The following is a 115,343-nucleotide window of genomic DNA, read 5'->3' on the forward strand; positions in this document are numbered from 1 at the left end:
GTAATGTTAGGATATTATAAAGATGAAGAAAAAACCAAAGAGGTATTAAAAAATGGGTATTTCCATACCGGAGATATTGGTGAAGTTGATAGTGATGGTTTTTTGCGTATTACCGATCGTAAAAAAGAAATGTTTAAAACTTCTGGAGGTAAATATGTTGCTCCGCAATTAATAGAAAATGCCATGAAACAATCTCGTTTTATCGAGCAAATCATGGTAATTGGAGAAGGAGAAAAAATGCCGGCAGCATTTATACAACCCAACTTCGAATTTCTAAAAGAATGGGCAGAACGTAAAGGAATACAAATAGGAGACTCTATGCAAGAAGCTCTTAGCAATCAATCAATTATTGATCGTTACCAGGAAGAAGTAGATGAGCATAATAAAAAGTTCGGAAAATGGGAACGTGTAAAACGTTTTGAACTTACATCAGATGAATGGAGTATTGATGCGGGTCACCTCACTCCTACTATGAAGTTAAAAAGGAAAATAATAAAAGAAAAATACAAAGATCTTTATACCAAAATTTATGGCTAATTCAATTAACTGATTGCAACGCAAAACGTTTGTAAACTTTAACTGTTAATCAGTAAACTCCTCATTTTATGGGGAGTTTTTTTATTAATTCAACAAAAAAGTGTACATTACATAAACTTTTCTCAATTTTTTACTTTATTTATTATGCGTGCATAATAAATTTTCTTACCTTTACATTCATAACAATTTTTTTGAATGAGAGAAAAGACAATCGATTATGCGCTTAGAGCCACCTGGATGGCGGTTGCTAAGATGTATAATGAAGAAGCCAGCAAAAAAGGAAGTACGATGGCTACTGGATTTGCATTACTAAGCATAGACCCAGAAAGCGGTACACCTTCTACTTCACTAGGCCCCAAAATGGGAATGGAAGCTACAAGTTTATCACGCACTTTGAAAACCATGGAAGAAAAAGGATTGATTTTCCGAAAGAAAAATCCTCAGGATGGACGCGGTGTATTGATCTACCTCACTCCGTTTGGCGTAGAAATGAGAAATTTCTCGAAAGAAGTCGTTTTTACTTTTGATACCATGGTAAGAAAACATGTCCCACAAGAAAAATTAGACATTTTCTTAGAGGTGTTTCAAACCATAAATGATCTGATATCATCTAAAAAAATTTACTCAAAACAAGAATCTGTAAAACCTTAACAACTCGAAGTTAAAAAATGAAAAGAATCATTAAAAAAGTTGCAGTTATCGGCTCAGGAATCATGGGATCTGGTATTGCATGTCATTTCGCTAATATTGGTGTCGAAGTACTATTATTAGATATAGTCCCTCGAGAACTTAACGATAAAGAAAAAGCGAAAGGCCTTACTCTAGACAACAAAGTGGTCCGTAATCGATTAGTAAATGATTCACTTACCGCTGCTCTTAAATCTAAACCTTCTCCTATATACCATCAAAAATTTGCAAATCGTATCACTACAGGAAATCTGGAAGATGATATCGCAAAAGTTGCAGATGTAGATTGGATTATAGAAGTTGTTGTAGAAAGATTAGATATTAAAAAAATAGTTTTTGAAAATCTTGAAAAACACAGAACACCAGGTACATTAATTACTTCTAATACCTCTGGTATTCCTATTCATTTTATGAATGAAGGAAGAAGTGAAGATTTTCAGAAGCATTTCTGTGGAACACATTTCTTTAACCCTGCTCGTTATCTTAAATTATTCGAAATTATTCCTGGCCCAAATACATCTCAGGAAGTTTTGGATTTTCTTAATGGATATGGAGAACAATATTTAGGAAAAACTTCTGTCGTTGCAAAAGACACCCCTGCGTTTATTGGTAATAGAATAGGGATCTTTAGTATCATGAGTTTATTCCACATGGTAAAAGAGATGGGATTAACCATAGAAGAAGTAGACAAACTTACTGGTCCTGTAATTGGCCGTCCAAAATCTGCAACTTTTCGTACAGTCGATGTCGTTGGTCTGGATACTTTGGTTCATGTAGCTAATGGTATTGCCGACAATTGCCAGGATGACGAACGTCATGAATTATTTAAACTTCCGGATTTCATTGACACCATGATGGAAAACAAATGGTTGGGAAGTAAGACCGGACAAGGATTCTATAAAAAGAATGTTGGTGCAGATGGAAAAAGAGAAATCCTGTCTTTAGATTTAGATACTTTAGAATACAGAGCTAAGAAAAGAGCCTCTTTTGCTACTCTCGAAATGACAAAAACTATAGATAAAGTAGTTGATCGTTTTAAAGTATTAGTATCCGGAAAAGATAAAGCAGGAGAATTTTATCGTAAAAATTTATCTGCACTGTTCGCATATGTTTCTAATCGTATTCCTGAAATTACAGACGATTTATATAAGATCGATGATGCAATGAAAGCTGGTTTTGGATGGGAACATGGTCCTTTTCAGATCTGGGATGCTGTTGGAGTAGAAAAAGGAATCGAAATGATGCGTGCAGAAGGGTATGAACCTGCTGATTGGATAAATGATATGATCGCCTCAGGAAGTACTTCTTTTTATACTGTAAATAACGGAGCTACATTTTTCTACGATATTCCTAAAAAAGAACAAGTAAAAGTACCAGGGCAAGATGCATTTATTATTCTGGATAATATTCGTAAATCTTCAGAAGTATTTAAAAATAGCGGAGTCGTAGTAGAAGATCTTGGTGATGGAATTCTAAATCTAGAATTCCAGAGTAAGATGAACACTATTGGTGGTGATGTTTTAGCCGGATTAAACAAAGCTATCGATATTGCTGAAAAAGATTTTCAGGGATTAGTTGTTGGTAATCAAGCAGCAAACTTCTCTGTAGGTGCAAATATCGGAATGATATTTATGATGGCTGTTGAGCAAGAATATGACGAGCTTAATATGGCAATTAAATATTTCCAGGATTCTATGATGCGTATGCGTTATTCTGCAATCCCAACAATTGCTGCTCCTCATGGTATGGCACTTGGTGGTGGATGTGAACTTTCTATGCATGCCGATAAAGTAATTGCTGCCGCAGAAACATATATAGGACTTGTAGAATTTGGTGTTGGTGTTATCCCCGGTGGTGGTGGATCCAAAGAAATGGCATTAAGAGCCTCTGATACTTTTAAGAAAAATGACGTAGAACTTAATGTACTACAAGAACATTTCCTAACTATAGGTATGGCCAAAGTATCAACTTCTGCTTATGAAGCATATGATACTAATATACTTCAAAAAGGAAAAGATATCGTTGTTGTTAATAAAGATCGCCAAATCGCTACAGCAAAAGCACATGCTAAATTGATGGCAGAACAAGGATACACACAATCACCTCTTCGAAAAGATATTAAGGTGCTAGGTAAACAAGCATTAGGTATGTTCTTAGTAGGGACCGACTCTATGGAAGCTAGTAAATATATTTCTGAACATGATCATAAAATAGCTAATAAACTAGGATATGTAATGGCTGGTGGAGATTTATCTGAACCAACATTGGTTACAGAACAATACTTATTAGATCTAGAACGTGAAGCTTTCTTGTCACTTTGTACAGAACGTAAAACTCTTGAACGTATCGAGCATATGCTTAAGAAAGGAAAACCTCTAAGAAACTAGAAAAAGAAAACAATGAAAACAGCATATATAGTAAAAGCATATAGAACAGCCGTAGGAAAAGCTCCTCGTGGGGTGTTCAGGTTTAAAAGAACAGATGAATTGGCAGCCGAAACCATAGCACATATGATGAAAGAGCTTCCTAACCTTGACAAAGCACGTATCGACGATGTAATCGTTGGTAATGCCATGCCCGAAGGGTCTCAAGGGTTAAATATGGCACGTTTAATCTCATTAATGGGATTAAATTCTGTTGATGTTCCCGGAGTAACAGTAAATAGGTTTTGTTCATCAGGAATAGAAACCATTGGTATTGCAACAGCCAAAATACAATCTGGAATGGCAGATTGTATTATTGCCGGTGGGGCAGAAAGCATGAGTGCAGTTCCTATGACGGGTTATAAAACAGAACTTAATTATGATTTAGCCAAATCAGGGCATGAAGATTATTATTGGGGAATGGGAAATACTGCAGAGGCAGTTGCTCACCAATTCAAAGTGTCTCGTGAAGATCAAGATGAATTTGCCTATAACTCACATGTGAAGGCCTTAAAAGCGCAAGCAGAAAAGCGTTTTCAGGATCAAATTGTTCCTATTAATGTCGAACAAATTTATGTCGATGAAAATGGAAAAAAGGCAACAAAATCATATACTGTATCTAAGGATGAAGGGCCTCGTGCCGGAACCAGTAAAGAAGTGTTAGGTAAACTTAGACCAGTATTCGAAGCTGGAGGAAGTGTAACTGCTGGTAATTCTTCGCAAATGAGTGATGGTGCCGCTTTTGTTATGGTAATGAGTGAAGAGATGGTTAAAGAACTAAACCTTGAGCCTATTGCAAGACTTGTTAATTATGCTGCTGCAGGTGTAGAACCAAGAATCATGGGTATTGGCCCGGTAAAAGCTATTCCGAAAGCTTTAAAACAAGCCGGATTAAAACAAGACGATATAGAACTTATAGAACTTAATGAAGCTTTTGCTTCTCAATCTCTTGCAGTAATGAGAGAATTAAGTCTCAATCAGGATATCGTAAATGTTAATGGAGGAGCAATTGCATTAGGACATCCATTAGGATGTACCGGAGCAAAACTTTCGGTTCAATTATTTGACGAAATGCGTAAACGTGATATGAAAGGTAAATACGGAATGGTAACCATGTGTGTAGGTACAGGACAAGGTGCTGCTGGTATTTATGAATTTTTAAATTAAAATTAGAATTGAGATTTAAGTGTTAAAAAATTACATCTTAATCAGCCTCAATACTAACGACTAAAACCTTACTAAAAAAATGAGTGATAAAACTATAAATAAAGATATTCTTAGAGGAGGACAATTCCTTGTTAAAGAAACTAAATGTGAAGATGTATTTACCCCAGAAGATTTTTCTGAGGAGCAAAGAATGATGCGTGATAGTGCTAGAGAGTTTGTAGACCGTGAGTTATGGGCTCATTGGGAGCGATTCGAAAGTAAAGACTATGCATATACAGAAGAATGCATGCGTAAGGCTGGTGAACTTGGACTTTTAGGAGTTTCTGTGCCTGAAGCATATGATGGTTTAGGAATGGGATTCGTATCTACGATGTTAGTTTGTGATTATATCTCTGGAGCTACTGGATCATTTAGTACTGCTTTTGGAGCTCATACTGGTATTGGTACCATGCCAATCACCTTGTATGGCAATGAAGAGCAAAAGAAAAAATATGTCCCTAAGCTTGCTACTGGTGAGTGGTTTGGAGCATACTGCTTAACAGAACCAGGTGCAGGATCAGATGCCAATTCTGGTAAAACAAAAGCTGTTCTTTCTGAGGATGGAAAACATTACTCGATTTCTGGTCAGAAAATGTGGATATCTAATGCTGGTTTCTGTAGTTTATTTATTGTTTTTGCTCGTATTGAAGATGATAAAAATATTACAGGGTTTATTGTAGAAAATGATCCATCCAATGGGATTTCTCTCGGCGATGAAGAAAAAAAGTTAGGTATTCATTCCTCTTCTACTCGCCAGGTATTCTTTAGCGAGACCAAAGTACCGGTAGAAAACATGTTATCAGAAAGAGGTAATGGGTTTAAAATCGCAATGAATGCACTAAATGTAGGACGTATTAAACTTGCTGCTGCCTGTCTTGATGCACAACGTCGTGTGATTGGTGAAGCTACCAAATATGCTAATGAGCGTATCCAGTTCAAAACACCTATTATGAACTTTGGTGCTATTAAAGCTAAAATTGCTGAAATGGCTACCAATACATATGCCGATGAATCTGCTAGTTACAGAGCTGCAAAAAATATCGAAGATAGAATTGCTATCCGTCAAGCGGAAGGAAACACACATCAGGAAGCAGAACTTAAAGGTGTCGAAGAATATGCAATTGAGTGCTCTATTCTTAAAGTTGCCGTTTCTGAAGATGTACAAAGTTGTACTGATGAAGGTGTACAGATTTTTGGAGGTATGGGATTCTCTGCAGATACCCCAATGGAGTCTGCATGGAGAGATGCTCGTATTTCAAGAATCTACGAAGGTACCAATGAAATTAATCGAATGCTTGCCGTAGGAATGTTAGTAAAGAAAGCAATGAAAGGTCATGTAGATCTTCTTGGCCCTGCAATGAAAGTTGCAGATGAACTTACAGGTATTCCATCTTTTGATACTCCGGATTATTCAGTATTGTTTTCTGAAGAAAAAGAAATCATAGCTAAGCTTAAGAAAGTATTTTTGATGGTTGCAGGAGCTGCAGTACAAAAATTTGGACCACAACTTGAGGATCATCAACAATTATTACTAGCTGCTTCAGATATTTTAATTGAAATTTACATGGCAGAATCTGCAATCTTACGTACCGAGAAAAATGCAAAACGTTTTGGTGAAGATGCTCAGGAAACTCAAATAGCAATGTCTCAATTATATTTATACAATGCCGTAGATATTATTATTAGAAAAGGAAAAGAAGGAATAGTTTCTTTTGCAGAAGGAGATGAACAACGAATGATGTTAATGGGACTTAAACGTTTTACTAAATATGCTAATCAGCCTAATGTAGTTGCTTTAAGAACTAAAATTGCTGATAAAATCGCCAAAGAAAATGGGTATTTTATTGGTTAATCAATAGAGTAAAAGAACACAAAACATTGTGATGTGTTTAATTTATCATAAGAAGCCGCCTTTTAAATAATTAGAAGGCGGTTTTTATATTTCCAAATTTAACCTTGTTTTTAATTCTAATTTTCCTTTCCCTGTTACCAAAATCTCTCTTGAATCTTTCTTCCTTCGTATCCAATCATTTTGTAACATCATAGTGAGAAAAGAGGCACCAAGTGCACCTGCCAAGTGATGTCTACGCTCACTCCAATCCAGACATGGATGAGCGAAAGATCGTTTTTGCAACATTATATCATCGATATCAATACCAACATTTTGAAACCAACTCTCTCCTGCAGATGTAACTTTATAAGTTCGTTCTACAATTTCTACCATGCCTTTATCAAGCAAGGCATCTGTGATTTTTACACCAATTTTTCCTGCCAAATGATCATAACAAGTTCTGGCATATGTTATACCATTAAGTTCTGGTTGTTTAGTCCTGGTATATTCATCGGTAATGGATACTAATCCTGCCATAGATTCAATAACTTGAGCTACTTCAGAGGTAGCATACCTATAATACCGATGTCTTCCTTGTTTTTCTACTAGTAATATATTAGCCTGAATTAATTTTTTTAAATGATTACTTGCTGATTGTGCAGAAATATTTGCGCATATCGACAGCTCAAGAGCTGTATATGCTCTACCATCTAACAAACACCATAGCATTACAGATCGAGATTTATCTCCTAATAAAGAGGCGATCTGAGCAAATTTATTTTCGAACTCTTCCATTAACTATTATCACAATATTATCCGATTTCAATACACAAAACTAATGTAATATCATTTGCGCCATGAATTTACTATAATATAATCGATATGATCATTTTCAATCCCATATTTTAGGCCTTTTTACTTCAAGTGTTCTTAAATAATCGAGCATTTGTCCCATATGTACTGCTTCATGAAACACAATTCTATTTAGATAATCACCAAGTTTTTTGCTCTGTCCTACTTCTGTTCTTTCTATCCTTATGTTTTCAAGATCTGTCTCTGTTAACCCCTCTATCATATCAAGAAAATTCTTTCTATAGCTCATTGCTATCTCAAGTTCAAACTCCAGCCCCACATACTTCATTCCTTGCCATGGTGAATGGTAATCTCCCAGGTTTCCTCTATTGTCAATTATCTTATGAAATAAATGCTCGGTTTCTAATACATGTCTAATCATTTCGATAATTGAGAACGCATTTTTATCTGGTTTCCAATCAAAATGTTCTTCTGGTATTCCTTTCCAAAGTTTAATACTTCGTCTTCTTGTCTCTGTACAGTTTAATAAAATAATTTCTATCGAATTCATTATGTGTATTTTTAATATATCCCTCTTTTCCAATTCTCTGAAATAACTTTGCCTTTTTCATAATCATCTACAACTAATATTAACTGATTATCATGATCACTATATTGTGTTATTATGTTTATATTATTTTTCTCCATTAAACGGCAAATTTTACCTAACTGTCCAGGTACTTCCTGGTTTAATTTTTGAATAAGTACTTTATTGATCGCAAACACTTCAACCCCATAAGATTCTAATGCTTTCTTTCCTTTTTCGGCATCATCTACCAAAAAATTAGCCATTCCAATATTGTTATGTACAAAAACACCTCCTCCTTCAAGGCTTACTCCCACGTTTCCTAAAATTTCTCCCATTTCTGCCAAAGCTCCAGGTTTATTATCTAATCTAATTGCTAAATTTCTCATATTTGATTTTACATTAATTTAATTTGAATATTTGCTATAATAGAGTTCGCGATAAAACAATTAGAATGTGCTAGATTATGCATCTGCTCTATATTTTTTGTTGAAGGATGATTTCCTTTAAAAATTACCTTAGGGTATAATGCAATCGTAGTAATTGCTTTTTTTCCTTTTATTTCTTTTAGTTCCCCTACAGGATGATCTTCATAGCTCTCTACAACATATTTTTTCTTTGAAGCGATAGAAAGAAAAAACAACATATGACAACTCGAAACAGATGCCAAAAATGCTTCTTCAGGATCCACCGCAGATGCATCAGACATTGGAGTGGGAACCACCTCTGGAGAAGAAGAAGCCAAAATCTCTGCTCCCCCATCAAAATACCAGATATGTGCCCTGCTATATTTTCCATCCATAAATGCTTCATGTTGATTTTTCTTCCAAAATACTCTCGCCGAATGTTTCATTTTACCTGTTCCTTTTTGTATTTCACAAAAGTAAAACAGCTTTATTTTTTTTATTTCATTCTAGAATGAAGTATGAAATTCTAGAATACATAGAGAAAGTATTGATCATCTCATCTCCATTTTAGATTCTGATTATACTCTTTATGGTGCTCCCAAAATTACTTTTAACAGGCTACAAACCCTTAAGGACTTCTTAATATGTATCGAAAGTAACAATTGTCAATCTTCGGCTACCACTTTATGGGGATATAATGTAATACGTTATAATTATAGTGGGATGGAAATAATTATTTTTCAGTTATAATAAGTTTTACATAGACAAAAAATGCATGGTTATTCATACAAAGTATTCCATATTTTTTCTTCCAAAACAATAATAACCGAGAGTTCCTTTTATTATTAGCACCGAAATTTTGTCTATACATCTTTCATTTTATTCTTTTATTATTTAGACAAAACAAAGGCAAAACCTAGTATTTTTATTTTAAAATGAAGTATGAAACTTCGTTGAATATTTACTAAAATCAAAACTCAATTTAATACACTTATTAATATCAAATGAACATAAAATATCTATTTCCAGTTATCCAGTAATCTACCATTAGAAATACAAATGATTATTACTTATTTATATACTACAACTAATTTTTAAATTTTGTTCACTACATTTATCATGATTATGTCACTAAATCTCATTATGAAAAGAATACTTCTATTATTCATTTTATTATTTATACTAAGCTGTAAAAAAAACCTTCCCAACTCTACTAAAGATGAATTGGCAATCGTAGATCAAAAAGATTTACGAAAACAGAAAGTTAAAGTTGATCACCAAATCAGAAAAGTAAAAAAAGCAGTAATTGTTCCTAAGCTAGATGGCAAGATGAATGATCCTATTTGGGAAGAAGCCATTTGGTATGGTTTTGACCAAAGATGGCTGGGAGCACCTTATACCTTTAATGATTTTTTTGGAAGATATAAAGTGGTTTGGACTCCAGAAGCTCTATATGTATTAGTAGAAATCAAAGATGATGTTTTATATGATCAAAATAAAGATCCTCTAAGTTTATGGTGGGATGATGACTGTGTAGAAATTTTTATTGATGCGGATAACTCTGGTGGTGATCATCAATATTCTAATAATGCATTCGCGTATCATGTAGCATTAGACGGAAATGTTGTTGATCTGGATGAACAAAAAAAACCATTACTATATAATAGTCATGTTAGCTCTAAACGAATTACTAATGGCGATGTATCGGTATGGGAGTTTGAGATCATTGTATATGACAACACTTATATAGAAGGAAAAGTTAATGATCCAATGATTTTAAAAAAGGATCAGAAATTAGGTTTTGCTATTGCTTATAATGATAATGATGGTAGTAAGGAAAGAGAAAATTTTATTGGTTCTGTTTTTATCCCAGGAGAAGAAAAAAACCTGGGGTGGATTAATGCTGATGTTTTTGGCACAATCATTTTAGAAGAATAATGTATTGAAATCAAAATTCTACATACTCCCGGTGATTATCATTTCGCAGTTTTTTTGTACTTCGTTATGGTTTGCTGGCAATGCTGTTATTGATGATCTCGCCTCTCAGTTTAATGTTGGTTTTAATATTTTAGGCTATCTTTTGTCTTTTGTACAATTTGGGTTTATCGTAGGAACACTAACATTTGCTTTATTAACATTAGCCGATCGGTTTTCTCCATCTCGAATATTTATGATTTGCGCTTTTTTAGGAGGGCTTAGTAATTTGTCATTGCTTATTCCTGATATCACGGTATTTAATTTACTTACAGCAAGATTTGGAACTGGCTTTTTTCTTGCCGGCATATACCCAATTGGTATGAAAATAGCCTCTGATTATTATAAAGACGGACTCGGTAAAGCACTTGGGTACCTTGTAGGTGCTTTGGTACTAGGGACAGCTTTTCCTCACCTAATAAACCAGTTTTCCTGGAGTAGCGATTATAAAGCTGTAATTATCAGCACATCTATCTTAGCATTTGTTGGAGGATCAGCAATGTGGTTTTTGGTTCCTGATGGTCCATACAGAAAACTTGTTTCTAAGCTTCAACTTGGGATCGTTACACAACTTTTTAGTATCCCTAGTTTTAGAAAAGCTGCTTTTGGATATTTTGGACATATGTGGGAGCTATATGCGTTTTGGGGATTTGTCCCTATTATTCTTAAAACCTATTCTCGTTTACAATCGACACAGCTTCAGGTGTCTTTTTGGTCTTTTATCATCATAGGTGTTGGTTTCATTTCCTGCATTCTGGGTGGTTTGATTTCTTTAAAAACCGGAAGTAGAAAAGTGGCATATAATTCACTATTAATTTCTGGAATATTTTGTCTTGCTTCTCCCCTACTTTTCCTATTACCGCCCGAATTATTTTTAATTGCTTTAAGTATTTGGGGAATGTTGGTTATTTCAGATTCTCCTCAATTCTCAACAATGGTAGCTGCTGCTGTACCGCCAGAATTAAGAGGTACTGCTCTCACAATCATAAATTGCATAGGGTTTGCAATTACTATAATTAGTATTCAGTTACTATCTTTTTTAACAGGAAAAATAGACAACACTATGCTTTACGTATTTTTAAGTATAGGACCAATTTTAGGCATATATACGTTAAGAAAATAAGTAATTAAATAGTTTGAAATATCATTTTTGATAAGAAATATTCTATTAAACAGTCTCTAGAGCCTCTTTAATTCTTGACATAGCTTTTGACATTTGTGCTTCGACAGTTTTTATAGAGATATCTAATTGTTCTGCCACTTCTTTGTACTTAAACCCCTGAATTTTATTTAATACAAATACTTCTTTACATTTTGGAGGAAGTTTTTCAATTTCTACCTGAACAAGGTGTATTTTCTTTTTGATAAAATCGTTGTCTTCTTCTACAAAAACATTAAGAGTATTTTTTTGTATTTGTTCTATATAACTTAACTCTTTTTTATTTTTATTATAGGTATCTATTAATTCATAATAACATGCTTTATATAGATAATTTTTGATAGAAGTGTTAATATTTAATTTTTTTTTATTCTTCCAAATTTTAAGCATTACGTTCTGAACGATGTCTTCTGCCTGCTGTTTATCCCTCGATAAACTATAGATATAGGAGCATAATTCGTTATAGTACATCTCATATAAATGCCTGTATACAAACTCATTACCTTTCTTAAGTTCCTCTATTTGGGTCTCGTTCTTTATAGCACTCTTTTTTTAACTCATTTTTAAACCCTATCCTAAAACAATTAACAAAAACTTTACATAAATAATAAAAAAAATAGTTTCAGAAGTAAGGGTTTTTTATTTTTTTCAAGTCTTAACTATAAATAAGCCAATAATTCGCATGAAAAAAAACAAAGATTTGGATATAAATCAAATACTAAAATACCTAAATAATGAGATGTCCGAACGAGAACTCATCGAGTTCAAAAAACTATTGAATGATGAAGAAAATTTAAATGAATTTAAAAAATACATTATCACTGATCATTACATCCAATTAGGTAAAAACGATTTTGATAATCAAAAAGCATCATCATTATTCCAAAAACAAATACAAAGTACAAAATCTCGTACTAAAATCCGCAAAAATAGAATCAATAATTATTTAAAATATGCTGCAGTTTTTGTAGGACTTATAATTAGTGCTACTTTATACTACAACAATACTTTTTTTGGCACCGATTCTACTTTAAATGAAGTAACATTACAACTAAGCGATGGCAGTCTTGAAACTATACAGGAGAATGAGTTATTTAAAGAGATTAAAAATAACGATGGTACTGTAGTAGGAGTTCAGGAAAAAGGTAAAATAGTATACCAAAACGAAAAAAATAACATTGCTGAGGCAAAACCAAGTATCAACACGTTAAAAGTACCTTACGGAAGAAAATTTCAATTAGAATTATCTGATGGAACTATAGTTCATGTTAATGCAGGTTCTACATTAAAATTCCCTGTGCGTTTTATTGCCGGACAAGTTCGTGAGGTAGAATTATCTGGTGAAGCCTATTTTGAAGTTGCCCGAAATGAAGAAGCTCCATTCATTGTATCTACTAATGGTATTAAAACTGAAGTTTTAGGAACAAAGTTTAATGTCTCTTCTTACACTGATGATCCTTTTTCTGAGGTTGTTCTGGTAGAAGGTAGTGTAGGTGTATTTAAAAATAAAGAACGATTTAATAAAGATACCGATCAAATACTTAAGCCAAATCAGAAGGCTAGTCTTTTAAAATCAGGTCAGAATTTAGATATTTCTACAGTAAAAACCGAAAATTATACTGCTTGGGTTGATGGAATATTACTGTTTAAAAATGAAAGTTTTGAGAATATCATTAAGAAACTGGAGAGATCGTATGACAAGAAAATAACAATTAATTACCCCAAAATAAAGAAAGAAAAATTCACAGGTCAGTTTGATGTAGAAAATATAGAAGATGTATTAAAAACGTTTAAGAGCAACACCTTCTTCAATTTTACTATCAAAGAAAATGAAATAATTATTAACCCCTAAAACAAAAAAAGTATGTTTCCAAAATGACTAATAAACAAAAAAAAATCGAGAAATGCTGCAACATCTCCCGATTTAGAGTAAGCGTAATTTAACAATGGTTCAATCATTAAATCATATTAAAAATATGAAAATAATTAGACAAAACCACACAAATGGTGTGGCAAAATTAATATTTAATTTGAAAATGAGGCTAACAATACTATTAATTATATTGTCTCTATTTAGAATAAACGCAAATACTTATTCTCAAAACACCAAGATTTCACTTGATGTGAAAAACTTTACAATTGAGAGAGTATTTGATTTAATACAACAAAAAACAGAATTTAAAGTGTTTTTTAAGGATGCTGAGGTAAATACCAAAAGAAAGGTATCTTTTAAGGTTTCTAACAAAAGAGTAGAATATATTTTAGATAGAATATTTAAGAACACCAATGTCTCTTATAAAATAGTAGATAAGCAAATTGTATTGGTAAAAAAACCCGTTAGTTCTAATATTCCAACAATCAAAAAACGACAATCTGCGCTGGTAAAACCACAGAAAGGTTTTGAAATCAGTGGACAGGTTGTTGACAAAAATGGTCTCCCCATTCCCGGGTCTACTGTATCTATACAAGGAACTACTCAAGGAGTAGTTACAGACTTTGATGGAAATTTTACGATGCGAGTTTCGGTATCAGATATCATTAAGATAGAAAACTTAGGTTACGAAACTCAAACCATTACAATCACAGATAAGAATAAAACAAAATTTCAATTTGTATTAAAAGAATCTGTAGAGTCACTAGACGAAGTCATAATAACAGATGGTTATAAAAAAGTAGATCGCCGTCTTTTTGCCGGTGTTGCTACAAAACTTAACTTGGAGGACATTAAAATTGATGGGGTTTCTGATGCATCAAGACTTCTAGAAGGTAGAGATGCTGGGGTAGTTGTAGATAATGTTTCTGGTTCATTTGGTGCATCTCCAAGAATTAGAATTAGAGGTAACACCTCTCTTACAGGTAACAATAACCCAATTTGGGTAGTTGATGGAGTAATTTTAGAAGATAATGTAGAATTAGCTCAACAGGATTTAGCTTCTGGTGATATCAATTCATTAATTGGTTCCTCTATCGCTGGATTAAACCCAGATGATATTAAAAGTTTTTCTATCCTAAAAGATGCTTCTGCAACTGCTTTATATGGTGCACGTGCAAAGAATGGAGTAATTGTAATCACAACCAAAAAGGGTAAAAGAGGGGCTTTAAGAGTAAACTATAGCAACAATTTCTCTTACCGTTTACGACCTCGATATACAAACTTTAATGTATTGAATTCTCAACAAGAATTATCTGTTTATGCAGAATTGGTAGAGAAAGGATTAGTTGATTTAACAACTGCTCAGTATGCTGAATCTTATGGAGTTTTAGGACAATATTTTAACGAAAGAAGAACGAATAACGTAGAAATAGGAGCTAATGGACAATTGGCTGATAGCTATTTTAACCGTTATCAAGTAGCCAATACAGATTGGTTTGAAACCCTTTTTAATGATTTATCATTGCAACAAAATCATTCTTTAAGTGTTTCTGGAGGAAGTGATGATGCCATCTACTATTTCTCTTTAAGTTATCTTAATGATCAGGGACAAACAATAGGAGATGAAGCTCAACGTTATACGGCAAGATTAAATACAAAATTTAACCTTTCCGAAAAATTCTCAATAAACACCTCATTAACAGGGAGTTTTAGAGATCAGATTGCTCCAGGTACAAATGATAGAAGATTAGATCCTTTAACAGGTGATTTTGAACGTGAATTCGAAATCAATCCTTACAGCTATTCTTTAACCAATAGTAGAAGTGTTACACCATACGATGAAAATGGTAATTTAGAATTTTTCAGAAAAAACTATGCACCATTTAATATCATCCATGAATTGAGTAATAACTATATTAACATTGATGTTACTGATATTGCTTTTCAAACAGATCTAAATTATAAATTAGGTAATAATTTAACTGCAAATTCTACATTCAACTATCGTAAAGCAATTACGCAACGAGAACATGTTATTGGTGATAAATCTAACCAAGCTGAAGCTTTTAGAGCAGATGAAGGCGTTCTGGCAAATGTAAATCCTTTCTTATATCAGGATAGAGATAACTTAACCAGACCTCGTTATTCAATATTACCAGAAGGTGGTATTAATATCTTTAATGAAGATGTTTTAGATTATTTATATTGGAGAAATTCTATTTCCTGGAACCCAAGCATTAATGATAATAACCAATTTGCTTTTCTTTTAGGGCAAGAAATAAAATCAACAAATAGAACCAGTAGAGAGTTCAATGGTATTGGTATTTCTTATGAGAATGGATATTTAGTCAATACAAACCCCGATGCTATTGATCAATTAATCGATAACGGAGATCAATATTTTGAGATTTCTAATTTTAGAGATCGTTTTACTGGTTTTTTCTTTAATGCAGGATACACTTTACACAACAAGTACACTCTTAATGGTACTTTAAGATATGATGGATCCAACCTACAAGGATCAAGTCCTAAAGCAAGATATCTTACAAATTATAATATTAGTGGAGCGTGGAACATTGATAGAGAAGATTTCTTTAAAGCAGAATGGGTAAATCTTTTAAAATTAAAAGCAACTTATGGATTGTCTGGAGGAAGAGGTCCTCTTACAAGTGCTACATTAGACTTAAGAGGTCGTGTACCATTACGTCCGCAAGATGTAGAAAGTACAATTCAAATCAATTCTTTAGAAAATACTAATTTAACTTTTGAAAAACTTAAAGAATTTAGTGCTGGATTAGAATTCTCTATGTTTAACAACCGAGTTGCAGGTGAACTGGGTTACTATAAACGTAATTCATTTGATCTTATCGGAACCATTAAAACAAGTGGTGTAGGTGGTGAAGCTTTTAAAACAGGTAATTATGCAGATTTAAAAGTTGATGGATATGAATTTGCTTTATCTACTGTTAATGTAAAGACAAGAAATTTTGAATGGTCAACCAATATTAATGTAGGTTACAATACAGAAGAAGTAGAAGAACTTCAATTTGATCCTAGATTAGTAGATTTAATATCTCCATCGGGAGCACCATACACTGGTCGTGAAATCTCTGCATTATACTCAGTTCGCTTTGCTGGACTAAATGAATTTGGTATCCCAACATTCTTTGATGCTGATAATAATAGAGTAACAAATATAGATCTTCAAAGCAGAGATGATATTGAAAAAATATTGAAGTATGAAGGTCCAACTCAACCAAGAGGAGCTGGTGGACTTAGTAACACCTTCACTTATGAAGGCTTTACTTTATCTACTAATATCTCATTCAAATTTGATTACAAGATACGTTTGAATAGTAATTTTGATGCCTCTTATACTGATTTTAATTCACTACCAGGTGAATTAACCAACAGATGGGCACTTCCTGGAGATGAAAATATTACTAACATTCCTGCTATTGTAGAAAATAGAACTTTAATCTCTGAACTTAATGCCTTTGTAAATGCAAATGGTATTGTAACAGGAGGCGATAACGCTTATGAATTATATAATAATAGTGATTTAAGAGTAGTCGATGGTACATATGCTCGTATGAGATCAATTGCACTAGGATATACTGTCCCTTCTGCATACGCAGAAAAGATAGGTTTTACTTCTGCAAGAATTCGTATACAAGGAGAGAATTTATTCTTACTATACTCTGACAAAGCGTTAAATGGTCAGGATCCTGAATTCTTTAATTCTGGAGGAGCTGCATTACCAGTACCAAAAACTGTATCGTTATCACTTAATGTTGGATTCTAAAAAGATTAATTATGAAGAATTATAAATTAACATCATATATACTACTCCTCCTTCTTGTAATGTTAAATTCAAGTTGTGAGAAATATTTGGACGAATCTCCAGATAATAGATTAGAATTAGACACTGTTGAAAAAGCAGCCAAAGTTGTTGCAGATGCCTATACACAAGCTAGTTATGTATTCACAGATATGTATACAGACTTAGCTGGTCCTGTAGGTAATCTTGATGCTAATGGTATTGCACAAACTGCAGGAGGAAACTCTATTGATTTGCAGGACACTCAAACCTATACTTGGGCTGATGTAACGGCAATATTTCAGGATTCACCAACTTTTTATTGGGATCGTAGTTATGCGGCAATCGCACAGACTAATGAAGTACTAGCTGTAATTGATGGTATGGAAGGTGATCAGAAGCAAAAAAATGCTGTAAAAGGAGAGGCTCTTCTCTCTAGAGCGTACCATCACTTTATGCTAGTTAACTTATTTGGTTTACATTACGATGAGAATGCATCCTCTAATTTAGGGGTTCCATATGTACTACAACCAGAAATAGAGTTCTTACCAAGCTACAAACGTAATACGGTTGCAGAAGTTTATAGTCTTGTGGAAAAAGATTTATTAGAGGGCTTAGCTCTTATTAATGATGATTTTTTCATAGGAACCAAAAAGTATCATTTTACTAAAAAAGCTGCTCAAGCCTTTGCTTCAAGATTTTACTTATGGAAAAAAGACTATGCAAATTGTAAAAAATATAGTGATCTGTTTCTAGATGGTTCTCCAGATTTCTTTCTGAAAGATTTTACCACACTAACTAGTGGTGGTTATGATGGGACTGCAGAAAATTATAGCGATCCATCGGACCCTAGTAACGTATTGGTTATATCTCAATTTTCTTTCTATGCAAGAAGAAGTACCGGATATAGATTAAATGCTGGTGATGTGAATAATCTATATCGCAACCTGTTCTCTGTTACCGATAACAGAACTATTATAGGTGGGTGGCGTTCAGGAGGAACAGATGCCAGATTTCAAGCACGATTAAGAGAATACTTTTTTAGAGAAAACTTATCTTCTAATTCTGGTCAAGCATATTATATCGCTCAAGTATTTAAAGGCGAAGAAGTATTGCTAAACAGAGCTGAAGCTAATCTTTTTCTTGGAGATCAAGCTGCTGCACTTGCAGATGTTAACGTTCTGGCAAACAAGAGATATAACGGTAATCAATTTAACAACACTACCGATATCATAAATTTTTATAGTCCTATTGATCCACAAACTAATCAACCAATTTTGCTTAGTGAAAGTGATGCAGTTAAGGAACTAATACTACACGAAAGAAAAAAAGAGTTTTGGGATCATGGTTTACGATGGTTTGATGTTAAGAGACATAATATCTCTATAACCCATGTATTACCTGTAAGTGAAGGAGGTCAAACTTTTACGCTAACAGAAAATGATTTGAGAAAAGCCATACAAATTCCTAATGATGCACTTTCATTCGGATTAACTCCTAACCCTAGATAAAATATTGATTATGAAAACACAAAATATAGTAGTACAAAGAATACTGTTTCTTATGCTTAGTGTAGCAGTATTATCTGGATGTGATAGAGAAGAAACATTACAACCGCAATCTATTTTTGAACAAAACGAAGTAGAATCGACTAATGAGCTTGATGTCTATTTAAAAAATGAATTTAGAGACCCGTATGGCTGTAATGTTATATACAAATTTGTTGATCGATATATAGATCCTTCTAAATCAGCTGTGCCACCTCGTTTAGATGTAGTAAAGCCTATTGCCGAACTTATCAAACAAGCTTGGATAGAACCATATAATAAAGCTTCGGATCAAGGAGAAGAGTTTTTAAGAACATATTTCCCTGCAGAAATCGTTTTATTAGGTTCTCCTCTATATAATGGTGATGGTACTATTACTTTGGGAATTGCAGATGCTGGGGTTAGAGTAACTCTTACCCAAGCAAATGATTATGCTCCTGGTAATAAAGACTGGATTGTTCAAACATTTAGAACCTTACATCATGAGTTCGCTCATATTGTAGATCAAAATTTTAATTTTGATGTAGAAGCTTTCTACGATATATCGAATGAAGATTACACAACACCAGGAACGTGGACACAAGAAACTCAAAATAGTGCTATTGCAAGAGGGATGGTTACTCCTTATGCTACTTCTGCCGTTGGAGAAGATTTTGCAGAAACCATATCCTATATCGTTACAACCGATCCAGCTGTATTTCAAGCTACTTACCTTACCGCAGAAGATTGCACAGGTCAAGGTCAGGATTGTATAGATAGAAATGCAGGTAGAGTACGTATTCAACAAAAATATGATGCTGTTGTAAAGTATATGAAAGAAGATGTTGGAATTGATCTTTTAGTATTAAGAGATGAGTTTTTAAGCAGTATTAACTAATCAAATTTAGAACAACATGTTAAAAAATATAAAAATATATGCATTACTTATTATCACTTTAGGTTTTATGGCCTGTAGCAATGATAATGAAGTAGAACCATTGTTTGATCAAGATATTGATACTCGTGTTAATGCACAATTAGAAAGTTATAAGAAAATATTAATAGCACCTGAATTTGGATGGAAAGCAGATTATTTCCCTGGAGAAAGTGAAGCTTTATTTAGAGTTCATTTAAAATTCAATGCTGATAATACAGTTGAAACAACTTCTGATTATAAAAATGGTACAAATGATTTACCATCTACTTATCGTGTAGGAGTTAATCAGTTGCCAGAATTGGTATTAGAGAACTATTCAACACTACATAGTTTGTTTGAGACTCAACAATTTGCATTAGGAGCAGAATTCGAATTTATTTTTGAAGAGATTACTAGTGAAAAAGTGGTGCTTAAAAGTAAAACAGATCAGGGAGATAAATCAATCATTACTTTAACACCTGCAACAGCACTAGATAAAGATCAGATCATAGTGCTTCAAGGTTTAGAAGAACGTATAAAAGATGGACATCTTACAACTGATTTCTTTAGAGAATTAACTATTACTAATACTGCTGCACAAGAAGTGTTTTCTTCTAATTTCAGTTTTAATGACAATACAAGAAGAGCAACGTTTAGTGGAGCAGACAATAGTAATAATATCCTATCTTTTGATTTACCATTAAAAATTACAGAAACAGGATTTGATTTTATAACTCCTTTTTCTTTTAATGGAACCGATTTTCAATCATTCACATACGAGGTAGCAACTAATACATTTAAATCAACTGTAGGAGATCTTATTGCTGTAATTAGTGCTTCGATTGAACCTGGATATATTAGTGATGATATTTTAAAGATACAGGATGGTACGCGTTCAATATTTGGATATCGACCTACTTATGGTGATGCTCAATTTATGTCTCAAGAGTTTCTTGATATTTTCACTACTATAAATACTAACCTTGCCCCTAATGGGTTAACGATGAGTATTTATTTTTTCATATTGGATTTCTCGACCCCTACGCCTACAGCAACTATGACATTTAGAGCATCAGATGGAACCACTGACTTTGCCGGAAATTATAATTTCAATGTATCTGTAGTAGATAAAAAAATGTTTTTAACTCTAGTAGGTGCAACAGATGCTAATGGTGGTTTCTTTCAACCCCGTATTCAACCATTATTAGATTACTGGACATCTCCTAACGGTTTATTATATACCGAAAGAGGAAATTTTAGAACATTTAGCAATGCATTTACTAACCAATCAGGAAGTTTCTTTAGTATAGACAACCCGATTAGTTCTTATGTGATTTGGTTTCAATAATTAGCCCACAAAATTTTAGATTTCTCGTGTATGGGATCTAATCTTATCAACAATATACACAATTGACTATTGTTCCCTCAATAGCCTTTCTAACTCAACTTTCGAAAACCCGGAGCTTTATGCTCTGGGTTTTTTGATTAAACTCATTTTTCTTTTTTCTAAAAAACAAGTATCAACATCATTTCTACATTAACATTTACTTAAGAATAACGTCAATATTTCAATGTATTTTAGAAAATAAAAACAATGAAGCACACAATTGTTCTTTTAGTAATACTCACTACAATACCTGCCTTCTCACAAACCGATACTGAAGTATATCTTTTTGATATCATCAAAAAAGAAAAAACAATCATACTTAACAATCAAAGAAATATATCTAACAACAAAGGGTATGATAACCAACCTTCCATTTTTAATGATACCATGGTTTTGTTTTCTTCTACCCGTAATAAACAAACAGATATAGCCGTATATAATAGCAAAAACGCTAAAATAGATTGGGTTACAGAAACCAAAAACGGAAGTGAATATTCTCCTACCAAAATCCCTAGCAAAAATCAAGTTTCTTCTATTCGCCTGGATCAAGATGGCAAACAACTCCTTTATCGTTATGATTACAAAACCGGGGAGTCCAAAGTTTTATTAGAAGGGCTTAAGGTTGGGTATCATACCTGGTTTAATAATGATATGCTCGTTTCATCTGTACTTGAAGATAATGCATTGTCATTGGTAGTATCTAATATAAAAAAAGGAACTAATCATACTCTTCAAAAAAAAGTAGGAAGATCGTTGCATAAAATACCAAATTCAAATCTGATTAGCTATATCAGTAAAGAAAATAAAGATTGGGAAATTAAATCAATTGATCCTATAACAGGAATCACCGAAAAAATCATAAATACAGTACCCAAATCCGAAGATATGTGCTGGTTACCAGATGGTACCATCTTGATGGGGAAAGGGAATACAGTTTTTAAGTTTAATCCAAAAACAGATTCTGGCTGGAACACCTTTTATACTTTTATGGATAAAGAAATTGGTCATATTTCCAGAATAGCAACAAATACTTCAGGAAGTATGCTTGCTGTGGTATCAGATATTTCTCCCGAGCATATTGTTCAAAAACAATTAGACGCCTACAATGCCAAAGATATCGATGCCTTTTTAGCTACATATAATGATGATGTATTAATTTATGATTATCCAGATACAGTACGCTACAAAGGTAAAGAAGCCATGCGTCCTTATTATGATAAAAAATTTAAAACTGAACCCAATTTATTTTGTGAAATCAAACATCGTATTGTACTTGGTAATAAAGTAATTGATGAAGAATATGTTACTTATAGTGATCGGATTGTAAAAGTGATCTCTATATATGAAGTAAAAAATGGAAAGATTGCTAAGGTAACTTTTATCAGACCTCAACCTGATAATGATATCGAAAAGAATTCTGAAAACATTATTAATAAACAACTCGATGCTTATAATGGGAGAGATATCGACGCTTTTGTTGCTACCTATTCCAAAGATATAAAAGTGTATAATTTTCCATACAAATTTTTATACGAAGGTCATGAAAAAATCAAAGAAGGATATACCAATTTCTTTAAAACCACACCTGATCTCAATTGTAAAATAAAAAACAGAATTCTAATGGGTAATGTAGTTATTGATGAAGAGTTTCTAACCATCAATAAACAATATTATAGTGCTGTAGCGATTTATGAGGTAAATAATGAGAAAATAACTAAGGTTGTTTTTATTCAGTAATACAAATAATTACACAAACTAAATGATGAAAAAAATAGTAATCCTAATAATTCTATTTATAATTATTAATCCAGCTATTAGTATAGCTCAAACAATAGTAATAGAAAACATTAATATAATTGATGTTGAAACCGGGAAAATCAAAAAACAACAAAATATAGCAATAGAGGGTAAAAATATAACATCTATTTCTTCTAAAAAAATCACTCCAAAAGAAAATACCGAAGTTATTAATGGTGCTGATAAATTTATCATTCCTGGTATGATTGACTCTCATATACATTTTTTCCAAACAGGAAGTTTATATACTCGCCCCGACGCTATAGATTTAAAGCACATAATGCCTTATGAAGATGAAATAGAATTTGCAAAAAAAATAGTTCCCGATAACTTTAAAAGATATTTAAGATTAGGTATTACTTCTGTTATGGATGTTGGCGGGCCATTCTCTAATTTCATAATCAGAGACAGCGTATCCCAAAATAATATTTCTCCAAATGTTTATGTTACCGGCCCTCTCTTTTCTCCCTACCAACCTAAAGCCTTTTCCGAACTTGAGGATATTCCTATAGAAAAAATCACTACCAAAGAACAAGCTACTATTCTTTTTAATAAAATGCTTCCGTATAAGCCCGATTTCATTAAGATTTGGTATATCGCTACAAAAGACATCCCAGCAGAAAAAACATATCCTATTGTGGAGCATATTGCCCAATTAACACATAAAAACAATCTAAAACTTACAGTACATGCCACTCAGTTAAATACAGCAAAATTAGCAGTAAAAGCAGGTGCAGACATATTGGTTCATAGTGTGACAGATACTTTAATAGATAACGAGTTTATCGAATTGCTAAAAAAGAATAATGTTACATATATTCCTACATTAATAGTATCTAAAAATTATGGAAAATCTTTTTTAGGTAAGCCTGACAACCATTATCAAGATCTTGCCTTTGCAAATCCCACTGTATATCGTTCATTAACAGATGTAAAAAAAATCTCTGATGAAGATATTCCTAAAGGGCTTAAGAATCTGAGAAATAATGAAAAAACATATCTGGAACGATCTGCAGCCAAAGATAAAATCATGTTTCAGAATCTGAAAAAATTATCAGAAAATGGTATAAATGTAGCTACAGGTACTGATGCAGGAAATATAGGAACCATTCACGCTTCCTCTTACATTCAAGAAATCGAAGCCATGAAGAAATCCGGTATTAGTAATTTGGATATTTTAAGAGCTTCTACTATAAATGCAGCAAAAGGCTTTGGTTTAGATAATCAGATCGGTTCTATTTCGGAAGGGAAATTAGCTGATTTAGTTATTCTTAAAAATAACCCATTAGAAAATCTTCAAAACCTAAATTCAATCAAAGAAGTAATTAAAGGTGGTAAAATAGTAGGAGTTTCGGATTTAATCAAAGAAACACCTGAACAGGTTGTACAACGGCAAGTAAACGCATACAACGCAAGAGATATAGATGCGTTTATGGATACCTATTCAGAAGATATTAAAATTTATAATTTTCCGGAAGAAATCTCTATAGATGGGAAAGAAAAAATGAGAGAAAGTTTTAAGGCTATGTTTGAAAGAGTACCAAATCTGTATTGCGAAATTAAAAATCGTATTGTATTAGGCAATAAAGTTGTGGATCGTGAATATGTTAGGTTTGGAGAAAAATATTCAAGCGTAATAGCAATTTATGAAATAATTGATTGTAAAATTTCTAAGGTAACATTTTTAAGATAACCCATATGCTCTTATAAATTTGTTAAGAGATCATTATTACTTGACTCTTTTCTTTACATTAGGCGATCAAATTCACACAAATGAAAACATTTTTTACCTCAGCCCTACTTCTATTATCTACCGTTTTAATCGCACAAACAGATCAACGTATTTATGATATCATCAATGCAGTCTCTGCAGATAGAATTGAAACCGATGTCAAAAAATTAGCGAACTTCGGAACTCGTAATACATTTAGTGATACTATTTCTCAAACACGAGGTATTGGAGCAGCCCGAAGGTGGATCAAAACAGAGTTTGAAAAAATCTCTACAGATTGTAAGAACTGTTTAGATGTATTTTATCAAAAAGATTTTGTAACCAAAGATATGGGATCCAGAGTTCCTCATGATGCCTGGGTGGTAAATGTAGTAGCCATACAAAAAGGAACAAAATACCCTAACCGCTATATTATTATGAGTGGTGATATCGATTCTCGAGCTAGTGATACTATGGATTTTACTACCGATGCTCCTGGTGCAAATGATAATGCTAGCGGAATGGCAGGAACCATTGAAGCTGCACGAGTATTATCAAAACATACTTTTGAAAATAGTATTATTTATGTTGGATTATCTGGAGAAGAACAAGGCCTCTTTGGCGGTGGTGGACTAGCAAAATACGCTAAAGACAAAGGCTGGGATATTATAGGAATCCTTAATAATGATATGATCGGAAACATTAAAGGAGTAGATGGAATTATCGATAATAGAACTTTTAGAATATTTTCTGAACCTACCAATCTTACCGATAACGAAAAAACTGTAAGACGTAGACGTTTTTATGGAGGAGAAGTTGACGGGATTTCGCGCCAATTGGCCCGATATGTGCATAAAAATGTAAAAACATATATGCCAGAGATGAATCCAATGATGATTTATCGATTAGATCGTTTTGGGCGCGGTGGGCATCACAGACCTTTTAATGATTTAGGCTATGCCGGAATTCGAATTATGGAAGCACATGAAAACTATACGCAGCAACATCAAAATATTCGTGAAGAAAATGGGATCAAATACGGAGATGTTGTAGAACATGTTAATTTTAATTATGCTGCAAAACTCACTGCTGTTAATGCCATAAATTTAGCCAGTATTGCATGGGCTCCTCCTGCCCCATCTGAAGTAAAAATAGGCGGAATTGTAGAGCCTTCAGTAAAATTTAAATGGAAAAAAGCCAATGACCCAAATATTAAAGGTTACAAAATATACTGGCGAGATACCACTTCTCCTACCTGGGATCATAGCCGTTTTGTAGGAAATGTAGACAACTTTATTCTAGATGGCATTGTTATTGACAATTTCTTCTTCGGAATAGCCGCTGTCGGCAAAAATGGTCATGAGAGTCCTGTTGTGTTTCCTTCAGAAACTTTTAGATAAATTATAAAAAGAGTCTGCTAATAATTTCGAAACTAATACAAAATTGATTATTATGCGAATTCTACAGACCTAACAGTTAGACATTAAGTATAATTATCGAGAAATAAACATACCATAGATGAACACATTCTATACAATAGCATTCAGTATTTTAAGTTTTACCTTATTATCTGCACAAGAATCACAATTTACAAGACAAGATTCATTGCGAGGATCGATAACTCCAGAAAGAGCATGGTGGGATTTAACCTATTACCATCTTGATATTGCTGTAGACCCTGATCAAAAAACTATTTCAGGAAAAAATACAATTCATTACAAAGTGTTGAAAGAGCATAACATAATGCAAATCGACCTGCAACCTCCTTTAAAAATAGAAAAAGTACTTCAGGATAATAAGGAACTAAAAGTAACATCAGAAGGTAATGCTCATTTTATAACACTATCAACAGCACAAAAAGAAAATAGTAAAAATGTAATAGAAGTGTACTATAGTGGTAAACCTCGTGAAGCTGTTCGTGCCCCATGGGATGGTGGTATTTCCTGGAAAAAAGATCAGAATGGAAAACATTTTGTAGCTTCTTCATGCCAAGGGTTAGGAGCTAGCGTTTGGTGGCCTAACAAAGATCATATGTATGATGAAGTAGATAGTTTACTTATTAGTGTTAATGTACCATCTACTCTTATGAATGTATCTAATGGTCGATTACGCAAAACAGAAGAACATGATAATAATACCAAAACATTTCATTGGTTTGTAAGTAACCCAATCAATAATTATGGAGTAAATATCAATATCGGTGATTATGTTCATTTTGGAGAACAATATGAAGGTGAGAAAGGAAAACTGGATATGGATTATTATGTATTAAAAGATAATCTGGAAAAAGCGAAAAAACAATTTAAAGATGCTCCAAAGATGATGAAAGCTTTTGAGCATTGGTTTGGCCCCTATCCTTTTTATGAAGATAGTTTTAAACTGGTTGAAGTACCTTATCTTGGGATGGAGCATCAAAGCTCTGTCACTTATGGAAACAAATATATAAATGGATATCTTGGTAATGACCTTTCTGGGTCAGGGTGGGGATTGAAATTTGATTTTATTATTATTCATGAATCTGGTCACGAATGGTTTGCTAATAATATCACCTATAAAGATGCGGCAGATATGTGGATTCATGAAGGTTTTACTGCATATTCTGAAAGTCTTTTTCTTGATTATCATTATGGAAAAAAGGCCGCTGCAGAATATGTAATAGGTACCAGAAAAAAAATCCAGAATGATTCTCCAATTATAGGTACATATAATGTAAATAATGAAGGATCAGGTGATATGTACCTTAAGGGATCAAATATGTTACACACACTACGTCAACTTATAGAAGATGATGAAAAATGGAGATCCATCCTTAGAGGGCTTAATTCTACATTTTATCATAAAACAGTGACAACAAAGCAGATCGAAGATTATATTAGCAAAGAAACCAACATCGATTTAACTCAGTTTTTTGATCAATATCTAAGAACCATAAAAGTACCTGTTCTCGAATATAATTTTAAAGACGGTAAATTAAAATATCGTTATAACAATATCGTAGATCAATTTGATATGCCTGTACGTCTCTTTATAGATGGTAATCCAGAATGGGTACAACCAAATGCCAATTGGCAGACAAAAGATTTTAAAGGAAATAAACTTACTGTAGATCCCAATTTTTATGTAAATGTAAAAGAACTATAGTATTCTAAAATGGCATCTTATCTTATTCCATTTACTGCTGCTTTTATATTAGGAGTGTCCAAATCAGGACTTAAAGGAATGGGAATTGTGGTCGTAACCCTAATGGCATTGGCACATGGTGCAAAAGCATCTACAGGAATACTATTACCTCTTTTAATTTTTGCAGATGTTTTGGCTGTACTCTATTATAACCGACATGCCCGTTGGAAATATCTCTTTCAATTTCTCCCATGGATGATAGGTGGAGTTCTAATAGCTGTTTTTGTAGGAAAAGATCTTCCTGAATATATATTTAAGAAAGGAATGGCCGTGATTATCATTATCAGTGTTATCATCATGTTTTTTTGGGAACGGTACGATAAAAAAAACATTCCTAATAAGCTTTGGTTTATTGGCACTACCGGGTTTGCTGCTGGTTTCACCACAATGATAGGAAACCTGGCAGGAGCATTTACTAATATTTTTTTCATGGCAACCCGAATACCAAAAAATGAGTTTATTGGTACCGCTGCCTGGCTCTTTTTTATAATTAATTTGTTTAAACTTCCATTTCATATTTTTAGCTGGGATACTATAAATATGAAGACATTAATTGTGGATTTATATTTGATTCCAGGAGTCATATTGGGATTTATCATCGGGCTTAAGGTCGTAAAGCGATTTAAAGATCACCAATACCGAAAGTTTATTTTAATCATGACTGCAATTGGGGGGCTTGTTATTTTATTTAAGTAATCGCTAATACTATCTAACAATTACAGAATACACTTGCTTTTAAATACTTATATCTAAAATAATCTTAAAAACAAGTGCCATATTTAGTAGATGAATAACGATGTAGTTAAACTTTTAGTTAATTAATAGCATTCTAAAAAAATAATGCAGCTAATTTGATAAATTTAGATATTAATCAAATTAAATATATATCATGAAAAAAAAGCAGTTAAAAAAACTCAAACTTAACAAAAACACAATTTCTAAGTTTAGTGCTCAAAAAATTAAAGGAGGTACTGGTACAGGAGATTGTGATTCTAGTATTGCTCCAAATTGCAACTTTGCTTGTGCAACAGGAACATGTATTTCACATAGAAACGATTGTTAAGTAGATAGGTTATTTCTAAAAATTATAAAACTGCCAAAGATTTAAACCTTTGGCAGTTTTTATATGGTACTTAATTAAATAATTGCTAGTAATTTCAAATGTACATGAGAGTATAATTCTTTTTGAATACATTAGGCCCAAAAAAGAATCTTAAATAATGAAAATTACCTCTTTACCAAAATTACAAACCGAAAGATTACTTCTAAGACAATTAAAAGAAAATGACAATCAGGTAATTCTCTTCTTACGATCTGATGAAGGTGTTAACACATTTGTAAAAAGACCAAAAACAAATACAATAGAAGATGCTAACAATTTCATTGACAAAATCAATAAAGGTATTGATGAGCAAAACTGGTTATTTTGGGGAATTACAATAAAAGATAATCCAGAACTCATTGGTACTATTTGCTTATGGAATTTCTCTGAAGACAAAAAAATAGCAGAAGTAGGCTATGATTTACATCCGAAGTTTCATAAACAAGGGATTATGAATGAAGCACTGGTAGGTATCCTAGATTATGGGTTTAAAACTTTAGAGCTAGATACTATAGAAGCTTTTACACATAAAAATAATGAACCTTCAAAAAAGTTATTGATTAAAAATAACTTTAATCATATTGAACATAGAGAGGATAGTGATAACCTAGACAATTTTATCTTTTCTATTTCCAGAAATAAATGACCTAAAAATCATCTCTTCAAGAAAGATTTTTTAGTATCAATCAGAGCCTGTCAATTTCATATCATACTTGGTGATCAAATAATTTTAACAGGCTCTGGTTAATAAATTTAGTTAACATCTGTTCTTTAAACAGATAGAGTTATTCTTTATAAAATATTTTAGAGATACTTCCTTCTTCAGATCGAGAATGTAATTTAATAATATAAGCTCCCTTAGATAAATTAGATACATCTATACTGTTCCCGTTTCGATTTTTATATTCGCCTACTTTTTTACCATATATATCGAATATCGTTATCATATATTCCTGATCAGAAGCAGAGCTACTTATCTGTAATTGATCTTTTGCGGGGCTAGGGAATATTTTTATTCCCTGTAATTCTTTATTAATTTCATTAGGTAACAATGGAGATTTTATTCCATTCTGGCAATACGTTGCATTTTGATATGGTGTAATCGCAGCAGTCTTATATACAGGAGCATTGCTATAATATTCATTTATTTTTTTAGCTAACCACTGGTCATCATCTCCATTAGTACCGATAGAACCTATTCCGGTAGTAGATCCTCCACCCCATAAAATAGTGAAAACATTCATATTTGCTAGTTTTTGTAGATTAGACGTTCCCCAATCATAACCATTATCATTAGCCAAATGTCCTCCTATAGTATTAGCTTCATAATGCGGAAGTGCTAATGTTATATTTTTCAGCTCAGGGTGAATCTTACTAAGGTCTGTCCCTATTCTACTATCTCCAAGAAAATAAGGAGCAGATGCAGAGGAGTGATTAGCAATATCAAAATTGACAATATTTTCATCTGTAGTAGGCATATGTCCTCCAGGAATTTGCCATAACATGATAGGTACATTACCTATTCGTTTTGCAATTTCTTTACAAAAGGTCAGGTACATATCCCAATGTTTAGCTGTCCATGCGTAATTTTGTATCGCGGCTGGTCCAAAACAGTCTCTTTCGTATCGGTCAAAAGCTATAAAATCTGGTTTCCACTCTCCTGTATATAACTCAAGACTATTCATAAAATCGGCCACTTCTATAGCTTCGCTCACAGGGTCATTAAACTCTCCTGCTTTTTCAAACACCCAACGGGCAGAACCAGCGGCCCATACATTTTGCTGATACCCAAATGGAATTTTACATTCTCCCACATGATGAATCAAAAAATTAACCGACTGCAAATAACCTTTCAGATTATCAGAAAAAGAAGGAAGTCCTGTAATACTTAAATTCTCATCTTCAAAAGCTCTTTTGATATCTTGATTAACCTCGACTCGCATGGTTCTGATATTATGATCATTTCCAAAAACGACATCTTGTTGAATAGCACCTATCAGATCGGGGCTAATTACAAAAGCTCCGGGATTAGGGTGATCAGTGTCTTCATAACTTAAAATAACTTTAATTTCCTGAATCAAATTTCTATAATGAAAATATAAATTTTGATTTTCGCTCAGATCTTTAATAGCTTCTAGTGATCCACCACCACTAGCATTAGCAGTATAATGCACCATTACAGGAAGTATTTTTCTTCCGCCTTGACTAGCTTCTAATCTTCGTGCCTGTTCGATAGTGTTTTTTGTAGGAGTCATATCAGGAATCTTACCTCTATCCCCTGCTCCGTCTAATCCAGAATATTTAAAAAGAGCGTTTAAAGGTGAGTTCTTAAAATTATCATCAAAAGCAGCAGCAGCATTGGTTATGGTTCCATGAGATAAATATCTAGGAAAACCTTTGACTGTAAATTCATGAACAGAAGAAGCTGTAAAAGAAACAGCCAGAGTATTGCTATTTCCTATCGCTACTGTAAGATTAGCAGTGTATTGAGGAGTATAAATAAGATTATTAGCATTATCGGTATAGGCAGATATTGTAACAGTATAATTTCCTTCGAGAACTTGTGGTATACTAGTACTGCCATTAGTAATCTGTGTATTTTTATCTGCACCGTTTATATCACTATTCTTAAGAGCAATTGGTGTAGAAACTCCACTGGGAAGTCCGGTTACATTAACAGTTACATTTTCTGTACGAATAGTAGATCTTGTATATCCTATAGCAATATTAGTATTTGTTTCAGAAGGTATGAATGATAAAGGCGATGATTCTTCGTATGCACTTGTATATTGAGTAGTACCTACGACAAAACTATTTGCCCATATCTGGTATGGCTGGTCAATTCTTAGCGAAGAGGTAGCAGATGTTGTAATTGTTTCTGTAGATAGAGTATTAGAACTTGTATTTTTATAGTTAACTATTACAGCATTAGCATCATTTCCAGTTACTGTGGTGGTCACATCTGTAAATAATGAAGGTGTTCCATTTTCTGTATAAAATCGCATAGAATCAGCGAGATCACTATATGATGATGTTACCGTTCTAAGGTCAACTCTAAGTTTAAAACTTTCATTAGGAGATAAAACATGATCAACCCAAGATGCTTCGGGAAGTCCGATATTTAAAGTATTAATAAATCGATCTCCATCTTGTAGATGGGTCATCGTTACAGTTGGATATGAAATACTTCCATTAGGTGTAAAATTAACAAGGCTTGGAGTAACATCAGATAAAAATTGAAGTTTAGCATTTCTAGCATTAATACCACTGTTTCCTGTATTTTTCACTTCTATATCAAGATAAACATCTCCCCAGGATTGAGGTGAAAAATCCATTTTTAATTGATAAGTTGCTGTGGGATTACTATAATTCCGAATAAAGGTTTGGGAATAGATACAAAAATTAAATAGTAAGCATACGACGAATAAGAGTTTGTGTTTCATTGTTTACGTTTTAAATACGTTGGGTTAATATATATTGAGATTCTTTAAAAGATATAAATAAGAGAAACGTATAAAAAACAAATTAGCTGAATGACTATAATTTGTAGATTTTCAGAGTGTTTTTTTAAACAAGAAGCAAATTATGAATTCAAAAAGAAAATAATTTTTAGTACATTAGATAGCATAAGGTGTGATTAACAATGCATAAAAACTCAAGAAAGATGATCGTTATGATAATAGGTAGTATGGTAGTAATTAGTATCGTTACCCTTGTCTACCTTTTGAGTAAAGTTAAGCCAAGTACTAATTGCATTCTTTATGAAAACTATATTTTAATAAAAGAATCACCTTATTCTGATGAGTTGAGTGATTATGAAATTATAAGAGAAGAACAAGGACTTAGGTTTAAAACCAGAAAAGGCTACTCCTTATTTATCATAAAGGTAGATTCTACAGAAAATCAGGACGTAAAATTAATAGGGCTTGCCAGTTATGGCGCAAGAAATGTTGAATTTAATCGGTATATCTGTAATTTGGTTGATCAAATAAATAGCAAAAAAAATATCGATTAAGCATATACTTCGTAACTAGAGTTAATAGATTTTAATTGGATCATCCCTACACCGCCCATTTTCGCAATTTTATCTTCAAATAAAAGTACACATACGGTATATGTACCTTTCGTCCCCTATTATTCTTCATTTCCCAGATGATAGCATATACATTTGTCTTGTAAAAAAAATCATTAATTAAAATTGAAAAACTATATGAAGCTTTTAAAAATCTCATTATTAACACTCTTTTTGACTGTTAATTTTACATCTCTGAATGCGCAATCAAAGACAATATCATATACCCTAAAAAAAGGGCACGTATTTGATATCATTTTTATAAATACCAAACCCGACACTAAACAAAAACTACAGCACTACTTTAAAACTGCATTTCCTGTAGCCGAAAAAATGGGATATCATAGATTACCTGGCGTTGCTATAAAAGGAAGTCCGACTCAAGGCAATTATCATCCCGAAAGTATGATTTTTGGATATTGGGATACCCTTAATGGGCGAGAGAAATTCTTACAGGATATTCAAAAAACAATGCCAGGTTTTCATGAAGAGAGAAGAAATATCTGGTCTACATTTGGTCTTACTTATTACGAATTAAAACAAGATCTTTCTTTTAGTATTAATCCTGAGAAATTTAATATGGTTACTGCGTATTGGCATAAAGACAAGTCGTCTTTTCAAAAATTTAAACAAAGATGGATACAAAAAATGAAAAAAGCAGGCGGTCAAACACAAGTTGAATTTACAGAAGGTGCGTCTCCTTTTGGGTATAACTACAATCCAGATTATTTGGTGATTACTACCTGGGAAAACAAGGCCGCTTTTGAACAATTTTATAAAGAAAATCTAAAAATGGATCATAGTTCGGTGAAACATGTGAACCAATTTCAGATTTAGTAACTATTTTAGACCTATAAAAAGCAGGTTATTAAATAACCTGCTTAATACATCATTATGCAAACACTTTTAAATCAACTCGTATATTTTGGTTATTTCCAGAGTTTATTTTTACTCTGTATTTACCTTTTTTCACCAAAAAACAGAAAAAACATTAATGGATATGTCGCTTTTTTAGTACTGGTTCTTATGATTGGTTTATCGGGTCGAGTACTTTATATATCTGATATTTTTGGTAAAAACTTTCGACTGATTGCATTTTCTGAGTTTGCAACACTCCTATTTGGATCCACAATTTACTTATTTACCAAATCTTCATTATTAAACAAACGTTTTTCATATCAGGATCTGTTACACTACCTCCCCGGAATTTTCTATATTATTTTTGTAATTTTTATGTTTATGCTTCCTACAGACGAAGTTATTGGAGCAAGAATTAAAAGTGGAGAATTATTTCGTACCATAACTATTTTTATTGGTATTGGTCTACTATTCAACATTACGTATTGGGTAATGAGTCTTCAGTTATTTCTTTCTTTTAGGAAAGGGTTACGCGATGAATTAAGTTATACCGTAAAGACACAGTTTTTCTTTAATTTTCTTATTGCAATTGGTATTTGCTTATTATGCTGGGTTATTGTGTATTTCATTAGTATTTTAGGATTTGAAATGCTAGAAAGGACAGCAAGAGAAGCAATTTGGCTAAGTATCGCTTTAATCATTCTTTTTATCGCTTATTATGGTATGATTTCTCCTGATCTATTTAAAATTATCCCCAGTAGAGTTCAAAAAAAATATACGCAATCCAAGCTATCCAAATCAGATCTAGACCATTTACAAACCAAATTAGATCAGTTAATGGTGGAGAAAAAGCCGTACCTCAATAGAAAATTATTAAAAGCAGAACTTGCTGACATGCTGGGAGTAAGCAGTCCAGAAATAGCCCGATTATTAAACGAAAATATCGGCATGAATTTCTTTGAATACATTAATTATCATCGGATTAAAGAATTTGTAGAATTAGCAAAAACAGATAAAGCTAAAAACTTCACCTTTTTCGGGTTGGCCCAGGAAGCAGGTTTTAATTCTAAAACTACATTTAATAAATCTTTCAAAAAGTTGATGGGAACGTCACCAAAAGAATATTTCACTTCTCAGCAATAAAAAATAACATTTATTGCTCATTAACATTTAAGAAAACTTTCAAACTTAATTATTAGATATCTTCTATTTTAGAAACAAAAATAAAAGGTCCTCATCATGAATTATATGTTTAAAATTGTTTTAGTATGTTGTATAAGTTTACTTGCTTACCAAACAAATGCGCAATCCAAACAAGATTCTCTGGATATTAAACAAGTAGCTCTTGATTACCTCGAAGCACAACACAATGTAAATCCTAAGCAATTTGAGCGAGCTGCTCATCCTAGAATGGCAAAAAGGACTTTTTGGAAAAACAAAGCTACAAACAAAGAATATCTTCGAGAAACGTTTACTGATTTTATGGTAATTCTCTCAGAGTTTTATAATAGTAACGGAGATAAGTTTCCCAAAAAACCAAAAAAAGAGGTTATTATATTAGATGTTCTTGACAAGACAGCTTCTGTAAAACTTATTGCCGATGAGTGGATTGATTACATGCATATTGTAAAAATAAACGATACATGGAAAATTGTAAATGTCCTTTGGCAATTTAACGATTCATCCAAACATTAATCCCTCTTCTTATAGGTAAACTCTATTCAATAACTCTAATATCCTCTGTACGTTATCAACCAACTATTGATTAAGTTCTAACAGGTCTTTTTTATTTCTTTTTATTTTTTTTATCCCACGTGTAACAATTCACAACTTTCTGCATCAAAGGGGAAAATCAAAATAGAAATACAATAAAAATAAAGACATGAAAACATTTAGAATTACCTTATTAGTACTAATTATTATAAACTTAGGATTTAGTCAAACATCGGCTATCAAAACTGAAATAGTTGGACAAGGAAATCCTGTATTATTTTTACCAGGTTTTACCACTCCCGGATCAATATGGAACGATACCGTTGAACATTTAACTACAAAAAGTGAAGCTCATCTTATTTCCTACGCTGGTTTTAATGGTAACCCTCCTATTGCAATGCCATGGTATGATACCATTAAAAAAGAGTTGATTGTATATATCAAAGATAAAAACCTAACCAATGTAACAATTATAGGGCACAGTATGGGTGGAAATCTAGCTATTGATCTTGCTGCAGCACTACCCGATACAATTACCAGGTTAGTTATTGTAGATTCTATCCCTTGTATGAGAGAATTAATGATGCCTGGTGTACCAGAAAGTCAAATACAATACGATAGCCCATATAACAAGCAAATGCTACAAGCAGAAGATATACAGTTTAAACAGACTGCTACCATGATGGCACAAAACATGACTAATAACAAAGATAAAGTAGATACTTTAATCAATTGGATTATGGAAGCTGATCGCGAAACCTATGTATATGGATATACCGATTTATTAAAGCTGGATTTAAGAAAGATTTTAAACAAAGTGACTGCAAAAACTTTAATTCTGGGAGCATCATTTCCTTCTGTAGAGGTCGCAAAATCTAATTATGAAAAACAATATGCTACTTTAGCAAACAAATCTATCAAGATGGCTTCAAACAGTAAACACTTTATAATGTTTGATCAACCCGAATGGTTTTATACAACAGTAAATGCTTTCCTTGCAAATGAGTAAAAAGAATCAACAACTTTTTGAGAGCGTATATCGCCAGTGTTACCCTATGGTTCAGCAAATGTGTCTCGGTTTTATGAAAGGAGATATAGATATGGCTAATGATCTTTCGCAAGAAGTATTCATTAATATCTGGAATGCTCTCGAAAACTTTAAAGGGCAATCCACTCATAAAACCTGGGTGTATAGAATCACGGTAAATACATGCCTGCAATACATAAGAAAAGAAAAAAAGAAAAAGAGATTATCCTTTGATAAAATAGAACATGTACTGGTTGATGAGTCACAAAACCAAGATGCAGAACAAGAACAAGGATTGTATATAGCCATAGGCCAATTAGAAGAACTGGATAGGTTAATCATTATGATGGTGTTAGAAGGACAGGACTATGAAACTATATCACATGTTTTAGGTATTAAACCCACCAATGTTAGGGTAAAAATTCACAGAATAAAGAAACGACTTAAAAAAATATTAGATCATGAGTAATGAATTTGATGATTTGCAGCGTAAGTGGCAAAAAGGAAAAAAAGATATCGAGAGCAATTCTGGAATACTAGAAGAGACATTATCTTCTATTACGTCTAAGAAAAATTTAAATGTTCGTTTTCACTACGGAAACATCATAATACTATCAATCACATTAATAGGAATATCTGCTTTTTTCTACTACCTCGCTCCGGTAAAAGAAATACTAAGTAGAATTGGAGTAGCACTAATGATAGGAGGATTATTACTAAGAATAATAATCGAATGTATTAGTGTCTTAAAATCAAAAAAGATTGATGTAATAGATGATGTGCTAAAAACAACCAATGATACAATAGCATTTTATAAGTTCAGAAAACGTATTCATGGGCCGGTCACTATAACCATAATAGCATTGTACACTATTGGTTTTTATATGATCACTCCAGAATTTAGCTTATACTTTACCACATGGCAAATGGTAATGATCGATGTTTCCTATGTTATCGGTGCTATTATCTTTATTAAGTTTGTTAGAGATAGTATTCAAAAGGAGATACGAACCCTTTTAGAAATTATCGAGTTAAAAAATAAAATTATTGAAGAAAACGAAGCATAAAAACCTTCTCTTTGTCCATTTAATACTCTTTAAAGAATACTATTTATTAGTATTTTAGCTTAAAATCAGATTATCAAAAATATCATTTTTGTCATACCACCCAAAGTTCATTTATTAGATATTAATGGTCCAGCACATATCTTTTATGAAGCCAAAGAATATGGGGCAGATATCGATCTTCATTTTGTTACTATAAACAATGAAGAGGAAATAGAGAGCAGTGCTGGACTGTATTTTGCAAAGCTTTCTAACTTTGAGAAATTTGAATTAAAAGAGGGTGATTTTATTTTTATCCCAGGGATCGAATTTCAATTACTTTCTGATTCTGAATTTATACAAAAAAGTAAAGCATTTTTTGATTGGTTACATATTCAATATTCTAACGGAGTCAATATCTGTTCTGTATGTACCGGAAGTTTTTTACTTGCAGAATCAGGGTTATTAGATGGGCATAAATGTACAACGCATTGGAAATATTTTAAAGAATTCACTAATAAGTTTCGCAAAGTTGATCTAGTTAACAACAGATTATTTGTTGTAGATAATCGTCTGTACTCTAGTGCAGGAGTTAGTTCTGGTATTGATCTTTCTTTATTTATTCTCGAGCAATTATATGGCCCTAAGTTTGCTACAGATATAGCCAAAGAAGTAGTTATATATTTTCGTCGTAGCGAATCTGATCCTCAACTGAGTATTTTCTTGCAATATCGAAATCATCTGGACACTCGGATTCATGATGCCCAAGATTATATGACAAAACACCTCCATACTTCATTCACACTAGAAGATATGGCTGATTATGTATATATGAGTAGTCGTAATCTTACACGGCTCTTTAAAAAAACAACGGGAATTACCATTGGTGCCTATCTCGAAAAACTTAGAGTAGATAAAGCCATACATCTTTTAGCCGATGGTAATAAAGTTAGCTATGTTGCCAACCAATGTGGATTAAAAAGCACGAACCAATTAAGAGCCTTACTTAAAAAACATAAAGGTGTATTGCCTGTTAACTTCACTTATATATAATATATCTGTCCTAATACTGCGCACACTTGTCCTTTTAAGATTTACAAAAGACATTTAATTTTGAAGAATTAATCATTACTCAAAAAATAATGCAAAAGTTATTAGTATTACTATTACTGATCAATATATCGGCTATATCACAACCTTCAGCAACTTCTAATGAAATTTATGTGTGTCCTCCTTGCAATAGTAGTTGCGACACTTTAAAATTTAGTAAACCTGGAACCTGCCATCATTGTAATATGAAACTTACTACAAAAAAAGAACTTCAAAAACTAGCCAACAAAAAAATGACAATTGCCTTCTATTTACAACCTGGTATAGAAGTATTAGATTTTGCTGGACCTATGGAAGTATTTGCATATGCAAATTTTGAAGTTTTTACGGTTTCTAAAACCAAAGAACCTATTATCTCCCAGGGAATTCTCAAAATACTCCCGGATTACAGTATAGCAAATAGCCCTAATGCAGATATACTTGCTTTTTTTGGAGGAAACTCTTCCAGTGCTTTTAATGATCCGAAAGTAATTGAATGGATAAAAGCACAACAAAACATCGAATACCATTTCTCGGTATGTACAGGAGTATTTGCATTAGCAAAAGCCGGAGTTCTTGATGGTAAATCAGCAACCACTTTTCATAACGCGTTGAATGGATTAGAAAGTAATTATCCAAATATAACAGTGATAAAAGACGCCCGATTTGTTGATAATGGACAAGTAATAACCACAGCTGGTATTTCTGCTGGCATTGATGGTGCCTTACATTTGGTAGCAAAACTTCAAGGATTTAATGAAGCACGAAGAATAGCATACCATATGGAGTATGATAAGTGGATACCAGGAGAAGGGGTAATTTTATCAGAAGATGATCCTTATAAAAATTATAGTGACAGAACAATTCTGGAAGCATACACCGGAACTTATGAATATCTGGATGGAGCTAAAGTAAAATTAAAAATCAACCCAAGAGAAAAAGCTCTTTATGCGATAGTAGATGATAGAAACTACCCGATTTTTCATGTACAAAATAATACTTTTATGAACCTGGCTAATCATAAGATCACATTTATAAAGGATAAAAATAAAAAAGTTACAGGATACACATCTTCACAACATCCAAAAACAATATTTCATAAACTAAGTGATTAATGCCAATCTATATAACAGCACAGTTTAAAACCTCCCTTGTTTAACTTTATTTCAATTTATAACTGCAAAACTGTAACAATCTTTAAACAATAGTATCTTTAAAAAAGATGATGCTCTTTAGTCTCATCTTTTTTAAGGAATATAGCTATTTATTCACATTTTAAATCAATCACTATGGGTTTGCGCTTTAATTCTCTTACAGATACCATTCATCATCAATCCAACGAACATCGAAATATTTCAAAAAGAGTAGTGTATATAGCACTACTCTTTTTTGTGTTTTTCAATATTGCCGCATATAGTAATTCGATTGACATAAAAACAAAATCAGAAAATTTAATAGAGATGTCTAATGGTGCTATCGCCTATGCATATCCTGTATCTTCTATAACTATTGACGGGAATACTCAAGATTGGCCAAAAGACTTTACTCGCTATCCTATCAATAAACTACCATATGGTGGTGGCCCTAAGGACAAAAATGATTTTGATGCTTATTTTCAAGTGGGATATAACCTCCCTGAAAAAGCTCTTTACATTGTTGTTGTAATAACAGACGACTCTCATATTGTAGATACTACCGATGCATCAGAGTGGAATACACAAGATACCTTTAATTTCTATATCGATGAGCAACACTCTCCCGATGGTTCTGGTGTAGATCTATATCAGTATAGTGAAAATTATAAAGACACCAATAATCAATCTATAAGCTGGGATCCTACAAAGAAAAACACAAATTGGGATGCTATAGAGATCAAATCCAAACGAAATAAAAACACCACTATTTATGAATGTAAAGTAAAACTTAATAGTACCATAACTACAGGCAAATCTATTGGAATCGATCATGTATTTATCGATAAAGATGCTGATGATGATCAAAACTCTAATTCTTTTATTGCCTGGGGAAATAGTGGCGGTAAAAGTAGTGCCCCAGGAAGACTTGGTGATGTGATATTTATGAAAGGAGAAGAAAAAACAGGTACAATCAGTGGAAAATTAAAATGGAAAAATAGCACTATGAAAGGCTATCCTAACCGAATTCGATTTACATCTACTCATAACCCTGCCCTTTGGACGCAAACCTCGGTAGATTCAACCGGAAATTACACTTTAGATCTTCCCTCTGGTGAGTATATCATTTCACCAGCATCAGGTTTATTTTACCAAGATGAAAGTCAATTTAGAGACGAAGAGCTTTTTAGAATAAATACAAAAGATGTCAATATCAAAGTCACAGCGGTGGCAAATAAAAACATCACTGCACCAACATTAGAATTATCTACCATTTCTGACCCAGATATAATCCCAGACAAAGGAATTTTACACGATTTTGATATCAAAAAAGCTTCTATAGTGGATACGTTTATCAAAACATATCAGGAACATTATCAAATCCCCGGAGTATCCCTTGCATTGATTAAAAATGGTAAAGTCGTTTATCATCAGACCTACGGAGTAAAGAACACACTCACAAAAAAGAAAGTAGATCACAATACCTTATTCGAAGCAGCTTCGATTACCAAACCTGTTTTTGGTTTTGCTGTAATGCGATTAGTAGAACGTGGGATTATTGATCTTGATAAACCATTATATGAATATTTGCCATTTGAAGCCATTGACCATGATGATCGCTATAAACTCATAACAGCCCGACATGTAATGTCTCACAAAACAGGATTTCCAAACTGGGCTTGGATGAACGAAGATGGAAAGATTGATATTAAATTTACACCAGGTACCAAATATCAATATTCTGGCGAAGGTTTTGAATACTTAAAAAGAGTAGTTACCAAAGTAACAGGCAAGGATATCAATACTATACTAAAAGAAGAAGTACTTACACCATTAGATTTAGAAAACACCTATTTCTCTAAAAATGAATACCTGGCCAAAGTAGTATCCAATGGTCATTTTGATAACCTGCCATCACAGGCTTCATTACCAGAAAATCCAGGTATGGCCTGGAGTATGCATACAGAGGCTAAAACATTTACCAATTTCTTATTAGGGTTACAGAACAAAAAAGGGCTAAAACCAGAAACCTATAAAGAAATGTTTAAAATACAAACCAGAATTCCTAAAGATAAAGAAGATCCTGTTCCAGAAGGATGGGAAAACTATTTTGGATTAAGTATCCATATGCAAAAAACACCGTTTGGCCCTAGTTTCGGGCATGGAGGAAATAATGGTGATTTTAGATGTGAAGCTATACTGTATAGTGATCTCAATATGGGATATGTTGTATTTACCAATAGTAATACAGGGGATAGTCTTAATACTGCTTTATTAGAGTTTTTAATTACTGGTAAGCAAAAGAAAAGTAGTGATTAATTTTCTTTATATCCTATATACTCATTATTTATGATCAAAATAAAAATAACCTGGAAGTATTGCCTGGCCTTTTATAGCATCATAATGCTATATGCTTCATTACATGAACTAGTGCATCATTTTTCTGGATATTTTATTTGTGGAGATTGGGGACAAAAGACATTTAATTATTTTGAGACGGCATGTGAGCAAGATCCAAAATCATTAATAGCAACATATATTGGTCCAATTTTTAGTTTTATCATGATGTACGTAGGGGCACATTTTTTAACGCACAAATCATCAGATTATAAAAAACATTTAGGTTTTGCTATCATCTTTGCTCAATTACCACTTCAAAGAATGATTTCCCCTTTTTTTAAGATGAATGATGAGTTTTATGCTACAGCTCAGCTTTTCGGAGACTCTGCGTTTATTTATTGGTCAGTAATCATCATTATTTGGTTAATTTGCCTGCCTCCCCTTATAAAAGCATATCGATCAATAGAAAATAAGCATAAGTTAATATGGTTCCTTTTTTACTTGGTTCTTTTCCCATATATATTATGGGGACCAATTTTTGGGATGCTTGAGTTTTTAATGGTTGAAAAAAAGTTTCTAGCGCAACCCATTATCGGGATTGGACTACTATTTATCATTAATGAAGTTATTACTATTCTAGGGTACTACTTTGTCAAAAAATATATAAATCCATACTATCAATAATAATTGTTTCTTGTATTTTTCTCTAAATCTTAAAACAGGAACATTCGTATTTTAAAAAACCTCTTACTACCAAGTCATCGTTTAAGGTATTTTATATTTCTAAACCTTATAATCGCACGTAAAATACTTAGAAATTATAATTATCTTGGTATCGCTATTTAATCGTCATAAATAATCGATTTAAAAATCATATGTTAAAAAGACTTCTAAAAATAGTACTCGTCTTAATAACTGTTATTGCAATTGGTGCCGGATATCTTTATTTTAGGTTGTATAACAATATTGACAATGTTCTTGAAGCAAAAAATGATTGGAGAAGTGAAGTTCTGGAGTTTCCACTAATATTTGCTGGTAATTTAGATTATCAAGGAGAAGAACATATTCGGTTTGCACCAGGTTGGGGTGATACAAATAAAGAGGATTACTTTTCATATATTTTTTTATGGATGATAGAAAAAAACCCGGATTTAAACTCCTCAAAGCTGGAAAATACAATGAATACCTATTTTGATGGACTTATGAATACCGGAGCCATAACTAACTTCAGTTTATTTAAAAATATTCCTGAAACAGAATCATCAATAAAACAAGTTGATATAAATACTTTTAAAGGTTCAATAAAAATTTATGATGAATTTTTTGCAAAAGAAATGGTCACTCTTAATGTCATAATTAAAAGCAATTACTGCCCGATCAAGGAAAAATATTTAGTTTGGTTTTATTTATCTCCTAAAGAAAATAGTCATCCTATATGGAAAGAGCTTATGGAGATAAAATTAAACATCAAGTGTCATTGAAATCAAAACTATTTACAAAATTTACTATATTAAAAACAATACATGAGAAAAATTGGAATACTCGGCCTTGGCGCAATAGGTTCTGTAATTTCACGGATATTAGTAGTACATCCTGAAAACGAAGTATTCTATTATACCAGAACTCCAAAATCAAAAATCAAAATACAATTTCAAGATGAAAAAATAGAAATACCTATCGAGACTGAAAAAGAAAGATCAGAAGAACTTGATTGGTTACTTATATGCTTAAAAGAATATCATTTTGACGCTGCTAATGATAAATTGGCAAAATTAATTGGGGCGAATACTAAAGTAGCTGTTATAAGAAACGGTATAGAATTAAAAGAACGCATTACGCCTTTTACTACAGCAGAAAATATTTTAGAATGTATGATTGATTGTCCTACTCAACCCATTGAAGATAATTATTACTTACAATTTAGAAAACCGATACTTAAAGTCGAAAAAAGCAAATTAGCTACGCGATTTAAAGAGCTTTTTACCAAAAATGATGCGCAGATAATAGAAGTACTGGATTACAAAACCGAAAATTGGAAAAAGCTAATAGAAAGTTCTGCCTTGGGATCAATACTATGCTTAACCGGGAGAACATGTTCTGTTTTTGAAAATCCAGAAGTAATAGATTTGTATAAGGATCTGCTAAGAGAAGGGATTGAAGTAGCAAAATCAAACGGAGCTATAATTGAAAGTAGTTTTGAATCTGAAATGCTACATAAAATAGCTACATACTCAAAAACAAAAGGAAGCTCAATGTTATCTGATCGGTTAACAGGACATATTATAGAAGTTAACGCAAAAAATGGGGCGATCGAAAAGGTAGCAGTACAAAATAAAATTGCAACGCCAATTAACGATACTATTTGTAAATTACTCCGGCAAATAAACCAGAATTAATACCTAAAAATAAATGAGCAAAATTATCATACAAGGAATACAATTTGATAAAAAATCCTCTTTTCAGCAAGGTCCGGGACTAGCTCCTCCATTAATTAGAGAGGTATTACACTGTGGTTCACTTAATTTATTTACAGAAAACGGAATCACAATCGAAGATTCCCGAATAACAGATAAAGGAGATTTTGATATTTCAGATTATTTTGACATTGAAACTATAACTTCGAATCATTTAGAATCTGAAACAAAAGTTTTTACTCTGGGAGGGGATCACTCTATCACATTTCCTATTATTAAGGCTCATCATAAAAAATATCCAAAATTAGACATTTTACATATCGACGCACATTCTGATTTATATGATAACTTTGAAGGTGATAAATACTCTCACGCCTGTCCTTTTGCCAGAATTATGGAAAATGGATTCGCAGCCAAATTGGTTCAGGTAGGGATTAGAACATTAAATACACATCAGGCAGAACAGGCAGAAAAATTTAATGTCGAAATTCATCAAATGAAAAACCTCGATGTAACCAAAATATCTCAATTTGATAATCCCGTATATATATCATTGGATATGGATGGTTTTGATCCAGCATATGCACCCGGAGTTTCACATCATGAGCCTGGAGGTCTTTCTTCAAGGCAAGTAATCGATTTAATCCATAACATAAAAGGTGAAGTCATTGGGGCAGATATTGTAGAATATAATCCTAATAGGGATTTTCAGAATATGACAGCATTTTTGGCAGCCAAAATGATGAAAGAAATTTTAGGAAAGATGTTATAATATAAAAGATACAACCAACAACTATTTGGTAGATTGCGATAACAAATATACTCTTCTATAAATTATCGTAAATTGTTTATCCTGATAAAATGAAATTAGAGTGACATCTGAAAACGAAATCATAACTTCAAAAAAATGGGAATTAGATAAAATTTCAATTTCTCATAATATTATTGATTATAAAACATTTGGATCTTATATCTCCAAAAATGATTCTGAATCGGTCAGGTTACATTTTGGGCTAAATGGAAATTATAATTTTAAGTACAAACAACTCAACTCATCTTTTGATTTAGTGGGGTCACACAATAACATAATGTACTCTAAAGGAATAGAAATCGAAGTATCTAACAAGAGTAAAAGAATTGAAACTTTTGGAATTAATTTCGCTACAGATTTCTTTATTAATATAGCTCAAAACGGAAATGAATCACTAAAAAAACTGGCTGATAAAGTAATCCTTAATGAAAATGCCATTCTATCTAATGAATGGAGACCGAATAATTTTAAAATACAACAAGTAATTAATGAGATTCTATATGCACAATATACTAATGAACTCAAAGATCTATTTTTGCTATCAAAAAGTATAGAACTTCTGGTATTGCAAGCAGAATTATATGAATTAAGTACCGCGAACAAATTCATTAAATCTAATTCTGATAAACAGAAACTATTTGAAGCAAAAGAAATTTTAACCCTACAAATAGATAATCCGCCAACAATTAGTCAATTATCAAAACTAATTGGTCTCAACGAATACAAACTTAAGAAAGGGTTTAAAGAACTATTTGGCACTACTGTGTTTGGATACATTCACAATAATCGAATGAATCTAGCCAAAAAGCTATTATTAGGAACAGATCTATCTGCAAAAGAGATCGCTTATAAAACTGGTTATAGTTCTCCTCAACATTTTTCAAAAGCATTTAAAAAAGAATTTGGTACTACTCCCGATAGTATTAGAAATTATCCCGATCGTACAATCTAAAAGGAAAAAATGATAGCACTTTTGGTTTCAAATTGTAAAACTAAAATATATGAAAACCAGATTTTCCTTATTAGTAATTATCTCACTATTATTAATAGGTTGTAAATCAAAAAACACTATTGCAATCATGATGATCGAAAAAGAAATTCAATTCAATGCCAATAAAGAAAAAGTATGGGGATTATTAACAAATCCAACAATAACCAAACAATACATGTATGGTTGTGAAGTCATATCGGATTGGGAAGTCGAGAGCCTCATCTTATGGAAGGGACAAACCGAAGATGGTAAAGAAGTTACCTATGTAAAAGGAAAAATAGTTGAATGTAAAAAAGGAGAACTAGTAACTTTTACAATGTTTGACCCAAACATGGAAATTGAAGATATTCCAGAGAATTATTTGAGTCTGACATATGATCTGAAAGAAAAAAACAATAAGACTATACTAAAATTAACTCAAGGAAATTTTGCAACTGTTGCTCTGGGAGAAAAGAGATATAAAGAATCTCTAAAAGGATGGGAAATGGTAATCCCTATTATGAAACAAATAGTCGAAAAATAAATCCATGACAAAGAAAAGTAAAAGCGGTTTGATTATTTATTTCAAGCCGCTTTTGTATATTAAGTTTTATCCAGAAAGTGGTCATAATCAATTACAGGGAGCTTTGAAAAAGTTATCGACATAAACAATTTCACTGAAAACAAGGTACTATAAATTACCTATGATGTCTATCTTTGATTCAAAGATGTTTGTAGTAATCAAGAGGTATAATCAATTATTAATGTGAGAACGCATGAAAAAAATAGTTTTAATTCTTTTAGTATCCTTTCCATTATTTTCTTTTTCACAAAACAACCTGGATCAAACTCTGGTAGGTAATCACTATCTATCTGTTCAATGGATTTCATGGGATTACTTTGGAACTGCCAAAATCGTAAAATCAGAAAAAGCCAATACATATACTATAGAAGGCCACCAAAATAGTAAAGAAAATAGTGATTTCTTAAAAATCAAAGGTACCATTACCCCTACCTCTGCAAAGCACCTAGTATTTAATGGGGCTATTGAGACCCAGGTAGATTTTATAAACAACGGAGAACCTTGTATAAGAGAAGGAGAATTCAATTTTAAAGTAAAAGGAAATAGGAAATACTGGAGACTCCAGGAGATGAATAATCCTTGTAGTGAGGTTACTGATTATGTAGATATTTATTTTATTCAAAAAAAATGATATCCTACCAAATTTCACTTACCAAAACAGACATTTAGGAGCTATATTTCTAATTTTTATCTACTTAAATATTTTTTTTTCTATCTTTGTATGGATAGAAATACAGTAACAGTATGTTACACTCTTGTTTTTTAGCTTAAGGAAGAACATCGGAAAAGCAAGTGAATTTCTTACGGAAAACCTCCGTATACCTTAATCAACAAAAGTTGATTTGGTGTACGGAGGTTTTTTTTATTGCATCTGGTATTAATTAACACATTACTATTATGAAAAGAGTTATCATCGCATTTCTAACAATTATCATTGTTTCTGTTGCTACCTTGTATTTCTTTCCCGAAATTCTATATACCTCTTCTTTTGGGCAAAAGATATTAATGAAAATGGAAGGTGATCAAGTAGCAGAATTCTATTTTAAAGAAAATCAAACTACAAAAGACACCCTATACATGAATGGTGTTATTTATTCTAATACACTACATGATATTAAAGAAATCCTATTCGAAAATCCAAAAGTGACTACATTGGTAATGGAAGAAGTTCCCGGGTCTATAGATGATGAAATCAATCTTCTTGCTTCACGCGAAATTAGGAAACATCATATAAATACCTATATCCCCGAAAACGGAATGGTAGCTTCGGGCGGAACAGATATGTTTTTGGCAGGAGAAAAACGAAATATTCACGCTACAGCTAAGCTTGGAGTACATTCCTGGTCTGGAGAAGATAGTGTAGCACTGGATTTTCCTAAAGATCATGAAGAGCACAAAAAATACGTAAGCTATTATACCGAAATGAATATCCCTACAGAATTTTATTGGTATACATTAGAAGCGGCCCCTGCAGATAGTATTCACTGGATGACAGCTAACGAAATAAAAAAATATGATGTAATAACTGATTCAGGAATAGAAACGACTGAATTACTGGACATTCAAAAACAAATAGCATCAGATCAGTATTTGGGGAGAGGTACAGGAAATAATCAAAAAGCACAAGATTTTATCAGGTCATATTTTAAAAATATTGGTTTAGAAAAATTAGATACCGATTATGATTCTCACTTTACTTTTAAAGATAGAAAAACCAAAAAAGAAAGGGTTGGAACCAATTTTATAGGTTATATAAAAGGTAAAACAAATCCTCAAAAATATATTGTTATTGGTGCACATTATGATCACCTTGGTATTATAAATGACACCATTTATAATGGTGCAGATGATAATGCTTCTGGTACTTCTGCCCTATTGATCTTAGCAAAATATTTCTCAAAAAATCAACCTCAGCACTCTATTCTTTTTGCAGCTTTTGATGCCGAAGAACTAGGACTATTTGGTTCTAAACATTTTGTAGATAATCCACCGGTTTTGTTATCAGATATCAAACTCAATATCAATATGGATATGATTAGTCGTAATCCAAAAAACGAAATATATGTAGTTGGTACCTATCCTTATCCTCAATTTAAACCCATAATCGAAAGTATTGCAAAAGATAGTCCGTTAACCGTTTCTTATGGTCACGATGATCCAGATGATAAAACCAAAGACTATTGGATGTTTTCTTCTGATAATGGTCCTTTTTTCAGGAAGGGAATTCCCAATATCACTTTTAGTGAAGAAGATCACCCTGGGTATCACAAGGCAACCGATGATATCGAAGATACAAATCCAGAATACTATAAAAATGTAGCAAAATTAATCCAGAAATCTATTGAAGCGATAGATCAAAATTTTCCAAATTCAAAACAATGATACATGCTACAGATATAATAGATGCATACAAAATTAGCAAGTCTGATTTGCATAGAACTCCTATGGCGCATTCTCCAGAGTTAAGTAAAATATCCGGGGCGAATGTCTTTCTTAAAATGGAATTTTTGCAATACACGGGGTCTTTTAAAATACGAGGAGTTCTTACTAAAATACGCAGTTTAGACAAAAGTGTTTTTGACAAAACTTTTGTTGCAGCATCAACAGGAAATCATGCCGCAGCATTTGGATACGCATCAGAAAAATTTGGATTTAAAGGTGTATTATTTCTTCCAAAGAAAACAAGTGACGCAAAAATAAAAGCTCTTGAGCAATACTCGATCAGAGTTATTTTTTATGGTGAAAACAGTTTAGAAACAGAAGAAAAAGCAAGAGTATATGCAAAAGAGATGAACGGTGTTCTAATCCATCCCTATAATGATCCCGAAATTATTAAAGGGCAAGGTACTATTGCTATTGAAATAGAAGAACAAGTACCAGAAGTAGATACTATTTTAACTCCTGTTGGCGGTGGTGGACTGGCATCTGGGGTAAGCACTTATTTTAGCACCAATGATAGTGTTTCGATCATTGGATGTCAACCCAAAAATGCTTCAGAAATGTATTTATCGATACAACTTAATGGTATCGTTCCTCCAAGTACTTTATCAACAATAGCAGATGCATCTGCTGGCGGAATTGAAGATAATGCCATCACTTATGGTATTTGTAAAAAACACTTGTCGGGTTTTGAGATCATTGAAGAAGAGGATATAAAAAAAGCTGTGGCTTTTATGCTGAAATATCATAAAGTAGAAATTGAACCTACAGCTGCGCTACCGATTGCAGCATTATTACAAAGTAAAGCGTATCAAGGTAAAAATGTGGTTCTGGTAGTAACCGGAAAAAAGATAGATAATCAATTGTTAACTCAAATAATGGTAAAGTATGGCGACTATTATTAATCTAAAAGATATTAAAGAAAGTATAAAATCATTAGATGTCGTTGCGGCTATGAAAGAAGGTTTTATACACTATAGTAATAAAAAAACGGTAGTTCCACCTGTAGGTGAATTACTATTTGAAGATCCTCCTGGGGATGTACATATTAAATATGGGTATATAAAGAATGATGATTTTTATGTCATCAAAATTGCCTCTGGTTTTTATAATAATTCAAAATTAGGAATTGCTTCCAGCCAGGGAATGATGCTCTTATTTAGTCAAAAAACAGGGCAACCAGTAGCTATTTTATTAGATGAAGGATATCTTACTGATATTCGTACTGCAGCAGCAGGTGCTCTGGCAGCCACATATTTTGCTCCTGAAAAAATAAATGCTATTGGTATTATAGGTACCGGGATCCAGGCAAAACTACAGTTGCAATTCCTGCAGAAAAACAATCCTTGTAAAACCGTGTGGGTATGGGGAAGAACACCCGAAAATGCAGAGAAGTTTAGCACAGAATTGAGTACTGATTTTGATATTCATATTGCCAAAACTCCTGCAGAAGTAGCAAAAAACAGTACTTTAATTGTTACTACTACTCCATCTGAAGTCGCACTGCTTGATGCAAAAGATATCTTACCCGGTACTCATATCACAGCAGTAGGCTCTGATACTTCAGATAAACAAGAACTTGATAGTAAGGTGCTTCAAAAAGCAGATATTGTTATTGCAGATAGTATTCCGCAAAGTAAAAGCAGAGGCGAAATATATCGGGCTGTTAAAGACGGTTCAATTTCCGAAGAAAAAATCGTAGAACTCGGTAATGCAATTCAGAATCCTGCTTTGCAACGTACCAATGATGATCAAATAACAATAGCAGACCTTACAGGAGTTGCAGTACAAGATATAATGATTGCAAAAGCTGTTTATAAAACATACATGAATACCAAAATATAAATAGAATGAATATTCCAATTTTTGAGCTCGAAAGAGTACAATCCTTATTTGAAAACACAGTAGATTATAATCTAACAGAAAGTGGTTTTCATCCCTACACTCTTAATGAACTATTAGAGAAAGACCAGATAGATACACTTACCAATACTGTTTTAGGGTATGGACAAACTAATGGTTCTATCCCATTGCGTAAAAGAATTAGTGCGATGTATAATGGTGCTAATGAGGAGAATGTATTGGTAACCAATGGTTCTTCTGAAGCGAATTTTATTGCTTGTCATACCTTGTTAGAAAAAGGGGATGAAGTGGTTATGATGGTACCCAACTATATGCAAATCTGGGGTATTGCCGAAGAGATGGGATGTATCCCGAAGGCATTTCATTTACGTGAAGAAAATAAATGGAAACCAGATATCGAAGAATTAAAATCTCTGGTTACTTCAAAAACAAAAATGATTGCGCTATGTAATCCCAATAACCCAACAGGGTACACACTTTCTTCTGAAGAAATGCAAGAAATTGTAGCTATCGCAAAGCGTGTAGATGCCTGGGTATATTGTGATGAAGTATATCGTGGAGCCGAATTAGACGGAGAAATTATCGAAAGTTTTATTGGGATGTATGACAAAGTTATGGTTAACGGTGGATTGTCTAAAGCCTATGCCCTACCCGGATTACGTTTAGGGTGGTTAATAGGCCCCGAAACACTGATTGCAGATACATGGGCATATCATGATTATACTTCTATTACTGCTGGCATAATGAGTCATTATATTGGCGAAATCGCATTAAGACCCGAAAAACGTAAAGAAATACTAACTCGAAACAGAACCATGCTTAATGAAAACCTAAAAGTGGTAAAGCAATGGTTGGATCAATACGGGGATTTGTTTGAATATGTACCCCCAAAGAGTGGTGGAATGTTATTTATAAAATACAATTTAGATATTAATTCTACCGAACTGGCAGAATGGTTACGTACAGAAAAAAGTGTATTTATTTTGGCAGGAGATTGTTATGGGATGGACCATCATTTCAGAATAGGGATTGGAGAACGCAAAGAATATATCCTGGCGGGTTTAGAACGCGTTAAACAAGCCCTTAAAGAACGGTTTAATTTATCATAGCAGTCTGCCTGTCATAATTTTATGATATACTCAAAAACAGGCTGTTTAAAAGACAGCCTGTTTACATCAAATTTAAATTACTTAAAAAGAAGTACTACCATTTACAATTTGAATGTGCTGTAAGTGGTATAACAAATTATGAATATAAATTTTCGGTATACTTATATACAGAGCCTGTATTAAGAAGCACTACTGATTCATTATCTTTTATCCAATGGGTTTGCTTTAGTTTTTTATATGCTGCCCATACTGCAGAGCCCTCTGGAGAAATAAATAATCCTTCTGTTTTTGCAAATTCCTGCATCCCTTCTTTTATTTCCTGATCAGAAATAGAAATCGCTGTTCCGTTACTTTCATATAATGTTTTCATGATCAATCGATCTCCAAACGGCTTTGGCACTCTTAATCCATTGGCTATTGTTGGAGCAGGATTTTTATGCTTTGGTACATGATCCATTTCATTGTAAAAAGAAGTAATAATAGGATTACATCCATCGCCTTGAACAGCTACCATTCGGGTAGGAATATGATCTATCCATTGTAAAGCTTTCATTTCAAGAAAAGCTTTCCATATTCCTATTAATCCAGTGCCGCCTCCTGTAGGATATAGAATTACATCTGGTAATTTCCACTGTAGCTGCTCTGCAATTTCATATCCCATTGTTTTTTTCCCTTCTAGTCTAAACGGTTCTTGTAATGTAGATACATCAAACCAGGATCCATCATTTTTTGATCTCATCATACGGGCAGCATCTGCAATATTTCCTTTTACCTTAGTAACATTGGCTCCCATGATTTCACAATCTAGTTGAAACGTTTTTGGAGTTTCTTCGGGCATAAAAATATGAGCATTAATTCCGGCTTTAGCACAATATGCACTAAGAGCACTTCCTGCATTTCCCGCAGTAGGGATGCACATTGCCTTAATCCCATGTTCTTTTGCTTTACTGACTGCCATACTAATTCCCCGTGCTTTAAAAGAACCTGTAGGGTTACCAGATTCATCCTTAAGTAATAACTGAGATTGGTTATAGGTAGATTCTAGTTTTGATAATGTAAGGAGTGGCGTATATCCTTCACCAAGGCTAACGCGGTTTTCCTCTTTTTGGACAGGTAATAATTCATGATATCGCCACATTGTAGCCGGCCTGTTTTTTATACTGTCTTTAGAAAGTGGACTATCCAGATTATAATGTGCAACCAGAGGTTGATTATCTTTTGGACAATAGCTATGGATTTCGTTCTTATCATAAATTTCTCCGCAGTGATCACATCGAAGATAGGAGTATTTGTTAGTAGACATAGTGTATCAATTTTTACTATATAAAAATATGCTGCGATCAGGATATCTCAAAAAGGATTAATTTCTCAATCATCATATTTCCCATTTTATACATTGAATAATTAAAAAATAGCCATCGAATCAATTGTCAGTCTTGGATATCTATAATTTATCTATGATGTAAACAAAAGGATGTTGTAAGTTTTATTGTAAGTTGAAAGTTTTTTCCCTCTTTGCCTTCAATATAATAGTAAACTTTACACATTAAGTTCATTTCTTAATTTAGATTAAGAGTATTCAATTCTTTCCTTTCTAATTTTGTTTCAGATATTGATTAATAAAAACTAATGGAAACAAATTGTAAAGTAATATTAAAGTCAAAAGTCAAAAATTCTGTCGTAAATGATCTCATGAATTTTCTTGAAGAGAATCTACCTAATGTAAGAGGGTTTAAAGGATGTTTATCGGTGAAAATACTTTTTGACAAAGAGGCAAATGAAATGGTATTTTATGAGGAATGGCTAAGTAAAAGTCACCATACAGATTATATAGCTTTTATTTCTAATAATGGAATCATGGCAAAGCTCTCTGCTTTTTTAATAGAAGCTCCAGAGATTAAATATTATCATAAACTAACTATATAGTAGTGAAATCCAGAAAACATATTGGATCATAGTTGGTATATACAATGGGGTTCGCGCCTGTACCAAATGCATATTCCTATAGGTGTTCTTGAGTTAAGAAACATAATAACAACCTAATGTATTCTTACTTATAGAACACCTTGATGTATCAGAGATCTTCTCTTTACTGCAATATTTTTCTATGGTAAAAATTGAGTATTTAATTTTTTAATCTGTAAAAGGCAAAAGAGATAAGCTTATCGCTAGAAGATTGTTAGACATATGAAAAAACAATGGATACTTAAAACCAAAAGATACTCTTATATATCCATAAATTAATGCGCTCATTAATTGAGGTAAGGTAAGAATCGGAAGCAAAAGAATATTTGTCCAGTTTAACTCATACTTTGTAATATGTATCCAGGCAAAACACACGCAAGAGATATAATATACACTTCTAAAATGTGTTCTCCAGAAGTTAGCCAATCTCTCTTTTATCGATGTACTATTAACTACAGGATACAAGAATATTCCTAATGCAATTGCAATAACTACTCGTATCATAAAGCTTTCGTCTATCGCACTTATTTTTGTTTGAAAAACAATTTTGGTCAATACGTAGTATGAAAATACACTGGATGATAGTGCAATATAAATGGGTTTAAATTTTAAGGAAAGCCTAAAAGCAACTTCTTCTATAAGAGGGAGAATTATCCCACCGACTACTAATAAGACCAATGGAGAAAAACGTTCTAACATATTTGCCTTTTGTACGTTCTCTGGGTCATATACGAGAGCAAAAAACAAAATTACAGGAATCAATAATATGAATTTTAAAAAGTACAGCCCAATGGTATCATATATTTTAAGAGTTACAGATTTTTCCAGATTTTTTTCATACTTCGGCTTTTTTATAAATCCGATGAATTCGTTAAGCAATGTAAAATAGTATTTGGGCTTAATTAATGGATATCTCATGTTCTTATCTTTAACCAGAAGACGAGAGATATGGTTATTTGTAACATAGAGTAAGTACTACGATTTGTAGTTTAGTTTTACGAGATACGATATCCTACTCTTTTGGATATCCTATTAGGTAAATTTTTTCTGACTTTCCTTCTATAACCTCTTTTTTCCAGATATAGGTATCCTCCTTAATGCCTTGTAAAAGCTCATCGAGATCTTCTAATCGATATATTCTCCCGCTGGTAATTACAGCATCCCAAGCAAAACACAAAGGAATTACAGGGATTATATAGGTAAAAATAATCTGTCTGATCGTTAAAGGTCGCACCAATGGCGTGATAAAAAGGCATAAAACGGCACTAAGAGGGATAAAGAGCCACCATAGCAGGAGCGGAAATTTTTTATTGATTTCCATAATACAAATCGGTTGCTTTTTTCTTTGTACAGCTGTCAAAATACTTTTTGCCTGGTCTGGTTTCATATGATGAAAACTACCTACCATTGTAAATATTCCTTGTATCGAATCATCAATATGCGTAGCATCCAGGGGAGTTGTCCTATAACTCATATAATCGCTGTTGCTATTTATTCGTTTGGCAGCTTCTAAATTGGGGTACAAATCTGATAAAATCAATTCAACATCTTCTAAATTATACTGATTTCGCAATAGTTGTATCGTATCGAGCATGGGGCCTCCACTACCCGAGCATAAATCAATAATTTTTGTTGTCTTTGTATGTTTAATAAGATCAGCAAGCAGCATAGCCATATCCTGACTGGTACCAAATTTTTTATGCATTACCATAATTAGTCTGGTCATACAGATTCTAATCCCGTTAGGAAACCATGGTAAATCTTCGAATTCGAATAGGTGTATTCTTTTCATTTCTTCAAAAGTATTTAGGAAAATAAAGCAAACGAAATATCAAAATGATAGTTCCTTTTCAAAATCCGAAAACAAAATTATCCATTTGGTGAATAAAAACTTTTGATCTAAATCAAATTCTTACTTTGAAGCTCTAATCCTACTCAATGTTTCTTGTGTAATTCCCAGAAAAGAAGCAATATCGCCCAGAGGCACGCGAGATTCGATTTTTGGGTGTAGATAGATCAGGCTATCATAACGTTGTTGTACCGTTCTAAACTGAAGAGAAGCTATTCGCTCTCTAAGTTGGTAGATTACTTTGGATAGTGTGAGGCGGTACAGGTGTTCAAAATCATGGTGTTTTTTACACAAATCTTCTAAATCATCATGGTTTAATACAACCAGGACACTATCTTCTAATACTTCTATAGTATGAGAGCTGGGTTGACCATGTATATGATCGGTCGTCGACGGAATAAAATCATTTTCTAATGCAAACCAGTCGGTTATTTTTTTACCATCAGATAAGTAATAGGCTTTGAGTGCGCCTTGTATGATATAATAAAACTTATGTGAGTATGTACCCTCTTTTACCAGTATATCTCTTTTCTTATACTCTACAATTTTTATTTTTTCGGACCAATCATAAATAGCTTCGGCACTAATTTCACCATACTCTTTGGTAATCTTTTTAAATATATCTTCTATCATAAAAATCAATCGTTTTTGAGTAGCCTTTGTAAAGGTAAATATGCAAAAACTTGCTTACATAGCTTATGGCTTTGATACAAATTTTCTAAAAGCCTAATCACCTCTACCCCATCAAATTAAACTTTTATCTCACTCCTGCGGGTTCCCGTAAAAATATCTAAAAAGGGAATAGTAGTTTAGTAGCTAAAATATACCTACGGTATATTACATCGCTACATCAAGAAAACAAGGGATTAAAAAAATGAACAAATTGAGCCGTAAAATCAGAGAAATTTCTGAAGACAAGAATATCGAACGAGAAAAAATAGTACAAGGATTATTAGAGCATCTCGAAGTAAAATATAACCTTAAAGATCATCACGAAGAAGACCTGTACATTATTAAAGGTATCCAAAAAAAGATTATTAGCGCATTGCTACAAGAACCAAATCAAAAGAAGCAATTAAATCAAACGGTAAAATATAATGATGTCTTTGATCTAGACAGGATAGAAATGAGCTTATTAAATGATGCCTGGAACGAATTAGAAGCTCGTGATGAGGTATATGCCGAAGCCTACGAGATTGGATTAACCGATAGCGGTATTAGAAAACATAGGCAAGAAATTATAGTATAAAAACAGAAACATTAGTACATATAAGTAGTGCATTGAACAAATATGAATAAACTAATATTATTTACCGGAATTGTTTTACTTTTTAGTTGCAAATCGGAGAACAAAAACTCTGAAAATAAACTATTTGAACAGAAAAGTGTAACCCAAGAAATCCCTCAAGTAAATGACCAATTTCAAGCATTTCTTGATCAATTTCCGAAGATTAAGTTGCCTGTCAAAATAAAAGGCTGTGAAGATGCAGTTATGGACTTACCCAAATTGAACGAAAAATTGAGTCTGAAGTATTCTTCCGACGCCAAAAGTGAGCTAATATTTGGAGTTTTTCCTTCAAACGGAAATTATGTTTCTACAATAACACTTGGAATGGCGGAATGTATGGTTCCAATATTGACAACATATACTATAACTGGACAGAAAATTGACTCTAAGGCAATATTCATTGGTTATTGTGGAGCTGATGCCTGTTACGAATGTATAGAGTCTATGACAATAAAAACGAACTACAGAATTTATGCAGCTGATACAACTAGGACTTACAAATGTGATGAAAACTATATCCCAATCGCTGGAACGGAAAGTGTGGAGGTTATTTATAAAGATGGCAAAATTGGAACAAGTGGAAGGATTGAGCTGACGAAAGAAATAACTAAAAAAATCAAATAAACGCACTACAACAACATATATGTGATCATAGCACAGCTAAGGGATGAATCGAATGGTTGTTGTATTTTTCGTAAGGCACAATGCTTGCAAAAGGAAAAATATAGCAATCAATGCACAGAAAATGTCGATAGTTACGTAACATTTTGCCCTGCTACAACGCATATATTTGACGTTAGCAGTAATTAGATAAGGATTACCCCCCATTCAATAATTTGATTATATCACCCTCTATTTACAGTTCTTTTGTCTCTTTTTAAGAGACAAAACCTTACTTAACACTAATAACAAAGTGGACACAAAAACACACTTTGTTTTTGTTTTGGCAAACATAATGTCAATTAAAAGAAACTAAAGGTACATAAACCCTAATTATAGTATATTTTTGAGTTTTCAATTACATAATAATTAATGTTACTGACAAAGTATTATACTGAAATTGATAAATTATTACCAAAAAAAGAGTTCTAGTACAAATAGTGATGTCTGAGTAATCTTTAATTTGGTTAAATTTGTTTTTTTCAAAAAAATATGGGATTAGTAAGTTCAAAAGAAATTGCAAAAGCACTAAATGTTAGTAAAGCAGGATTTTTAGGAACCTTTATAGGTTGGATGGTGTTAAAAGTATTACGAATAGATGCTGTTAATCGATTGTATGACAATAATAAACATCTACCAGATATTGATTTTTTGAGAGGTGTTTTAAAGGATATGAAAGTCAAATATGAAGTCTCTGATGAAGACTTAAAGCGTATTCCTAAAAACGGCTCCTTTATTACAGTTTCAAACCATCCAATGGGTGGAGTAGATGCAATATTGCTTTTAAAAATCATGCTAGAAGTTAGACCAGACTTTAGGGCTACTGCTAATTTTCTTGCGCAAAGAGTAGTACCAGTACAATCTATCATCATTCCAGTAAATCCTTTTGAAAATAAAAAAAAGGAAATTGGATCCTTAGGAGCTTTTGAGAAATGTCTAACAATTATAGGAGAAGGAAAGCCTTTAGGGCTTTTTCCTGCAGGAGAAGTATCTACTATAAAAGATGGGGATATTTTTCAAGACAGACAATGGGGACGGTCACCTATAAAATTAATTCAAAAATCTCAAGTCCCCGTAGTGCCATTATATTTTCATGCTAAAAACAGTAATTTATTTTATTGGCTTTCCGGAATTAGCGGTTTTTTACGTACCGCAAAACTACCTTCGGAGTTTTTTACTCAGAAAAAGAAGATTGTTAAAGTTAGAATTGGAAATCCTATATCTGTAAAGGATCAAAATGGACATACCAACATTGAGGACCTCTCTAATTTTTTAAGAGAAAAAACATATACGTTAGCTAATTCATATGATGAAACATTTAACTCTTTAAAATAAATACTGATACTATAAAACAAATTAAAAAAAACTACAGCTAACACCGTATCCTATGTAAAGCCTTTTCCCAAGTCTTAGGTTAAAAATACAATATTTTATTATTTTAATTATCTCATGCTAATGATTTTATATTGTTGGATTGTTGGCAACGCCATTGTAGCGTTGTCAATATTTCAACGATAGCCTATAGTAACTCCGCATCCTATATGTGGTATGATACAAGATCAACCCGATGGCGCGGATTTGTATCTTAAATCCGTACCATTGGGTGCTGGCAAAGTCTTATAATAAGTTAATTGATACCGATTCTAATAATAATAGAATGAGTTTACAATTACTACTTATTAATGAGATTAAAGTAGTAAACATAAAAATAATTCAAAATTCTTGTCATATTTTTAGAACTATTGTCACTAAGGTTAATAGAGACAGATAATATGCAAGATAAACTAGTTTTCAACCAAATCATAGAAGATAATAAAGACAAAATTTACAGAATTTGTCGTATTTATGCTATCTCGCCAATTGAGCCACAGGATCTTTTTCAGGAAGTAATAATCCATATTTGGGAGTCTTATTCAACCTTTAAAGGTAAATCTAATATTAGCACATGGATTTATAAAATTTCATTAAACGTTTGTTCTCGTTCTAAGATGAAATTTAAGAAGAGTAATGATAAGTTAGTTCGGTTTGAATCTATTCAATTTATATTAACCGAAAATATTCCTGAAAATAATAACCAAGAAAATTATCAAGCTCTACATAGTTGTATTTCTACATTAAATGAAAGTGATCGGGCTATTATTATTCTTTATTTAGACGAATTACCTTATAAAGAAATAGCGACGATTACTGGCTTGACTGAAAATCACATAGCTGTAAAAATGAAAAGAATACGGAAGTTATTATTCGATTGTATAACTCTTAAAATAAATTAAAATGTTAGAAAAAAGGTTAAAAGAGATTTGGAAAAATTCATCTCAGACAGAAAAAATCAAATTCGACTTATCCAGACTTATAATTGATTTAAATGATAAAACGAATAATATAGAAAAAGCTATTCGAAGAAGGGACATTACTGATTTTATTACTACTATAATTAGTATTCCGATTTTTGGATACATTGCTTATATAGTTCCATTTCCAATAACCAAAGTCGGAATTATTTTAGCTATGATTGGTTTTGTTTGGGGTATTATTAAACGCAGAAATCATAATAATAATAAAAAACCCATTCAGCTAAGTTTATCTTTCCGTGCGCAGCTTGAAAACCAGAAAGCAAATATGCTTCAAGAAATCAGGTTATTAGATACAGTACTATACTGGTTTATTATACCTGGCTTTATTCCATACGCAATATCAATTATTGGTTTAGGAGACCCTTCAGAATATGGCTGGTCAAATACCATTATTAATCAGGTGTTACCAATGCCACTTATGTATAAAATAGTGTCTCTGATTTTTGCAATAGTTGTCTTTGCAGCAATATTTTGGGTGAACAAGCGAGTAATTAGAAAAACGTTAAAACCACTCATTGAAGATATTGACAAAGTGATGCACCAGTTAGCGCATGAGAATTAAATATATAAGTAAGAGACTACTACAATAAACAAGCTCTACAAAAAAAGCTACCCATACAGAAACATAACTCGAAGCGTGACCGAGACACTTGCAAGGATCAGCAAGGTACGTCCTCGTATCAAAATCATAACTTAGAGTACCATATATGGTAGTTCGAAGGGGTATCCAAGTGCTTTAAAGCGTTAAAAAGGTAGTTCGAGCTACCTTTTTTAGGATCGTTACCCATCGATGTATCGTAAAAAACCATTAAAGTATCGCTTTTACTCCATAATTTATCCCTTCTAAGAGTGAGTTTATGACTTAGAAGTGTAATGTATCAGCTCGAACTACTTTTCGGCGGGTTCGACTCCATATCAACAAGGGGGTACAGAAGAGATACTTATACTGTACATATAAAATGTGTCATTCTAGACTTGATCCAGAATCATATATCTCAAAATGGATCACAGACCTATGTAACAATAAAAAGTAAAGACATAAAAGATTTACTATTTTAGCTACTTGTATAAAAGATATATAGTTACTATGGTAACTATATATAATTGTTAGGCATAATTAGAAATGAACACCCTCAAAATAACAGAAAAGGAAGAAAAACAGATAAAAGAACTGTTTTCATCTCAACCTGTAAAAAAGTTTTCTAAAAACGAAATTATTGTCGAACCAAATTCTATATATAAAAATGTTTACCTCATTGAAAGCGGAGTGATAAGAACTTTTTACTATAGCTCAAAAGGAGATGACATTTCGCATTGGTTTTCATTTGAGAATGACATTGTAACTGTTCTTTCCAGTACATTAAATCAATCTGAGAGTCCTTATGGACTTCAAGCTTTAGAAGGTACTAGTGTAAGAATAATTACATTTAATAGTTTCGTTGAGCTTAAAGAGTCATCTCCAGAAATTACACAGTTAATTGAAAAACTGATTATTTCTTCATTCATAAAAGTTGCAAATCGCTTAGTCGATATTCAAACAAGAACTGCTAAAGAGAGATACGAAAATCTTTTAAAAGAATATCCCGCTATATTTCAACGAATTAATTTAAGCCATATTGCCACTTACCTTGGAATAAAAAGACAAAGTCTTAGCCGAATCAGAGCATCTAAATAATTTTTCTTAAATACGATTGTCACATAGGTTAACTTTATTAAAATAAGTTGATTCTAACTTTGCATCAGTTAAAACAGTTAGAATAATGGTTTTTGATATATTAAAAAACAAAAATATAAATGACTTTAAAGGCATTCATCTATTTCACCATCCAGCATCTAATAATGCTTTTAGAATACGTCTACTTTTAGAAGAAAAACAAATCCCTTGGAAAAGTCACATTGTTCATTTAAATAAATTTGAACAATTCTCTTCTGAGTTCTTGGAAATAAATCCTCAAGGCAGCGTTCCTGCAATGATTCATAATGGAACTGTAATTAACGGAAGTGAAAATATTTTGAGGTATTTAGAGACAGCATTCTCGAATATCAGTTTAACTCCTTATCTGGATAAAGAAAAAGAAATGTGGGAATGGGTTGAAGCTGCTACTAGAACACATATCAACTCTATCGTTTATTACTTATATTCTAGAGATTTTGGCAGACCTGCTCGAAAAGATAAGCTTCATCTTTATAAAAAACATAACTACGATAAATACAAATTTCTAGTAGATAAAGGATATCATATGAATCAAAAAGAAAAGGAAGAAGCTTTAATTATTAATAAACTGCACATGGAACGTCTTGAAGAAACTTTAGAAAAACAAGACTATATTTTAGGGAATAAAATATCAATAGCAGATATCGCTTGGGTAGCAAACGTAATATTCTTGCAATACCTTGGTTTCGAATTCTTCAAATACTCTAAAACTATTGATTGGGTAGATAGAATAAAACAAAGACCATCATATAACAAAAATAGTATAATGCCTAAATTTACTACTCCATTGGTAAAGCTCTATTTCAAGATGTTATTAATGAAAAAATCTTATTTAAAATAATCTTTTATGAAAAGAATATATAAAGTATTATCAAAAAAAAGTCCAAAGCAAACCTTAGCAATAGGATTATTAGAAAGTAAGACCGAAACTAACTATACTTTAAAAACAGATACAAATATTAAACAGTTTTTAAAATGTGAAGTGATTCTCGAAGATATTTACGAGAAAGGAACGGATGTATACGAACTCAATATAATAAACGAACATAATGAATCTAAAAAATTGAAACTTTCAAAACATTGTTTTGGCGGTTGTGGATAAAAAATCAGAAAATGGAAAAAGTAATCTTACATAGAAATTTTGGTTCACCTTATTGTCAAAAAATAATGGCAATGTTAGGCTATTGTCAATTGGATTGGTATTCTGAGCTTACAAGTAAAGGTATACCACGACCAGTACAAGAAACTTTAACAGGTAATTATTCGAGACGAGTTCCTATTTTACAAATTGGTTCAGATATTTATTGTGATACTAAAGAAATCTGTCATCAAATCGCTGAAATTTCAAGAAATAAGAGATTAAGCTATTATCACTTAAACGAAAGTCAACAAGAGTTTTCAGATGAATTGGAATATGAATTTGGAAAAGCTGTAATGGGTTTATTGAATCCTATTGAAATGATTACAAGCTATTTTAAGCACATTCCTATGAAAGATGCTTATGAGTTTATTATAGATAGACTCAAAATCAAAAAAAGTATGAAAGGCAATAATCCTTTGGATGAAAAACCGAATGAAGAATGGAAAAATATTGTAACTCAATATTTAAAAAGAATTAATGACATTCTTGACAATCATGAATTTCTATCAGAGGATTCTGAACCTAATTATCTTGATTTTACAGCTTATACACATATTTGGTATTCAAATAGACTAAATAAACTAAAATATGCTAAAGGTTTATCCAATATTAAAAAATGGCTAAAAAAAATGGATAGTTTTGATATAGGAAACTATAAGGAATTAGCTAAAAGTGAAGCATTAAAAATTGCACTTAACACAGAACCAAACCTATTAGACAAATCATATTTAAAATCTCCTGAATTAAACAAACAAACTTCAATAGTTGTCAATGACGAACTTGCATTTATAATGAATCCCATTAATGGAATTTTAAAAGGGGAAAATGAAACAAAGTCAATATTAAAAAGAGAAAACACGGAAATAGGAATAGTTCATCTTCATATTCCTAAAAAATGTCATGGAGCTTGTGGGTAAAAATAACTATGCCTAACACCGTATATAATTAATTGCTTTGGTCGTTGCTTATTTGGAAAATTCCTTCGGAATTTTCTCAGGTTCGTATTTGTTCACTAATTTAGTTGCTTAACCACGCAACTAACCATACACAATCACGTTATGCCTCATTAAAAATATTATCTGAAATTGAATGAAATTATTTCCCTCTAAAAAATTTACTGCAAAATTGGGAAGTGATTACTCAATTGCTGTTCAGAATTTAAAAGCGAATACTGATATAACTGACTCACTAGTTTCTGAAAGGACTAAAAAAGAATTTCGTGGACAAGTAAATGAAAACGGTTTTAAACTAATCTCATCAGAAGTTGGACGTGGTGCAGTATGTGTGTTATCAGGAGAATTTACAGACCAGGATGGAATAATAGAAGTTCGAATTCATAATGCTTTTAAAATTATGTTTTCAATTCTCTTATCCTATCCACTAATTGGATTTGGAATAATAGCTTATAATGATGGATTTGAAAAAGCTTTAGAATTTTTGCCTACTCTTTTTATTGGCTTATTAGTTATTAGATTTGTGTTTATAGAGTTAAGTTTCCATTTCATTTCAAAAATTGGTATAAATAAACTGACTCTAATACTTAATATCATTGATCTTAAGAAAAACAAGGTACAACAAAACCTATAAGTAATACAGGTTTTGGTGTTTAAAATTGAAAGCTTGTGTATATTTACATTCAACGCCAAATCTTTTAATTTGGCTTTAAATTAAAAAGATAAACAAAATAAAAAGTTTTGGCTAAGTGCTTAATCGGAAATTCAGTAATTTTAATTCCCGTACTAACCATAGCCGAGACGTTGGCAATAATTAAAGGTTAGGTAATCCAAAATCAATCTTTCTTTCTTTCTTAAAGTTTAATAAGACTCTTAAATTCTATTCATAAAACAATTCCAAAAAAACTCAATACTAATCGACTATTAAATTAAGTGTAACATTCTCAAGTTTCCATAATCTTTAAGGTACTTAATACTTTAATTATGAAAAAAATAAAAAAATCTACGGTTTTCTTGATTTTATTGCTTGTTTGTTTTACTTCAAGAAAGTCATCTGCACAAAATGATTCTTCTATTGATTCAATTATTCAGTTAAACAAATACACATTTAAAATTGTAAACAATGAAATTATTGGAAGTGGAAAAAACTATATAAAAAAAGAAGCCAAAAGCTCTCAATTTTTCATGATTGGTGAGTTACACGGAAATAAAGAGACTCCCCAATTTACTTCTGCTATTCTTAACTTGCTAAAACCTGAAGGGTACAATAATTTTGCTGTAGAAATAGGTCCTTTTAGTAAGAAAAAATTAATATCTATTCTAAAACAAAAAAATGGTATTGATTCTTTATCTAAATTTTATAGAAAATACAATTCAGATGATTCGACAAATCCAATTCCATTTTTTGATGGGATGGATGAAGTTAATATGCTCCAAGTTGCTTTAACCAATAATTATAATATCTGGGGAATCGATCAAGAGTTTGTATATGGGGCTCCCTTTTTATTTGATGATATTTTTAATAAAATTAATAAATCAAAAAACAACTCTGAAGACTATAAAAAGCTCTATAAAAAAGCTCGACTTGTGATACTAAAGTATCTTACTATGAAATCAAAATCCAAGTTCAATTTACTTTTGGAGGATAAGAGTATTTCCGAGTTTATCTCTGAGTCAAAAGGAATATATAAAGAGATAACTACTCAATTGGTAGAGTTAGAAAAAAGTTGGAAAATATATGCTTATGGTAATGGTCCTACTAAACAATATTTTAAAAGTAATAATTCCAGAGCAATTATGATGAAACATTACTTTTTTGATTATTACAAAAAAGCATTATTAGATGAATCTCATCCGAAAATGATTCTAAAAATGGGCAGTATGCATACTGCTTATGGAAAAAACCCATTGGCTATTTATGATATTGGAAATACCTTATACGAATTTGCAATATTGAATAATTCCAAAAGTTTTAATCTTGCTCTTTCTGGCAGATACTATATTAGAAGTAGTGGAGAAAAAATTGATCGATTAAAATATGTTCCTGAATATAAGAAGCTATTTGAGTATGAAGAAGAAGGTATGTGGGTTCTCTTGGATTTAAGACCTCTTAAAAAGGCTATTTACAATGGAAAAATTAAAGTAGAAGACAAAAAATTTAAAGATTTAGTTTTAAAATATGATTCTGTTCTTCTAAAAACTCTTACAAGTGCTACAGAAGATATTAGAGATTATAAAAAATAGATTTGATAGCTAAATATTCATTTACTAAAAGTAAAAAAAGTATTCTGGATAAGCGCTTATAAGGTATTCAAGCAATTTCAAAAATAGTGAATACAAACCTTAATTCTCTCTTTTGCTCTTTCTGATTAATACTTAAATGTATGAAGAATCAAACTTAAGACGTGTATGATTAATTGCTACTGAGTTGCCTCACAGTAAATTAAGTAGCAATTAATTACATTTGAGTACGTCAGAAAATCACAACTGATTTTCCACAACTAACCATACACAAAACGTCGGCAATACTCTATAATAGGTTTTCCACATTCAAGTTATCAAAAGATAAAAAACAAATAATCTTCTAAGAACGTGGACTCTATCTAATTTATCAAAAAAGATTCACAAGGATTGTGTAACATAAGTAAGTTTTTAAACTCTTATATTCAAAATCAATCAATCAATCAATCAATCAAATGAAAAGCTTAAACATTTACTTCATTGCTCTTAGTTCAATTTTATTAATGAATTGTAACTCAAACTCAAAAAAAGAAACTAATTCTGAACATATAGAAGTAATAAAGAACTCTTCTATCAATACGGTTGAAGACAACCGAATTATAAAGGTTAAGTTAGGTATTAACTCTGATCAAATATCTAATGAATGGAGAAATGTATTAGCAAACAGGAAGAATGCTTCTATACTTGACTCTCTATCAAATGTGATTAAACAAATAACAAAAGAAGAACAAGATTGGATTAACTTAATTGAATCCAAAACAAACAAATGGAATGCTTTTAGAGACTCCCTAAAAGTACCTTTTCAGAATATCAAACTTAATGATACCATTTCTATTCTTTTAGGGTATCAAGGTGGAGATGATGCTTTTACATATAATAATAAAACTATTTGTCTAGATGTAAATGCATTAAATAAAGCATACGGATCTGCAAAAAAATCAGTCAACAACAATCGAATTGACCGTATATTTGCACACGAATTCACTCATTTGCTTCATAAACAATGGGCAAAGAAAAACAACTTAAAACTCGATACATTTAAAGATCAGATTTTGTGGGAATGCGTGACAGAAGGTTTTGGGATGTATCGTTCGATGTCACCAAAATGGTTTCCTACAGGAGATTCTTTATCCTTGACATCAAAAAACACTTTCAAAAAATTATATCCAATATTTACTGAAAAAATTATAAAGGTATCTACACAGTCCAACCTTACACCTGAGGAAGAAAACGATTTGCATGCAAACCTATCTAGGGGTTCTATGAAAAAAAAATGGGGCGCTTTGCCAGTTGCAGTATGGCTCGCATTAGAAGCTAAAGGGAATGATGAGAATCTTATAAAATGGGTAAACAAAGGACCTGATGCCATAATTCAATTAGCTGAAAAACATTTAACAAACGAAAGTAAGATAGCATTTAATGAATTTTTGAAAAGTAATAAAAGTTCTGAATAAAACTATTGCCAACACCTACTTTCGGATCGAGACATTTGCATGGAGCAGCAAGATATGGCCTCGTATCAAATTCATAGCTCGAAAGGGTGCCTTTCTGGACTTGACCTAGAATCATCTATCCCAAAATAGATGTGCAGATCCATCTCTTAATAAAAAAAAGATTCATTAATTTAGATACCATATATAAAGAAGTATAGTTATCATAGCAACTATACTTCTTTATTATAAAATATTTGAATTAAAAAATAACTTAACGAATTAGAAGTTTGTACCAAATAATTAATTTCATTATTTCTTTTGGCGCCCTGCAAGGTCTTATCGTCGGTGTATTCCTTTTAATAAAAGGTTTCAAATCGAAACAAGGAAAACTTTATTTGTCGTTAATATTAATTGGTTTTTCCGCAATATTAGGAAGGGTTTTAGTAATAGGCATTTACGAAAATCAATCATTGTTCTTGGTTAATCTTAATTTCATTTTACTAATTTCTCCCGCATTCTATTTATACTCGAAAGAATCTTTAAGAACTATAAAAATCACAAAATTCAAGATTAAACATTTCTTACCTTTTCTAATTATAAATTTGGGATACATATTATTTTATTTTGCAGTAAAAGACTCCATCAATTATCAGAAGTATCTGCAAAATATTATAAAAATAAACGAAAGTTTTAGTATTGTTTATTTCACAGTATATCTATACCTAACCAATAACTTGTGTAGACAAAATAAGTCTTCTTATTCTAAAATACTTTACAAATTATTAAATCAGCTAACATTCTTGTTTTTTGGTTTTCTTATTATTTGGATAGTCTACGTTTTGGCAGAATGGATTTACTTTCAATATAACATGGAACTTATATATTATTATCCAATAATGGTGCTATTAGCAGTGATTCTTTATTTTTTGAGTTTACAAGTTATTATCCATGCACAATTTTTGTTCGACATTAAGGGAACTCCAAAAAGGAAAACTTTCATTTTAGAGGAGAAAGAAAGTAAACATTTATTAAATAAGTTAACTCTTTTTATGAATGAGAAAAAACCCTTTTTAGATGGTGATATTTCACTAATTACTCTTGCAGATTCAATAGATATAAATCCAAAAGTTCTATCTTTTGTTATCAACGAACATATTCATAAAAATTTTAACGATTATATTAATACTTGGAGAATTGAAGAAGTAAAGAAAAGGCTAAATGACAAAACATATAGTCATTATAAAATGTTGAGTATCGCTTTTGATTGTGGTTTTAACTCTAAATCAACTTTTAATCTTGCTTTCAAGAAAGCCACTGGATTATCTCCTTCTAAATATAAAAGCTCTAATGATTACTAAATCTTAAATCTTCTTTTAAGACAACTATCTAAATATTTTAAGTCCTAAATCTTCTTTTAAAGCAACTAATCTTTTTCTCTGCAATAGTTTTGCTTAAAAAAAGATAAAAGATGAGCCTATCCAAAACACTTATTATTAGTGTACTAATAATAATCCTAGGGTGTAAAAATGACTACCCCACCTTTAATATAGATAACGGATTATATATCAATAATATTACTGTAATATCTGCCAATAAAAACGGTATCATAAAAAAGTACATTGGATATGTACTGATCGATAATGACACTATCCTATATTGCGGGAGGAAGAAACCAAATGTAAAAGGTACCTATAAAAAAATTGAGGGAACGGGAAAATACCTAACCCCAGGATTAATTGATTCTCATGTACATTTGAGTTCTATTGCCGGAATGAATTATAAACATGTACAAGATTTACCAAAATTGGCAAATAGTTATTATGATCAACTTCCACATAGTTACCTGTATTTTGGTTATACTACCCTAATTGATCCAAACAACTATAATCCAAGAATTATCAAACAAATAAAGAGTAAAGAGATTAAACCAGATATTTACACATGTGGTGAACAAGTAAAAGTGATGAATGATTTTATGATGGCCGAGGATAATCCAAAAGATCGATATAAATTCTATCCAAATTTCTTACATGACAAATACAACGAAAATGTTAGTATACCAGATACTATAAATATTAATGATCACTCTGTAAAAAAAGTAGTTTCAGATATCGTTAATAAACAAGATGGAATATGCATGAAAACTATTTATGAAGACGGATTTGGTGGTACAGAAGAGATGCTTTGGGAATTACCTTCATTAGATATTATAAAAGATTTGGTACACGAGGCAAAAAGTGAAAGCATTCCTGTATTACTACACGCAAACTCTTTTGCCGCACAAAAGTTTGGATCAGAAGCTAATGTGGATATTATTGCCCATGGAATGTGGCACTGGGGAATACTAAAAGATTATCTATATGTTACTAAACTTCCAGAAGCACATAAAGAATTGTTATCAACCATTGCCTATAAAAAGATTGGATACCAACCTACTTTTAGAGTAATTGCTGGGCAAAGAGATGTCTTTAATTCTAATTTTATTAATGACTCAAATTTAGAAAATGTACTTCCTCCCAATCTACTGAAATGGTTGAAAACCGACGAAGGATTATGGCAAAAAAAGAGAATTCTGACCTATGGCGGAGATTATTTTGACGCAGAAACTCCAGATAGAGAAATAGCTAACATGATGCAGTTAATTTTGGATAAAATCAATAGTAGTACTAATCATCTATCCAATGCGAATGGCTATTTACTATTTGGATCTGATACACCTGCCATGAACAATCATGCCAATCCTCCAGGATATAATGGCTTTTTGGAGATGAAACATTGGATTGAAGCAGGGATTTCATTAGAAAAGATATTTATTGCTGCTACATTTAATAATGCAAATGCTTTTCATATAAATGACAAATATGGAACTATTGAAAAAGGTAAAATAGCAAATTTATTAGTATTGAATCAAGATCCACTACATAATATATCAGCATATAATCAGATAAACTCAGTTATTGTACATGGCAAAAATCATTCAAGAAACATGTTTTCTGCAAATCTATATGATTAGAATAATCACATAGTATTGACAAAAACAGAGAACCAAAAAAACGTTTTACAATAACGTCTCCTAAAGTTCCTGTTATTTAAAGATTGTTTGAAGGTTTCTCATAAAACCCTGTGCTTTCCATCCTTTTTTTGAGAACTAAATTCTCAAACAACACAAATCATACACGAAACGCTAGCCTTCATTATGACCAATACGAATACTTCTTGCTTTCTTTCGTTCTGCATCTCTAAACAATCTTCTTTCTCTTCTCTTTTGCTTTCGTGCTTGTATTTTATCTGGGGAGCCCCGTACAAGGTATATCATATAACCAATACTATTTCCTATACCAATTCCTATATAATGAGGGATGGCAAAAAAACCTTCAAATATTCGTCCAAAGGTAGTACCATGTTGTGCAGTGCACGCTCTGCCAATATAAGACATACGCCACCAGTGGCGTGTTGATTTCCCTTCGCTCCCATCCTTATACACTTCTGTTGCAGTTATATAAACACATTGCATGTGATGCCAAGGGGTGCATTTATTTACATTTTGAGTGCCTCTCTCGAAAAGTTGTACAGAAAGACTGTCGTTTGTTTTTAGTACAGTATCCTGTGCTCTACTTTGCATGCAAACCAATAGCATAATGACAAACAATACCCTCATAACACTAAGGTACGGAATTCGAATTAAAGGTGTTTCCTAGTCCAAAATGTAAACAGGAAACAAGAAGCCTGGTATAGCACCATGTATGATATCATAGTGGTTAAGTGATAACTCAATGGTTCTTGTATATTTGCTATGACATAATAATGTCGATGGTAAGGTAACGTTTTACTTTGCTACGACACATATTTATATCGTTGTGGCGTATTTAAGAAAAACCATCTGAATCAAAAAAATGGCATATTTAGTCTTGGCATATCCCGAAATCAAAAAATCAGATTTTGATGTAATACAAAATTACCGAAAAGAAAATGACAAGCTTTTTTACAATGTGGTCGAGCCTCATTTTACTATTGTATTTCCTGTATTTGACCAAACGGAAACCGATTTTATAGCAGAAATTAAAAAACAAGCAGCAACATTTAATAATTTCGATTTTGTGCTGCGTTGTGCTACAATAAACAAAGATGCTTTCAACGAATATTTCCACACCTTCCTTGTACCAGATGAAGGGTATAGCAATATTGTCAAAATCCACGATAGACTTTATAGCGGAATACTAAAAGAAAACCATAGACTTGATCTGGATTTTATACCGCATATCGGAATCGGAAATTCGTTGAACAAATTAGATTGTAAAAAAATGGTGGATCAATGGAACAAAGATGAGTTTGAAATCGGTGGAACGGTTAAAACGTTGACAATAGCAGAATATAAAAATAATAACCTCCGGCAGATTGAGGAAATCAAGCTTTAAGAAATAAGAAAAGTACACAGCAATATCTATATAAAACCATAGGTACGAAGCTAAAAATTCTTGTACTCAAATACTACACTAATGAATAAAGAAGAAATCATAAATATGATTGGTGAGAAGTATTCTCCTTTGACTTCGGCATGTAAATTAGAATTCTCAAATCATTCTAAAATATTGAAATTAAAAAAAGGAGATGCAATAGTAAAAGAAGGGCAATATTCTGATAAGGCCTTCTTTATTGTAAGGGGTTGTGCCAGGGCTTATTATCTAAATGACGGGAAAGATATTACAGATTGGTTTGCTTTTGAAAAGGATTTTATTTGTGCTATCAATAGCTTTTTTCAGAACATTCCAAGCCCACATTATATAGAAGCGTTAGAAGAAACTTTACTATTAGAGGTTTCTAGAGATAACACCTTGAAATTATCTGATAAGTATCATGATTTTGAAAGATTAAGTAAAACGGTTGCGACTAAAACAATGTTAAAACTTCAGGCACGAATTGTATCTATACAGTTTCAATCTGCCGAACAAAAGTACCAAAGCATTTTATCTGCTTATCCAAATATTACCCAAAGGATACCATTAACACATATTGCTTCCTTCCTGGGGATAACTCTTGAAACATTGAGTAGAATACGAAAACTTAATAGTCGAATTTGATATATATCAAATGAAAACTAATAATTAGAATAGACCTTTGTAAAAAATCGAAGGTGAAACAAATTTCTTACATATCTGGTTTTACAATACCCTCTTTTATTACACTCCATTTATACAGCCTTCTTTATAACCTTTTTGAAATAAAAGAGTACAGAAGGTTTACTATGAATACAAAATAATGGCAAATAATATATCAATAATTGGAGGAGGAATAGGAGGATTAGTAACAGCATTATCCTTTGATAAATTAAACATTTCTTATAAATTATACGAAAGAGCAGCGTATTTAAAAGAAGTGGGAGCTGGAATATGGTTATCACCAAATGCTCTACAAGTATTAGAATGGATTAATCCTGCGCTATTAAAAGAAATTCAAGATTCTGGAAATAGTTTCAATCGAATTTTAGTAGCTGACCATAAATTAAAACCAATATCTGATTCTAATCAGGAGTTTATTCAAAAGACATTTGGGTATACCACAATGGCAATTCATAGAGGAAAACTACAGCAAATTCTATACAAATACGTAGCACAAGAAAATATAGAACTAAATAAAACCTTCAAAGAATATTTCCAAAATAGTGACAAGTCACTAAAAATCAATTTTACAGATGGGACTTCAATTCAGACAAAATCTATTATTGGTGCAGACGGTATTAATTCTAATGTAAGAAAACAATTATTTCCCAATAGTAAAATAAGATATTCGGGGCAAACCTGCTGGAGAGGAATTTCAGATTACAACTTAAGTAGTGAACTAAAATCAGTTGGTTTTACGTTGTGGGGACAAAAATTTCAATTCGGAATATCTAAAATATCAGATGGAAAAGTATATTGGTTTGCTGTAAAATTGAGTGAACCTAATTTACAGGATGATAAAGAAAATCTAAAGAACCTATTAACCAATATGTTTTCTGGATTTGATCCACTTGTTAACGAAGTGATTGAAAGCACACCAATTAACAAAATAATTAGAGGCGACCTTTCAGATTTAGAATTGTTAAAAAAATGGAGCATACAAAATATTTGCCTTGTTGGAGATGCAGCACACAGCATGACTCCTGATTTAGGTCAAGGTGGTGCGCAAGCAATTGAAGATGCTTTTTATGTATCTCATTTTATCAAAAAATCTAAAAGTGTAGCAACTGCATACGAGGATTTTTATAGCTATAGAAAATCGAAAGTCGAAAAATTAGTTAAACAATCCAGAATTACATCAAAAATTGCAATAACGAATAGATTTATTGAAATCATTAGAAATTTCACACTAAAACATACACCAGAAAAGTATATGCAAAAACAGATGGTCGAATTGTATACACTAGATAAGACTATTACCAAAAATCGAAAAACTGAAGGATCGAAAGTATGCTAAAACTTGGAGGATATTTAAATATAGGAATAGCAATTGCCCACCTAATTGGTATGTTTTGGCTCGAAGAGGTCTTTAAAATTTTTGGAATTGAGGAAAAAATGGCAGAATTGTCACAAATTCATTTTTCCATTCCGTATTTAACAACTCTTTTGGTTGCAACGGTATTTTTTATGTTTGGATTATACGGACTTTCGGCTAGTGGTACATTTAAAAAACTACCATTTTTGAAAATTGGAATATTTCTAATAGCAGTAATTTATCTATTGCGAGGGATTACAGAGTTGGTGTATTCTGTGTTGAATGATTTTTTTCCAACTATGGGAATTTTGGCAACGCTAATAGGACTTCTATATTTTTTGGGTGGATTGAAAAAATGGAAGGTAAAAAAGAAAAACAAACAAATAACAGTTTAAAATAAACTCAGTAACAAATAGTGCAATTGAAATACTAATTACAAAAACAATAAATATAAATAGTATCACTAAAAAAAAATCATTAATTCTATTATCAATCGGCTTACTACTAATTGCATTCACACAAATATTTTCTCACTATGCAGAATTATCTGATCTAGCCAAAGGCTCATTTACAGGCATCGGAATAGGAATACTACTAATCGCATTAACGCTTGGGAGATTTAAATCTGCACACTCTAACTAAAAGATTTGACGAGAAAAGATTTATTATTTTAGTACCCATGTAGAAGAAATATAGTTACCGTGGTAACCATATAGAATTGTTATCAACAAACGAAAAATAAAATTATGAAGTTGACTTTAATAGTCCTTAATTTATTGATTTGGAATAATATTTCCTATGGACAAACAGAGGATAAAGTATTAGCAGAAGCATATTTGTTGTATAACTCCGAGAAAGCATCTTGGAATGGAACTGACATATTCTTAGAGCGATTTCCGGAAAAAAGAAACCTAATTGGTGGGTATTTTTCCTATTCAGAAAACGATTCTCATAATTGTATTTTCTTTGATCAAAATGAGATTCCAGAAGTACTTGCAAAAATTACATTTGACGAAAGTTTTAATGTAACAAAAGCCGTTGTTGATACAGTAAAAAGAAAGTTCAATAATTATGAAATGGATTTATTTCAAATTCGAAAAAATGCTTTAGCAGAAATAAATACGGACAATGATTTATTCAAGCAATATAATAATACTAACTTAAATCCTATTCCAATTATTAGCGGAAAAGACAAGAAAGTTTTTGTTTTAACGGGACCTACAATATCAGGAGTTGTCGTTTTAGGAAATGATTATTTATTGACTTTTGACAAGAACAATAATCTTAAAGAGAAAAAGTCATTGCATAAGAATATAATTCCTATTGAATATGATGACAAAACTAAGGATGCTGTTACTATGCATAGTCATTTAAAAACTACTGGAAATTTAATTACATCCACAGACTTGTGTACAATAATGCTTTATGAAAAATATGCAAATTGGAAACAACACATTGTAATCTCTAAAAAGAATGTTTCTTTATGGGATTGCAAAAAGGATAAATTAGTCGTTATGACAAGAAAAGCTTGGGAAAAAATCTCAGAGCATCAAAATAAAAAGAAATAATCAGTTGATAACAATTTGTATAGTGCATATGCACCCTTCGGGATGCAAACGCAACATACAAGAGACGTTAACAACAAGCGAAAAAGACAATGCAAGATTATATTGATTTAGCAGAAAAGAATGGGGTTATACTCTTAGCCAATGGAAAATGTCAATTTTGCGGAGCTAATACAAAAAGAGGAATTCATGAATGTTTAGAAATTTTTAATCTCGGATTTCAAAATATTGATTTTTCAAACATTGAAAATCATTCCTACAGATTTCTAATTGTTGACGCACACACATTACAACACCCAGAAATTCATGGTAGATGGAGTAATCATTTTCATCTTTCGAGATTGCATTTGGTTTTTAACTACAACGTTAAATGGACTTATGATTTATCACCTAAGTTGAGTGATTATCTGAATACATACAAAGTTCATAAACAAGATGAATATTTAAATCCTCCAAAAACTCTTGAAAGAGGAAACATAACTACAACTGATATTATAGAAAATTCGACCAATGAAACAGAATGCAAAAGCATAATAAAAAATTGGGCCTTGGAGGTTTATAATAGTTGGAATACTCATCATAGCATAGTAGACAATATTGCAAAAGGGTTTTTAAATCAGAAATAATGAAAAGTAATAACCGCTAGTATTGTATAAAACAACAGGGTATCCAGTTGTTTACGATGTAAACATTAAGAAAATGAATACTATATCAACTAAATATTTTATTGACAGGAAAGAATGGAGAAAATGGCTAGAAACTAATTTTGAGGCCAAAGATGACATTTGGTTAGAATATCCTCTTAAAAAGACAGGAAAAAAAAGAATCCTATATAATGATGCTGTTGAAGAGGCTCTTTGTTTTGGTTGGATAGATAGTACTGTCAAATCATTAAATGAAGAAACCACTATTCAAAGGTTTAGCAAAAGGAGAAAAAACGCTACGTTTTCTCAACCAAATAAAGAACGCTTGAAATGGCTTTTTGAAAACAACATGATTCATAAGTCAATTAAGAATGATGTCTTTAAAATAATTCAACAGGAATTTATTTTTTCAGAAGATATAATCAAACGAATTCAAGTAGATAAAGAGGTTTGGAGTAATTATCAAAGTTTTTCAGAATCTTATAAACGAATTAGAATTGCATACATTGACAGTTCAAGAAAAAGACCAGAGGAATTTGAAAAGCGAATTTCAAATTTTATTAATAAAACAAGAGATAATAAGCTAATAAAAGGGTTTGGCGGAATTAATAAATATTATTAAAATAAAAAAACAATTGCTAACAATATACATACCCAACAGAATCAGAAGGCACCTCTTAAAAAGTTAAAAGATTTACTATTTTAGCTACCCATATAAAAGAAATATGAGTATCGTGGTAACTATATATAATTGTTGGCCACAAGTACAAAATAAAATTGAAAGCCAAACAAACATATCTTAAAGGAAAATCCGTATTCATTGTTTCTTTACTTGTAATTGGAACTACAATATTGACGGTATATTTGACCGATATAAATTACAATCGAAATTTAACTTCTAATCTTTATTTATCATTAGGAGTTATTGCTTCTATTCTTTTTTTCTTTATGACTTATGGTCTATATAAAGGTATTGGACTAATTGATAACTTCCCTAAGTTTAGGAATTTTAAAAGTGGTGATTATATCGCAGATTCTGGAACAGTTCCTGATTTCGATTTACCTGATATTGATGTTGGAGATGAAATTGGAGGTTTAATTTTATCAATACTTTTATGGATTGGAATGACTATTTTATTTATTTTCTTGTTAATCGTTTTAGAAGCTATTTTCTGGTTTTCAATTTTCATAATACTAGCAATGTTATACTGGATCTTTTTTAGAGCTTTAAAATTCGTTTTTAGCAAATCAATAAATACTAAAGAAAACATTGGAATCTCGGTTGTTTATGCTCTGACTTATACTACTCTATATACTGGATGGATATTTGGAATTGTATACTTAACCCAAATAATAAAATAAAAAGCGAGTACCTAACATTATATATAAAACCTGAGTAATCTAGTGTTAGATTTAAAGGTTATTTCCTTTTGTAATAGCGCTAAATTTTATAAGTTTAATAAGAAATAAAAATAGATTTAGAAGGGTCAATTGGCTTAGGTATATCACTCTTTTTTAGACATATATATTTAACACTAGGCTTTATTAAGAAAAAGGGTGAAAATGGAACAGTTAATCGATTTAAATACAGAAAACATATCCACAGAACATATATGCTGTGCAATATCTGATAAGAAATGTTCTGATAGCTATCAAGCGAAAAAAGATTGGTTGACTAAAGAATTCAATAACGGATATGTATTTAGGCGAATTAATGAAAGAGCGAAAGTATTTATAGAATATGGCCCTGCCGAAAATTCATGGATTCCAATTAAAGCACCTAATTACTTGAATATTAATTGCTTTTGGGTGTCTGGAAAATTCAAAAAGAATGGATATGGAAAAGAACTTCTAAAAACAGCAATTGAAGATGCTAAGAGTCAAGGAAAAGATGGTTTAGTGACAGTTGTAGGAACTAAGAAATTTCATTTTATGAGTGATACAAAATGGTTTCTAAAACAAGAATTTGAAGAAGTTGAAAGAATTTCAAGTGGATTTAGTCTTTTAGTAAAAAAAATAAATCCAAAAGCAGAATTACCAAAATTTAATGAATCTGTGAAAAGTGGGGAATGTTCTGAAAAAAATGGAATCGTAGTTTATTATTCTAACCGTTGCCCTTTTGCAGAATTCCATGCAAAAAACTCTTTAATTGAGACTGCTAAAAACAGGAAGCTTCCATTAAAAATAATTAAATTAGAAACCATGAAACAGGCTCAATCTGCTCCAAGTCCAGCAACTATTTTTAGTCTTTTTTATAACGGAAAATTTATGACAACAGATATTAGTGTGTGTATGGACACGAGGTATGATAAAGTAATGAACAAAATATTAGAGTAAAACGAAAATCTAATAAAAGATATAGTTCTCAAGGGTTTTGCGATTAACCCTAAGTTTAAAGCTTTAAACCAAATCCGTCAAACCTTTTGATGTAAAATTGATTTTATTTTATGGTAAAACTTGAAGAAATAACAACTACTCCAACATTTTCGAATCAATTAGAAAATAAGATATTATACGCTAAGCATCATGATGATATTTCTATATCATATACATCTACTTATTCGTTAAAGTATGTTATAGAAGGAACTAAACACTATAACTTTAACAATCAAGATATTAAGATTACTAAAAATCAATATCTAATTATAAATAATAATAGTTGTATTACTACCGAAGCAAAAAAAGGAACAAAAGGATTATCTTTCTTCTTATCACCCAAGTTAATCGAAGAAATATATAAATATCATACTAGTAACACATCACAACTTGAATTTCTTGAAGTGACTCAAAAAAAATCAAGTAACCAAGTGGGGTTTTTACTAGATAAAATCACTCATCTTTATGAGTATAATCAACACGATTTCAATCGACAAATGGATAATTTATTCATTCGTATCTCTGAAGCAATTGTTCAAGAGCAGACTAATATTGACACTAAGTTTTCGGCATTAAAAATAGTTAAACACAATACAAAAAAAGAATTGTTTAAATTAATTTCGGTGACTAAAGAATATTTAAACGATAATAGTAGTGAAGACATCTCACTTGATACTATTAGTAGAGACATTGGCATCAGTAAATATTATTTACATCGATTATTTACCGAAATTAACGGAAATACCCCACTAGCATATTTAACTTCTATTCGTTTAGTAAAAGCAAAGAACAGATTACGGTATTCTAAAGATTCTGTTTTACAAATTGCCATCGAATGTGGTTTTGATAATACCTCTTACTTTTCTAATGTATTTAAGAAACACACAGGTTTCTCTCCTTCACAGTATAGAAAACATTTATAAAATCAGCAAGATTTTATAAACTCATCATACTGCTCATATCTATTTTTGTTCTTATTAAAACAAAAGCTTATGTATGAAAAAATAGCTCATATAACGGATTTACATTTAGATGAAGAATACCCATTAAAAAATGGTGTACTGGCAAGAAAACGATTCGACAATATTGTAAAAGATATAGAAGATAAGAAGATTACTCGAGTGGTCTGTACAGGAGATATTGGAGAAAACAAAGGGATCTCATATTTCTTTGAACAACTTAAAACTAAAACCTTGTCAATTACTCTAGGTAATCATGATATGTTTTCTGAAATTTCGAAACACTATAATAAAGGTGCAGATTATGATTCAGAAAAATTATACAGCAGCACTATAAAAGAGTATTTTAAATTTATATACTTAGATTCTTCAGAAGGAGTAATTGATAAGAAACAACTGCTTTGGCTTGAAAAAGAACTTATTTCGGCTAAACCAATTATCATTTTTGTACATCATCCCATTATTGGTCTAAACCTGAAAGTTGATGAAATTGGGAAACTAAAAAACCGAGAAGATATAATCTCTCTTTTAGAAGATAGCCTCAATGAGATTACTATTTTTTGTGGACATTATCATATAGAGAGTACTTTAATTCACAAAAACATTACTCAACATATTACCCCCGCAGTTTCTTATCAAATTGAGAAAAACTTAAATACCATAGAAATAAACACTTCTGTCTTTGGGTACAGAATTATTGAAATAGATCAAAACAATACATCTTCAAAAATTCAGCTATTAAGGGATGCAGACTAAAAAACAATCATTTATCGAAAGTTTAGTGAATGTAACTGTTGGTTTTTTTATCACCATGATTTCATTACATATCATATTTCCAATATTGGGAATAGAAAACAATTCAGGTAAAAATATAATCCTAACCATTTACTTAACTGTTTTAAGTATTTTAAGGAATTATATCTTAAGACGCTATTTTAATCGAAAACAAACGCACAATTAGATCTAACCTATTCCCCAATTATCAAAGCGCAGCAGAAACCTAAATGTATAAATTATATAGGTTTAAATAGTAAATATATAAGTGCGTTTTACAAATCCACACTATCAAATTACAAAGTCATATATTTATGGCATTAGTAATACCCCAATCACAATGAAAAAACACATTATTTTTATACTCTTTATTTTAATATCAACATCTATTTTTTCACAAGTACCAAAGAAATCAGAATCTGTAGCCGTAAACGGAAAAAATATATATTATGAAGTTTATGGTAAAGGCAAACCTTTGTTTCTTTTACACGGTTATACCCTTTCTTCAAAATCATGGCTACCCTATGTTAAAGATTTTGAGAAAGAATATGAAGTATACCTAATTGATTTAACCGGGCATGGAAAATCAGATGCTTTTAAAGAAGATTTATCCATAAAATCAGTTGCCGAAGATCTTAACTCCTTAGTGCAGTATTTGAAACTGAGTAAAATTAAGGCAATTGGATTTAGTTTTGGAGGTGATATTCTTTATCAGCTTGCTTTAACAAATCCATCTTTAATAGAGTCAATGATAACAATCGGAGCAGTAGGAACCTGGACGGTCAATGATTTTCCCGAGTATCAGAAAGCTTTTACATTTGAAAACAGAGCCAATTTCCCATGGTTATTAACTAATCATGGTACAGATGATAAGATAAAAGCCTTAATGAATCAATTTAAGAACTACACAGTCAAGATAACTAATGAAGAATTGCAAACCATAAAACCCGAGGTATTAATTATGATTGGCGATGATGATGAAGGTATGGATTTAGAAGAAGTAGCACGTGTTAAGAAAAACCTACCTAAATCTGATCTTTGGATATTACCAAACGTGGCACATGGAGCTCATGAAGGTGAGACCAAGGGTGAGTTTATAATAAAATCAAAAATATTTTTATCTAAAAAGTAAAGCTATTATTTAACTCGAATTATTAATGTTACTAAATTTAGATACTACATAAAGCTATGGTTTTTCAACAGATTATCAATAAAATGGTAGTACATCCTAAACGACTTTTTTTAATCGATGGTTTAGGAGCACTACTTTCTGCTTTTTTATTAGGAATTGTTTTAGTGAGACTCGAAAGCATTTTTGGAATCCCTGCAAAAGCGCTTTACATCCTTGCTTTTTTTCCTTGTGTTTTTGCGATTTATGACTTTTATTGCTATCTAAGAGTTAAGAAAAACCAGAAGTTTTTCTTAACTGCTATTGCTTTGATGAATCTTATATATTGCTTTATTTCAATCGGTATAACGTTTCAACATCACCAAAAAATAACTGCTTTTGGTTGGGGATATATTATAGTAGAAATCATTATTCTAATTGTACTAATAAATATTGAATTAAAAACAGCATCCAAACTAACTTCTACGTAGCCCTCTTTACTACATATCCAATCAGTTTGAATAATTTTTGGTAACAATGTCTTTTAACATCTTTGGTAATTAGGCAACACTTTCAGTTTCTACTTTCCCATTTCGAAGTCCCATAATCAACAACCATAAACATAGTGACATCTCTCCCAGATCGGCAGGTGTAGTAATGTTTTGTAATAGTACTGAATCGGTATCTGGGAAAAGGAAATATCTGATCACATCGATCTGATCACCAATACATCCCAACATCAACAACACACCGATAATCTTTGGAGCAAGACCCGATTTAAAAATCATATACCCAAGTGGTAACAGATACAATCCATAAAATACCTGTGAAATAAAATAACCATTAGTATGTAGTTTTAGAAAGAATGTAACCAAGCCGTTTATCTGATCAGTAGTAAATCCAGCCATATAATCATCTCCACTAGTTAACAACAATGGTGCGATCATTGCAAGCATCGTAACAGATAATATCGCAACAGAGATCATAACAGACAACACCATAAGTTTAGATAGGTTTTTATTAACGTGTTTAAACACTCTTTCTAAGACTAATGGGTAGAAGAAAAAAGCAAGGATCATCACCAAATCACTAACAATTCCTAAACGGTATAACCAACCATTTTTAGCAATATTAGCTGCAGTTGTAACAGGGTCATCTGTCACAAAAATCTTCTGGCGAACAAAAAATTCTGCAAACACACCAGCTCCTATGAGAATAAGAAATACCAACCCTGCAATTCTTCCATTTTTTTGATTTGAATTCATTTCGATTCGTTTTTTGATTTATTATTGTCGACGATCCATTACAGATTTTGTTACAATAACACCTCAAAATAAGCTGTAGTTTAGTTCTTTAACGGGTTTATAGGATACACGTTTAACTACTTTGAAACTACTCTAAATCGTAAAACTGTTTTTAGTTTTTCGGCGGGTACTTTTCTAAAATCGGACAGGTAAATTTCTCTATGTACTTTAGATGGTCTATAGAGATTTTCTTTATCGGTAAATTCTTCCATTACCTTAAAGCTTTCAGGTTCGTTGTCATAACTTCCCAAATGCATCATTTGGATACATTTACCCTCTGCTATCTTCTCAAATTTTACTTTTTCTAATAACACATGAGGCTTCTTTTTCTTTGTCTGGTCAATCATGTGTTTCGCTAATTCATCATTGATAAAGTTAGGTTGCCTGATCATTAATTTAAAAACCAGGTCATCTTTATTAATAGTACCTTCATATGCTTTCTTTGCTTCTTCAGTAATATCCCAAACGCCTTCTAGCGGGTAAACGGTATAATCAAAATATCCTTTGGGTACAGTTCCTTTTTTTAATCCCATTTTTATCCCGTATGAAACCGCATACAGTACACCAATATATTCTGAAAAGAATTCACTATTAGGATTCCCCTCTCCTTCGATAGTAAGAAACTTGTATTCGGGAATTTCAATGATTTCGGGTGTGTTTTTGGGCATATACACTCCTTTTTCTTTTTTTCTCCATTCATGTTTCATAATGTATCCTCTTTTAGCATATCATTTACACTTCGAATTAACCGTAATTGGTAATATCCTAATCTTATAAAACAAAAGTAAAGTGTAATGATGACAACCCTATGTCAACAGTATTTATATACATGATTGTATTTTATGTTTTCTTTTCTATGGCTTTTTCAAGGATTGATTCAATAAACTCCTTTGCCATAGTCTCTTTCAGTTTTGCATATACTTTTTGATCTTGGTTTGCTTTTTTTGCGATTTCGAGTTTAATTTTTTGGTATGCTTCTCTTTCGTCTGTATTCTTTATCAAATAATCCCTAAACAGTATATGTCTTTGCAATTCTTTACTATGAAGCGGACAAACATAAAGGTGATGTGTGATGAAATCTAATACTTTATGTTTCTTATTCGAATTTTCTCGCTTGAAAGCCTCTCTTTCCTTTATTCCCTGGTCTCCATTGTGATAATACCCCAGTTTTTTTAATCCTTCTTTTATTGTTTCAAAAGACACGTTTTTATCGTAGATAATGTCAATATCAATAATGGGTTTTGCAGCTAAGTTCTTAACCGCTGTACTCCCCACATGTTCGATTGTAATTTCTGTATCCCAAAGGGCCTCTTTTATCACTTCTCTAATACTATTAAAATTTTGTGTCCAATCTGATTGATAGTTTTGTATCAGCATTTCTTTTTTATTGTTCATAATACATCTCCAAAATACCAGAACAAGATACTATCGAATTCATAAAAACACCTATTCTTTTTTATTTGAAATAAATAATACCCTAAACGGTTTTTGTTTCAGCCATTTTTTTGCTCCTTTTTTTACATCTTCTCTGGTTAGCTGTAATTGTTTTTTGAGTCTCTTAACATAAAACCCCGGATCTCCTGTAAACAAAAAGCTTTCTCCTAACAGTTCTGTCCTACTCCATTGAAAACCTAATCGTTGTTGCATTTCTTTTATGTCATTAATTTCACTTTGTTTGGCACCTTTCAGTTCTACTTCTGTAACTCCAGTTTCTATAAATTCGTTTACTTTATCCAAAACAAGGTTTTCTATTTGTGTACTATCTTTTACAGAAGCAAAAGTAGTGCGTATTGTGAACTGTCCTCCAAACTCATACATATCTGTAGAAACCGAAGTTTTTATAAATGATTCTGGAAAACGACTTTTATCTTTAAGACGAGTATCGAGTATACTTGTTATAAGTTTTAAAGTACTATCATCTATAGAACCCCATTTGGGTACTGCCCAAGAGAACACCATTGTTTGTACAGTATCTTTGGGGTGAGGAGCTTTCATTGTTATATTTCCTTCTACATGCTTTGCGGGTTTAATGATCTTGTGATCTTTTTCTTTTGAAGGAAGGTTCCTGAAATATGTCTCTATTTGTTTTTTAACATCTTCAACATCAAAATTACCAACTAGAAAAAGAACTGTGTTATCTGCATATACAATTTTGTTATATCGTTCTTTAAATTCTTTTAGTTTGAAGTTCTTGTTATTTTCAATTAATCCATATCCACTACTACCATAAGGATGGTTTTTACCAAAAGTGCCTTTATAAATCGCCATCCCTCCTGGTGCGCTCCATTGTGGATTCTTGGCATTTCTATCAATTTCAGACAGTACTCTTTTTCTCTGAAATTCTATTCGCTTTTCTGTAATACGATCAGTGCCAGCCATTAATCGTCCGGCTGCCATTTCTAAAGCAAGGCCTACTCCTTTTGGTTTTACTTTTACATAAAACCGGGTATAATCTTTTTTAACCTGTGCATTACTCCCTGTTCTATAAGTTTTCAATTGAGCACGTTTAAGACTATCCATTATACCAAACGGCATCACATGTTCAAAAAAATGGGCAAAACCATACTGACTAGGTTTATCCATGCTAATTCCCTTACGAAGCCAAAATTCTACAGAAACATCTTCGACAGTAGAATCGGGTTGTAATATAACATCAAGCCCGTTTTTTAATGTATACTGTTCATAGTTTAATAACAGTGTATCTGTTTGACCATATGAACTTAAGACAACGACAATATGAAAAAACAATGAGCAAAAAAATACCTTAGATCGTTTATTTGACATAATTGAAAGTTTTATATATAGATTAAAAACTTTCAATTATGTTACACCAAGCCAGATAATGGTTTAATACCACTGCCCTACTACTTTCGAAATTTCAACTTTTGCGTTTGAAATAATAGTATCTATTTTTTCTGGATATTGAGCTACTCCAAAAGCAGAAATCTGTTCAGAAGGGATCCCGATAAATTCAAAATTCCTTTTTATAGTTGGAGAAAAATATTCCTGGACCGTTTCTTCTGAGTAATCTCCCCCAGCCACTGCTAATATTAATGCCTTTTTTCCTTCACAAAGCCCTTTAAAACTACCATCTTCTGTAATTTCAAATGTTTTATCAGTAACTACTATAGTATCTACCCAGGCTTTTACTGTAGCTGGCAAAGAGAAATTATACATAGGAGAAGCCAATACAATATGATCCGCATCTAATACGTGTTGTATTAATTGAAAATGATTAGAAAGTCTTTTCTTTTCTTCGTCGGTATATTCTGGTTGCCCTCCATATAATATTAAATTTAGATTATCACCAAGTAATAAATCTGGTGGAGAAGCCACTAAATCTAAAAATGTAATTTCTGTTTTACCATCGGCTAGCTTAATAAATTCATCCACCAATTGCTTTGTATAAGAACCCTTTCTTGGTGCGTAGCTTACTACTAATGTTTTTTTCATTGTATGTTTTTTTATATCATGTTTATTTATCAGTCCAAACTGCTAGTTTATTTCCACTAGGGTCAATAAATTCAAATCGACTTCCTCCAGGAAAGGAAAATACTTCCTTAGATATTTTTCCACCATTTTTTTGTACATTTTCTAAAGCATGTGATAAGTCATCATGATATAAAACGACTAGAGTACCTCCTGTACTAATTTTTTCTACTTTGGCAAATCCTCCATCAATTCCCGCTTGGTGGAAGTCACAATACTGATCTCCATAATCTGTAAAAGTCCAACCAAAAGTGTCGCCATAGAATTTTTTGATTTCATTTAAATCTAATGCCTGTAATTCTATAAAGTTGATTTTATTATTTTTCATTTCTACTTCTATTTATTTTGAAGTAAAAATAAAGTGGAGGAATGACAACCCTATGTCAGCATACATTCTGATTTGAAAATTTTATTACACTACTTAAAAATATTTTTTTTAGATCTTAAAAGTCGTTCAGGATAAAAAACAAGTTGTATTAAATTGTATTCTAATTGGTTGAAATTAAATTTTCTTCCTTCTACCTCGAAGGAAGAGAAGGGATACCAACGTAAATTTGTTCTTAAAATCAAAAACTCCTCAGATTTTCCCGGAACGATATCCCATCCGATAGTGATACCGGGTTCAATTTTATTAAATGTTAGTTTTTTGTTTCCTTCATCTGTAATCTCTGAATATTCGATATGATCATAGGCTACATTTAAACCGATAAAGGGAGCAAAACCAGTATAGTCGGTTAAAAATTTGGCTGTTTCTAATGCTACAGAAGTTTTTTTAATAGTTTGCCTGGTTCCATACGCTTGTTGTTCAAATTTCGGATTTCTGAATGATATTGCGGTAAACATATTAGCTGTATTGAATTGATATCCTAAGGCAATATCAAAATAACCGCCAGATGCCTGCTTTTTATTTAGATAAGGATATTCGCTATTGTTGTATTCGGATTCTGCAAGAGAAAAGGAAACAGAGGGTCCGATAGCAGCAAAAAAATCACCAAAACTTGAAGCATTTAAGCCCAGGCTTGAAACTTCTGGATAGTTATTCCATCTTTCATTTATAGTAGGGTCTCCATTATCTTTAGTAAGATCCATAGCATAGAGTAATCCTAGTTGTACACTAAAATTTGGGGTTTTAATTTTCTGGAATTCGGTTTTGGAGATGGGATAATTCCATGTATTATCCGGATAATAATTAACGCCAAGTCTAGCTGCAAAATTTTTATACCCATACAATATTCCAGCATCAGCAGTCCATGTAAAGTTTTTCTCAAGTTTAGGCTGATCTTCATCTGGTTTCACAACCTGTTTAAAATCTAACGCAGACCAACCAATACCAACATAAGGTCTGAGTTTCTTTTCTTGATATGCCCAAGGCAAAAATCGGGCTCCCGTAACTGTATAATGTGTAAATTCTACATCTGTTTCGTCATTCGATTTAAGGCTAAATTGTTTTAAAGGAAAAGACACATAGAGTTCTGCATGCCCCCAGAAATGAAAACCACCCCAATACAAGGTTGTATTTAAAGTTTCTGGATGTTTAAAACTAATAAGTTCATTTCCCGAAAGTCGTTTCCCCGTAAATGATGGGAGTAAATTTCCACCCAATTCAAAATAGGTTTTGGCAAAATCTAATCTTTTTTTATCTGTAGTAGGTAGTACATCTCTTTGCGCCGATACATTAAATGAATAGGACAGAACGAAAGCCACTAGAAAAATTTGTCTCATGTTTTTGTATTACGTTTATGAAAATAATACCGCAAAAATGGATAACAAACGAGACGGTAGCAATAGGGAATTTGTATTAAAAAGCAAGTTATTCTAAATATCATACAAAAGTATGATACTTGTTTTAGGTATAAAAAATTAAACTAATTAACTAGACAGCAACGAGATAAGTTCTATCCTGTTATTTATCTTGCATTTTCTGTAAATATTGGAAACGTGTGTTTTTACAGTAGGAATTGAAATAAATAGCTGTTCTGATATTTGTTTATATGTATTTCCTTTAATAAGAAGTAAAGCGATTTCCTTTTCTCTATTGGTCAAGGAATAATTAATTAGGTTTTGTTCTTTTACTGTATTTTTAGGTTTAAAAAGAGATAGTCGTTCTATATCACTCCATAATTTACTTCCTGCGAGTACAATAAAAATCAATGGAAGCGTAAATCCAATTTTTGTGTTTATGCCATTTAGGTCTGCAACATAATTGGTTAGTAAAGAAAGTGGAATCAGAATAAGGACGGCAATAGCAATATATCGCTCCATTTTTTCACGATGTACAATGTTTACTTTAGGTTTGGTTATTCTTATCAGAATCATGGACAAAACGACAGAAATCCCTAAAAATAGTGCTACTACAAATTGTAAAAAATTCAATATTTTAATAAAATGTCCCGAAATAACGAGTATGGTTAACATCCCCGAAAAGGCTATTAGCAACTTTTTGAAAATAGGTTTTACAGTATGACGCCTCTCTTCTAGAATATGCAAAGGGGTAGTAAGCGCAACCAATATCATCGCTAATAAAATAAAAATATTAGTACTGTCTGAATTAAAAGGTTTAAAAAAATAGGTGATCGTTAACGCTACAATTAGTAAAAGCAATGAAACTGTAAAGTATATAGTTTCAAGCGTTTCAATATTTTTTGTATAGCAAATGACTTCCAAAAATAATGCGATGATAATTAGGGAATATGCCAAAATCAACAATATGATTTCTAATACCTCCATTCACTATATATTTTAGACATAGATACTTTTATCATTCAAAAAAGCTAATCTTCTCTGATTACAATCAGATTATTGGTATACAAATCTAACAGATTTTTTGATAGATCGTATATTATTTATTGCTCCTTGGTAAGTGATGTATTAGTATTCTATATAATGGGGTTATGCCTTCCGTTATGATTTAAGATCAATTTCTTTTAAGTTTTCAATCTTGTTTCTCGAAAGAAAATCATCTATGGTTTCAAAATGCTCAATTACTCTTTTGTCTTTAAACTCAAATACCTTTTGCGACAAACCTTGTAAAAAGTCACGATCATGAGAAACCAAAATCAAAGTCCCATCAAAATTTAATAAAGCTTCTTTTAGTACATCTTTTGATTTTAAGTCCAAATGATTGGTAGGCTCATCGAGAATTAAAAGATTAACAGGTTCTAAAAGTAACTTAACCATTGCCAGTCGTGTTCGTTCTCCACCTGAAAGGACACTTACTTTTTTATCGATATCATCGCCACCAAACATAAACTGTCCTAAAATATTTTTGATCTGTGTTCGTACTTCTCCTTCTGCCACTTCATCAACTGTCTGAAATACGGTAAGATTCTGATCCAATAATGCCGCTTGGTTTTGTGCAAAATATCCTACCTTAACATTATGCCCCAGGTCACAAGTTCCCTCATACTCAATCTCTCCCATAATCGCTTTAATCATTGTAGATTTACCTTCGCCATTACGTCCTACAAATGATACTTTTTCTCCTCTGGAAATCGATAAATTTGCATTTTTAAACACTACATGCTCATCATAGCTTTTTGATAAATCTTTTGCTATTACGGGATAATCTCCCGATCGAACTGATGCGGGGAATCTGAGTTTTAAAGATGAAGTATCAATCTCATCAATTTCGATAATCTGTAACTTCTCTAACATACGTTCCCGCGAATTTACCTGATTGGTTTTTGAGTACGTACCTTTAAATCGTTCGATAAATGTTTTGGTATCTGCAATAAATTTTTGTTGCTCCTGGTATGCTTTTATTTGATTCGCTCTTCTTTCTTCTCGTAGTTGCAGGTAATGCGAATAATTTGCCTTATAGTCATAGATTCTTCCCATTGTCACCTCAATAGTCCTATTGGTGATCGTATCGATAAACGTTTTATCATGAGAGATAACGATAACTGCCTTGGCTTTATTAATCAAAAAGTCCTCTAGCCAGATTACAGATTCTATATCTACATGATTGGTTGGCTCATCCAAAAGGATTAAGTCTGGTTTCTGTAATAAGATTTTAGCAAGCTCTATACGCATTCTCCACCCACCGCTAAACTCACTGGTGGGCCGTGTAAAATCTTCTCTCTTAAACCCGAGTCCTTTTAGCGCCTTCTCTACTTCGGCATCATAATTTACCTCTTCTACAGCATAAAACTTCTCTCCCAGATCGGTTACTTTTTCGATAATTGCCATATACTCGCTAGATTCATAATCGGTACGAGTTTCGAGTTCTTTATTTAATCGATCCATCTCCTCCTGCATCCCCAAAATATCGCCAAAAGCTTTTAATGCTTCTTCAAATACAGTACAATCATCATCTGTTAATAGATGTTGTGGTAAATATGCAATCACTGCCTCTTTGGGACATCTAACATGCCCTCTGTTTGCTTTCTGTGCTCCTGCAATAATTTTCATCATAGTGGATTTACCTGCACCATTCTTGCCCATTAAGGCAATTTTATCATTTTCATTAATAACAAAAGAAACATTACTAAATAATGTTTCGCCACTAAACTCTACAGCAATTCCGTCTACAGAAATCATATCTTTCTAATTTAAGAATGCAAAACTAAAAAAAAGCAGGTCATCAAAAAGGAATCTGATTATATTTTGAATATATATTGTATTCCAAAAAATTACTACCTTGAAAACGTAATTTTATCAAAGTGTTTTTTTATGTCTGGTAAACCCGAATTATACTTTAAAAATGATCAGGAATGGCGTTCCTGGCTTCATGAAAATCACCATCAATCTCAGGGAGTATATCTTATACTTTATAAAGTAGAAAGCAAACAACCAAGTATGCGGTGGGAAGAAGCTGTAAAAGTAGCATTATGTTATGGCTGGATAGATTCTACAGTAAAAAGGCTAGATGATCAGCGTCGCAGGCAATATTTCTGCCCTCGTAAACCCAAAAGTGTTTGGAGCAAAGTTAATAAAACCTACATCATAAATCTTATCAAAAATGATTTGATGCATCAAAGTGGTTTGATAAGTATCGAAGTAGCCAAAAAGAACGGTTCATGGATTGCTCTGGATGATGTAGAAAATGGTGTCATCCCCAAAGATTTACAACATGCCTTTGATCAAAATCCTTTAGCTTTTGAAAACTATCAAAACTTTGCACAAAGCTACCGTAAAAGTTACCTCTACTGGATTAATCAAGCCAAACGACAAGAAACCCGTGATAAACGTATTGTAGAAATTATTAAATTCTGTGAAGCGAATATGAAGTCCAGAGGAAATTGGTGATATATATTTAAAACATTAATCGTTTTATATTATCCATATAACCTCGGCTTACTCTTACCACATCTTCGTTTTGCATAATTACATCATAACTCTTCGTATACTTATTCAACTCTTTTACCTTGTTTAGGTTTATAATAGAAGATCGATGCACTCTAATTAGAATTGTATTATTAAATTTTTCTTCCAGAACCGAAATACCAAAATTACTAAGATACACTCCTGTATCTGTAATCAATTTAGAATAATCACCATAAGCTTCTACCCTTATAATATCTTTTACGGCTATTGTGATTAATTTTCCTTGCGACTGCACGAGTATTCGTTCTGGATATTTGGGTTGATCCATCAATAAACTTTCTGCCAGAGGTCTTACTTTGTTTTCACCCATATACGAATTTAAGCGTTCGATAGCTACTTTAAATCTTTCTTTAGTATACGGTTTAAGTAAATAATCAATTGCATGTACCTCAAAAGCTTGCAATGCATATTTATCATATGCTGTCGAAAAAATGATTTGTGGTATCTCTTCGATATGCGTTAGTACATCAAACCCACTCATTCCTGGCATTTGCACATCCATGAATACAAGATCTGGTCTAAATTCATTTATCATTTTAACCGCATCTACTCCGTTATTAGCTTCTCCTAACAAAATAAGTTCTGGGAAATCAATTAAGTATTCCTTAATAAGCTTCCTAGCTGCTGCTTCATCGTCTATAATGAGTACTTTTTTCATCTATTATATAACAAAATTAACTTTTAATCCTTGTGGTATATTATCACTCAATTGAAGAGTAGAATTGTACATCTTCTCTATGCGCATCTTGGTATTTGTTAGTCCTATACCTTTACCAAATATTTTTTCTTTATTCTTTATTCCAACTCCCGTATCTGCAATTTCAAAAAAAAGTTTATCTTCATTTTTAGAAATTGTAATTGACACTTTCCCTCCATCTATCAAAGAAGCAAGTCCATGTTTTACAGAATTTTCGACTAGCGGTTGTAATAACATAGGAGGTATCATTTCTTCCATTACATTCTCATCTACATCAATTTCTATCTGTAGACGTTCTTCGAAACGTTCTTTTTCTAATGCCAAATACTTTTTTACAAAATCCAATTCTTCTTTCAAAGGAACTTTTTCTACTTGAGAAGCTTGTAATTGATATCTAAACAAATCTGATAATTCTGCAATTAAGTGTCTCGTTTTTTCGTTTTCCGGTGGTACTGAAGCACTAATGGTATTAAATACATTATATAAAAAATGTGGATTTAGTTGAGCTTTTAATGCAGATAATTCACTTTTTAATGCGACAGCACGTAATTCTCCTTCAACTTTTATCTTTTTCTGATTGTCAACATGGTATTGATAAGAATGAAAGATTCCAAATTGTAAAATATAAAATAAAGCAGGAAGATATATATCCCAAATTTGTGCAGGTCCTTGTAAATAGAAAAATCCAAATACATTACTAAAAACACTATACAATTGTTGCCATATGATAACAAATGAAGGTAGTAATATTAAATGTAACAGTAACTTTTCTTTTATTGACCAAATTTTCAGCTTTCTAAAAAGGAGCCACCAAATAGGAAGAGTGATAATTAACTTCAGAGTATAACCTAATCCACTATCATCCATAAAACTTATAGGATCAAACAGTATGTTATCTTCTTGTGTATATCCGCCACGATTTATCCATAATGCAATATGATAAGCAGATGCAAAAAATAAATAAATGGAACTAAAGACAATAAGTTCGACAATCCGAACGTCAAAAATTCTTCTTTGTAGAAAAGGCTTTTTCATAACTGTGTTCTAATTTGTACAAAGCTAAAATTAAAACACTTCTTTAAAATATAAATTTCGACGAATTGTCCTATATCAAGATAAGTTGTCCTTTCCTGTTTAACGAAGTAATAGCCAACTCGTCGGTTTACAGATGCTTCATGTTGTTTCATTTTTCAAATTTGTCGAAACAAAAAAACAAACAATTATGTCTGGAAAAAATAACAAATGGATCGTATGCATTATCCTCATATTTATGTCTATCAATATAATCAAAGCGCAAAATACTGTAAAAGGTATTGTTATGGATCAACAATCAAGGCCAATTGATGCCGCAACAATTTCTCTTATTAAAGTCTCTAACAAAGAATTTATAAAAGGTGTGATTACCAATACTAAAGGAGAATTTAATATCGAAAATATAAAAAATGGAACATATCAAGGTATCATCTCCAGCCTTGGATTCGATGATTATACATCTGTTTCTTTTACAATTGATGGAAAGGATATAGATCTAAACAGGATTACGCTTAATGTAAAAACAGAAAATCTGGATGAGATCACTATAGTCGCAGAAAAACCAGTAGTACAGGTAATGGCAGATAAAACCGTTTTTAACGTACAAAATACTCTAAGTGCCACAGGAACATCTGGCTATGAGCTCCTACGTAAAGCTCCGGGAGTCATCGTTGATAACAATGATAATCTCATTGTAGAAGGCAAAACCGGAGTATTAATATATATAGATGACAAGCCTTCTGTACTTAGAGGAGAAGATCTTACTAATTATCTAAAAACTATCCAATCCAGCGATATCGAAGCAATTGAGATCATTACCCAACCTTCTTCAAAATATGAAGCTGAAGGTAATGCCGGGATTATCAATATTAAACTAAAAAGGGATAAAAGCTTAGGTACAAATGGTTCTGCAAGTGCCGGAATCACTTATGGAGATTATGCAAGATATACTAGTTCTGTTTCCTTTAATACCAGGAATAAAAAATCTAATCTATTCGGAACGTATAGTAATCGTTTTGGAAAGAGTTTTAGTTTTATCGACTTATACAGAACACAAAACAATACTATTCTAGATGCCAAATCAGAAACGGTTAATGAAAATAATAGTAATAACCTAAAATTAGGATATGATTACTTTATCAATAGTAAATCTACTCTAGGCATTATTTTTACAGGAAATTTTAATAATTCAATTTCAAATACAGATTCCAGAACACTTATTATTCCTTCAGGAAATAGTACTCCTCAAGAAGTTTTAGTTGCAGGAAGTGATAGCGACACAAAGACCAGTAATCTATATACTAACCTAAACTATCGCTACAAAGATACTCTTGGATATAGCATGAATGTAGACCTGGATTATGGACAGTATAATAATGACAGAGCAAACCTGCAACCCAATCGGTATTATAACGGAGATGAAACCGAACTACAAAGTGAAACAGTTAATTTCTTTAATACCCCTATAGATATTACCATTTTTACTGCAAAAGTAGATTATGAACAAGACTTTCTTAAAGGGAAATTAGGGTTAGGTATTAAATATTCTAATATAAATACTGAAAATGAATTTGATTTCTTCGATAGAATAAATGGACAAGATATTCTTAACCTGGATCAAAGCAATGATTTTGCATATGATGAGCAGATTCATGCTGGATATTTTAACTATAACCGTAAATTCAAAAAACTGAACATACAATTTGGTCTTCGAGTAGAACAAACCAAATCTGATGGACAATTATTTAGTAGTCAAAATACAATTGATGACAGAGTAAAAAGGGATTATATTGATTTTTTTCCTAGCGGAGGTATCACTTACCAAATGAATCAAAAGAATTCTTTTGCATTGACCTATAGTCGAAGAATACAACGACCTAACTATCAAAATTTAAATCCTTTTGAATATAAAATTAATGAATTATCTTTTAGAAAAGGAAACCCGTTTTTACAACCACAATACACCGATAATATAAAACTTTCGCATACTTATAACTATAGACTAACTACCGCTTTAAGTTACAGTATAATAGGTGACTATTTTGCACAAGTAACCGAGTCCCAGAGCGAAAATCAAAACTTCATTATTACTAGAAATGTAGCAGATCAAAAAGTCATTAATCTAAGTATATCCTACCCTACCAAAATTAACAACTGGTGGAGTGTATATTACAGTCTTAATGCATATAGAACCATTTTTGAAGCTAATAATCAAGATTTTGTTTCAGTATCTCAAAATACGTTAAGTTTATATGGCCAAAACACGTTTTCATTACCCAGAGGTTATAAAATGGAAATCTCGGGGTGGTTTAATTCACCATCGATCTGGGGAGGAACATATCAAATCAAAAGTTTAGGTTCGTTAAACCTCGCTTTTCAAAAACGTTTCTTCTCTAATAAATTAAATGCTCGATTAGCTTTTAATGATATCTTATATACTTCTCCTTGGAAAGGAGATACCCGATTTGGAGACTTATCTATACAAGGTAATGGGGGTTGGGATAGCCGACAGGTTAGTTTTAATTTAACCTATACTTTTGGAAGTAAAGAAGTAAAAAAATCCAGAAAACGTAAAACAGGGATTGAAGATGAAAAAAATAGAATCTAAGATTCTATTTTTTTCAAAATCGCATTAACACCACTTTAAGATATTTTGTATGATAAATCCTTATTTTCGGATCATATAAATCACTAATCATGCACAAACACATTGTTACTACTCTGATTATCGGGATATTTTTAATCTTCAATACTCAAGCTCAAAAAAACAAGAAAGATAAAAAAGAAGAAGAAAAATGGGATGTTTCTAATCCCACAGGAGAATTTAATTATAAAAATCATACGTTTACCACAGATCAAGGTACCTGGATGAATCTGGATGTTAGCCCTGATGGCAATACTATTGTTTTTGACCTTTTGGGAGATATCTATAGTATCCCTGTTTCTGGTGGAAAAGCTAAAGTATTACGTACAGGAATCCCATTTGAGGTACAACCTCGTTTTAGTCCTGATGGCAAAAAGGTATCTTTCACCAGTGATGCCGGTGGAGGTGATAATATTTGGGTAATGAATAGTGATGGTAGTCATCCTAAACAAATTACTAAAGAAAAGTTTAGATTATTAAACAATGCTGCCTGGATGCCTGATGGCAATTATCTGGTAGCAAGAAAACACTTTACCTCTCAGCGTTCTCTGGGTGCTGGTGAAATGTGGCAGTATCATATTACAGGAGGTTCTGGGTTGCAGTTAACCAAAAGAAAAAATGACCAACAAGATGTTAATGAACCTAATATTTCCCCTGATGGTAAATATATGTACTATGCCGAAGATATGTATCCCGGTGGTTTTTTTCAGTATAATAAAGACCCTAACAAACAAATCTATGCCATTAAAAGATATGAATTCGAAACCGGAAAAACGATTACTGTTACTGGTGGACCAGGAGGGGCAGCACGACCACAAGTGTCCAGAGATGGTAAAAAGCTTGCTTTTGTAAAAAGAGTACGTACCAAAACGGTATTATACATCCATAATCTGGAAACCGGTGAAGAATGGCCAATCCATGATAAACTAAACAAAGACCAACAAGAAGCCTGGGCGATTTTTGGGATCTATCCCAATTTTAGCTGGATGCCTAATAACAACGAAATTATATTCTGGGCTGGTGGAAAAATCAATAAAATTAATGTAGAGAATCAACAAGTAACCAATATTCCGTTTACAGTAGATGCTACCATCAAAATTGCAGAAACCCTGCATTTTAATACCCCTGTTTCTCCCGAAAAGTTTACATCCAAAGTAATTCGTAATGTAGTTACTTCTCCAGATGGTAAAACAGTAGTGTTTAGTGCTCTTGGACATTTATGGAGTAAAAGTCTACCCAAAGGGAAACCACAACGCCTTACTACTCAATTTGTCGATTTTGAGTTTGAGCCTAGCTTCTCTAGAGATGGTCAACATATTGTATATGTCACCTGGAATGATGAAAACCTGGGAGCAATACATAAAATTCCTGCTTCTGGTGGTACTTCTTCCAAGCTAACCACAAAAAAAGGAATTTATAGAACTCCGGTATTTAATGCTACAAATAACTTGATTACTTTCAGAAAAGAAAATGGAAACAGTGATCAAGGTCTAAGTTTTACTAAAAATACTGGTATTTATACCATGTCATCTTCTGGTAGCAATACTAAACTAATAACAGAAGAAGGAGAATACCCTATGTTTTCTAAAGACGGAAAGCGTATCTTTTATCAAACCGGAGGTACATATTTTGGAAATCTGACTAAAGAGTTAAAATCTGTTGATCTTAATGGAAAAGATAAAAAAACACATATAAAATCTAAATATGCCAACCGATTAGTACCTAGTCCTGATAATAAATGGATTGCTTTTACCAATCTGCACAAAGCATTTATTGCTCCACTAGTACTTAATGGTAAAGAAATAGACTTGGATAACAACTCTAAAGCTGTACCGGTATCCCAGATTTCTAAAGACGCAGGGGTTAATCTTCATTGGTCCAGAGATAGTAAAAAAGTAATATGGACTCTTGGAGATGAGTACTTCTCTAATGAGGTTAAAGATCGTTTTACATTTTTGCCTAACTCTCCAGAAAAAGTAGGAGAAGTAACAGCAACAGGTATCAAAATTGGTTTAGAAGTAAAAACAGATGTGCCACAAGGTAGAATTGCATTTACTAATGCCAGAATAATTACGATGGAAGGCGATCAGGTAATCGAAGAAGGAACTATCATTATTAAAGATAACCGTATTGAAAAAATTGGAACTACTTCTGAAGTACCTGTACCTAGCGATGCTAAAGTATATGATATAAAAGGCAAGACAATTATGCCCGGTATTGTAGATGCACACGCACATGTGGGAGGGTTTAGATACGGTCTAACGACTCAAAAACATTGGCAATTATATGCCAATCTAGCTTTTGGAGTAACCACATCTCACGATCCTTCTGCCAATACTGAATCTATTTTCACCATGTCTGAGATGATTAAAAGCGGTGAGATGGTAGGGCCTCGCCTCTACTCTACAGGAATTATTCTATACGGAGCAGATGGAGACTTTAAAGCAGTAGTCAATAAGCTGGAAGATGCTCGATCCTCTATCAGAAGAACCAAAGCATTTGGTGCTAAATCCGTTAAGAGTTATAATCAACCTCGTAGAGATCAGCGTCAGCAGGTGATACAGGCAGCAAGAGAGCTTCAAATCAACGTAGTTCCCGAAGGAGGATCAACTTTTTATCATAATATGAGTATGATCATGGATGGTCATACAGGAGTTGAACATAATATTCCTGTTGCTCCCGTGTATAAAGATGTAAATGAACTTTGGAAAACCAGTAATTCAGGATATACACCTACTCTAATTGTAAATTATGGCGGGATGAATGGGGAATACTATTTCTATCAAAAAGATAAGGTTTGGGAAAATGAAAAACTGCTTAAATATACTCCGAGAGCTATTATCGATGCTCGCGCAAGACATAGAACTATGGTTCCTGATGAAGAATATGAAAATGGACATATTCTGGTTTCAAAAACATGTAAAGCACTAACTGATGCAGGAGTTAAAGTAAACCTGGGAGCGCATGGACAATTACAAGGTCTGGGAGCGCATTGGGAGTTATGGTTGCTTCAACAAGGAGGAATGACCAATATGGAAGCGTTAAGAGCAGCAACACTAAATGGTGCAGAATATATTGGTGCAGGAAATGATATTGGTTCATTAAAAGAAGGAAAACTAGCCGATCTTATCGTTCTTGATAAAAATCCTTTAGAAAATATCAGAAACACAGAAACTGTAAAATATACTATGGTAAACGGACGGTTATATGATACCGATACCATGAATGAGATTGGTAACACAACCAAAGCACGAACTAAATTCTGGTGGGAGAATGCTAATTATAGTCAGGCTTTCCCATGGCATAAAGAAGCACAAAGCTTTATGAAACCAGGATGTGGATGTCATTTAGGGCATAATTAGATCTATGGCTCTTACAAGGCCTAAAAAGATCAGCAACTAAATTTTAAAACTCATGTGATGAGAACATATCTTTTCATACTATTTACAGCACTGGTAGCATCTTGTGCTCAACCCCAAAAACAAGTTAGTAAAACTGCTATCTTGATTACAGATGCTAATATTGTAGATGTAAGTAACGGTACTATTATCGAAAAACAACAGATTGTAATCGATTCTGGAAAAATAAAAAAGGTTACTAATACTATAGAAAACCCTGAAGGATATACTACAAAGATCAATGCAGAAGGAAAATACATCATTCCTGGATTAGCAGAAATGCATGCTCATATACCACAACCTTCGACGTCAAAAGAACGTATCGAGGAGGTTTTGTTTTTATATCTTTCTAATGGGATAACAACAATACGTGGTATGCTTGGTGATCCTTCTCACTTAAAATTAAGACAACGTGCGGAGACAGGTGACATCTTAAGCCCTAGAATTTTTACCTCTAGCCCTTCTCTGAATGGAAATTCGGTAAAGACAAAAGAAGAAGTCATTGCCAAAGTAACGGCTTATCAAAAAGAAGGTTATGATTTCTTAAAAATTCATCCTGGTATTACAATAGAAGTATTTGATCAATTGGTAAAAACTGCTAACGAAGTAGGTATTCCTTTTTCTGGACATGTTCCAGTTGATGTTGGTATACGGCATGCTATAGAAAGTAAATACGCCTCTATTGATCACATCGATGGGTTTTTAGAAGGGCTGGTTCCCGAATCAGAAAATGTAAATCCTGGGGATAACGGTTTCTTTGGATATAATTTCACTCCGTTGGCGGATAAATCCAAAATCGATGAATTGGTACAACTTGCAAAAGACAATACTATCTGGATCGTTCCTACCCAAAGCTTATTTGAAAGATGGTTTGCTCCTGTAACTGCTGATGAGTTATTGAAAGGTCACGAAATGAAATATATGCCCGCTTCTACATTGCAAAACTGGAAACAAAGAAAAAGTCAATATACCGAAGAGAATCCTAGTTTTAATAAAGAACAATGGCAACAATTTAATACTATAAGAAGAACGCTACTTAAAAAACTACATGATAATGGACATCAAATATTATTAGGCTCGGATGCTCCACAATTATTTAATGTTCCCGGATTTTCAATTCATCACGAAATCGACGGAATGATAGCTGCTGGATTAACACCACTAGATGTGCTACAATCAGGGACAATAAATCCTGCCCTGTTTTTTGGTAAGGAAGATACATTTGGGCAAATCAAAGAAGGGTTGGATGCCGATATGGTTATACTGGATGCAAATCCACTAGAAAATAGTAAAGCCTTAAAACAAGTTTCTGGTGTACTGATTAGAGGACAATGGTTGCCCAAAGAAGCCATAGATCAAAAATTGCAGGAAATTGCTCAGAATGCCCGTAAAAATTAAAAATACTAATTACTATACCATAAAAATGAAAAACATATTTACTTTATTCATTATAATGTTTGTTATTTCGCTTTACGCGGAAGCACAAAACGTTAAAGTTCCTATCGATACCACTATAGTAACAAATCATACAACTACAATAAAAGGAAAGGCTGTTGCATACAAAGCAACAGTAGGGTTTCAACCGATTTGGGATGAAACAGGAGCACCTATAGCTTCTTTATGTTATACCTATTACAAAAGATCTGATATCAAAAATGATGAAAACCGACCTTTACTCATTTCATTTAATGGTGGTCCAGGATCAGCTTCAGTTTGGATGCATATTGCTTATACAGGTCCCCGTATTCTTAAGATCGATAATGAAGGGTTTCCTGTACAACCTTATGGAATCAAAGCCAATCCTAATTCGGTCTTGGATGTAGCAGATATTGTATTTGTAAATCCTGTAAACACAGGGTATTCTAGAATGATCCCAGGAAAAGATGGAAAAATGCCTGATAAAAAGTTATTCTTTGGGGTAAAAGCAGATGTAAAATACTTAGCCGATTGGATCAATACGTTTGTAACCCGAAATAATCGTTGGCGATCTCCAAAATACCTTATCGGAGAAAGCTATGGAACAACGAGAGTTTCTGGACTGGCTCTTGAGTTACAAAATCGCCAGTGGATGTATCTTAACGGAGTGATATTGGTCTCCCCTACCGAAATAGGTTTTAAATTTGATGGGCCCGTAGAAGTAGCAAACCGATTACCCTATTTTGCAGCAGCAGCATGGTATCATAAAATGTTACCTCCAGAGCTTCAGAACAAAGATTTACTAGAAGTACTTCCAGAAGTAGAAAACTATACGATCAATGAACTGCTTCCGGCAATTGTAAAAAGCGGATACCTGGATACTACCAAAAAAGAAGAAGTTATCAATAAGATGGCTTACTACTCTGGACTTTCTAAGAAAACAATACGACAGCATAATCTTGAAGTACCAAAATCATATTTCTGGAAAGATCTTTTACGAGATAAAGAAGGGTATACGATTGGCCGATTGGATTCTCGATATAAAGGAATGGATATAAAGGATGCAGGAGATAATCCTGATTATAATAGTGAGCTAACTTCCTGGCTTCATTCGTTTACACCAGCTATCAACTATTACTATAGTCAGGAATTAAAATTTAAAACCGACTTAAAATACAATATGTTTGGTCCGGTAAGACCTTGGGATAGAACCAAAGGTAATAATACAGGTGAAAACTTAAGAAAAGCAATGGCGATGAATGCCAACCTGCACACTATGATTCAATCGGGTTATTATGATGGTGCTACTACTTATTTTAATGCTAAATATGTGATGTGGCAACTCAACGCGAATGGAAAACTTAAAGATCGTCTAAGTTTTAAAGGATATCGCAGCGGACATATGATGTACCTTCGTAATGAAGATTTAATTAAGGCCAATGATGATATTAGAGCATTCATTACCAAATCATCAGTCAATATAAATAAAGGATCAAAATATTAAATTATGGCTGCTATTATAAAAATTAAACCTTTGGGTTTTCCTTGGGAAACCAGCGATCCATTTTTATTCTGTGCTTATCATGAAGATCAATATCCAAAAGGAAACGGAAAATTAGGTCCCGATGCGTCACTAGAAGGTCGTAATATTGGTCAGGATTTTACTCTTAAAGATGGATGGCGAATGTATCATGGAACCAAAATACCTGGTTTCCCTGCACATCCTCATCGAGGTTTTGAAACGGTTACCGTTGTCCAAAAAGGATTGGTGGATCACTCTGATTCACTTGGAGCTGCAGGACGTTTTGGTAATGGTGATGTACAATGGATGACCGCTGGTAAAGGTGTACAACATTCTGAAATGTTTCCTTTGCTACATACTGAAAAAGAAAATCCATTTTTGTTATTTCAGATTTGGCTTAACCTTCCGAGAGACAAAAAAATGGTAGAACCACATTTTAAAATGCTCTGGAGTGAAGAGGTACCTAAAATAAAGAAACAGGATGAACATGGGTATGCAACTGAGGTTACTTTAATTGCAGGAAAATTAGATGATATAACAGCTCCTGCTCCTGCTCCTGATTCCTGGGCAGCAGATCCCAATAATGAAATCGCTATATGGACTATCAAAATCGATCCTAATGCAACGTTTACCTTCCCTACAGCTTCTAAAGGGATAAACAGATCGTTATATTTCTTTAAAGGAACCGAAGTTACGAGTGAAGGATATACTATTCCTGTACATCATGAAATCATTCTAAATGCAGATCAGGAATTCATCTTAAAAAATGGTAATACAGAAGCTCATATATTATTGTTGCAAGGCAAACCAATGAATGAACCTGTAGTGAAACACGGGCCATTTGTTATGAATAGCCAGATAGAAATTAGAGAAGCTATACAAGAGTATCAACAAACAGAATTTGGAGGCTGGCCCTGGGACAGTAATGATCATGTTCATTCTCCTTCTAAAGGTAGATTTGCTTTATATCCCGATGGTACAGAAATAAAAAAGTAACATATCCTATTTTAATAGTTGAATAAATAATGCTTATCTTTAATTCTAACATGTATTAACAATATCATTATCATCACCTTAGAAGATTTGATTTAAATGTGTAATCGCAAAACATTTCTTTTACTCTTCCCGTTTTTTCTGTGTTCAATTCTATTTTTTTCTTGCTCAAAAGAAAAAATATTAACGAACGCTGAAACGGATTGGTTAAAACAAAATGATTCTATTACAATAGCTTTGTTTCCGTATTACCCACCATATCAATTTATAAATGACCATACTACTATTGAAGGCATTTTTATTGAATATTTTAATCTAATTGAGCATAAAATAGATCATAAATTTAAAAGAAGGTATTATTCTGATTGGTCCGAACTGGTTAAGGATGCCAAAAGTAAAAAGATTGATATGATCCTGGAAGCTCAACAAACCTGGGATCGTAGTCAATATCTAAACTTTTATACCGAATTCTTTGACACTCCTTTTGTTCTTGTAGCTTCAAAAGATACTCCCGATGGACTTACTTTAAAAGATTTTAGTACCAAAACCATAACCGTTCCCCTTGGGTACTCTTCAGAAGAATACTTAAGAAAAAAACATCCCGAGATTAAACTTAAAACCTATCTCAACGAAAATATGGCTCTACAAAAGGTGCAGATAGGAGAGCACGATGCATATTTTGGTCCAAAAACTGTGGCAAATTTTTTAATAAAATCCAAAAACTTCGACAATCTTAAAATCATAGCTGAAACTAAATATTCTTACATCCCTAGTATTGCTGTTGATAAAGACAATACTGTTTTAAATAAAATCATTCAAAAGACTATTAACAATATTTCTGATAACGAAAAACAAAATATTGTAGAAAACTGGCTTTACATTAAAACAAAACCATTTTATAAAAACCCCAATTTTTTAATTCCTTTAGTCCTTTTTATATTGTTGGGCCTCCTCATTGTTTTGGGAATCAACTTTTATTTAGGGTACATTGTAAAACACAAGACAAAAGCACTAAGAATTGCAAAAGATAATGCCGAAAAGGATAATCAATTAAAAACAGCATTTATCCATAATATATCACATGAAATCCGAACACCAATGAATGGTATCATTGGTTTTTCTAGACTTCTTAAAGAATCGAATACAACGGATAACCAAAAAGAAAAATACACCAAAATTATAATTAAAAGCAGTAAACAATTAATTGATAGTATGGATAACATACTTGAAATTTCGAAATTACAAACGGGACAGGTTATTCTTATCCAGGAAGAAACCGATCTTTACGAAGTTTTTGATATTGTTTTTTCGACTTTCGAAATAAAAGCAAAGAAAAAAGGAATCTCACTTATACTTAATAATAACCTGTTAGATGATCAACGCTATGTGCTTATTGATAAACTTAAGCTTATCAAAATTATAAATAGTCTAGTTAAAAATGCGGTAAAATATACCAAAAGAGGAGCTGTACTTATTTCGGTTATGGTACAAACAGATCATTTGATTATTAATATACGAGACTCGGGAATTGGAATTGACCCCAAGAATCAACAGCTTATATTTAAAAGGTTTTCTCAATCAGAAAATCAAATTTCAAGAAAATATGGAGGATTAGGGTTGGGACTTACCATAGCCAAAGAGTATACAAATTTAATGAAAGGTGAGTTATCTTTTTCTTCTATTCCTGACAAAGGATCTACTTTTAGAATCGTATTACCTTATCATCCTGTTATGGTAACCAATCCTCTGAATACTATATCGCCTACATTATCTAAAGAAGTAAAAACCAAGCAACATTCTATCCTGATTGCAGAAGATGGTGACGTTAATTTTTTGGTTCTTAAAACAATTTTACTAAAAATAGAAAACTATCACTTTACCATTCACCGTGCTAAAGATGGAAAAGAAGCAGTAACATTTATTAAAGAAAATAATTCTATTAGTCTGGTATTTATGGACATGAAGATGCCCGAAATGGATGGCTATGACGCTACAGTACTTATAAAGAAACTAAACCCAGAACTGCCTGTGATTGCACAAACAGCATATGCTAACAAAGAAGACATACTAAATGTTTTTGCCTCTGGATGCGACGATTTTATTGCAAAACCAGTTGATCCAGAAATTTTGAAAAAAGTAATTCATAAGTATTTATCCGTATATTCTTTTTAAAATAAATACAATCCCTTATGATAGAAAAATTTATGAATTATGAATTTATATTAATTCACTTTGTTCTATAAATAAGACAAGTGTTTCTTGAAAGTGTTACTATTAAATAGTATCTTTATTAATAAGGAGCAAGAAAAGTAAGGGATAACTAGTAAAAAGCTATGGCAAAAAAACTACTATATATTTTCTGTTCTTTTAGTATATGGATAGGATTTTTTTCTTGTTCAAAATCTACAATTCTAAGTGACAAAGAGAAAGATTGGTTACAAAACAATGATAGTATTTCTGTTGGAGTTTTTCCATATTATGCCCCATATCAATTCATTAATGAAAATGAAGAAATAGATGGTATCTTAATTGATTACCTCGCTCTTATCGAAAAGAAAATTGGCCACAAATTTCAACGAAAACTATATACCAATTGGGAACAACTTCTAAACGATGCAAAAAATAACAAAATTGAAATCATTTTAGAAATTCAACAAACCAATAAAAGGGATGCTTATCTTAATTTCTACTCACAACTCTTCGAGTCTAGTCACGCTATTATAACTCAAAAAGATATCGATTACGGAACGAATCTAAAAGACTATACCGATAAAATAATTACGGTTCCAAAAGATTATGCGATATATGAAATCTTGAAAGAATATGAAAAAGACCTCAACATTTCTACCGAAATAGACGATTTAAGTTGTTTAAGAAAAGTTAGCTCTGGAAAGTACCATGCTTATATAGGACCAAAGGCAGTAGCTAATTACCTCATAAAAACAGAAAATCTGGATAATCTCAAAATTGCTTCAGAAACCCAATTTACATATGCTCCAAGTCTTGCAGTTCAAAAAAGTAATACTATGCTTAGTGAAATTATTTCTAAGACTACCAGCAGTATTACCGATAATGAAAAGGAAATCATTTTTGAAAATTGGTTATATCATACCGTTATTCCTTTTTATAAAAAAGCAAGCTTTTGGATTACCCTTTCCGGGATTATTCTACTATCGTTAGTTGTCATTCTTCTTCTTAACAGATATCTTAAATATTTAATCAAACAAAAAACAAAAGAATTAAAAATTGCTAAAGAGCGGGCCGAAGAAAGTAATAAATTAAAAACTGCATTTATTCATAATATTTCTCATGAAGTACGTACTCCTATGAATGGTATTATTGGTTTTTCTGAATTACTTAATGACCCACAAATCACACCGGATCAACAAAAAGAATATTCAAAAATTATTATAAATAGCAGTAATCAATTAATCAATATTATCGATGATATCATCGAAATCTCAAAATTAGAGACGAATCAGGTCGAAGTTCGTTTTGAAGAAATAAATATTAACGAAACATTACAAACACTATTTTCTGATTTTCAGAGTAAAGCGATTAGCAAAAATATTGCCATATACCTCAATAATAAATTAACCGATGATCAGGGTATCATACTTATGGATAAGTTAAAAATCCATAAGATTCTACAAAATCTTATTGATAATGCAATCAAATTTACAGCCAAAGGTATGATCGAAATTTCTAGTGAAATTGAAAATAGTTCTCTGGTAATTACGATAATAGACACAGGAATAGGTATCAAACCCGAAGATCAGGAGTTAATATTTAGAAACTTCTCACAGTCTGAGAAAGAAGTTACAAAAAGCTATGATGGTCTTGGATTGGGCTTATCAATTGCTCAGAAAAATGCCAAATTAATTGGAGGTAATGTTACTTTTGTTTCAATGGTTAATAAAGGTTCTATATTCACATTAACAGTACCATACCATCCTATAGTTAATCCTCTTACATCTGATATCCCTTCGAATAAAGAAAAGGCTCCAGACATTCCCATAAAACAGGTTATTTTAATTGTAGAAGACGGTGATGTGAATTTTTTATTCCTTAAAACGATATTACTAAAAATGAAAGGATATAAATTTGTAATTCATCGTGCAGAAAATGGAAAGAAAGCAGTAGAGATTTGCAAAAAAAATGACCATATCGATTTAATTCTCATGGATATAAGAATGCCTGTGATGGATGGTTATACAGCTACAAGAAAGATAAAGAAGATGAGACCCGGGTTACCCATCGTAGCACAAACGGCATACTCTACAGAAGAAGATATCCAAAAAGCATTAGATGCAGGTTGTGATGATTTTGTTTCTAAACCTGTAGATAGAAAAATACTGAAACCTATTATCAATAAATACTTTTCAGTTTTTTCAAAATCAAAATTTACTTAAAACTTAAATGCCAATCAAGAATGAATATTTAGGGTTTTTAAATAGTAAGCCCTTATGGAATGATAAAGCTTTTTTGAACCTATCGCCTTTTGGTATCGAAGAGGTACTAGAAAACGACGTTTTACCCGATGCAACAGAAATTAATATTCGGGATAACGAAGTATTAGGGAAGCGTATAGAATACTTTTTTGAATATTGTATTACCAATTCTGATCGTTATGAGGTTATAGCAAAGAATATTCAAGTATATCTGGATAAGATTACAATCGGAGAATTAGATTTTCTAATAAAAGATCATAGAGATAATAAGACTTTACATATTGAAGTTGTATACAAATTTTATCTGTATGACTCATTAATTGAAGGTGAGCTGAAACAATGGATTGGTCCAAACCGTAAAGATACCTTACTTCAAAAAATAGAAAAATTAAAAACAAAACAATTGCCTTTACTCTACAGAGACGAAACTCTGCCTATTCTGGAAGATTTACAAATAGATCCAAAAAGTATTCATCAACAGGTATGTTATATGGCGAATCTTTTTGTCCCTATTTCTATGAAAAATGAGCTGCTCCCTATTATAAACAATCAATGTATTGTTGGTTTTTGGTTAAGATCAGAAGCTTTTACCTTAGAACAATATGGTAGTTGTTATTTTAATATTCCGAAGAAAAAAGATTGGGTTACCGATCCAAAACATGGTGACATCTGGTTTTCTTTTGATGACATAAAAGAACAGGTACAGGTATTATTATCACAAAAAAAATCTCCATTACTTTGGATGAGGAGTAATGGAGATTCTTATAAACGTTTTTTTGTAGTTTGGTGGTAAACTATTGTATCTAAATTGGATTAAATGGTAAATCAATGTATTCTAATATTTTCAACTTTTAATTCTGGATTAGTACCATCTAACCAATTCGTTTCTGAATTAATAACTTGAATGTTTGAAATGATACCACTAGCTCCACTAACATTAAAAGCCTTATAAACGCCTGAAAGTATTACTTCAGAAATTGTAATATTATGAATTTTTTGAATAGAACCTCCAGAAGAAATTCTAAAAGCCGCTTCTCTAGCACTATTATTTGGGTCAGGTTTATGACCTCCAATATCATGTCCAACAACATTAGAAACAATAACATTAGATGTGTTACTATTTGAGTTAATATCTATATTGAAAAGGTTAGTCCCTCCTTGTTGAATAACGTCCCTAACAATTATATGATCTGTTCTTGTAGGAACATTCCAATTCGTGTGGGGTTGGAGAGCAATTCCCCTTTGTCCATTATAGCAGTTTATGGTTACATTCAAAATTTTTATATTCTTAGAATTTAATATTCCCAGTGCATTGTCGTATTTACTTTTAGGTATATAAATACCTCCATATAAAGTTACATTTACAACCGAATAAGGAGACGTTTCGGTTAAGTCTCTAAGTTTCCCTATGTTAATTAAACCTCCAGTATCAGTTGCTGGAAATGTTTGTGGCAACCCATGAGGTGCAGGTGTATTATACCATAATAGGTAACTTTCTTTATAGAATTGGCATACATCCCTATCTTCATTGACTCCAACAAAAGTAGCACCACTAAAATCGTAATAGCGGTTGTTTTGATTTAAATGTAAAGTCTTTTCAAGTAGAAATTTTCCATTTGCTACAAATTTTTGAACACTTGGAAATGATTCAATTGCTTTTTGAAAATTTTGACCACACGGAATAACACCAGTATCATCAATATCCCACCATTGTGGTATTACATAGTTGTTTTTTAAATTACCTCTAACTTTACCATCATCTAAAGTAAAATCCCATCTATCCCAAAAACAATCTTCGACGGTTCCATTATCCTTTAAATCGAAAATTTGATATTGACCTGCATTAATACTACCATTTATGGTTAGTGTAGTATTACCCTTTATTATAAATTTATTCCCTTTAAAAAACTTTAGTTCGATTCCTTCAGGAATATTGAAATCAACACGAACTTCTATATCTCCTTTGATTGTAATAGTACCATTTCCATTAAGACTTGTAACTGCATCTGATAAAACATTATTAATATTTGGATCATTATCCTGTATTCCGCCAGAAATAATAAATTCTGTTGTCTGCTGTCCCCATGAAATAAATGATGACAGTAGTAATAGTGATGTGAATATTTTAATCATTTGAATTAAGTTTTTGTGTGTATCTATATATGTCTTAATGATTAAAAATGTTACTTAGGTTTTATATTTTTTGTAATTCTGAATAATGTTTTTTAGGAATTTTTTTTTAGAAATGGAAGGAACTACTTATAACAATAAAGCATAATTAGTATATCATTTCTAACTTGAATTGATATTAATTATTTTGTTTCTATAACAATAGAGCCAGCGGCAAAATCATGAATTGCTTTTCTTTTTTCATTCCCAGTTACTGTTACCAAAGAAATCCATCCTAGTGAGAATTTTATTAAGAATCGAATAAGTGCTTTATGAAAGGCAATATTTTTATTATGATCTTCCTCTCTTTTTACTATAATATTACTAAAAGAATGCCCCACAGTACCTCCATACCTAGCCGTCAATATTGGATCATAAAGAACAAAAATGAAAATAAAAGCTATGATTCTAAAAAAAACAGGAACCTCATTAAACAAAGCGAAGATTTCTGTTATAACAAACATTAGTGCAATCAAAACTATTCCATCTACCACAACAGCTTTTATTCTGTCTGGTAAAATTGCATATTTCTTTTCCATAATTTTAGTGATATTTGCTAATACTGTTATGTATATGTCATAATCAACTGATATGTTACCTAACTATCTCAAATGCGCATTTGTTTCTATACTATCATTCTAAAATCTCTGTACAAATCCATATCTACTATAATCCACTTATATAACTCCCATAAAGATCGTTAAAACGAAATCCTTCAGATAACCTATATTTACTTAGTTTTTTATATTCTACCAATCCCCACAATAAGAATTCCATCATAAAATAGTTATCTTCTATACTAGTTTCAGGTTGATATTCATTAATGAGGCTCTTAAGAGGAGTAATAGCATCTAGTTTTTCTTTATACTCTTTGTCTGATATATCATCTAACAATTCGAATCCACTCTCTTCAAAAAACCAATTTATCAGATTCTGATATGGGCTTTCATAGCCTTCTTTTTCTAGTTTTTCGATTTTCGGAAAGTATTCTGAAAATAAAGTCTTAATAGCATCAGAAATTAAGGAATGGGCTACAGAGGCAGCTCCCTCCTGCTCTCCTTCATATACCAATTCTACTTTACCCGTAATAGCAGGAATAATACCTATAAAATCACTTAATCGCAATAGTGTTTGATCATCATCAGATCGCAATGCTCGGTATTCTGCCATACTTAACAAATTTTCATAAGCAGTAATACTCATTCTGGCACTAATGCCACTTTTATGATCAATGAACTCACTTTCTCTAGCCTGAAAACTAATTTGTTCTAACAGGTCCTTTGCAATATCTGGCACATAAACCAAATCAGCCTGCCTTGAATCTAATTTAGCTTCTTGCTGAGTAATCGTTTTTGCCACTTCTATAGTCTTGGGATAATGAGTAAGAATCTGTGAGCCTATTCTATCTTTTAAAGGTGTTACAATACTTCCGCGATTAGTATAATCCTCTGGATTTGCTGTAAACACAAATTGTATATCTAATGGTAACCGAAGCTTAAACCCTCTAATCTGGATATCACCTTCTTGTAAAATATTAAATAATGCCACCTGAATACGAGCCTGTAAATCTGGTAATTCATTAATTACAAAAATACTTCGGTTTGCTCTTGGAATCATCCCAAAATGAATCACACGATCATCTGCATAACTTAATTTTAGATTAGCAGCTTTAATTGGATCCACATCTCCTATTATATCAGCCACAGTAACATCCGGAGTTGCTAATTTTTCTGCAAAACGTTCTGATCGATGCAACCAACTAATGGGAGTATCATCACCTTTCTCTTCTACTAAATTAGTAGCATATCTCGAAATAGGGTGAAACGGATCATCACTAATTTCTGAGCCTTCTACTACAGGAACCCACTCATCCAGAAGGTTAATCATTTGTCGTGCTAAACGGGTTTTTGCCTGGCCACGTAATCCTAATAAATTAATATTATGCCTGGAAAGAATTGCTCTTTCTAATTCGGGAATCACTGTATTTTCATACCCATGAATTCCTGTAAAGGTTTCTTCATTATTACTAATCTTAGTTCTTAGATTATTTCTTAATTCATCTTTTATCGATATACTTTGATATCCGGATTTCTTTAATTGGCCTAATGTCTTTATTTCTAAAATTTTCATCTTTTCTTTTTCGTTCTAACAAATACTTTTAAATTCAAAACGAATTTATCCTCGTATTCTTTTTTTTCTATTCGTTTCATAGTCTTCAAAAATCATTTCACCTAGCCCATTAAGGCCAGTATAAAATGCTTTTCCTTGATTCGCATGGGTAAACTCTCTTACAAACTGCATTAAGTAAGGATCTTGTGCAATCATGAAGGTGGTTATGGGTATATGCAATTTTCTGGCCTGTTGGGCCATCATATAACATTTGCTTACGATATACCGATCTAATCCATTACTATTCTTATAGTATTGCCCATCTGGCATTCTTAAACAACTTGGTTTACCATCGGTAATCATAAAAACCTGCTTATTTGTATTGCGTTTTCTTCGTAACATATCCATAGCCAGCTGTAAACCTGCTACGGTATTCGTATGATATGGCCCTACCTGTAAATATGGTAAATCTTTGATAGCGATTGGCCATGCATCATTACCAAAAACCAATATATCCAATGTATCTTTGGGATATTTGGTAATGATAAGTTCTGCAAGTGCCATTGCAACTTTCTTGGCAGGAGTAATACGATCCTCTCCATACAAAATCATACTGTGACTAATATCAATCATCAATACCGTACTCATTTGTGCTTTAAACTGGGTTTCTTCGACTACAAGATCATCTTCGGTTAGATTTAAATCACCGATCCCATGATTGATCTGCGCATTTTTAAGGCTTTCTGTTATTGATATTTGTTCTAACGAATCTCCATACTGATAATTACGAAACTCCCCAGAATGTTCATCTCCTTTGCCAATATAATTTGTTCTGTGATTGCCTGCTCCACTTCGTTTTAGCTTTCCGAAAATTTGATCTAGTGCTCTTTTTCGAATTGCCTGCTCGGTTTTGGCGGTAATAGACATTCCTCCTTTGCCATCTGGTTTTATCTCTTCTCGAATGTATCCTTTCTTCTTTAAATCCTCTACAAAATCATCCAGCGTGTAATTCTCATCGGTAAGTTGATATTCTTTATCTAATTCTTTCATCCAGTCTAAAGCTTCATCAAGATCTCCCGAAGTATGGGTGATAACTTCCTGAAAAATATCAAAAAGCTTATCAAACGGAGATTGTTCTGGCGCCTCAAAGATTTTGAATGCAAAGCCTTTCCTAAATACTTTTTTTTCTTTTTTCATTAGATAAAGTTAGTATAATTTATAAAAGATAAGAACTTATTATCTATCGAAGAAATGAGAATTAACATTTGTTTTTGAGAACATTTATTAGAAAACAACGTATTGCATTACAACAAAGTACAAACAATTGTTATCTTTGAAAAGAAGGTAGCTCTTTTTAATTATACGCTATACCATTAATTTGATCACGCAATTATATCATTCTCACTCATGAAAAAATCTATTATACTCTCGTTACTTTTTCTTTTTACAATCTCTATTTCGGCACAGAATGATGTCGAAAAAGTAAAATCTACTGTTTCTAAAAGTAAAATTGAAGGGCATATTTATTTTCTGGCTTCAGATGAACTAAAAGGTAGGCAAACCGGAAGTCCAGAAAACAAAATTGCTGCGCAATATCTGGCTAATATGCTACGAGGATATGGAGTAAAACCAATTCCCAAGACAACCAGTTATCTTCAAAATGTAGAGCTGGAGAAAACATCTGGAGCTACAAAGACTGAATTTAAAACAGGGGCTTTAACTCTTAATAAAATAGCTACAGTAGCATCGGGAAATGCCAATTATAAAGGAAAAGCTGTTTTCTTAAATCATGGTCTAGAAGAAGATTATAATACTATTGATGTAAAAGGGAAATATGTAATTACTATTATAGGAACTAAAGACAATAAAAATATCAGACCTGCTTTTTCTACAGCTAAAGAAAAGAATAAGCTTGCCAAACAAAAAGGTGCTATTGGTATTATAGAGGTTGCTAATTTTGATGATCCTACATGGATGAGATTAGATCATTATCTCAATGGTGAAAAAATGATTGTTGCTGATCAAAATAAAGATTCTGACAGCTTTTCTCATACATGGATAAATGACCAAAATGAAGATATAAGTAAACTCTTTGTAAAAAATAAGGAGATTGATATAGAGTTTACAATTGAAGGAATCAAAAAAAGTGCTGTTGCCTCACAAAACGTGGTTGGTTATGTAGAAGGTTCTGACCCCAAACTTAAAAATGAATATATTATATATTCTGCTCACTACGACCATGTAGGTATTGGTAAAGCTGTTGAAAATGATTCGATTTACAATGGAGCCCGGGATAATGCCGTTGGGACTGTTACTGTGCTTTCTGCGGCAGAAAACATTGCAAAATACCCAACCAAAAGATCAGCACTCTTTATCCTTTTTACAGGAGAAGAAAAAGGTCTTTTAGGAAGTAAGTGGTATGTGGATCACCCGGTAATTCCTTTACATCAAATGGTATATTGCTTTAATAGTGATAATGGAGGCTATAATGATACAACACTCGCAACTATTATTGGTCTAAGCAGAACAACCGCACAAAAAGACATTGAAGATGCTGCTACCAAATTTGGACTAAAAGCCATTGATGATCCCGCTCCTGAGCAAGGGTTATTTGACCGGTCTGATAACGTAAATTTTGCTGCAAAAGGGATTCCTGCACCTACTTTTAGTATGGGATTCACCGCTTTTGACGAAGAAATCACAAAGTACTACCACCAAGTTACTGACAATCCCGATACCTTAGATTATGACTATTTATTTAAGTTTTTTCAGTCGTATGTTTTAGCATGTAGAAACATAGCTAATAATGCAACAACTCCTTTTTGGATAGAAGGAGATAAATATTATGAAGCTGGTAAAAAACTGTATAAGAAATAAGAATAAAGTAATTACCATATAAATACTATAGCATATTTGATTAT

104 protein-coding genes and 1 pseudogene (1 of these 105 only partly in view) are annotated in these 115,343 nt (G+C 32.1%); 79 read left to right on the forward strand and 26 right to left on the reverse strand.

The genetic code is table 11. The features are described from left to right. From DG435_RS05460 to DG435_RS05480, 5 genes are all read left to right on the forward strand, one after another. A protein-coding gene (locus DG435_RS05460; RefSeq protein ID WP_106793172.1) for a long-chain fatty acid--CoA ligase crosses the window boundary here: on the forward strand, nt 1–537 show its 3' portion. The gene continues 1,236 nt to the left of window position 1, outside the view; 537 of the gene's 1,773 nt are visible here — the last part of the coding sequence; its start codon lies beyond the left edge, outside the window; its stop codon occupies nt 535–537. A gap of 195 nt (nt 538–732) precedes the next feature. Beyond that, a complete protein-coding gene (locus tag DG435_RS05465) occupies nt 733–1,188 on the forward strand; it encodes a MarR family winged helix-turn-helix transcriptional regulator (RefSeq protein ID WP_024771025.1) in 456 nt (151 codons plus the stop codon). A 17-nt stretch (nt 1,189–1,205) separates the two neighbouring features. Then, a complete protein-coding gene (locus tag DG435_RS05470) occupies nt 1,206–3,611 on the forward strand; it encodes a 3-hydroxyacyl-CoA dehydrogenase/enoyl-CoA hydratase family protein (RefSeq protein ID WP_106793173.1) in 2,406 nt (801 codons plus the stop codon). A gap of 12 nt (nt 3,612–3,623) precedes the next feature. Beyond that, nucleotides 3,624–4,814 carry an acetyl-CoA C-acyltransferase gene (locus DG435_RS05475; protein ID WP_106793174.1) on the forward strand — a complete coding sequence of 397 codons (1,191 nt, stop codon included), beginning with the start codon at nt 3,624–3,626 and terminating at the stop codon, nt 4,812–4,814. A 79-nt stretch (nt 4,815–4,893) separates the two neighbouring features. Beyond that, on the forward strand, nt 4,894–6,705 hold the full coding sequence (locus DG435_RS05480; protein ID WP_106793175.1) for an acyl-CoA dehydrogenase family protein: 1,812 nt from the start codon (nt 4,894–4,896) through the stop codon (nt 6,703–6,705). A gap of 84 nt (nt 6,706–6,789) precedes the next feature. Here the strand turns inward: DG435_RS05480 and DG435_RS05485 are convergent, their stop codons facing one another. From DG435_RS05485 to DG435_RS05500, 4 genes are all read right to left on the reverse strand, one after another. After that, the gene (locus DG435_RS05485; RefSeq protein ID WP_106793176.1) at nt 6,790–7,479 is read right to left on the reverse strand and encodes a helix-turn-helix transcriptional regulator; all 690 of its coding nucleotides are present in this window, start codon (nt 7,477–7,479) and stop codon (nt 6,790–6,792) included. Between the two features lie 97 nt (nt 7,480–7,576). Then, nucleotides 7,577–8,047 carry a DinB family protein gene (locus DG435_RS05490; RefSeq protein ID WP_106793177.1) on the reverse strand — a complete coding sequence of 157 codons (471 nt, stop codon included), beginning with the start codon at nt 8,045–8,047 and terminating at the stop codon, nt 7,577–7,579. 11 nt (nt 8,048–8,058) lie between these two features. Beyond that, nucleotides 8,059–8,451, reverse strand: a complete 393-nt coding sequence (locus DG435_RS05495; protein WP_106793178.1) for an amino acid-binding ACT domain-containing protein — start codon at nt 8,449–8,451, stop codon at nt 8,059–8,061. Between the two features lie 8 nt (nt 8,452–8,459). Continuing rightward, complete coding sequence (locus DG435_RS05500) at nt 8,460–8,915, reverse strand: OsmC family protein (RefSeq protein WP_106793179.1); 456 nt, start codon at nt 8,913–8,915, stop codon at nt 8,460–8,462. Nucleotides 8,916–9,612: 697 nt separating this feature from the next. Between DG435_RS05500 and DG435_RS05505 the strand changes: the two genes are divergently transcribed. Both DG435_RS05505 and DG435_RS05510 read left to right on the forward strand, forming a co-directional pair. Further along, complete coding sequence (locus DG435_RS05505; RefSeq protein ID WP_106793180.1) at nt 9,613–10,407, forward strand: sugar-binding protein; 795 nt, start codon at nt 9,613–9,615, stop codon at nt 10,405–10,407. A gap of 4 nt (nt 10,408–10,411) precedes the next feature. Then, nucleotides 10,412–11,566, forward strand: a complete 1,155-nt coding sequence (locus tag DG435_RS05510; protein ID WP_106793181.1) for a nitrate/nitrite transporter — start codon at nt 10,412–10,414, stop codon at nt 11,564–11,566. 45 nt (nt 11,567–11,611) lie between these two features. Here the strand turns inward: DG435_RS05510 and DG435_RS05515 are convergent, their stop codons facing one another. Beyond that, nucleotides 11,612–12,142, reverse strand: a complete 531-nt coding sequence (locus DG435_RS05515) for an RNA polymerase sigma factor (RefSeq protein ID WP_369871786.1) — start codon at nt 12,140–12,142, stop codon at nt 11,612–11,614. Between the two features lie 142 nt (nt 12,143–12,284). Between DG435_RS05515 and DG435_RS05520 the strand changes: the two genes are divergently transcribed. From DG435_RS05520 to DG435_RS05570, 12 genes are all read left to right on the forward strand, one after another. After that, nucleotides 12,285–13,454 (forward strand): FecR family protein, encoded by a 1,170-nt coding sequence (locus DG435_RS05520; RefSeq protein WP_106793183.1) that lies wholly within the window; start codon nt 12,285–12,287, stop codon nt 13,452–13,454. Between the two features lie 124 nt (nt 13,455–13,578). Continuing rightward, nucleotides 13,579–17,280 carry a SusC/RagA family TonB-linked outer membrane protein gene (locus DG435_RS05525; RefSeq protein WP_159025622.1) on the forward strand — a complete coding sequence of 1,234 codons (3,702 nt, stop codon included), beginning with the start codon at nt 13,579–13,581 and terminating at the stop codon, nt 17,278–17,280. Nucleotides 17,281–17,291: 11 nt separating this feature from the next. Then, complete coding sequence (locus tag DG435_RS05530) at nt 17,292–18,806, forward strand: RagB/SusD family nutrient uptake outer membrane protein (protein ID WP_106793185.1); 1,515 nt, start codon at nt 17,292–17,294, stop codon at nt 18,804–18,806. 10 nt (nt 18,807–18,816) lie between these two features. Continuing rightward, nucleotides 18,817–19,719 (forward strand): substrate import-associated zinc metallohydrolase lipoprotein, encoded by a 903-nt coding sequence (locus DG435_RS05535; RefSeq protein WP_106793186.1) that lies wholly within the window; start codon nt 18,817–18,819, stop codon nt 19,717–19,719. Between the two features lie 16 nt (nt 19,720–19,735). Continuing rightward, the gene (locus tag DG435_RS05540; RefSeq protein ID WP_106793187.1) at nt 19,736–21,085 is read left to right on the forward strand and encodes a DUF4302 domain-containing protein; all 1,350 of its coding nucleotides are present in this window, start codon (nt 19,736–19,738) and stop codon (nt 21,083–21,085) included. A gap of 246 nt (nt 21,086–21,331) precedes the next feature. Continuing rightward, nucleotides 21,332–22,861, forward strand: a complete 1,530-nt coding sequence (locus DG435_RS25450) for a nuclear transport factor 2 family protein (protein ID WP_159025623.1) — start codon at nt 21,332–21,334, stop codon at nt 22,859–22,861. A 22-nt stretch (nt 22,862–22,883) separates the two neighbouring features. Then, a complete protein-coding gene (locus DG435_RS05550) occupies nt 22,884–24,614 on the forward strand; it encodes an amidohydrolase family protein (RefSeq protein ID WP_106793188.1) in 1,731 nt (576 codons plus the stop codon). A gap of 80 nt (nt 24,615–24,694) precedes the next feature. Next, nucleotides 24,695–26,032: a M28 family peptidase gene (locus tag DG435_RS05555; RefSeq protein ID WP_106793189.1), complete on the forward strand. Its 1,338-nt coding sequence runs from the start codon at nt 24,695–24,697 to the stop codon at nt 26,030–26,032. Nucleotides 26,033–26,150: 118 nt separating this feature from the next. Beyond that, complete coding sequence (locus tag DG435_RS05560; RefSeq protein WP_106793190.1) at nt 26,151–27,773, forward strand: M1 family metallopeptidase; 1,623 nt, start codon at nt 26,151–26,153, stop codon at nt 27,771–27,773. Nucleotides 27,774–27,782: 9 nt separating this feature from the next. Next, on the forward strand, nt 27,783–28,508 hold the full coding sequence (locus DG435_RS05565; protein ID WP_106793191.1) for a sulfite exporter TauE/SafE family protein: 726 nt from the start codon (nt 27,783–27,785) through the stop codon (nt 28,506–28,508). A 193-nt stretch (nt 28,509–28,701) separates the two neighbouring features. Beyond that, a complete protein-coding gene (locus tag DG435_RS25455) occupies nt 28,702–28,875 on the forward strand; it encodes a hypothetical protein (RefSeq protein WP_159025625.1) in 174 nt (57 codons plus the stop codon). Nucleotides 28,876–29,032: 157 nt separating this feature from the next. After that, a complete protein-coding gene (locus DG435_RS05570) occupies nt 29,033–29,560 on the forward strand; it encodes a GNAT family N-acetyltransferase (RefSeq protein WP_106793192.1) in 528 nt (175 codons plus the stop codon). Nucleotides 29,561–29,699: 139 nt separating this feature from the next. Here the strand turns inward: DG435_RS05570 and DG435_RS05575 are convergent, their stop codons facing one another. Beyond that, nucleotides 29,700–32,357 (reverse strand): T9SS type A sorting domain-containing protein, encoded by a 2,658-nt coding sequence (locus tag DG435_RS05575; protein WP_106793193.1) that lies wholly within the window; start codon nt 32,355–32,357, stop codon nt 29,700–29,702. Nucleotides 32,358–32,578: 221 nt separating this feature from the next. Here DG435_RS05575 and DG435_RS05580 point away from each other — a divergent pair, with 221 nt between their 5' ends. The 22 genes and pseudogenes from DG435_RS05580 to DG435_RS05685 all read left to right on the forward strand — a co-directional run bounded on the left by DG435_RS05580 (nt 32,579) and on the right by DG435_RS05685 (nt 52,378). Further along, nucleotides 32,579–32,929, forward strand: coding sequence for a hypothetical protein (locus DG435_RS05580; protein ID WP_159025626.1), 351 nt, complete (start codon nt 32,579–32,581; stop codon nt 32,927–32,929). Between the two features lie 195 nt (nt 32,930–33,124). Next, nucleotides 33,125–33,823, forward strand: a complete 699-nt coding sequence (locus DG435_RS05585) for a hypothetical protein (protein WP_106793195.1) — start codon at nt 33,125–33,127, stop codon at nt 33,821–33,823. Between the two features lie 57 nt (nt 33,824–33,880). Further along, complete coding sequence (locus DG435_RS05590) at nt 33,881–34,987, forward strand: helix-turn-helix domain-containing protein (protein ID WP_106793196.1); 1,107 nt, start codon at nt 33,881–33,883, stop codon at nt 34,985–34,987. Between the two features lie 96 nt (nt 34,988–35,083). Next, nucleotides 35,084–35,539, forward strand: a complete 456-nt coding sequence (locus DG435_RS05595; protein ID WP_234387123.1) for a nuclear transport factor 2 family protein — start codon at nt 35,084–35,086, stop codon at nt 35,537–35,539. A 187-nt stretch (nt 35,540–35,726) separates the two neighbouring features. Beyond that, on the forward strand, nt 35,727–36,566 hold the full coding sequence (locus DG435_RS05600) for an alpha/beta fold hydrolase (RefSeq protein WP_106793198.1): 840 nt from the start codon (nt 35,727–35,729) through the stop codon (nt 36,564–36,566). Beyond that, on the forward strand, nt 36,559–37,053 hold the full coding sequence (locus tag DG435_RS05605; protein ID WP_159025627.1) for an RNA polymerase sigma factor: 495 nt from the start codon (nt 36,559–36,561) through the stop codon (nt 37,051–37,053). The genes DG435_RS05600 and DG435_RS05605 overlap by 8 nt, the downstream gene beginning before the upstream one ends. Further along, nucleotides 37,046–37,651 (forward strand): hypothetical protein, encoded by a 606-nt coding sequence (locus DG435_RS05610; protein WP_106793200.1) that lies wholly within the window; start codon nt 37,046–37,048, stop codon nt 37,649–37,651. The genes DG435_RS05605 and DG435_RS05610 overlap by 8 nt, the downstream gene beginning before the upstream one ends. 120 nt (nt 37,652–37,771) lie before the next feature. After that, nucleotides 37,772–38,200, forward strand: a pseudogene (locus DG435_RS26070) (DJ-1/PfpI family protein); the annotation flags it as partial. 201 nt (nt 38,201–38,401) lie between these two features. Then, nucleotides 38,402–38,680 carry a helix-turn-helix domain-containing protein gene (locus DG435_RS05620; protein WP_159025628.1) on the forward strand — a complete coding sequence of 93 codons (279 nt, stop codon included), beginning with the start codon at nt 38,402–38,404 and terminating at the stop codon, nt 38,678–38,680. 89 nt (nt 38,681–38,769) lie between these two features. Next, nucleotides 38,770–39,831, forward strand: coding sequence for a DJ-1/PfpI family protein (locus DG435_RS05625; RefSeq protein ID WP_106793202.1), 1,062 nt, complete (start codon nt 38,770–38,772; stop codon nt 39,829–39,831). Nucleotides 39,832–40,005: 174 nt separating this feature from the next. Next, entirely contained in the window at nt 40,006–42,168 is a 2,163-nt protein-coding gene (locus DG435_RS05630) for a serine hydrolase (protein WP_106793203.1), read from the forward strand. A 30-nt stretch (nt 42,169–42,198) separates the two neighbouring features. After that, complete coding sequence (locus DG435_RS05635; RefSeq protein ID WP_106793204.1) at nt 42,199–42,873, forward strand: hypothetical protein; 675 nt, start codon at nt 42,199–42,201, stop codon at nt 42,871–42,873. 191 nt (nt 42,874–43,064) lie between these two features. Then, nucleotides 43,065–43,670, forward strand: coding sequence for a hypothetical protein (locus tag DG435_RS05640; protein WP_106793205.1), 606 nt, complete (start codon nt 43,065–43,067; stop codon nt 43,668–43,670). Nucleotides 43,671–43,712: 42 nt separating this feature from the next. Further along, a complete protein-coding gene (locus DG435_RS05645; RefSeq protein WP_106793206.1) occupies nt 43,713–44,585 on the forward strand; it encodes a ketopantoate reductase C-terminal domain-containing protein in 873 nt (290 codons plus the stop codon). Between the two features lie 13 nt (nt 44,586–44,598). Further along, on the forward strand, nt 44,599–45,375 hold the full coding sequence (gene speB, locus DG435_RS05650) for an agmatinase (RefSeq protein ID WP_106793207.1): 777 nt from the start codon (nt 44,599–44,601) through the stop codon (nt 45,373–45,375). Between the two features lie 100 nt (nt 45,376–45,475). Continuing rightward, nucleotides 45,476–46,366, forward strand: coding sequence for a helix-turn-helix transcriptional regulator (locus DG435_RS05655; RefSeq protein ID WP_106793208.1), 891 nt, complete (start codon nt 45,476–45,478; stop codon nt 46,364–46,366). A gap of 49 nt (nt 46,367–46,415) precedes the next feature. Beyond that, nucleotides 46,416–46,928: an SRPBCC domain-containing protein gene (locus tag DG435_RS05660; RefSeq protein ID WP_106793209.1), complete on the forward strand. Its 513-nt coding sequence runs from the start codon at nt 46,416–46,418 to the stop codon at nt 46,926–46,928. 232 nt (nt 46,929–47,160) lie between these two features. Next, the gene (locus DG435_RS05665; RefSeq protein WP_106793210.1) at nt 47,161–47,598 is read left to right on the forward strand and encodes a hypothetical protein; all 438 of its coding nucleotides are present in this window, start codon (nt 47,161–47,163) and stop codon (nt 47,596–47,598) included. A gap of 266 nt (nt 47,599–47,864) precedes the next feature. After that, a complete protein-coding gene (locus DG435_RS05670; RefSeq protein ID WP_106793211.1) occupies nt 47,865–49,349 on the forward strand; it encodes a M28 family peptidase in 1,485 nt (494 codons plus the stop codon). Continuing rightward, entirely contained in the window at nt 49,346–50,311 is a 966-nt protein-coding gene (locus DG435_RS05675; protein ID WP_106793212.1) for a threonine/serine dehydratase, read from the forward strand. The genes DG435_RS05670 and DG435_RS05675 overlap by 4 nt, the downstream gene beginning before the upstream one ends. Beyond that, on the forward strand, nt 50,295–51,251 hold the full coding sequence (locus DG435_RS05680; protein ID WP_106793213.1) for an NAD(P)-binding domain-containing protein: 957 nt from the start codon (nt 50,295–50,297) through the stop codon (nt 51,249–51,251). The genes DG435_RS05675 and DG435_RS05680 overlap by 17 nt, the downstream gene beginning before the upstream one ends. Before the next feature lie 5 nt (nt 51,252–51,256). After that, a complete protein-coding gene (locus DG435_RS05685) occupies nt 51,257–52,378 on the forward strand; it encodes an aminotransferase class I/II-fold pyridoxal phosphate-dependent enzyme (protein WP_106793214.1) in 1,122 nt (373 codons plus the stop codon). A 136-nt stretch (nt 52,379–52,514) separates the two neighbouring features. Here DG435_RS05685 and DG435_RS05690 read toward each other — a convergent pair whose 3' ends face one another. Next, entirely contained in the window at nt 52,515–53,681 is a 1,167-nt protein-coding gene (locus DG435_RS05690; protein WP_106793215.1) for a threonine synthase, read from the reverse strand. A 326-nt stretch (nt 53,682–54,007) separates the two neighbouring features. Here DG435_RS05690 and DG435_RS05695 point away from each other — a divergent pair, with 326 nt between their 5' ends. Further along, nucleotides 54,008–54,304 (forward strand): putative quinol monooxygenase, encoded by a 297-nt coding sequence (locus DG435_RS05695; RefSeq protein ID WP_106793216.1) that lies wholly within the window; start codon nt 54,008–54,010, stop codon nt 54,302–54,304. A gap of 207 nt (nt 54,305–54,511) precedes the next feature. On the opposite strand, the gene DG435_RS05700 is transcribed toward DG435_RS05695, so the two are convergent. From DG435_RS05700 to DG435_RS05710, 3 genes are all read right to left on the reverse strand, one after another. Continuing rightward, entirely contained in the window at nt 54,512–55,261 is a 750-nt protein-coding gene (locus DG435_RS05700) for a hypothetical protein (protein WP_106793217.1), read from the reverse strand. Between the two features lie 94 nt (nt 55,262–55,355). After that, a complete protein-coding gene (locus DG435_RS05705; RefSeq protein ID WP_106793218.1) occupies nt 55,356–56,135 on the reverse strand; it encodes a hypothetical protein in 780 nt (259 codons plus the stop codon). Between the two features lie 120 nt (nt 56,136–56,255). Then, nucleotides 56,256–56,825 (reverse strand): Crp/Fnr family transcriptional regulator, encoded by a 570-nt coding sequence (locus tag DG435_RS05710; RefSeq protein ID WP_106793219.1) that lies wholly within the window; start codon nt 56,823–56,825, stop codon nt 56,256–56,258. 241 nt (nt 56,826–57,066) lie between these two features. On the opposite strand from DG435_RS05710, the gene DG435_RS05715 reads away from it, so the two are divergent. The 14 genes from DG435_RS05715 (at nt 57,067) to DG435_RS05780 (ending at nt 70,989) form a co-directional block, all read left to right on the forward strand. Continuing rightward, nucleotides 57,067–57,441, forward strand: coding sequence for a hypothetical protein (locus DG435_RS05715; protein ID WP_106793220.1), 375 nt, complete (start codon nt 57,067–57,069; stop codon nt 57,439–57,441). A 42-nt stretch (nt 57,442–57,483) separates the two neighbouring features. After that, nucleotides 57,484–58,104 carry a hypothetical protein gene (locus tag DG435_RS05720; protein ID WP_106793221.1) on the forward strand — a complete coding sequence of 207 codons (621 nt, stop codon included), beginning with the start codon at nt 57,484–57,486 and terminating at the stop codon, nt 58,102–58,104. Between the two features lie 528 nt (nt 58,105–58,632). Then, on the forward strand, nt 58,633–59,475 hold the full coding sequence (locus DG435_RS05725; protein WP_106793222.1) for a GNAT family N-acetyltransferase: 843 nt from the start codon (nt 58,633–58,635) through the stop codon (nt 59,473–59,475). A gap of 437 nt (nt 59,476–59,912) precedes the next feature. After that, on the forward strand, nt 59,913–60,413 hold the full coding sequence (locus DG435_RS05730) for an RNA polymerase sigma factor (RefSeq protein ID WP_106793223.1): 501 nt from the start codon (nt 59,913–59,915) through the stop codon (nt 60,411–60,413). Between the two features lies 1 nt (nt 60,414). Next, nucleotides 60,415–61,056 (forward strand): hypothetical protein, encoded by a 642-nt coding sequence (locus DG435_RS05735; RefSeq protein ID WP_106793224.1) that lies wholly within the window; start codon nt 60,415–60,417, stop codon nt 61,054–61,056. Between the two features lie 561 nt (nt 61,057–61,617). After that, nucleotides 61,618–62,169, forward strand: a complete 552-nt coding sequence (locus DG435_RS05740; RefSeq protein ID WP_106793225.1) for a Crp/Fnr family transcriptional regulator — start codon at nt 61,618–61,620, stop codon at nt 62,167–62,169. 85 nt (nt 62,170–62,254) lie between these two features. Further along, nucleotides 62,255–63,049: a glutathione S-transferase family protein gene (locus tag DG435_RS05745; RefSeq protein ID WP_106793226.1), complete on the forward strand. Its 795-nt coding sequence runs from the start codon at nt 62,255–62,257 to the stop codon at nt 63,047–63,049. Nucleotides 63,050–63,055: 6 nt separating this feature from the next. Beyond that, complete coding sequence (locus DG435_RS05750; protein ID WP_108840567.1) at nt 63,056–63,310, forward strand: hypothetical protein; 255 nt, start codon at nt 63,056–63,058, stop codon at nt 63,308–63,310. A gap of 11 nt (nt 63,311–63,321) precedes the next feature. Further along, complete coding sequence (locus DG435_RS05755) at nt 63,322–64,266, forward strand: glutathione S-transferase N-terminal domain-containing protein (protein ID WP_108840568.1); 945 nt, start codon at nt 63,322–63,324, stop codon at nt 64,264–64,266. Between the two features lie 172 nt (nt 64,267–64,438). Further along, entirely contained in the window at nt 64,439–64,936 is a 498-nt protein-coding gene (locus DG435_RS05760) for a hypothetical protein (RefSeq protein ID WP_106795197.1), read from the forward strand. 350 nt (nt 64,937–65,286) lie between these two features. Continuing rightward, nucleotides 65,287–66,546, forward strand: a complete 1,260-nt coding sequence (locus DG435_RS05765; protein WP_108840569.1) for a hypothetical protein — start codon at nt 65,287–65,289, stop codon at nt 66,544–66,546. A gap of 500 nt (nt 66,547–67,046) precedes the next feature. Continuing rightward, entirely contained in the window at nt 67,047–67,997 is a 951-nt protein-coding gene (locus DG435_RS05770) for a hypothetical protein (RefSeq protein ID WP_106793432.1), read from the forward strand. 1,028 nt (nt 67,998–69,025) lie between these two features. Continuing rightward, entirely contained in the window at nt 69,026–69,334 is a 309-nt protein-coding gene (locus tag DG435_RS25920; protein WP_234420903.1) for an AraC family transcriptional regulator, read from the forward strand. A gap of 110 nt (nt 69,335–69,444) precedes the next feature. Beyond that, complete coding sequence (locus tag DG435_RS05780) at nt 69,445–70,989, forward strand: amidohydrolase family protein (RefSeq protein WP_106793434.1); 1,545 nt, start codon at nt 69,445–69,447, stop codon at nt 70,987–70,989. 171 nt (nt 70,990–71,160) lie between these two features. Here the strand turns inward: DG435_RS05780 and DG435_RS05785 are convergent, their stop codons facing one another. Next, a complete protein-coding gene (locus DG435_RS05785; protein ID WP_106793435.1) occupies nt 71,161–71,598 on the reverse strand; it encodes a hypothetical protein in 438 nt (145 codons plus the stop codon). Between the two features lie 271 nt (nt 71,599–71,869). Here DG435_RS05785 and DG435_RS05790 point away from each other — a divergent pair, with 271 nt between their 5' ends. The 13 genes from DG435_RS05790 to DG435_RS05850 all read left to right on the forward strand — a co-directional run bounded on the left by DG435_RS05790 (nt 71,870) and on the right by DG435_RS05850 (nt 82,364). Beyond that, on the forward strand, nt 71,870–72,391 hold the full coding sequence (locus DG435_RS05790; RefSeq protein WP_106793436.1) for a 2'-5' RNA ligase family protein: 522 nt from the start codon (nt 71,870–71,872) through the stop codon (nt 72,389–72,391). 81 nt (nt 72,392–72,472) lie between these two features. Continuing rightward, entirely contained in the window at nt 72,473–73,054 is a 582-nt protein-coding gene (locus DG435_RS05795; RefSeq protein WP_106793437.1) for a Crp/Fnr family transcriptional regulator, read from the forward strand. Between the two features lie 178 nt (nt 73,055–73,232). After that, on the forward strand, nt 73,233–74,429 hold the full coding sequence (locus DG435_RS05800; protein WP_106793438.1) for an FAD-dependent monooxygenase: 1,197 nt from the start codon (nt 73,233–73,235) through the stop codon (nt 74,427–74,429). After that, entirely contained in the window at nt 74,423–74,842 is a 420-nt protein-coding gene (locus tag DG435_RS05805) for a hypothetical protein (RefSeq protein WP_106793439.1), read from the forward strand. Before DG435_RS05800 ends, DG435_RS05805 begins: the two co-directional genes overlap by 7 nt. A gap of 351 nt (nt 74,843–75,193) precedes the next feature. Next, nucleotides 75,194–76,015 (forward strand): hypothetical protein, encoded by an 822-nt coding sequence (locus DG435_RS05810; protein ID WP_106793440.1) that lies wholly within the window; start codon nt 75,194–75,196, stop codon nt 76,013–76,015. An 89-nt stretch (nt 76,016–76,104) separates the two neighbouring features. After that, nucleotides 76,105–76,638, forward strand: a complete 534-nt coding sequence (locus DG435_RS05815) for a DUF5946 family protein (RefSeq protein ID WP_106793441.1) — start codon at nt 76,105–76,107, stop codon at nt 76,636–76,638. Between the two features lie 73 nt (nt 76,639–76,711). Further along, on the forward strand, nt 76,712–77,278 hold the full coding sequence (locus DG435_RS05820; RefSeq protein WP_106793496.1) for a YdeI family protein: 567 nt from the start codon (nt 76,712–76,714) through the stop codon (nt 77,276–77,278). Nucleotides 77,279–77,433: 155 nt separating this feature from the next. Then, nucleotides 77,434–78,018 (forward strand): hypothetical protein, encoded by a 585-nt coding sequence (locus DG435_RS05825; protein ID WP_106793442.1) that lies wholly within the window; start codon nt 77,434–77,436, stop codon nt 78,016–78,018. A 201-nt stretch (nt 78,019–78,219) separates the two neighbouring features. Next, entirely contained in the window at nt 78,220–78,993 is a 774-nt protein-coding gene (locus tag DG435_RS05830; protein WP_106793443.1) for an N-acetyltransferase, read from the forward strand. Between the two features lie 110 nt (nt 78,994–79,103). Next, nucleotides 79,104–79,955, forward strand: coding sequence for a helix-turn-helix transcriptional regulator (locus DG435_RS05835; protein ID WP_106793444.1), 852 nt, complete (start codon nt 79,104–79,106; stop codon nt 79,953–79,955). A 69-nt stretch (nt 79,956–80,024) separates the two neighbouring features. Beyond that, nucleotides 80,025–80,747, forward strand: coding sequence for a metallophosphoesterase (locus DG435_RS05840; protein WP_106793445.1), 723 nt, complete (start codon nt 80,025–80,027; stop codon nt 80,745–80,747). A gap of 358 nt (nt 80,748–81,105) precedes the next feature. Then, a complete protein-coding gene (locus DG435_RS05845) occupies nt 81,106–81,897 on the forward strand; it encodes an alpha/beta fold hydrolase (protein WP_106793446.1) in 792 nt (263 codons plus the stop codon). Nucleotides 81,898–81,953: 56 nt separating this feature from the next. Beyond that, nucleotides 81,954–82,364 (forward strand): hypothetical protein, encoded by a 411-nt coding sequence (locus tag DG435_RS05850; RefSeq protein ID WP_106793447.1) that lies wholly within the window; start codon nt 81,954–81,956, stop codon nt 82,362–82,364. Between the two features lie 69 nt (nt 82,365–82,433). On the opposite strand, the gene DG435_RS05855 is transcribed toward DG435_RS05850, so the two are convergent. The 9 genes from DG435_RS05855 to DG435_RS05895 form a co-directional block, all read right to left on the reverse strand. Next, entirely contained in the window at nt 82,434–83,138 is a 705-nt protein-coding gene (locus DG435_RS05855) for a DUF4386 domain-containing protein (protein ID WP_106793448.1), read from the reverse strand. Between the two features lie 116 nt (nt 83,139–83,254). Further along, nucleotides 83,255–83,884, reverse strand: coding sequence for a GyrI-like domain-containing protein (locus DG435_RS05860; protein ID WP_106793449.1), 630 nt, complete (start codon nt 83,882–83,884; stop codon nt 83,255–83,257). A 133-nt stretch (nt 83,885–84,017) separates the two neighbouring features. After that, the gene (locus DG435_RS05865) at nt 84,018–84,572 is read right to left on the reverse strand and encodes a GrpB family protein (RefSeq protein WP_106793450.1); all 555 of its coding nucleotides are present in this window, start codon (nt 84,570–84,572) and stop codon (nt 84,018–84,020) included. Between the two features lie 51 nt (nt 84,573–84,623). Continuing rightward, nucleotides 84,624–85,961: a pitrilysin family protein gene (locus DG435_RS05870; RefSeq protein ID WP_106793451.1), complete on the reverse strand. Its 1,338-nt coding sequence runs from the start codon at nt 85,959–85,961 to the stop codon at nt 84,624–84,626. Between the two features lie 63 nt (nt 85,962–86,024). After that, the gene (locus DG435_RS05875) at nt 86,025–86,630 is read right to left on the reverse strand and encodes an FMN-dependent NADH-azoreductase (protein ID WP_106793452.1); all 606 of its coding nucleotides are present in this window, start codon (nt 86,628–86,630) and stop codon (nt 86,025–86,027) included. Between the two features lie 22 nt (nt 86,631–86,652). After that, nucleotides 86,653–86,994: a VOC family protein gene (locus tag DG435_RS05880; RefSeq protein WP_106793453.1), complete on the reverse strand. Its 342-nt coding sequence runs from the start codon at nt 86,992–86,994 to the stop codon at nt 86,653–86,655. An 89-nt stretch (nt 86,995–87,083) separates the two neighbouring features. After that, nucleotides 87,084–88,388 (reverse strand): hypothetical protein, encoded by a 1,305-nt coding sequence (locus tag DG435_RS05885; protein WP_106793454.1) that lies wholly within the window; start codon nt 88,386–88,388, stop codon nt 87,084–87,086. A 147-nt stretch (nt 88,389–88,535) separates the two neighbouring features. Then, entirely contained in the window at nt 88,536–89,393 is an 858-nt protein-coding gene (locus DG435_RS05890; RefSeq protein WP_106793455.1) for a response regulator transcription factor, read from the reverse strand. A gap of 174 nt (nt 89,394–89,567) precedes the next feature. Continuing rightward, complete coding sequence (locus DG435_RS05895; protein ID WP_106793456.1) at nt 89,568–91,205, reverse strand: ABC-F family ATP-binding cassette domain-containing protein; 1,638 nt, start codon at nt 91,203–91,205, stop codon at nt 89,568–89,570. A gap of 132 nt (nt 91,206–91,337) precedes the next feature. Between DG435_RS05895 and DG435_RS05900 the strand changes: the two genes are divergently transcribed. Then, the gene (locus DG435_RS05900) at nt 91,338–91,913 is read left to right on the forward strand and encodes a YdeI family protein (RefSeq protein ID WP_106793459.1); all 576 of its coding nucleotides are present in this window, start codon (nt 91,338–91,340) and stop codon (nt 91,911–91,913) included. Nucleotides 91,914–91,920: 7 nt separating this feature from the next. Here DG435_RS05900 and DG435_RS05905 read toward each other — a convergent pair whose 3' ends face one another. Next, entirely contained in the window at nt 91,921–92,649 is a 729-nt protein-coding gene (locus DG435_RS05905) for a LytTR family DNA-binding domain-containing protein (protein WP_106793460.1), read from the reverse strand. A gap of 3 nt (nt 92,650–92,652) precedes the next feature. Further along, nucleotides 92,653–93,723 (reverse strand): sensor histidine kinase, encoded by a 1,071-nt coding sequence (locus DG435_RS05910; protein WP_106793461.1) that lies wholly within the window; start codon nt 93,721–93,723, stop codon nt 92,653–92,655. Between the two features lie 187 nt (nt 93,724–93,910). On the opposite strand from DG435_RS05910, the gene DG435_RS05915 reads away from it, so the two are divergent. The 8 genes from DG435_RS05915 (at nt 93,911) to DG435_RS05950 (ending at nt 108,937) form a co-directional block, all read left to right on the forward strand. Next, on the forward strand, nt 93,911–96,328 hold the full coding sequence (locus DG435_RS05915; RefSeq protein ID WP_199852709.1) for a TonB-dependent receptor domain-containing protein: 2,418 nt from the start codon (nt 93,911–93,913) through the stop codon (nt 96,326–96,328). An 89-nt stretch (nt 96,329–96,417) separates the two neighbouring features. Beyond that, on the forward strand, nt 96,418–99,726 hold the full coding sequence (locus tag DG435_RS05920; RefSeq protein WP_106793462.1) for an amidohydrolase family protein: 3,309 nt from the start codon (nt 96,418–96,420) through the stop codon (nt 99,724–99,726). A 57-nt stretch (nt 99,727–99,783) separates the two neighbouring features. After that, complete coding sequence (locus DG435_RS05925; protein ID WP_106793463.1) at nt 99,784–101,160, forward strand: amidohydrolase family protein; 1,377 nt, start codon at nt 99,784–99,786, stop codon at nt 101,158–101,160. Nucleotides 101,161–101,185: 25 nt separating this feature from the next. Continuing rightward, the gene (locus tag DG435_RS05930; RefSeq protein ID WP_106793500.1) at nt 101,186–102,682 is read left to right on the forward strand and encodes a S10 family peptidase; all 1,497 of its coding nucleotides are present in this window, start codon (nt 101,186–101,188) and stop codon (nt 102,680–102,682) included. A 3-nt stretch (nt 102,683–102,685) separates the two neighbouring features. Beyond that, nucleotides 102,686–103,696 carry a pirin family protein gene (locus DG435_RS05935; RefSeq protein ID WP_106793464.1) on the forward strand — a complete coding sequence of 337 codons (1,011 nt, stop codon included), beginning with the start codon at nt 102,686–102,688 and terminating at the stop codon, nt 103,694–103,696. 96 nt (nt 103,697–103,792) lie between these two features. Further along, nucleotides 103,793–105,865, forward strand: coding sequence for a transporter substrate-binding domain-containing protein (locus DG435_RS05940; protein WP_106793466.1), 2,073 nt, complete (start codon nt 103,793–103,795; stop codon nt 105,863–105,865). A gap of 161 nt (nt 105,866–106,026) precedes the next feature. Continuing rightward, nucleotides 106,027–108,105, forward strand: coding sequence for a transporter substrate-binding domain-containing protein (locus tag DG435_RS05945; RefSeq protein ID WP_106793467.1), 2,079 nt, complete (start codon nt 106,027–106,029; stop codon nt 108,103–108,105). 7 nt (nt 108,106–108,112) lie between these two features. Beyond that, the gene (locus tag DG435_RS05950; protein WP_106793468.1) at nt 108,113–108,937 is read left to right on the forward strand and encodes a DUF1853 family protein; all 825 of its coding nucleotides are present in this window, start codon (nt 108,113–108,115) and stop codon (nt 108,935–108,937) included. 32 nt (nt 108,938–108,969) lie between these two features. Here DG435_RS05950 and DG435_RS05955 read toward each other — a convergent pair whose 3' ends face one another. From DG435_RS05955 to DG435_RS05970, 4 genes are all read right to left on the reverse strand, one after another. Beyond that, entirely contained in the window at nt 108,970–110,277 is a 1,308-nt protein-coding gene (locus DG435_RS05955) for a hypothetical protein (RefSeq protein ID WP_106793469.1), read from the reverse strand. A gap of 179 nt (nt 110,278–110,456) precedes the next feature. After that, nucleotides 110,457–110,852, reverse strand: coding sequence for an RDD family protein (locus DG435_RS05960; protein WP_106793470.1), 396 nt, complete (start codon nt 110,850–110,852; stop codon nt 110,457–110,459). Between the two features lie 127 nt (nt 110,853–110,979). Further along, nucleotides 110,980–112,443 carry a sigma 54-interacting transcriptional regulator gene (locus DG435_RS05965; protein WP_106793471.1) on the reverse strand — a complete coding sequence of 488 codons (1,464 nt, stop codon included), beginning with the start codon at nt 112,441–112,443 and terminating at the stop codon, nt 110,980–110,982. A gap of 45 nt (nt 112,444–112,488) precedes the next feature. Beyond that, the gene (locus DG435_RS05970) at nt 112,489–113,619 is read right to left on the reverse strand and encodes a VWA domain-containing protein (RefSeq protein WP_024770917.1); all 1,131 of its coding nucleotides are present in this window, start codon (nt 113,617–113,619) and stop codon (nt 112,489–112,491) included. A 210-nt stretch (nt 113,620–113,829) separates the two neighbouring features. Between DG435_RS05970 and DG435_RS05975 the strand changes: the two genes are divergently transcribed. After that, a complete protein-coding gene (locus tag DG435_RS05975; protein WP_106793472.1) occupies nt 113,830–115,299 on the forward strand; it encodes a M28 family peptidase in 1,470 nt (489 codons plus the stop codon). Nucleotides 115,300–115,343: the final 44 nt, after the last annotated feature.

This window comes from Aquimarina sp. Aq78 (assembly GCF_900299525.1).
Classification (GTDB): domain Bacteria; phylum Bacteroidota; class Bacteroidia; order Flavobacteriales; family Flavobacteriaceae; genus Aquimarina.

What these genes read in the sequence shown, in the direction of transcription:
- DG435_RS05805 (WP_106793439.1), top strand. Translation starts at nt 74,423, where the DNA reads ATGCTAAAACTTGGAGGATATTTAAATATAGGAATAGCAATTGCCCAC.
- DG435_RS25920 (WP_234420903.1), top strand. Translation starts at nt 69,026, where the DNA reads ATGAATGAGAAAAAACCCTTTTTAGATGGTGATATTTCACTAATTACT.
- DG435_RS05875 (WP_106793452.1), bottom strand. Translation starts at nt 86,630, where the DNA reads ATGAAAAAAACATTAGTAGTAAGCTACGCACCAAGAAAGGGTTCTTAT.
- DG435_RS05565 (WP_106793191.1), top strand. Translation starts at nt 27,783, where the DNA reads ATGGCATCTTATCTTATTCCATTTACTGCTGCTTTTATATTAGGAGTG.
- DG435_RS05830 (WP_106793443.1), top strand. Translation starts at nt 78,220, where the DNA reads ATGGAACAGTTAATCGATTTAAATACAGAAAACATATCCACAGAACAT.
- DG435_RS05680 (WP_106793213.1), top strand. Translation starts at nt 50,295, where the DNA reads ATGGCGACTATTATTAATCTAAAAGATATTAAAGAAAGTATAAAATCA.
- DG435_RS05855 (WP_106793448.1), bottom strand. Translation starts at nt 83,138, where the DNA reads ATGAATTCAAATCAAAAAAATGGAAGAATTGCAGGGTTGGTATTTCTT.
- DG435_RS05750 (WP_108840567.1), top strand. Translation starts at nt 63,056, where the DNA reads ATGAAAAGAATATATAAAGTATTATCAAAAAAAAGTCCAAAGCAAACC.
- DG435_RS05540 (WP_106793187.1), top strand. Translation starts at nt 19,736, where the DNA reads ATGTTAAAAAATATAAAAATATATGCATTACTTATTATCACTTTAGGT.
- DG435_RS05705 (WP_106793218.1), bottom strand. Translation starts at nt 56,135, where the DNA reads ATGAAAAGAATACACCTATTCGAATTCGAAGATTTACCATGGTTTCCT.
- DG435_RS05490 (WP_106793177.1), bottom strand. Translation starts at nt 8,047, where the DNA reads ATGAATTCGATAGAAATTATTTTATTAAACTGTACAGAGACAAGAAGA.
- DG435_RS05665 (WP_106793210.1), top strand. Translation starts at nt 47,161, where the DNA reads ATGAAAAAAATAGTTTTAATTCTTTTAGTATCCTTTCCATTATTTTCT.
- DG435_RS05880 (WP_106793453.1), bottom strand. Translation starts at nt 86,994, where the DNA reads ATGAAAAATAATAAAATCAACTTTATAGAATTACAGGCATTAGATTTA.
- DG435_RS05710 (WP_106793219.1), bottom strand. Translation starts at nt 56,825, where the DNA reads ATGATAGAAGATATATTTAAAAAGATTACCAAAGAGTATGGTGAAATT.
- DG435_RS05530 (WP_106793185.1), top strand. Translation starts at nt 17,292, where the DNA reads ATGAAGAATTATAAATTAACATCATATATACTACTCCTCCTTCTTGTA.
- DG435_RS05950 (WP_106793468.1), top strand. Translation starts at nt 108,113, where the DNA reads ATGCCAATCAAGAATGAATATTTAGGGTTTTTAAATAGTAAGCCCTTA.
- DG435_RS05675 (WP_106793212.1), top strand. Translation starts at nt 49,346, where the DNA reads ATGATACATGCTACAGATATAATAGATGCATACAAAATTAGCAAGTCT.
- DG435_RS05870 (WP_106793451.1), bottom strand. Translation starts at nt 85,961, where the DNA reads ATGTCAAATAAACGATCTAAGGTATTTTTTTGCTCATTGTTTTTTCAT.
- DG435_RS05850 (WP_106793447.1), top strand. Translation starts at nt 81,954, where the DNA reads ATGGTTTTTCAACAGATTATCAATAAAATGGTAGTACATCCTAAACGA.
- DG435_RS05765 (WP_108840569.1), top strand. Translation starts at nt 65,287, where the DNA reads ATGAAAAAAATAAAAAAATCTACGGTTTTCTTGATTTTATTGCTTGTT.
- DG435_RS05625 (WP_106793202.1), top strand. Translation starts at nt 38,770, where the DNA reads ATGCAAAAGTTATTAGTATTACTATTACTGATCAATATATCGGCTATA.
- DG435_RS05695 (WP_106793216.1), top strand. Translation starts at nt 54,008, where the DNA reads ATGGAAACAAATTGTAAAGTAATATTAAAGTCAAAAGTCAAAAATTCT.
- DG435_RS25450 (WP_159025623.1), top strand. Translation starts at nt 21,332, where the DNA reads ATGAAGCACACAATTGTTCTTTTAGTAATACTCACTACAATACCTGCC.
- DG435_RS05525 (WP_159025622.1), top strand. Translation starts at nt 13,579, where the DNA reads ATGAAAATAATTAGACAAAACCACACAAATGGTGTGGCAAAATTAATA.
- DG435_RS05535 (WP_106793186.1), top strand. Translation starts at nt 18,817, where the DNA reads ATGAAAACACAAAATATAGTAGTACAAAGAATACTGTTTCTTATGCTT.
- DG435_RS05925 (WP_106793463.1), top strand. Translation starts at nt 99,784, where the DNA reads ATGAGAACATATCTTTTCATACTATTTACAGCACTGGTAGCATCTTGT.
- DG435_RS05770 (WP_106793432.1), top strand. Translation starts at nt 67,047, where the DNA reads ATGAATTGTAACTCAAACTCAAAAAAAGAAACTAATTCTGAACATATA.
- DG435_RS05740 (WP_106793225.1), top strand. Translation starts at nt 61,618, where the DNA reads ATGAACACCCTCAAAATAACAGAAAAGGAAGAAAAACAGATAAAAGAA.
- DG435_RS05550 (WP_106793188.1), top strand. Translation starts at nt 22,884, where the DNA reads ATGATGAAAAAAATAGTAATCCTAATAATTCTATTTATAATTATTAAT.
- DG435_RS05475 (WP_106793174.1), top strand. Translation starts at nt 3,624, where the DNA reads ATGAAAACAGCATATATAGTAAAAGCATATAGAACAGCCGTAGGAAAA.
- DG435_RS05590 (WP_106793196.1), top strand. Translation starts at nt 33,881, where the DNA reads ATGCAAACACTTTTAAATCAACTCGTATATTTTGGTTATTTCCAGAGT.
- DG435_RS05840 (WP_106793445.1), top strand. Translation starts at nt 80,025, where the DNA reads ATGTATGAAAAAATAGCTCATATAACGGATTTACATTTAGATGAAGAA.
- DG435_RS05960 (WP_106793470.1), bottom strand. Translation starts at nt 110,852, where the DNA reads ATGGAAAAGAAATATGCAATTTTACCAGACAGAATAAAAGCTGTTGTG.
- DG435_RS05955 (WP_106793469.1), bottom strand. Translation starts at nt 110,277, where the DNA reads ATGATTAAAATATTCACATCACTATTACTACTGTCATCATTTATTTCA.
- DG435_RS05910 (WP_106793461.1), bottom strand. Translation starts at nt 93,723, where the DNA reads ATGAAAAAGCCTTTTCTACAAAGAAGAATTTTTGACGTTCGGATTGTC.
- DG435_RS05780 (WP_106793434.1), top strand. Translation starts at nt 69,445, where the DNA reads ATGAGCCTATCCAAAACACTTATTATTAGTGTACTAATAATAATCCTA.
- DG435_RS05470 (WP_106793173.1), top strand. Translation starts at nt 1,206, where the DNA reads ATGAAAAGAATCATTAAAAAAGTTGCAGTTATCGGCTCAGGAATCATG.
- DG435_RS05885 (WP_106793454.1), bottom strand. Translation starts at nt 88,388, where the DNA reads ATGAGACAAATTTTTCTAGTGGCTTTCGTTCTGTCCTATTCATTTAAT.
- DG435_RS05810 (WP_106793440.1), top strand. Translation starts at nt 75,194, where the DNA reads ATGAAGTTGACTTTAATAGTCCTTAATTTATTGATTTGGAATAATATT.
- DG435_RS05895 (WP_106793456.1), bottom strand. Translation starts at nt 91,205, where the DNA reads ATGATTTCTGTAGACGGAATTGCTGTAGAGTTTAGTGGCGAAACATTA.
- DG435_RS05500 (WP_106793179.1), bottom strand. Translation starts at nt 8,915, where the DNA reads ATGAAACATTCGGCGAGAGTATTTTGGAAGAAAAATCAACATGAAGCA.
- DG435_RS05785 (WP_106793435.1), bottom strand. Translation starts at nt 71,598, where the DNA reads ATGCAAAGTAGAGCACAGGATACTGTACTAAAAACAAACGACAGTCTT.
- DG435_RS05800 (WP_106793438.1), top strand. Translation starts at nt 73,233, where the DNA reads ATGGCAAATAATATATCAATAATTGGAGGAGGAATAGGAGGATTAGTA.
- DG435_RS05480 (WP_106793175.1), top strand. Translation starts at nt 4,894, where the DNA reads ATGAGTGATAAAACTATAAATAAAGATATTCTTAGAGGAGGACAATTC.
- DG435_RS05865 (WP_106793450.1), bottom strand. Translation starts at nt 84,572, where the DNA reads ATGAACAATAAAAAAGAAATGCTGATACAAAACTATCAATCAGATTGG.
- DG435_RS05730 (WP_106793223.1), top strand. Translation starts at nt 59,913, where the DNA reads ATGCAAGATAAACTAGTTTTCAACCAAATCATAGAAGATAATAAAGAC.
- DG435_RS05495 (WP_106793178.1), bottom strand. Translation starts at nt 8,451, where the DNA reads ATGAGAAATTTAGCAATTAGATTAGATAATAAACCTGGAGCTTTGGCA.
- DG435_RS05610 (WP_106793200.1), top strand. Translation starts at nt 37,046, where the DNA reads ATGAGTAATGAATTTGATGATTTGCAGCGTAAGTGGCAAAAAGGAAAA.
- DG435_RS05570 (WP_106793192.1), top strand. Translation starts at nt 29,033, where the DNA reads ATGAAAATTACCTCTTTACCAAAATTACAAACCGAAAGATTACTTCTA.
- DG435_RS05715 (WP_106793220.1), top strand. Translation starts at nt 57,067, where the DNA reads ATGAACAAATTGAGCCGTAAAATCAGAGAAATTTCTGAAGACAAGAAT.
- DG435_RS05735 (WP_106793224.1), top strand. Translation starts at nt 60,415, where the DNA reads ATGTTAGAAAAAAGGTTAAAAGAGATTTGGAAAAATTCATCTCAGACA.
- DG435_RS05560 (WP_106793190.1), top strand. Translation starts at nt 26,151, where the DNA reads ATGAACACATTCTATACAATAGCATTCAGTATTTTAAGTTTTACCTTA.
- DG435_RS05915 (WP_199852709.1), top strand. Translation starts at nt 93,911, where the DNA reads ATGTCTGGAAAAAATAACAAATGGATCGTATGCATTATCCTCATATTT.
- DG435_RS05700 (WP_106793217.1), bottom strand. Translation starts at nt 55,261, where the DNA reads ATGAGATATCCATTAATTAAGCCCAAATACTATTTTACATTGCTTAAC.
- DG435_RS05900 (WP_106793459.1), top strand. Translation starts at nt 91,338, where the DNA reads ATGTCTGGTAAACCCGAATTATACTTTAAAAATGATCAGGAATGGCGT.
- DG435_RS05595 (WP_234387123.1), top strand. Translation starts at nt 35,084, where the DNA reads ATGAATTATATGTTTAAAATTGTTTTAGTATGTTGTATAAGTTTACTT.
- DG435_RS05835 (WP_106793444.1), top strand. Translation starts at nt 79,104, where the DNA reads ATGGTAAAACTTGAAGAAATAACAACTACTCCAACATTTTCGAATCAA.
- DG435_RS05555 (WP_106793189.1), top strand. Translation starts at nt 24,695, where the DNA reads ATGAAAACATTTTTTACCTCAGCCCTACTTCTATTATCTACCGTTTTA.
- DG435_RS05580 (WP_159025626.1), top strand. Translation starts at nt 32,579, where the DNA reads ATGATCGTTATGATAATAGGTAGTATGGTAGTAATTAGTATCGTTACC.
- DG435_RS05640 (WP_106793205.1), top strand. Translation starts at nt 43,065, where the DNA reads ATGTTAAAAAGACTTCTAAAAATAGTACTCGTCTTAATAACTGTTATT.
- DG435_RS05645 (WP_106793206.1), top strand. Translation starts at nt 43,713, where the DNA reads ATGAGAAAAATTGGAATACTCGGCCTTGGCGCAATAGGTTCTGTAATT.
- DG435_RS05485 (WP_106793176.1), bottom strand. Translation starts at nt 7,479, where the DNA reads ATGGAAGAGTTCGAAAATAAATTTGCTCAGATCGCCTCTTTATTAGGA.
- DG435_RS05945 (WP_106793467.1), top strand. Translation starts at nt 106,027, where the DNA reads ATGGCAAAAAAACTACTATATATTTTCTGTTCTTTTAGTATATGGATA.
- DG435_RS05670 (WP_106793211.1), top strand. Translation starts at nt 47,865, where the DNA reads ATGAAAAGAGTTATCATCGCATTTCTAACAATTATCATTGTTTCTGTT.
- DG435_RS05465 (WP_024771025.1), top strand. Translation starts at nt 733, where the DNA reads ATGAGAGAAAAGACAATCGATTATGCGCTTAGAGCCACCTGGATGGCG.
- DG435_RS05975 (WP_106793472.1), top strand. Translation starts at nt 113,830, where the DNA reads ATGAAAAAATCTATTATACTCTCGTTACTTTTTCTTTTTACAATCTCT.
- DG435_RS25455 (WP_159025625.1), top strand. Translation starts at nt 28,702, where the DNA reads ATGAAAAAAAAGCAGTTAAAAAAACTCAAACTTAACAAAAACACAATT.
- DG435_RS05790 (WP_106793436.1), top strand. Translation starts at nt 71,870, where the DNA reads ATGGCATATTTAGTCTTGGCATATCCCGAAATCAAAAAATCAGATTTT.
- DG435_RS05935 (WP_106793464.1), top strand. Translation starts at nt 102,686, where the DNA reads ATGGCTGCTATTATAAAAATTAAACCTTTGGGTTTTCCTTGGGAAACC.
- DG435_RS05620 (WP_159025628.1), top strand. Translation starts at nt 38,402, where the DNA reads ATGACAAAACACCTCCATACTTCATTCACACTAGAAGATATGGCTGAT.
- DG435_RS05845 (WP_106793446.1), top strand. Translation starts at nt 81,106, where the DNA reads ATGAAAAAACACATTATTTTTATACTCTTTATTTTAATATCAACATCT.
- DG435_RS05635 (WP_106793204.1), top strand. Translation starts at nt 42,199, where the DNA reads ATGATCAAAATAAAAATAACCTGGAAGTATTGCCTGGCCTTTTATAGC.
- DG435_RS05815 (WP_106793441.1), top strand. Translation starts at nt 76,105, where the DNA reads ATGCAAGATTATATTGATTTAGCAGAAAAGAATGGGGTTATACTCTTA.
- DG435_RS05965 (WP_106793471.1), bottom strand. Translation starts at nt 112,443, where the DNA reads ATGAAAATTTTAGAAATAAAGACATTAGGCCAATTAAAGAAATCCGGA.
- DG435_RS05660 (WP_106793209.1), top strand. Translation starts at nt 46,416, where the DNA reads ATGAAAACCAGATTTTCCTTATTAGTAATTATCTCACTATTATTAATA.
- DG435_RS05520 (WP_106793183.1), top strand. Translation starts at nt 12,285, where the DNA reads ATGAAAAAAAACAAAGATTTGGATATAAATCAAATACTAAAATACCTA.
- DG435_RS05600 (WP_106793198.1), top strand. Translation starts at nt 35,727, where the DNA reads ATGAAAACATTTAGAATTACCTTATTAGTACTAATTATTATAAACTTA.
- DG435_RS05685 (WP_106793214.1), top strand. Translation starts at nt 51,257, where the DNA reads ATGAATATTCCAATTTTTGAGCTCGAAAGAGTACAATCCTTATTTGAA.
- DG435_RS05720 (WP_106793221.1), top strand. Translation starts at nt 57,484, where the DNA reads ATGAATAAACTAATATTATTTACCGGAATTGTTTTACTTTTTAGTTGC.
- DG435_RS05575 (WP_106793193.1), bottom strand. Translation starts at nt 32,357, where the DNA reads ATGAAACACAAACTCTTATTCGTCGTATGCTTACTATTTAATTTTTGT.
- DG435_RS05690 (WP_106793215.1), bottom strand. Translation starts at nt 53,681, where the DNA reads ATGTCTACTAACAAATACTCCTATCTTCGATGTGATCACTGCGGAGAA.
- DG435_RS05970 (WP_024770917.1), bottom strand. Translation starts at nt 113,619, where the DNA reads ATGAAAAAAGAAAAAAAAGTATTTAGGAAAGGCTTTGCATTCAAAATC.
- DG435_RS05930 (WP_106793500.1), top strand. Translation starts at nt 101,186, where the DNA reads ATGAAAAACATATTTACTTTATTCATTATAATGTTTGTTATTTCGCTT.
- DG435_RS05760 (WP_106795197.1), top strand. Translation starts at nt 64,439, where the DNA reads ATGAAATTATTTCCCTCTAAAAAATTTACTGCAAAATTGGGAAGTGAT.
- DG435_RS05505 (WP_106793180.1), top strand. Translation starts at nt 9,613, where the DNA reads ATGAAAAGAATACTTCTATTATTCATTTTATTATTTATACTAAGCTGT.
- DG435_RS05860 (WP_106793449.1), bottom strand. Translation starts at nt 83,884, where the DNA reads ATGAAACATGAATGGAGAAAAAAAGAAAAAGGAGTGTATATGCCCAAA.
- DG435_RS05795 (WP_106793437.1), top strand. Translation starts at nt 72,473, where the DNA reads ATGAATAAAGAAGAAATCATAAATATGATTGGTGAGAAGTATTCTCCT.
- DG435_RS05605 (WP_159025627.1), top strand. Translation starts at nt 36,559, where the DNA reads ATGAGTAAAAAGAATCAACAACTTTTTGAGAGCGTATATCGCCAGTGT.
- DG435_RS05920 (WP_106793462.1), top strand. Translation starts at nt 96,418, where the DNA reads ATGCACAAACACATTGTTACTACTCTGATTATCGGGATATTTTTAATC.
- DG435_RS05755 (WP_108840568.1), top strand. Translation starts at nt 63,322, where the DNA reads ATGGAAAAAGTAATCTTACATAGAAATTTTGGTTCACCTTATTGTCAA.
- DG435_RS05725 (WP_106793222.1), top strand. Translation starts at nt 58,633, where the DNA reads ATGGGATTAGTAAGTTCAAAAGAAATTGCAAAAGCACTAAATGTTAGT.
- DG435_RS05890 (WP_106793455.1), bottom strand. Translation starts at nt 89,393, where the DNA reads ATGGAGGTATTAGAAATCATATTGTTGATTTTGGCATATTCCCTAATT.
- DG435_RS05630 (WP_106793203.1), top strand. Translation starts at nt 40,006, where the DNA reads ATGGGTTTGCGCTTTAATTCTCTTACAGATACCATTCATCATCAATCC.
- DG435_RS05745 (WP_106793226.1), top strand. Translation starts at nt 62,255, where the DNA reads ATGGTTTTTGATATATTAAAAAACAAAAATATAAATGACTTTAAAGGC.
- DG435_RS05905 (WP_106793460.1), bottom strand. Translation starts at nt 92,649, where the DNA reads ATGAAAAAAGTACTCATTATAGACGATGAAGCAGCAGCTAGGAAGCTT.
- DG435_RS05820 (WP_106793496.1), top strand. Translation starts at nt 76,712, where the DNA reads ATGAATACTATATCAACTAAATATTTTATTGACAGGAAAGAATGGAGA.
- speB (WP_106793207.1), top strand. Translation starts at nt 44,599, where the DNA reads ATGAGCAAAATTATCATACAAGGAATACAATTTGATAAAAAATCCTCT.
- DG435_RS05940 (WP_106793466.1), top strand. Translation starts at nt 103,793, where the DNA reads ATGTGTAATCGCAAAACATTTCTTTTACTCTTCCCGTTTTTTCTGTGT.
- DG435_RS05585 (WP_106793195.1), top strand. Translation starts at nt 33,125, where the DNA reads ATGAAGCTTTTAAAAATCTCATTATTAACACTCTTTTTGACTGTTAAT.